Annotated in this window: 82 protein-coding genes, 1 rRNA gene and 2 pseudogenes; 39 read left to right on the top strand and 46 right to left on the bottom strand. The window is 65.8% G+C overall.

Annotated features, from left to right (window positions below; all coding sequences use genetic code 11):
* The 5 genes and pseudogenes from BLR03_RS14990 to BLR03_RS14970 all read right to left on the bottom strand — a co-directional run.
* Positions 1-1,567, bottom strand: a 1,567-nt coding sequence (locus tag BLR03_RS14990; protein ID WP_139184570.1) for a DUF222 domain-containing protein, incomplete at its 3' end; no start/stop codon positions are given.
* A 120-nt stretch (positions 1,568-1,687) separates the two neighbouring features.
* Positions 1,688-2,454, bottom strand: a pseudogene (locus tag BLR03_RS14985) (YqjF family protein).
* Between the two features lie 95 nt (positions 2,455-2,549).
* Positions 2,550-2,939 (bottom strand): DUF1622 domain-containing protein, encoded by a 390-nt coding sequence (locus BLR03_RS14980; protein ID WP_091254015.1) that lies wholly within the window; start codon positions 2,937-2,939, stop codon positions 2,550-2,552.
* A gap of 51 nt (positions 2,940-2,990) precedes the next feature.
* On the bottom strand, positions 2,991-3,905 hold the full coding sequence (locus BLR03_RS14975) for an SDR family oxidoreductase (RefSeq protein WP_091254012.1): 915 nt from the start codon (positions 3,903-3,905) through the stop codon (positions 2,991-2,993).
* Between the two features lie 158 nt (positions 3,906-4,063).
* Positions 4,064-4,957: an MSMEG_6728 family protein gene (locus tag BLR03_RS14970; RefSeq protein WP_091254010.1), complete on the bottom strand. Its 894-nt coding sequence runs from the start codon at positions 4,955-4,957 to the stop codon at positions 4,064-4,066.
* Positions 4,958-5,102: 145 nt separating this feature from the next.
* On the opposite strand from BLR03_RS14970, the gene BLR03_RS14965 reads away from it, so the two are divergent.
* A complete protein-coding gene (locus BLR03_RS14965; RefSeq protein ID WP_091254051.1) occupies positions 5,103-5,675 on the top strand; it encodes a hypothetical protein in 573 nt (190 codons plus the stop codon).
* Positions 5,676-5,789: 114 nt separating this feature from the next.
* On the opposite strand, the gene BLR03_RS14960 is transcribed toward BLR03_RS14965, so the two are convergent.
* Complete coding sequence (locus tag BLR03_RS14960) at positions 5,790-6,443, bottom strand: LysM peptidoglycan-binding domain-containing protein (protein WP_091254007.1); 654 nt, start codon at positions 6,441-6,443, stop codon at positions 5,790-5,792.
* Between the two features lie 256 nt (positions 6,444-6,699).
* Positions 6,700-9,381 carry an excinuclease ABC subunit UvrA gene (locus tag BLR03_RS14955; protein WP_091254048.1) on the bottom strand — a complete coding sequence of 894 codons (2,682 nt, stop codon included), beginning with the start codon at positions 9,379-9,381 and terminating at the stop codon, positions 6,700-6,702.
* Between the two features lie 77 nt (positions 9,382-9,458).
* Between BLR03_RS14955 and BLR03_RS14950 the strand changes: the two genes are divergently transcribed.
* The gene (locus BLR03_RS14950) at positions 9,459-10,580 is read left to right on the top strand and encodes an adenosine deaminase (RefSeq protein WP_254788519.1); all 1,122 of its coding nucleotides are present in this window, start codon (positions 9,459-9,461) and stop codon (positions 10,578-10,580) included.
* 91 nt (positions 10,581-10,671) lie between these two features.
* On the opposite strand, the gene BLR03_RS14945 is transcribed toward BLR03_RS14950, so the two are convergent.
* Positions 10,672-11,646 (bottom strand): aldo/keto reductase, encoded by a 975-nt coding sequence (locus tag BLR03_RS14945; RefSeq protein ID WP_091254005.1) that lies wholly within the window; start codon positions 11,644-11,646, stop codon positions 10,672-10,674.
* A gap of 205 nt (positions 11,647-11,851) precedes the next feature.
* Between BLR03_RS14945 and BLR03_RS14940 the strand changes: the two genes are divergently transcribed.
* From BLR03_RS14940 to BLR03_RS14930, 3 genes are all read left to right on the top strand, one after another.
* Positions 11,852-13,585 carry a SulP family inorganic anion transporter gene (locus tag BLR03_RS14940; RefSeq protein WP_091254002.1) on the top strand — a complete coding sequence of 578 codons (1,734 nt, stop codon included), beginning with the start codon at positions 11,852-11,854 and terminating at the stop codon, positions 13,583-13,585.
* A 178-nt stretch (positions 13,586-13,763) separates the two neighbouring features.
* The gene (locus BLR03_RS14935; protein WP_091253997.1) at positions 13,764-14,693 is read left to right on the top strand and encodes a pullulanase X25 domain-containing protein; all 930 of its coding nucleotides are present in this window, start codon (positions 13,764-13,766) and stop codon (positions 14,691-14,693) included.
* A 143-nt stretch (positions 14,694-14,836) separates the two neighbouring features.
* Positions 14,837-15,631: an alpha/beta fold hydrolase gene (locus BLR03_RS14930; protein ID WP_091253995.1), complete on the top strand. Its 795-nt coding sequence runs from the start codon at positions 14,837-14,839 to the stop codon at positions 15,629-15,631.
* Positions 15,632-15,996: 365 nt separating this feature from the next.
* On the opposite strand, the gene BLR03_RS14925 is transcribed toward BLR03_RS14930, so the two are convergent.
* Positions 15,997-17,796, bottom strand: a complete 1,800-nt coding sequence (locus BLR03_RS14925) for a glycoside hydrolase family 13 protein (protein WP_091253993.1) — start codon at positions 17,794-17,796, stop codon at positions 15,997-15,999.
* A 125-nt stretch (positions 17,797-17,921) separates the two neighbouring features.
* The gene (locus BLR03_RS14920; protein WP_175460569.1) at positions 17,922-19,190 is read right to left on the bottom strand and encodes a mechanosensitive ion channel family protein; all 1,269 of its coding nucleotides are present in this window, start codon (positions 19,188-19,190) and stop codon (positions 17,922-17,924) included.
* Between the two features lie 255 nt (positions 19,191-19,445).
* Here BLR03_RS14920 and BLR03_RS14915 point away from each other — a divergent pair, with 255 nt between their 5' ends.
* Both BLR03_RS14915 and BLR03_RS14910 read left to right on the top strand, forming a co-directional pair.
* Positions 19,446-20,201 (top strand): hypothetical protein, encoded by a 756-nt coding sequence (locus BLR03_RS14915; protein ID WP_091253991.1) that lies wholly within the window; start codon positions 19,446-19,448, stop codon positions 20,199-20,201.
* Between the two features lie 377 nt (positions 20,202-20,578).
* A complete protein-coding gene (locus BLR03_RS14910) occupies positions 20,579-21,178 on the top strand; it encodes a hypothetical protein (protein WP_254788518.1) in 600 nt (199 codons plus the stop codon).
* A 5-nt stretch (positions 21,179-21,183) separates the two neighbouring features.
* On the opposite strand, the gene BLR03_RS14905 is transcribed toward BLR03_RS14910, so the two are convergent.
* Complete coding sequence (locus BLR03_RS14905) at positions 21,184-21,447, bottom strand: YegP family protein (RefSeq protein WP_091253988.1); 264 nt, start codon at positions 21,445-21,447, stop codon at positions 21,184-21,186.
* 264 nt (positions 21,448-21,711) lie between these two features.
* Here BLR03_RS14905 and BLR03_RS14900 point away from each other — a divergent pair, with 264 nt between their 5' ends.
* Positions 21,712-22,029 carry an acylphosphatase gene (locus BLR03_RS14900; RefSeq protein ID WP_091253986.1) on the top strand — a complete coding sequence of 106 codons (318 nt, stop codon included), beginning with the start codon at positions 21,712-21,714 and terminating at the stop codon, positions 22,027-22,029.
* Here BLR03_RS14900 and BLR03_RS14895 read toward each other — a convergent pair.
* Positions 22,007-23,794: a RecQ family ATP-dependent DNA helicase gene (locus BLR03_RS14895; RefSeq protein WP_254788521.1), complete on the bottom strand. Its 1,788-nt coding sequence runs from the start codon at positions 23,792-23,794 to the stop codon at positions 22,007-22,009. The two genes, BLR03_RS14900 and BLR03_RS14895, sit on opposite strands and share 23 nt — an antisense overlap.
* Before the next feature lie 303 nt (positions 23,795-24,097).
* Here BLR03_RS14895 and BLR03_RS14890 point away from each other — a divergent pair, with 303 nt between their 5' ends.
* From BLR03_RS14890 to BLR03_RS14860, 7 genes are all read left to right on the top strand, one after another.
* The gene (locus BLR03_RS14890) at positions 24,098-24,433 is read left to right on the top strand and encodes a cupin domain-containing protein (protein WP_091253981.1); all 336 of its coding nucleotides are present in this window, start codon (positions 24,098-24,100) and stop codon (positions 24,431-24,433) included.
* 66 nt (positions 24,434-24,499) lie between these two features.
* Positions 24,500-25,867, top strand: a complete 1,368-nt coding sequence (locus BLR03_RS14885; RefSeq protein WP_091253978.1) for a diacylglycerol/lipid kinase family protein — start codon at positions 24,500-24,502, stop codon at positions 25,865-25,867.
* A 26-nt stretch (positions 25,868-25,893) separates the two neighbouring features.
* A complete protein-coding gene (locus BLR03_RS14880) occupies positions 25,894-27,165 on the top strand; it encodes an alpha-hydroxy acid oxidase (RefSeq protein ID WP_091253976.1) in 1,272 nt (423 codons plus the stop codon).
* A gap of 204 nt (positions 27,166-27,369) precedes the next feature.
* Entirely contained in the window at positions 27,370-28,149 is a 780-nt protein-coding gene (locus BLR03_RS14875; RefSeq protein ID WP_254788517.1) for an ABC transporter substrate-binding protein, read from the top strand.
* Between the two features lie 6 nt (positions 28,150-28,155).
* On the top strand, positions 28,156-29,175 hold the full coding sequence (locus BLR03_RS14870) for an amino acid ABC transporter permease (RefSeq protein ID WP_091253970.1): 1,020 nt from the start codon (positions 28,156-28,158) through the stop codon (positions 29,173-29,175).
* Positions 29,172-29,939 (top strand): amino acid ABC transporter ATP-binding protein, encoded by a 768-nt coding sequence (locus BLR03_RS14865; RefSeq protein WP_091253968.1) that lies wholly within the window; start codon positions 29,172-29,174, stop codon positions 29,937-29,939. Before BLR03_RS14870 ends, BLR03_RS14865 begins: the two co-directional genes overlap by 4 nt.
* 49 nt (positions 29,940-29,988) lie before the next feature.
* A complete protein-coding gene (locus tag BLR03_RS14860; RefSeq protein ID WP_254788516.1) occupies positions 29,989-31,353 on the top strand; it encodes an MFS transporter in 1,365 nt (454 codons plus the stop codon).
* A gap of 16 nt (positions 31,354-31,369) precedes the next feature.
* Here BLR03_RS14860 and BLR03_RS14855 read toward each other — a convergent pair whose 3' ends face one another.
* The 4 genes from BLR03_RS14855 to BLR03_RS14840 form a co-directional block, all read right to left on the bottom strand.
* Positions 31,370-32,095 (bottom strand): YoaK family protein, encoded by a 726-nt coding sequence (locus tag BLR03_RS14855; protein WP_091253962.1) that lies wholly within the window; start codon positions 32,093-32,095, stop codon positions 31,370-31,372.
* Between the two features lie 24 nt (positions 32,096-32,119).
* On the bottom strand, positions 32,120-32,704 hold the full coding sequence (locus BLR03_RS14850; RefSeq protein ID WP_091253960.1) for a histidine phosphatase family protein: 585 nt from the start codon (positions 32,702-32,704) through the stop codon (positions 32,120-32,122).
* Positions 32,705-32,851: 147 nt separating this feature from the next.
* Positions 32,852-33,709 (bottom strand): PhzF family phenazine biosynthesis protein, encoded by an 858-nt coding sequence (locus BLR03_RS14845; protein WP_091253958.1) that lies wholly within the window; start codon positions 33,707-33,709, stop codon positions 32,852-32,854.
* Between the two features lie 65 nt (positions 33,710-33,774).
* Positions 33,775-34,227 carry an SRPBCC family protein gene (locus BLR03_RS14840; protein WP_091253955.1) on the bottom strand — a complete coding sequence of 151 codons (453 nt, stop codon included), beginning with the start codon at positions 34,225-34,227 and terminating at the stop codon, positions 33,775-33,777.
* A 304-nt stretch (positions 34,228-34,531) separates the two neighbouring features.
* On the opposite strand from BLR03_RS14840, the gene BLR03_RS14835 reads away from it, so the two are divergent.
* Complete coding sequence (locus BLR03_RS14835) at positions 34,532-34,912, top strand: VOC family protein (protein WP_091254033.1); 381 nt, start codon at positions 34,532-34,534, stop codon at positions 34,910-34,912.
* A 173-nt stretch (positions 34,913-35,085) separates the two neighbouring features.
* Here BLR03_RS14835 and BLR03_RS14830 read toward each other — a convergent pair whose 3' ends face one another.
* Positions 35,086-35,979, bottom strand: a complete 894-nt coding sequence (locus tag BLR03_RS14830) for a potassium channel family protein (protein ID WP_091253953.1) — start codon at positions 35,977-35,979, stop codon at positions 35,086-35,088.
* A gap of 143 nt (positions 35,980-36,122) precedes the next feature.
* Here BLR03_RS14830 and BLR03_RS14825 point away from each other — a divergent pair, with 143 nt between their 5' ends.
* On the top strand, positions 36,123-36,812 hold the full coding sequence (locus BLR03_RS14825; RefSeq protein ID WP_139184569.1) for a hypothetical protein: 690 nt from the start codon (positions 36,123-36,125) through the stop codon (positions 36,810-36,812).
* Positions 36,813-36,989: 177 nt separating this feature from the next.
* Here BLR03_RS14825 and BLR03_RS24945 read toward each other — a convergent pair whose 3' ends face one another.
* Entirely contained in the window at positions 36,990-37,094 is a 105-nt protein-coding gene (locus BLR03_RS24945) for a hypothetical protein (protein WP_254788520.1), read from the bottom strand.
* A 75-nt stretch (positions 37,095-37,169) separates the two neighbouring features.
* Entirely contained in the window at positions 37,170-37,808 is a 639-nt protein-coding gene (locus tag BLR03_RS14815; RefSeq protein ID WP_091253949.1) for a hypothetical protein, read from the bottom strand.
* 623 nt (positions 37,809-38,431) lie between these two features.
* Here BLR03_RS14815 and BLR03_RS14810 point away from each other — a divergent pair.
* Positions 38,432-39,535 (top strand): N5-glutamine methyltransferase family protein, encoded by a 1,104-nt coding sequence (locus BLR03_RS14810; RefSeq protein ID WP_254788515.1) that lies wholly within the window; start codon positions 38,432-38,434, stop codon positions 39,533-39,535.
* Between the two features lie 42 nt (positions 39,536-39,577).
* On the opposite strand, the gene BLR03_RS14805 is transcribed toward BLR03_RS14810, so the two are convergent.
* The 4 genes from BLR03_RS14805 to BLR03_RS14790 all read right to left on the bottom strand — a co-directional run bounded on the left by BLR03_RS14805 (position 39,578) and on the right by BLR03_RS14790 (position 44,388).
* On the bottom strand, positions 39,578-41,140 hold the full coding sequence (locus tag BLR03_RS14805; RefSeq protein ID WP_254788514.1) for an HD domain-containing phosphohydrolase: 1,563 nt from the start codon (positions 41,138-41,140) through the stop codon (positions 39,578-39,580).
* Positions 41,141-41,194: 54 nt separating this feature from the next.
* Positions 41,195-41,950 (bottom strand): hypothetical protein, encoded by a 756-nt coding sequence (locus tag BLR03_RS14800; protein ID WP_091253944.1) that lies wholly within the window; start codon positions 41,948-41,950, stop codon positions 41,195-41,197.
* Positions 41,951-42,090: 140 nt separating this feature from the next.
* A complete protein-coding gene (locus BLR03_RS14795; RefSeq protein WP_091253941.1) occupies positions 42,091-43,764 on the bottom strand; it encodes a thiamine pyrophosphate-binding protein in 1,674 nt (557 codons plus the stop codon).
* Between the two features lie 120 nt (positions 43,765-43,884).
* Positions 43,885-44,388 carry an Lrp/AsnC family transcriptional regulator gene (locus BLR03_RS14790; protein WP_091253938.1) on the bottom strand — a complete coding sequence of 168 codons (504 nt, stop codon included), beginning with the start codon at positions 44,386-44,388 and terminating at the stop codon, positions 43,885-43,887.
* A gap of 93 nt (positions 44,389-44,481) precedes the next feature.
* Here BLR03_RS14790 and hisC point away from each other — a divergent pair, with 93 nt between their 5' ends.
* The 3 genes from hisC to BLR03_RS14775 all read left to right on the top strand — a co-directional run bounded on the left by hisC (position 44,482) and on the right by BLR03_RS14775 (position 48,799).
* Positions 44,482-45,579: a histidinol-phosphate transaminase gene (gene hisC / locus BLR03_RS14785; protein ID WP_091253936.1), complete on the top strand. Its 1,098-nt coding sequence runs from the start codon at positions 44,482-44,484 to the stop codon at positions 45,577-45,579.
* 52 nt (positions 45,580-45,631) lie between these two features.
* Positions 45,632-47,044, top strand: a complete 1,413-nt coding sequence (locus BLR03_RS14780; protein WP_091253933.1) for an amino acid permease — start codon at positions 45,632-45,634, stop codon at positions 47,042-47,044.
* 453 nt (positions 47,045-47,497) lie between these two features.
* A complete protein-coding gene (locus BLR03_RS14775) occupies positions 47,498-48,799 on the top strand; it encodes a hypothetical protein (protein WP_091253931.1) in 1,302 nt (433 codons plus the stop codon).
* A gap of 570 nt (positions 48,800-49,369) precedes the next feature.
* On the opposite strand, the gene BLR03_RS24060 is transcribed toward BLR03_RS14775, so the two are convergent.
* The 3 genes from BLR03_RS24060 to BLR03_RS14765 form a co-directional block, all read right to left on the bottom strand.
* Complete coding sequence (locus BLR03_RS24060; protein WP_139184568.1) at positions 49,370-49,783, bottom strand: hypothetical protein; 414 nt, start codon at positions 49,781-49,783, stop codon at positions 49,370-49,372.
* Positions 49,784-50,012: 229 nt separating this feature from the next.
* Positions 50,013-50,909: an Ltp family lipoprotein gene (locus BLR03_RS14770; protein WP_091253928.1), complete on the bottom strand. Its 897-nt coding sequence runs from the start codon at positions 50,907-50,909 to the stop codon at positions 50,013-50,015.
* Between the two features lie 356 nt (positions 50,910-51,265).
* The gene (locus BLR03_RS14765) at positions 51,266-51,844 is read right to left on the bottom strand and encodes a DUF7255 family protein (protein ID WP_175460568.1); all 579 of its coding nucleotides are present in this window, start codon (positions 51,842-51,844) and stop codon (positions 51,266-51,268) included.
* A 307-nt stretch (positions 51,845-52,151) separates the two neighbouring features.
* Between BLR03_RS14765 and BLR03_RS14760 the strand changes: the two genes are divergently transcribed.
* A complete protein-coding gene (locus BLR03_RS14760; RefSeq protein ID WP_139184567.1) occupies positions 52,152-52,619 on the top strand; it encodes a hypothetical protein in 468 nt (155 codons plus the stop codon).
* Between the two features lie 112 nt (positions 52,620-52,731).
* Here the strand turns inward: BLR03_RS14760 and BLR03_RS14755 are convergent, their stop codons facing one another.
* From BLR03_RS14755 to BLR03_RS14730, 7 genes are all read right to left on the bottom strand, one after another.
* On the bottom strand, positions 52,732-53,220 hold the full coding sequence (locus BLR03_RS14755) for a hypothetical protein (protein ID WP_091253922.1): 489 nt from the start codon (positions 53,218-53,220) through the stop codon (positions 52,732-52,734).
* Between the two features lie 163 nt (positions 53,221-53,383).
* Positions 53,384-55,012 carry an alpha-amylase family glycosyl hydrolase gene (locus BLR03_RS14750; RefSeq protein WP_091253919.1) on the bottom strand — a complete coding sequence of 543 codons (1,629 nt, stop codon included), beginning with the start codon at positions 55,010-55,012 and terminating at the stop codon, positions 53,384-53,386.
* The gene (locus BLR03_RS14745; protein ID WP_091253915.1) at positions 55,009-55,962 is read right to left on the bottom strand and encodes a carbohydrate ABC transporter permease; all 954 of its coding nucleotides are present in this window, start codon (positions 55,960-55,962) and stop codon (positions 55,009-55,011) included. Before BLR03_RS14745 ends, BLR03_RS14750 begins: the two co-directional genes overlap by 4 nt.
* The gene (locus BLR03_RS14740; RefSeq protein ID WP_254788513.1) at positions 55,959-56,999 is read right to left on the bottom strand and encodes a carbohydrate ABC transporter permease; all 1,041 of its coding nucleotides are present in this window, start codon (positions 56,997-56,999) and stop codon (positions 55,959-55,961) included. Before BLR03_RS14740 ends, BLR03_RS14745 begins: the two co-directional genes overlap by 4 nt.
* 79 nt (positions 57,000-57,078) lie before the next feature.
* A complete protein-coding gene (locus BLR03_RS14735) occupies positions 57,079-58,098 on the bottom strand; it encodes an ABC transporter substrate-binding protein (RefSeq protein ID WP_302846592.1) in 1,020 nt (339 codons plus the stop codon).
* Positions 58,099-58,128: 30 nt separating this feature from the next.
* On the bottom strand, positions 58,129-58,401 hold the full coding sequence (locus tag BLR03_RS24940) for a hypothetical protein (protein ID WP_254788511.1): 273 nt from the start codon (positions 58,399-58,401) through the stop codon (positions 58,129-58,131).
* Between the two features lie 134 nt (positions 58,402-58,535).
* Entirely contained in the window at positions 58,536-59,555 is a 1,020-nt protein-coding gene (locus tag BLR03_RS14730; protein ID WP_175460567.1) for a substrate-binding domain-containing protein, read from the bottom strand.
* 721 nt (positions 59,556-60,276) lie between these two features.
* Between BLR03_RS14730 and BLR03_RS14725 the strand changes: the two genes are divergently transcribed.
* From BLR03_RS14725 to BLR03_RS14705, 5 genes are read left to right on the top strand one after another with little or no spacing between them, the layout of a single operon-like run.
* A complete protein-coding gene (locus BLR03_RS14725) occupies positions 60,277-62,964 on the top strand; it encodes a Z1 domain-containing protein (protein WP_091253910.1) in 2,688 nt (895 codons plus the stop codon).
* Positions 62,961-63,953: a PD-(D/E)XK motif protein gene (locus BLR03_RS14720; protein WP_091253906.1), complete on the top strand. Its 993-nt coding sequence runs from the start codon at positions 62,961-62,963 to the stop codon at positions 63,951-63,953. The genes BLR03_RS14725 and BLR03_RS14720 overlap by 4 nt, the downstream gene beginning before the upstream one ends.
* Complete coding sequence (locus tag BLR03_RS24055; RefSeq protein WP_139184566.1) at positions 63,953-65,788, top strand: hypothetical protein; 1,836 nt, start codon at positions 63,953-63,955, stop codon at positions 65,786-65,788. Before BLR03_RS14720 ends, BLR03_RS24055 begins: the two co-directional genes overlap by 1 nt.
* Positions 65,789-65,819: 31 nt before the next feature.
* Positions 65,820-66,656 (top strand): hypothetical protein, encoded by an 837-nt coding sequence (locus BLR03_RS14710; protein ID WP_175460566.1) that lies wholly within the window; start codon positions 65,820-65,822, stop codon positions 66,654-66,656.
* Between the two features lies 1 nt (position 66,657).
* Positions 66,658-67,509, top strand: a complete 852-nt coding sequence (locus BLR03_RS14705) for a DUF6339 family protein (RefSeq protein ID WP_091253897.1) — start codon at positions 66,658-66,660, stop codon at positions 67,507-67,509.
* A 138-nt stretch (positions 67,510-67,647) separates the two neighbouring features.
* Here BLR03_RS14705 and BLR03_RS14700 read toward each other — a convergent pair whose 3' ends face one another.
* The 3 genes from BLR03_RS14700 to BLR03_RS14690 form a co-directional block, all read right to left on the bottom strand.
* Entirely contained in the window at positions 67,648-69,180 is a 1,533-nt protein-coding gene (locus BLR03_RS14700; protein WP_254788510.1) for a DNA cytosine methyltransferase, read from the bottom strand.
* A 69-nt stretch (positions 69,181-69,249) separates the two neighbouring features.
* On the bottom strand, positions 69,250-69,981 hold the full coding sequence (locus tag BLR03_RS14695) for a YDG/SRA domain-containing protein (protein ID WP_175460565.1): 732 nt from the start codon (positions 69,979-69,981) through the stop codon (positions 69,250-69,252).
* An 849-nt stretch (positions 69,982-70,830) separates the two neighbouring features.
* Positions 70,831-70,950 carry an NAD(P)-binding protein gene (locus tag BLR03_RS14690; RefSeq protein ID WP_091253890.1) on the bottom strand — a complete coding sequence of 40 codons (120 nt, stop codon included), beginning with the start codon at positions 70,948-70,950 and terminating at the stop codon, positions 70,831-70,833.
* Between the two features lie 116 nt (positions 70,951-71,066).
* Between BLR03_RS14690 and BLR03_RS14685 the strand changes: the two genes are divergently transcribed.
* Positions 71,067-71,864, top strand: a complete 798-nt coding sequence (locus BLR03_RS14685; protein WP_139184564.1) for a hypothetical protein — start codon at positions 71,067-71,069, stop codon at positions 71,862-71,864.
* A gap of 28 nt (positions 71,865-71,892) precedes the next feature.
* Here the strand turns inward: BLR03_RS14685 and BLR03_RS14680 are convergent, their stop codons facing one another.
* Both BLR03_RS14680 and BLR03_RS14675 read right to left on the bottom strand, forming a co-directional pair.
* Positions 71,893-73,182 carry a flavin-containing monooxygenase gene (locus BLR03_RS14680; protein ID WP_091253885.1) on the bottom strand — a complete coding sequence of 430 codons (1,290 nt, stop codon included), beginning with the start codon at positions 73,180-73,182 and terminating at the stop codon, positions 71,893-71,895.
* A 2-nt stretch (positions 73,183-73,184) separates the two neighbouring features.
* Positions 73,185-73,580: a TfoX/Sxy family protein gene (locus tag BLR03_RS14675; protein WP_091253877.1), complete on the bottom strand. Its 396-nt coding sequence runs from the start codon at positions 73,578-73,580 to the stop codon at positions 73,185-73,187.
* Between the two features lie 326 nt (positions 73,581-73,906).
* Between BLR03_RS14675 and BLR03_RS14670 the strand changes: the two genes are divergently transcribed.
* Positions 73,907-74,110, top strand: a complete 204-nt coding sequence (locus tag BLR03_RS14670; protein ID WP_011690916.1) for a cold-shock protein — start codon at positions 73,907-73,909, stop codon at positions 74,108-74,110.
* 98 nt (positions 74,111-74,208) lie between these two features.
* On the opposite strand, the gene BLR03_RS14665 is transcribed toward BLR03_RS14670, so the two are convergent.
* Together BLR03_RS14665 and BLR03_RS14660 are read right to left on the bottom strand one after the other, a co-directional pair.
* The gene (locus tag BLR03_RS14665; protein ID WP_091253874.1) at positions 74,209-74,514 is read right to left on the bottom strand and encodes a DUF1905 domain-containing protein; all 306 of its coding nucleotides are present in this window, start codon (positions 74,512-74,514) and stop codon (positions 74,209-74,211) included.
* A gap of 16 nt (positions 74,515-74,530) precedes the next feature.
* A complete protein-coding gene (locus BLR03_RS14660) occupies positions 74,531-76,348 on the bottom strand; it encodes an AfsR/SARP family transcriptional regulator (RefSeq protein ID WP_091253872.1) in 1,818 nt (605 codons plus the stop codon).
* Positions 76,349-76,718: 370 nt separating this feature from the next.
* Between BLR03_RS14660 and BLR03_RS14655 the strand changes: the two genes are divergently transcribed.
* Entirely contained in the window at positions 76,719-77,552 is an 834-nt protein-coding gene (locus BLR03_RS14655; protein ID WP_091253865.1) for a sulfurtransferase, read from the top strand.
* A gap of 30 nt (positions 77,553-77,582) precedes the next feature.
* Positions 77,583-77,723: pseudogene (locus BLR03_RS24935) on the top strand (recombinase family protein); the annotation flags it as partial.
* A gap of 97 nt (positions 77,724-77,820) precedes the next feature.
* Here BLR03_RS24935 and BLR03_RS14645 read toward each other — a convergent pair.
* Positions 77,821-78,003, bottom strand: coding sequence for a PspC domain-containing protein (locus BLR03_RS14645; protein WP_091253864.1), 183 nt, complete (start codon positions 78,001-78,003; stop codon positions 77,821-77,823).
* Between the two features lie 453 nt (positions 78,004-78,456).
* Here BLR03_RS14645 and BLR03_RS24460 point away from each other — a divergent pair, with 453 nt between their 5' ends.
* Together BLR03_RS24460 and BLR03_RS14640 are read left to right on the top strand one after the other, a co-directional pair.
* Positions 78,457-78,630 (top strand): hypothetical protein, encoded by a 174-nt coding sequence (locus tag BLR03_RS24460; protein WP_175460564.1) that lies wholly within the window; start codon positions 78,457-78,459, stop codon positions 78,628-78,630.
* Between the two features lie 421 nt (positions 78,631-79,051).
* Entirely contained in the window at positions 79,052-79,519 is a 468-nt protein-coding gene (locus BLR03_RS14640; RefSeq protein WP_091253861.1) for a hypothetical protein, read from the top strand.
* A 6-nt stretch (positions 79,520-79,525) separates the two neighbouring features.
* Here the strand turns inward: BLR03_RS14640 and BLR03_RS14635 are convergent, their stop codons facing one another.
* From BLR03_RS14635 to BLR03_RS14615, 5 genes are all read right to left on the bottom strand, one after another.
* Positions 79,526-79,924 (bottom strand): type II toxin-antitoxin system VapC family toxin, encoded by a 399-nt coding sequence (locus BLR03_RS14635; RefSeq protein WP_091253858.1) that lies wholly within the window; start codon positions 79,922-79,924, stop codon positions 79,526-79,528.
* Complete coding sequence (locus BLR03_RS14630; RefSeq protein ID WP_091253857.1) at positions 79,921-80,187, bottom strand: type II toxin-antitoxin system Phd/YefM family antitoxin; 267 nt, start codon at positions 80,185-80,187, stop codon at positions 79,921-79,923. Before BLR03_RS14630 ends, BLR03_RS14635 begins: the two co-directional genes overlap by 4 nt.
* Positions 80,188-80,323: 136 nt before the next feature.
* Positions 80,324-80,671 (bottom strand): DUF6176 family protein, encoded by a 348-nt coding sequence (locus tag BLR03_RS14625; protein WP_091253854.1) that lies wholly within the window; start codon positions 80,669-80,671, stop codon positions 80,324-80,326.
* Positions 80,672-80,832: 161 nt separating this feature from the next.
* The gene (locus BLR03_RS14620; RefSeq protein ID WP_091253852.1) at positions 80,833-82,071 is read right to left on the bottom strand and encodes a glycosyltransferase; all 1,239 of its coding nucleotides are present in this window, start codon (positions 82,069-82,071) and stop codon (positions 80,833-80,835) included.
* Positions 82,072-82,295: 224 nt separating this feature from the next.
* Positions 82,296-82,970 (bottom strand): TetR/AcrR family transcriptional regulator, encoded by a 675-nt coding sequence (locus tag BLR03_RS14615; RefSeq protein WP_091253849.1) that lies wholly within the window; start codon positions 82,968-82,970, stop codon positions 82,296-82,298.
* Positions 82,971-83,221: 251 nt separating this feature from the next.
* On the opposite strand from BLR03_RS14615, the gene BLR03_RS14610 reads away from it, so the two are divergent.
* The 6 genes from BLR03_RS14610 to BLR03_RS14585 form a co-directional block, all read left to right on the top strand.
* Positions 83,222-84,739, top strand: coding sequence for an amino acid permease (locus tag BLR03_RS14610; protein WP_091254018.1), 1,518 nt, complete (start codon positions 83,222-83,224; stop codon positions 84,737-84,739).
* An 84-nt stretch (positions 84,740-84,823) separates the two neighbouring features.
* Positions 84,824-85,705, top strand: coding sequence for an urea amidolyase associated protein UAAP1 (locus BLR03_RS14605; protein WP_091253846.1), 882 nt, complete (start codon positions 84,824-84,826; stop codon positions 85,703-85,705).
* Positions 85,702-86,385 carry an urea amidolyase associated protein UAAP2 gene (locus BLR03_RS14600; protein WP_091253843.1) on the top strand — a complete coding sequence of 228 codons (684 nt, stop codon included), beginning with the start codon at positions 85,702-85,704 and terminating at the stop codon, positions 86,383-86,385. The genes BLR03_RS14605 and BLR03_RS14600 overlap by 4 nt, the downstream gene beginning before the upstream one ends.
* On the top strand, positions 86,382-90,233 hold the full coding sequence (gene uca, locus BLR03_RS14595) for an urea carboxylase (protein ID WP_091253840.1): 3,852 nt from the start codon (positions 86,382-86,384) through the stop codon (positions 90,231-90,233). Before BLR03_RS14600 ends, uca begins: the two co-directional genes overlap by 4 nt.
* Complete coding sequence (gene atzF / locus BLR03_RS14590) at positions 90,230-92,155, top strand: allophanate hydrolase (RefSeq protein ID WP_091253837.1); 1,926 nt, start codon at positions 90,230-90,232, stop codon at positions 92,153-92,155. The genes uca and atzF overlap by 4 nt, the downstream gene beginning before the upstream one ends.
* Before the next feature lie 956 nt (positions 92,156-93,111).
* Positions 93,112-93,210 (top strand): 16S ribosomal RNA (locus BLR03_RS14585); the annotation flags it as partial.

The raw sequence follows: 93,210 nt of genomic DNA, 5'->3' as shown, positions 1-93,210 counted from the left end.
TCCCGCCGGCCGCGCCTGCCCCACCGGCGGCAGTGCCATCGGTGGTGGTGCCGAGCCGGGCCAGCAGGTCCCGGTAATCGATGGTGACCATGACCTGGGGGCGGAGCCCGCCCGCGGCGGGCAAACCCCCGGTGGCGAGGGCGACTTCGCAGGCACCGACCAGGCCGTCCAGTAGCCGCTGGGCCCGGGACCGTTGATCCAGCCCCGCCGTCCCGGGATCCTCCGCGAACACCGGCTGGCCTGCTGCTGCGGGGGCGTCGTCCGGAACGGCATGATTCCCCGGGGCCTGTGCATCACAAGCCAACACGCCGGCGCCGGCATTCGTGACCGGCCACTCACCGTCGGTCGCACTGGGAGCCCACCCCACGGCGAAAGCCGTGCCGGCGGGCTCAGCGGCCCAGCCAGCAGAAACGGGCGTGGCCTCAGCGTCGGTGGCATCAACCGCCCAGCCGCGACCGGCGGCAGTTTCTGCACCCGCGGCCCAGCCATCAGAGGCCGCGCCGGCCGCGGGGCCCTCAGAAGAGGCGCCAGCGGCCGATCCCTCAACGGCGGTCCCGGCGGCGGGTGTGCCCGTGGTGCCGGTGCGGGGATTGGTGCCGGTGTTCATGACGGTGAGGAGGTACTCGAACTGTTCGGTGGTCGCGAAAATCTCAAGATGGTGCAGGCCGTGGCGCCGGCGCCGGATGAACGCGCCCTGAAGCTGGCGCAGCAGCTCCTCGGACGGCTCGGCACCGTCCTGATCCAGCGCATCCGCCCAGCCCCGGGCCACCCGGACCAGGAAGTCCGCATCATGTTCCGCGGCCGTGCGCGTCAGGGCGTGCTCCATCCGCGCCAGCGCCCCGGCGTCACAGACGTGCCGGACCTTCTCCAGCGCCGCCGCGATGATCGTCGCGGCCCGCGACGCGACCTCCCCGGCCGCGACCGCCGCACCCAGCTCCCCATGCGCGGCCGGGACGGGCTGGCCGGTGAGTCCCCGCCGGGGCAACAGACCCCCGGCCAGCGACAACCGACGCTTAGCCTCCGTCGCACCGATCCGCAACCGCGCCCGCAGGAACTCCGCCGTGTTCCGATACCCGTCATCCACCACCGCCGCGTCACCGGCCACATCCAACGGCACACCCTCCCCGGACAGCGCGTCGGGCGAAGCCGCGGACCCGGGCACACCGTCGATCCCGCCGTCAGTCCCGTCGCTCACCGCGCCGAACGATGCGCCACTGGCCGCCGCGGTCCTAGGGGCTTCGTCCCGCCAGCCCGTCGTCCACGACGTGCCGGCCCCCGCCGCCGCCGTCCTCGCCGCCGCCGCGGCGGACTGCTTTCTGGTCCGGTCCACCGCTCCGGCCGCCACCAACTGCAAAAACTCCACCCGGCGCGAGAGCTCCTCCACACCCCCGGCGAAATCCGACGCGGCCCGGAAATCCCACAACGCCGCATCCTGAACCGCCGTCGACCCCACAGCCTCCAGCGCCGCCAGCGCAACATCCACACCCGACCACCGGCCCCGGTCCGTGTTGCGGTCCGTGCCCTGCCCGTCGTCCCCGAACGGAATGAAATCCCTGGCGGCTTCCATGACACCAGTCTCCTCCGGGGGTCCGACACTTTAAGCGGGAACCGTGCGCGAAGCCATTGGCGCCGCGGAGCGGTTGCCCGGCCGCCAGGATTTCAGGGCGATCGGGTCAAAGCGCACGGGTCAACGCGCGCGGTTCAGGACCCGTGGCCGGCCGAACTGTGTGCGGACACCGGGGGAGAACAGGACAGATTCGGGCGGCCCGCCGACCTCAATGCCCGCAGCGCGCACCAATTGATCCTCCAGCTGGGTCACTCGCGCCCGGTACAGCGGCCATGCGCTGTGCGTGTTGGGAACATAGAGGGTCTGCCGCTGAACCGGGAATGCAGGCCGAACCGGGCCGTCAGGTGTACTGATAGCGGGTCTGTCGCCTCGACGTCGAACTCCGGGACGACGGCGAAATCGCTCCGAGCGCCTCCCCGGAAACGCCGCACCAGGTAACCGCTCTGGGACCCCGCCATGCCGGCGGCTCCCAGCTCCCCGGGTGGCACGGCATCCCCACCGACGAAGCTGGCGCGTGACCAAACATAGGGAATCCCGGCGGCCCGCGCAGCGAGCACCACCGCCAACCGCGACGCATCCAGACTGAGGAAGACTACTCCCCGGGTGCCGTCCGGTTCCCGGGAGTAGAGGCGCACGTTAATCTCGGTGAAGCTCCCGAAGTACGGGATACCGGGTCCGCGGCCCAGACCGGCGCCTTGCATTCGAAAACCGATGAGCCCCACCCAAGCGGATCCGTCAAAGCTGTCCGGGACAACTCCCGGAGGCATGAACGACGCCGCCACCGTCTCAGGGATGCGCCAGTGCAGGAACACAGCATCGGTCCAGCGTTGATCCATAATGATCGGGCGCGGAAGCTCGGGTGCCGCCGGCCAAGGATCTAAGTTCATGCGAATTGTCCTTCCTGCAAGCTCCGTAGTTCAGCCCCACCAACTCGAACGTCGACTCAGTTCAGATGTCGCCTCAGTTCGGCGGCGACGTGGCTTCAGCCAGTCGCGGAGGAAGCCGATGGACCTCCGCGCTGGCTCTGCCAGGGCCAGCGTCCGGTGATCTCAAGCTCGAGCGAGAAGCTCAGGAAGGTCCGAATGAGCACAATAATGCCCAGCACGCCGACACCCTCGAAGGTCGGTGTGACGGCGACCGACCGGATGATGTCGGCCGCGACCAGCAGCTCCAGACCCAACAGGATGGACCGGCCCAGCAATTGCCGGTAGGAGCGGTAGACGGTCAGCGGCGCGGAGTCCGCCGGCAGCCGTTCCGGCTGATATCCCCGCAGCGCCAAGGGGATGGATATGACCGCGCCGATCACCATGACGGCCACTCCCGCGAAGTCCATGAAGCTGCCGACCGTCTCAATGGTGTGCTGAAGATCCATGGTTCCCCTCATTGAAGGTGATAGTGAAGTGTGCGGTGATCAAAGCAGGCCCTAAGGGTGCCGGACGCCGACTCCGGCAAGAATGGCCCGGTAGCCTTCGCGGAAACTCGGGTACTGAAACTCGAAGCCGGTGCTGCGGAGCAGGGCGTTGCTCGCCCGCTTGTTGCCACCCCGTGACGGTTCCCCGCCCGACGGCGAAGTCCCGCCCGACGGCGAAGCCGCGCCGCCCGATGCGTCCGCCGACTCCGACGCCGGCTGGGGGAGCCCCAGCTCGGCCGCCAGGAAGCTCAGCACGTCACCGAGCTCGGCCGGTTCATTGTCGACGCCTATATACACGGGCCCGGGAACCGCATCTATGGTGCACAAGTGGACGGTTGCGGCGGCGGCGTCGTCCCGGTGGATACGGTTGGTAAAGCGCGAAGCCGCCGGAATGACGGCCGTTCCGCCGCGCACCTGGTCGATCAGCCGGGTCCGGCCGGGACCGTAGATGCCGCCCAGCCGCAGCACAATGGGGGTGATGCCGGTGCCGGTCAAGCGGCTGTAGAGGAGTTCCTCTGCCTCGCGGATGATGCGGCCCGAGTACCCGCCGGGTTTCGGCGTCGTGCGTTCATCGATCCAGCCGCCGTCGGCGTCACCGTAGACTGCGGTCGAGGACACAAACAGGACCCGGCGGACGCTGGCGCCGGACGCCAGAACGGCGTCCAGCACGTGCGCGAGACCGTCCACATAAGCGGTCCGGTAGGCGGTCTCCGTGGGGGAATCCGCTGCAATCGCGACGACGACGGCGGTAGTGTCCGCCGGGACGGCCGGCAGGTCGCTCGAACTCAGGTCCGCCGCGACCCCCTCAATGGCAGCTGGAAGCTTGCTCGGCGAGCGACGCCAGCCCACCACACGGTGTCCGGCGGCCGCGAAACGCAGTCCGGCCTCAGTGCCCAGATCGCCGCAACCGGCCAAAAGTACAGTCATAGGGCCAGTCTGCCAGCCTTCACGAGGAGCTACGCACAGGCTTGGGCAAAACTTGAACTGAACTTGTGGCCCACTGAACTAGCGGACCCGACGCCAGACCCCGAGGTCGGACCCCGACGTCGGACCCCGTCCGGCGTCATTCGGCTGTAGCCGTTCGGCTACCTCGCCGGGATCGGGAAGAAAGCCCGCGGGTCCTGCAGCAGGGCTGGGTAATCGAAGGCCGAGCGGTCCACGATCTCGTCGACCTGGAAGTTACGCGCGAACTGGCCGTCCACGGTGATCGGACGGCCCAGGACCTTGCCGATGGCGAAGGAGGTGCCCCCATTGACCGGGATGGCGACCACGGAGTTGCCCGGAAGGGTGGTGAACGCATCTTCTTGCTGCTGGCGCTTGCGGGTGGGCTTCTTGACGAGCTGCTTCGGCGGCAGCTTGCGTACCTTGGGGCGGCGGGAGCCCGAATCGGCGTAGACGAACTGGTAGTCGTCATCGGCCGCGGGCTTGGCGCGTCCCACGGGCGGCAGACTGACGGTCTTCAGCTGCTCCGGTTCGGTGTCGCCGAGCGGCAGGCGCAGGACCCACATCCGCTCCCCGGCAGGATCCTCCGGCACGAGCTCGAGCCTGGGCTCCGGCCAGACATACTCCAGGTCCGGGTCCGTGCCCGGGAAGACCTTGGCGTAAAACCGCGGATCCTTGGCGATCAGCCGGGACCGGTGGCTGAGGTGGAAATCCGGCTCGCCCAGCCACGGCGGCATCGGAATCTTGGCGGCGTAGTCGGGGTGGGCCGCCTGCGGCGCAAACTCCATGATCTTCTCGCGGGTGGTGTCCTCGCCGCCGCGGGCCGTCCATTCATCCACCACGGCCAGGCCGTACATCGTCAGCGCGGGGACGTACCCCATCCACATCCGGATCGCCGGGTGCGACTGCCAGCCATACTCCGGGATCACCAGCGCACGCAGGATCTGCAGCGCTTCAACACGCTGCTTGCCGAGCCGCTCGCGGTCCAAAACCGCGGCGCTCTGCTGGAAATCGGGGAAGGGGAGGAAAGTCTGCATCTCTCCAGTTTGAGGCCACGCGACGAATCCACCAATTGCACAGGACCGCGCGTGCGCATGTTCACATTTTGGAATGAAGGAGACAGGTCATTACGAAGGGGCGTAATATAGCAGGACCCCATCAATGCCGCCCGGAGGACACGCCATGAATCCAGCCCCTGTTATGCCGTTTGTGCCGAAATACGGCCAACTGCTCGGTCCGGAAGCGAACGGCATTCTCGTGCTGGAGGAAGTCATTCTTGACCCGGTGGCGGCCCGCAACGAACTGCACGGCTTCCGCGCCGCAATGGCATCGGTCGCGCTGACCATGCGGCGGATTCTGGCGTTGCGCCTCTTCATCGCCGTCGTGGCGATCGCCAACCTGCCCCTCTTTTTGCTCAATACGGGCTGGTGGATTTACGTCGTCTCACTCACCCTGGTGGTCGCCGTCCACGCCGCAGTGTCCTGGTTGAACCGGAACGAGCCGCGGATCAAGCAGCGCCGCATGCTGGAACTGCACCTGCACCGGGAGCGGAGCGACAACTACCGCAAGGTCCGCGACGCCGTGAAGTACGTCATCGACGCCCCTGCGCGCGTGAACGAAAACCTCTACCTTGAACTGCTCGCCGCGAAGCGGGTGGCCCTGCACCTGGCTATGGGCACCGTGGCCCTGCTGGACACGAGCGACGACGCCGCGTGGAAACTTCAGATTGTCCGCGAAATCCCGCAGGCCGCCTAACCAGCACCGCTCACCCGAGAAGCACGGGTCACTCACGCACCACGACGCCGGAGCGTCCCCTCGCGGGATTGCTCCGGCGTCGTGCGTTAACGGCGTCGTGCTTTAGCGCGTGACCTATCCGGGAAGCTGCAGGACCTGGCTCGGGAACACCACATGGGGGTTGCTGATGGTCGCCGCGTTCGCGTCGGCCAGCAAGCGCCAGCCTCCGGCAATGTTGAGCTTCTCGGCGATCGTACTCAGGGTTTCGCCGCTCCGGATGGTGTAGGTCTGGCCACTGACTGATACCGGTGCAACGTGCCGGGGTGCCGGGACGGCTGCCTTGAGCGCTACACTCCGCGCAGGCACCCTGGCTGGGGCTGCAACCGCGGCGGGCTGTCGTGATGTTGTGGCGCTCTGCGGAGCCCCGGCGCCTCCGCGCAGGCCCAGCTTCGCGGCGCAGGCGGGCCATGCGCTCCAACCCTGCGTGGCCCGCACTTTTTCGGCGACGGCGATCTGTTGCTCACGGCTGGCATTGGCCGCAGAGCCTGTTCCGCCGTAAGCGGCCCAGGTGCCGGGGCTGAACTGCAGCCCGCCCCCGTAACCGTTTCCGGTGTTGGTGCCCCAGTTGCCGCCACTTTCGCATTGGGCCAGGGAGTCCCACGTGGAGGCGGGGGCTGTGGCCGGGGCGGCCGCATTAGCTGCCGAGGCCGACAACGCGACGCCTGCAATTGAGACAGCCGCCAGAGTCATGCCGCGGCGCGCGGCAGTGCCATAGGTGGATTTCTTCATGGTTCAGATGCTCCTGAGGGCCACCGGCGCTCGGTCCGTCCCCGGACGTTGTCGCGCCACTGCCCGCCCCTGACATTAGAGGTCATTACGGTGTCTACCGGTCGGGCAGTATCTGGTGGTGGCAGCACCGGGCATTCAATACCCGGTTGCCGGGCATGCAAACCAGATTAAGGCAGGCCCCGCCCGTTATCAAGACGTTATTTTTCCCGTTTCTGCCGTTATCATCCCACCGCTGACTCACGCGAACATGTTCGCGTCAGCCCCCAAGCATGGTGGCCAGGTACGGCGCCGTCCGGCTCGTCCCGGAACGCGCGACGGCGGCGGGCGTCCCGGTTGCCACGATCTGACCGCCGGCGTCGCCGCCAGCCGGGCCCAGATCAATCACCCAGTCCGCGGCGGCCACCACATCCATGTCGTGCTCGACCACGATGACGGTGTTGCCGGCGTCCACGAGCCGGTGAAGCTGGGCCATGAGGAGTTGGACATCGGCCGGGTGCAGGCCGGTGGTGGGCTCGTCCAGCAGGTAAAGGGAGTGGCCGCGCTGGGCCCGCTGCAGTTCGGTGGCGAGCTTGATGCGCTGGGCCTCACCGCCGGAGAGCTCGGTGGCCGGCTGGCCGAGGCGTAGATAGCCCAGGCCCACCTCGCGCAGCGTCTGCAGGCTGCGTGCCGCCACCGGTACCCTGGCGAGGAACTCCGCGGCGGCGTTGACGGTCATGCCCAGGACCTCGGCGACGTTCTTGCCGCGGTAGGTGACCTCGAGGGTCTCCGGGTTGTAGCGCGAGCCGTGGCATTCGGGGCACGGGCCGTAACTGCCGGGCAGGAACAAGAGTTCCACGGCCACAAAGCCTTCACCCTGGCAGGTCTCGCAACGGCCGCCGGCAACGTTGAAGGAGAAGCGTCCGGCGCCGAAGCCCCGGGCCCTGGCCTGGTCTGTGGCCGCGAATTCCTTGCGGACCGCGTCGAAGAGTCCGGTGTAGGTGGCGAGGTTCGAGCGCGGGGTACGGCCGATCGGCTTCTGGTCCACCTTGACCAGCCGGTCCAGCCGGTCCAGCCCGCTGACCGGGCCAACACTGAGCGGCTCGGTGGACTCGCCGGCCTCGGACTCCAGGTCTTCAGGGGCTTTCGCCGCTGCGTCGGCCTCCGGATGGAGCCGGGCGCCTACGACGTCGGCGAGGACCTGGCTGACCAGCGTGGACTTGCCGGACCCGGAAACACCGGTGACCGCGGTTAGCACGCCCAGCGGGAAGTTGGCGTCGAGGTCGCGCAGGTTGTGCCTGCTGATCTCCCGCAGTTCCAGCCAGCCCGCTGCTTCCCGGCGGGCGCCGCCGGCGGCCGCACCGCCGTCAGCCGAGCCGCCGGCCGAGCCGTCTGGCGAGCCGCCGGCCGAGCTAGCGTCAGCCGAGCCGCCGCCGTCGTCCCTTGTGCTAGCGCCGCCAGCGGAACCTGCCGAACCATCCGGGAACAGGAACGGCCGGGTGACCGACGCGTCCACCTCGGCGAGACCGGCCACGGGGCCGCTGTAGAGCACTTCGCCGCCGCCCTCACCGGCGCGCGGACCCACATCCACCAGCCAGTCGGCTCGGCGGACAATGTCCATGTTGTGCTCCACCACGAACACCGAGTTGCCGGAGGACTTGAGCTGGTCCAGGACCGCGAGCAGGGGCTCGGCGTCGGCGGGGTGCAGCCCGGCGGAGGGCTCGTCCAGCACGTAAATCACGCCGAACAGGCCGGAGCGGAGCTGGGTGGCGATCCGCAGCCGCTGCATTTCGCCGGGGGAGAGGGTGGGGGTGGAGCGGCCCAGGGCGAGGTAGCCGAGGCCGAGGTCCAGCAACACCGTGACGCGCTGCAGGAGGTCCCGGGTGATCGCGACGGCCACCTCGTTGCCCTCGGCGGAGGACTGTTTCCGGGGGGACTGTTTGCGTGAGGCGGTTCCGACCTGTGTGAGCTCGGTGGTGGGCCGGATGATGTCCGCCAGCTCCGTCATCGGGACCGCGTTGAGCTCGGCAATCGTGCGGCCCGCGAAGGTCACAGCCAGGGCGGCGGGCGTCAGGCCGCTGCCGCCGCAACGCGGGCACGGGCCGGTTTCCATGAAGCGCAGCACCCGGTCACGCATTGTGGTGCTCTTGGAATCGGCCAGGGTGTGCAGCACGTAGCTCTTGGCGCTCCAGAACCGGCCCTTGTAGGGCTTGGCGACGCGGTCGCGCTGCGGCGTCACCTCCACCACGGGCTGTTCCTCGGTGAACAGGATCCAGTCGCGGTCTTGTCTGGACAGCTTCCGCCAAGGCGTGTCGACGTCGTAGCCCAGGTGGGTGAGGATGTCGCGCAGATTCTTGCCCTGCCAAGCGCCGGGCCAGGCGGCGATGGCGCCGTCGCGGATGGTGAGCGAGGTGTCCGAGACCAGGGAGGATTCGGTCACGGTGTGCGCGATCCCCAGGCCGTGGCACTCCGGGCAGGCGCCGGCGGCGGTGTTCGGCGAGAACGCGTCCGAGTCCAGCGGTGCGGCGCCGTCCGGGTAGCTGCCGGCGCGGGAGAAGAGCATGCGCAGCGAGTTGGACAGCGTGGTGAGCGTGCCCACGGTGGAGCGCGAACTCGGAGTGCCGCGGCGTTGTTGAAGCGCGACGGCGGGAGGCAGCCCGGTGATCATCTCCACCTTGGGGTTGTGCCCCTGCTGGATGAGCCGGCGGGCGTAAGGGGCCACGGATTCGAAGTAGCGGCGCTGGGCCTCGGCGTAGATGGTGCCGAAGGCGAGAGACGACTTGCCGGAACCGGAGACGCCGGTGAAGGCGACGATCGCGTCGCGGGGCACATCCACATCCACGTTGCGCAGGTTGTTCTCCCGTGCGCCGCGCACCCGCACGAAACCGTCCGTGGGGCTCCCTGGAGCCAGATCCGGAACGGTGGGGCCAGGCAGATCGGAAGCATGCTGTTTACTTTGCATTGGTTCGACTCTATCGGTGTCGGAGGGGGTGGGCATATCGGTGCGGGCATATAGGGGTGCGGGCATATCCTTACCGAATGGAAACAAACGACGCCGCCACGGGCACCGGCACCCAAACCGCCGCCGGCACAGATGCGGCCGCGACCGGTCCTGACAGCGACGAAGCCCCGGAACTCACCGAGGCGCCAGAACTTGCCGAGATCCCCGAGGAAGCCCACATACTGCCGGTCGCTGAACTGCACTTGCACATTGAAGGAACGCTCGAGCCCGAGCTGATCTTCGCGCTCGCCGAGCGCAACGGGATCCAGCTGCCGTACGCGGACCTGGACGAGTTGCGTTCCCGGTATGAGTTCACCGACCTGCAGTCCTTCCTGGACCTGTACTACGCCAACATGGCGGTGCTGCAGACCGAACAGGACTTCGCGGACATGACCCGGGCCTACTTGAACCGGGCGGCGCTCGCCGGGGTACGGCATGCCGAGATCATGTTGGACCCGCAGGCGCACCTGTCGCGCGGGGTATCGCTGGAGACGTGTGTCAACGGCGTCGCCTCGGTGCTGGCGGGATCCCAGGAGGAGTTCGGTATTTCCACCCTGCTGATCGCGGCTTTCCTGCGCGACCTCTCCGAGGACTCTGCCCTCGAAGTGCTGGAGCAGCTGCTCGCCTTGGACGCCCCGATTGCCGGCATCGGCCTGGATTCCGCCGAGGTGGGCAACCCGCCGGCGAAGTTCCAGCGGCTCTTCGCCCGGGCCAAGGACGCCGGCCTGCACCGGATCGCGCACGCCGGCGAGGAGGGGCCGCCGTCGTACATCATCGATGCGCTGGACCTGCTGGACGTGGAGCGAATCGATCACGGCATCCGGTGCATGGAAGATCCCGAACTCGTGGAACGGCTGGTTGACGAGCTCATGCCGCTGACCGTGTGCCCGCTGTCCAACGTCCGGCTCCGCGCGGTGGACACCCTGGCCGAGCACCCGCTGCCGGCGATGCTCGCTGCGGGCCTGAACGTCAGCGTGAACTCGGATGATCCCGCGTATTTCGGTGGCTACGTGGATGACAACTTCGCCCAGCTGAAGTCGGTGATCGGCCTGTCCGAGTTCGACTGCGTCAGGATGGCCGCGAACTCAATCCGCTCCTCCTTCGCCAGCGACGAGCGCAAAACCGAGCTGCTGGCCGAACTGGCGGCGTCCGGCGTCTAACACCACGGTTGCCCTATCACTTATGGTCGCTAAAACAGTCGCTAAAACGGCCGGATAGTAGCCATAAGTGATAGGGCAACGGCGGTGGCGCTTAGACGTCGATCGTGCCCATGTTCGGGTAGCGTGCGCCGGCGGCGACGCCGGCCGGAGCGAGCTCATCCAGGCGGTTGAGATCCTCGGCGGAGAGCTCGACGTCGACCGCGCCAAGGTTCTCCCGCAGGCGTTCGCGCTTCTTGGTGCCCGGGATCGGAACGATGTGCGCGCCCTGGGCCAGCAGCCAGGCCAGCGCCAGCTGCGCCGGGGTGCAGCCCTTCGCGTCGGCCAGTTCCTTGACCCGGTCAACGAGCTGCAGGTTCCGGTCAAAGTTCTCGCCCTGGAAACGCGGGGAGTGCCGGCGGAAATCGTCCGCAGCAAAGTCATCGGGGCTGCGGAATTGTCCGCTCAGGAAGCCTCGGCCCAGAGGGCTGTACGGAACGAAGCCGATGCCCAGCTCGGCGAGCACCGGGAAGACCTTCGTCTCCGGCTCGCGTTCCCAGAGCGAGTATTCGGTCTGCAAAGCGGTGATCGGGTGAACCGCATGGGCCCGGCGGACGGTGTCGGCGCTGGCCTCGGACAGGCCAAGGTGCCGGACCTTGCCGGCCTGTACCAGCTCGGCCATGGCTCCGACGGTGTCCTCGATGGGGACGGTCTTGTCCACCCGGTGCTGGTAATACAGATCGATGTGGTCTACGCCCAAGCGCTGGAGGCTTGCGTCGCAGGCGGCGCGCACGTAATCGGGGGAGCCGTTGATGCCGACCCAGGATCCGTCGGCCCGGCGTTCGTTGCCGAACTTGGTGGCCAGGACGACGTCGTCCCGCCGGCCGGCGATGGCCCGGCCGACGAGCGTTTCGTTCGTGAAGGGGCCGTACATGTCCGCGGTGTCCAGGAGGCTTCCGCCGGCGTCGAGGAAGGCCTGGATGGTGGCGATGGACTCGTTGTCGTCGCCGTGGCCGTAGAACTCGCTCATGCCCATGCAGCCCAAACCCAGGGCTGAGACGGTGAGCGAACCGAGTGTGCGGGTTTCCATGGAAATCTCCTCAAAATAACGGCGGGGGCGGCCTCCGGCACCTGATCCGGCACCGATCGGGCATCTGACAGGGCGGCCGGACGGCGCGCAGTGGGCAGACCGCCACTCTAGGCCCATCGGGCGAGCGGCACAACGGAACAGTGGCCGGCCCGGTTCACCCTCGCCGGAGGATGTGCCGGGCGACGCCGAACGGCAGAGTGCACGTATGACGAAGACTGGACAGCGGCGCGTCGGATGGCTGCGCGGGGTGATGCCTGGACTGGACGTCCCCGCCACGTACCAGAGAGAGTGGTTCGGCAAGGACATCATTGCCGGCGTCGTCCTGGCGACGTTGCTCGTTCCCCAGGGCATGGCCTATGCGGAGCTGGCGGGACTGCCGACGATCACCGGGCTGTACACCACCATCCTCTGCCTGCTCGCCTATGCGGTCTTCGGCCCGTCCCGCATCCTGGTGCTGGGACCGGACTCTGCGCTCGGTCCAATGATTGCCGCGACGGTCCTGCCGCTCATCGCCTCCGACGGCGACCCGCAGAAGGCGGTGGCACTCGCGTCGATGCTCGCGCTCATGGTCGGCCTCATCATGGTCCTGGCGTCCGTGGCCAAGTTCGGCTTCATCGCCGACCTCATCTCCAAACCCACCATGATCGGCTACATGAACGGCCTCGCAATCACCATCCTGGTGGGCCAGCTTCCGAAGCTCTTCGGTTTCAAAGTGGACAGCGATACCTTCGTCGGTGACTTCGTCGGCTTTGTTCAGGGCGTGGCCAACGGCGAGACAGTGGTCGCGGCCGCAGCAGTCGGCATCGCCGGGATCGTGCTGATACTTGCCCTGCAGCAGTGGCTGCCCAAGGTCCCTGCCGTGCTCGTCATGGTGGTCCTCGCCATTGTGGCGACGACGATCTTCGATCTGGCGAGCCGGGGCGTTTCCCTTGTCGGGGAACTCCCGCGGGGCTTCCCGCCGTTCACCATTCCCCGCGTGGAGCTCTCGGACATCGGACTGATGTTCGCCGGGGCCCTGGGCATTGCGCTGGTGTCCCTGACGGACACGATCTCGAATTCGTCGGCGTTCGCGGCACGCTCAGGCCAAGAGGTTCATGGCAACCAGGAGATGATCGGTATCGGTGCCGCGAACCTGGCCGCGGGCTTCTTCCAGGGCTTCCCGGTGAGCACGAGCGGCTCCCGGACAGCGGTCGCGGAACGTTCCGGGGCTAAGACCCAGCTCACGGGTGTGACGGGCGCCGTGCTGGTGCTTCTCATGCTGGTGCTGCTTCCCGGGCTGTTCCGGAACCTGCCACAGCCGGCGCTGGCGGCCGTGGTGATCACGGCGTCCGTGTCCCTGGCCGACGTCCCCGGCACCGTGCGTCTGTGGCGCCAGAGCAAGGCCGAATTCAGCTTGTCGCTTGCTGCCTTCCTCGGGGTTGCGTTCCTGGGGGTACTCCCCGGCATCGGCATCGCCGTCGGGCTGTCCATTCTCAACATCTTCCGCCGGGCATGGTGGCCCTACGAGACGGTGATCGGGCGGGTGCCGGGATACGAGGGATTTCACGATGTGAACTTCCACCCCGACGCGAAGCACTTGCCCGGACTGGTGATCTACCGCTGGGACGCACCGGTGTTCTTCGCCAACGTCAAACCATTCCGCGACAACATCCGCCAGTTGGCCCGGACCGAACCCAAGCCGCGGTGGATCCTGCTCGCGGCCGAACCGATCACGGACGTGGACACCACCGCCGCGGACGTGCTGATCGAGCTGGACCGCGAACTGGACGCGCAGGGCACGTCACTGGTCTTTGCCGAGCTCAAGCACCGGGTCAAGGAGAAGATCGAACTCTACGGGCTCAAACAGGAGATCGATCCACACCACTTCTACCCCACCCTCGACGCTGCGGTAACGGCCTACATGGCTCTCACCGGGGCTACGTGGAGCACCGAGGACTGAGCGGGGACTGACCCCGCATTGCTTTCCTACTCACGGGTACTGGTGAGTTGATCCCCCGTGCGCCCCCGTCGGCGCTGTCATAGTGGGTCACGACACATAGAGTTAACAGATCCAGCTCGCAAAAACCAACGTTTCCTTGGCAAAATGCAGGTGGATCAATTGCTTCTAAAGGAGACCCATGGGCGCGAACACCGCGGAAAACACCAACCTTCGGCTTAAGGCCGTGCTGGATGTCCTGGCAGAGGAGGTATGGACCGGCGAAAAGCTGAACGCCGGAGCCGTCCTGAGCGAGGCCATCGTGCGGGTGCCCCTCAATGACCACGAACGTGAACTGCTGAGCGGCGGCATTCCCCGCGGCCACAAGACGCTGACCTCTGCCACGGCCAAACTGGTCAAGGCCGGCTGGCTGGTCAAGGGCCGCTCCGGCTGGTCCATCACCGACGACGGCCAGCGCGCCACGGTTGCTTTCGCCGAGCCTGGCGCCTTCGCCGAAGCGCTCGACGCCGGTACTCCGGTGCCAGCCGGGACCCCGCTGCCGTCTGCGCCGGCAGAAAAGCCCGCTGCGAAGACTCCGGCCAAGACTGCTGCGAAGGCCACAGCAAAGACCGCAGCGAAGGCCGAGAAGGCGCCGTCGACAGCGGGCAAGGTCGCTGACAAGGCTGCCAAGCTCGTCGAGGAGGCCGTTGCCCCGGTCGCCAAGGTGGTGCGGAAGCGCAAGCCCGCGGCCAAGGCCCCTGCGGCAGAAGCCCCGTCGGCTGTTTCGGCAGCTCCGGCAGCAGAAGCGCCAGCCGTCAGCACCGAAACCATCGAACAGCCGGAAGCCGTCGCGGTTGTCGGCGACTTCAACATCCTGCTGGGCGCGCCGGCCAACTGGGCGCCGCAGTATGACGAAGTCCAGATGGAACTGGACCTGGTAGACCAGCTGTGGAAGATCGCCGCGGACCTTCCCGCCGGCTTCTACACCTTCAAGATCGCCCTGAACCGCTCGTGGGACGAAAACTACGGCGCGTTCGGCACCTTCGACGGCCCCAACCACGAGGTCCACCACGGCGGCGGCGTCCTGGTCATTCAGTACGACCACCGCACCCGGGACATCGTTATGCCGTAGGCTCCGACACCCAATCATCCTGCCGACGCGCAAATGACCCTTCGATACCCGAATTCCGGTATCGAAGGGTCATTTGCGCGTCGCGGGAGGAATTGCGCATCCTGAGCCTGCGTTGGGACCCCGGGGCGGCCTAGCATTACCTCGTGGACACGGTTGAGATTGCGGGTCTGAGGATCCGGTACCAGCGTGCGGGCCAGGGGCCGCCGCTGGTCCTGTTGCACGGTGCTTATGAAGACAGCCGGATCTGGCGGCGGCAGCTCGACGCGCTGTCGGATGAATTCACGGTTTTCGCTTGGGACGCCCCCGGGTGCGGAGGCTCCGACGATCCGCCCCCGGACTTTACCGGCAAGGACTTGGGCGACGCCCTGGCCGGATTTCTGCGCGAAGCAGTGCCGGGCAGGCCTCACGTCCTCGGACTGTCGATGGGCTCCGGCGTTGCCCTGGAGCTGTACCGGACTTACCCGTCAGTCCCTGCGTCGCTGCTGCTGGTCTCGGCGTACGCCGGCTGGGCAGGATCCCTGCCGCCCGAGGAAGTGGAGCGCCGCTACGCGCAGGTGCTGGCCGAACTTGAGCAGCCGCCAGAACAATTCATCCCCGTGTGGCTGCCCACGTTATTCACCGACCGTGCCGATCCGGCGGTTGTGCAAGAAGTCAGCGCCATCATGGCCGACTTCCATCCCAGCGGCATGCGGGCACTCCTAAACGCGAACGCACACGCCGACTATCGCGATGTCCTGCCGACCATCGCGGTACCCACGCTGCTGCTGTACGGCACGGAGGACGTCCGCTCGCCGGTCAGCGTGGCCCGCGAAATGAACCAGCGGATCCCGGGCTCGACTCTCGTGACGATTCCCGACGTCGGGCACATGGCGGCCGTCGAGGCGCCGGACGCCTTCAATAGGGAAGTGCGAAACTTCCTGCACGGGATTGCCGGTTGAGCCGGCCCGAGGATTGACGCTAGAGCCGGGTGATGCCCGTCAGAACCGGGTTGGGTCCGGCCGCGGCGGCATCGGGCCTGGATCCGGAATCGGGAGGGGATTGGGCGTCGGGAACGGACCCGGTGCCGGTGACGGCGTGGGCGCCGGTCCTGGCAACGGCTCGGGCCCCGGCTCCGGCCCAGGAACCGGCGGCGGCGTGATCGGACCGGGTTCGGGCGGGAACGGATCCCCGGGCTCCGGCGGCGGCGTCGTGGGTCCCGGTTCCGGCGGAAACGGATCGGGTTCTGGTGTCGGAGGAATTGTCATGTCGGGCTCCCTCAGTCTTTGCGGATGGTGTGTGTTGCGCCGGACTTCCGGTCCGGGGTCTATCGAGCCGGCCGTGCTGCTCCGGCGCGCAGGACCTTCAGCTCCCAGGGCCGGAGATGCAGTCGGGGCACCGCGGCATCGGCAGGGTAGTTTCCCAGGACCAGTTCCGCGCTGTCCCAAACAGCTGGAACATCAACAATCGCAACGTCGGCGTCGTCGAGCGTCACCTTCTGGTCCTGACCGGAAAAGTTGCCGAGCACCAGGAAGGTGGTGTCCGGCAGCGACCGGGCAAAGGCGTAGACGTGAGGGTCATCCGGCAGGAGCATCGTGAAGGTCCCGTGCGACACCACCGGCTCCGCATGGCGCAGCGCAATCACCTTGCGGTAGAAGCTGAAGACCGAGTCCGGGTCATCCACCTGGGCGGCGGCGTTGATGTGGTTGGCGTTCGGGTTCACCGCGATCCAGGGCGCGCCGGTGGTGAAGCCCGCGTGCCGGGAGGCGTCCCACTGGACCGGAGTCCGCGCGTTGTCCCGGTTGAGGGGCGCGAGGGCGGCGAGGACCTCGGCGTCGGTATGGCCGAGGTGCGTGGTGGCCTCACGGTGGTGATTGAGGACCTCGATGTCGCGGTAGTCGCTAATCGCACCGAAGGTCATGTTGGTCATGCCGAGTTCCTCGCCCTGGTAGACGTAGGGCGTGCCGCGGTGCAGGTGCAGGATGCCCGCCAGCATCTTCGCGGACAGCTCACGGTACGTGCCGTCGTCGCCAAAGCGGGACACGGCCCGGGCCTGGTCGTGGTTGCCCCAGTACAGGCTGTTCCAGCCGCGCTCGGCCAAGCCGTCCTGCCAGCGTCCCAGAGTCTGCTTCAGCTCGGTGAGCAGGAGTTTCTTGGGCCGCCACTTGTCGCCCTCTTCCTGATCCAGCGCCACGTGCTCGAACTGGAACACCATGTCCACCTCGGCCCGGGCCGGGTCGGTGTACAGGACGGCGTCCTCCACCGTCACACCGGGCATTTCGCCGACGGTGAGGAGGTCTCCGGTGCGGCCGGCGAAGACTTCCCGGTGCATCTCCTGCAGAAACTCGTGCATGCGGGGGCCGTCGATGTAGAACGGGGTGCCGTCGCCGTAGAGCTTGCCGTCACCGCGGGGGCCGTCCGGGAGGGAGGTGTCCTTGGAGATGAAGTTGATGACGTCCATCCGGAAGCCGTCCACGCTCCGGTCTAGCCACCAGTTCATCATCTCGTAGACCGCCGCACGGACCTCGGGGTTCTCCCAGTTCAGGTCCGGCTGCTTCTTCGAAAAGATGTGGAGGTAGTACTCCCCGGTGGCCTGATCGAACTCCCACGCGGGCCCGGAGAACGCCGAGCCCCAGTTGTTCGGCTCCGAGCCCGTGCCCGGTGTGGGGCCGGTCCCGGCAGCAGCCTGCTCGCGTGGCGGCCGCCACCAGTACCAGTCCCGTTTCGGGTTGTCCTTCGACGAGCGGGATTCCACAAACCAGGGGTGCTCGTCCGAGGTGTGGTTGACCACGAGGTCCATCACCAGCTTCATGCCCCGCGCGTGGAGCCCGTCGGTCAGTTCCCGGAGCTCCTCCAGCGTGCCGAAAAGCGGATCGACATTGCGGTAGTCGCTGATGTCGTAGCCGTTGTCGTCCTGCGGGGAGGTATAGATCGGGGACAGCCAGACGACGTCGACCCCCAGGCGCTTTAGGTAGTCCAGTTTGCTGATGATGCCGCGGAGGTCGCCGATGCCATCGCCGTTGGAGTCAGCGAAGCTGCGCGGATAGATCTGATAGACGACGGCGCGTTGGAACCAGTCGCTTGAAGTCGCCTTAGGTGTTTCCGCGGGGGCTTGTTCAACCGTCATGGGACTCCTCAGCTGGTCCGGCAGGCGATGCGGGAGAGCGCTGTTGCTGCCCCCGCCAACGTCTGATTATTGACCAGTTGGCGGGGGCTGGGAAGACCTTGCCAGGATTGCGGCCGGGGCCGGGGCTAGTTCTGCGAGGCGATGGCGTTGTCGCGGTCCTCGAAGACATCCTCGCCGGGACCGGAGAAGGCCTTGGAGCGCTGGATCGCCTCGATGGACCCGGTGAACAGCTGGGAGTCGTGGGGGTCCGCGTGCCGGTGGTGCTCGTCCGCGGCGGAGACAGTGCCCGGGCGCTGGGACCCTGGGCGCTGGGGACCTGTCCCGGCGTCGGAGGCGCTGGAAGCGGCGGAAGCAGTGGCGGCCGAAGGCAGCCGTTCGAGGCGCACATGGGGGAGCGCCGTCGGGTGGTCTTCCTGCAGGAACAGCACCAGTTCCTCACGGATCAGGCAGCGGAGGTCGAAGAGGGAAGCGCTGTCCGCGGCGCTGACCAGGATGCGCACCCGGACGAAGCCGGCGGTGGCGTCGGTGATCTGCAGGATGCCCACGCGCTTGTCCCACAGCGGGGTATCGGCCAGGACTTTCTTGAGTTCGGCGCGCATCGCTTCGACCGGTGCGCGCCAGTCGAGGTCGAACTCCACGGTGCCCATGACTTCGGACTGCCGGCGGGTCCAGTTCTCGAACGGGGTGGTGGTGAAGTAGGTCGAGGGCAGGATCAGGCGGCGGTCGTCCCAGATGTGGACCACCACGTAGGTCAGGGTGATTTCCTCGATCCGGCCCCATTCCTTCTGGACCACCACAACGTCGTCCACCCGGATTGCGTCCGTGAAGGCCAGCTGGATGCCGGCGAAGACGTTGACCAGCGAGGTCTGCGCGGCGAGACCGGCGACGATCGAGATCACGCCCGCGGAGGCCAACAGCCCGGCGCCGAGGGCTTGGATCGCGGGGAACGTCAGCATCATGCTGCCCAGGGCCACCACCACGATCAGGGCGACGCCGATCCGCCGGGCCAGGATCACCTGGGTACGCAGCCTGCGGGCGCGGCGGTTGTCCGCGACATCCACCCGGTACCGGGTCAGGACCATCGCCTCGACGATGAGCAGCATGGCGATGGCCAGCCATGCCAGGGAGGCGATGAGCGCAATGAGCAGTAGATGGTCCAGGGCGTGGCGCCATTCGAGGTCCCCGGTGGAAATGGCCAGCGCGATCCGCACGGCGATGAGGCACAGGGAAAAGCGCAGCGGCAGCCGGGCCACGCGGGAGGTCTCGCGCAGTTCGGGCTTGCTGCGGTTGAGCCGGAGCACAATCTTGCGCACCAGCCAGGACAGGACGAGTCCGGCGACCACGGCGAGGGCCATGGCCAGGAACGGCATTGCTTGTGTCAGGAACTCTTGCATTACTTAAGCTCTAGCAAGCTTCCGTGGCCAACTGAAATCGGCGGAATGTCAACGTGCGTCCCGTCACGCCGCTGCGGGTGGTTGCGCCACGTCGCGTCACTCGGTTGCATTCGGCGGCGCCACGGCCGCACCGGACACGGTTCTGTGGCCGCCGCGGCGTGGAACGGCGTGGCCGCCGCGGGACTTTCGGCTCTGGTTTCTGCGGCCCGGCGATCGAGAATGGTCGAACCACTTGAATCCCAGGGGGAGGGTGACATGCGTCGACTTTCGGCACTCGGCACGGCGGCAGCGGCCGGCGTCTTGGTGGCGGCGCTGCTCGGCGCCTGCAGTTCGCCCTCCGGTTCTGGTTCGCCGTCGCCAACCATGCCGACCGTGCCGCCTTTGACCTCCGCGCCCGCCAGCAGCGGCGCCGCCGATACCGCGCCGACTGAGCCGTCGTCGGCACCGGACACCCCCGCGCCGACGGCGGCGAACTGGCAGACCCTCAAGACGCCGGACGGGAAGTTGCAGTTTGACCACCCGGCCGAATGGACCATCAAGGACCGTGGCGCCGAGGCCACTCCCGGCGGGGTATTCCTCGAGGTCCTCAACCCGGGCGGCAAGTCGCTGGCCACGCTGCGGACCAATGTGGCCACCAGCGCCGAGTGCACACCAAGGATCCCGTACTCGGTGCTCGACCTCGTTCCCGTGCCCGCTTTGGCCCAGCAGGGGGTTACCCCGCACTTCATCTTTGAGCTGCGGCTCTATCCGGCCGAGAAGGACCCCACGAAGGCCAACGTCATGGCGTACGGCCTCAGCTCGGCACCCAAACCGGCCGGCCCCGATGCCTGCCCGATCTACCACTACTTCACCTGGCCTCCCGGCGGAGCATCGTTCGGCGGCGTCTACAACCCCTTCGACACCACCCCCGGCAACGAGCCCAATGTGGACACTCCGGAGGCGTACATGAACACCGCCGAATACCAGAACGTCAAGAGAATGATCACCTCGCTGCGGCCGGCGGGGCAGTAGAGGCGGCCGGGCTCGTGCACAGGCGCATGAAGGGACGGGCGGCGGCGTCTTCCGCGAGTGCGGTAGCGGCTCCGGCAGCGTTTCCCGCTCCTGTACTGTCCGCGCTGACGGTCGCGGCCCTGCTGCTGGTCGGCTGCGGTTCGCCCGCTGGACCACCGGCGCCCTCCGGTGCTGCGACGACGGCAGGCCCGACGTCGGACACCGCGACGCCCGGAAACTCCCCTGGAAATTCACAGGGAACTGAACAGGGAACAGAGCCGGGGACAGCGTCCGGGACCGCGCCGCCGGGCGCTTCATCGGCAACGCCGGGAAGCTCTCCGGGAACAGAGCCGGGAACCTCGCCGGGAACCGCGCCGCCGGACGGCTCAGCGACGGCGGTGGGGCCGCCGTCGTCGGACTGGAAGACATTCACGACGTCGGACGGGACGCTGAGGTTCGACTATCCGGCCGCCTGGTCCGTCAAGGATCCCGCCGGGCAGGCGCCGCTGGGCGGCGAGTTCGTGGACGTGCTGAACGCTACGGGGAAGCAGATGGCCGCGTTGCGCACCAACGTCGTCACGGGCGCCGAATGTGGCGATCAGCAGCCCTACCTGCTGATCGATTCGGAGCCGATGCAGGCACTCACCGAACCCGGCTCGGACGACCAGAACGGGCCACGCTACGTCTTCGAAGCCCGCGGTGACTTCCGTGCGGCCGAAAGTTCTGCGTCCACCCTCGCCGCCTACGGAATCACCATGATGCCGCCGGAGACGGGGCCCACGGCGTGCCCGATGTTCCAGCTTTTCCTCTGGCCGCCCAGCGGCGCGCTCTTCGGCCAGGCCTACAACCCGGCGAACAACACGACGCCGGGAGACCCCGGCCTGCCGTATCTGGAGAAGGCGAAACTGTACGCCACCACGGCGGAGTACCAGGACGTCCGGAAGATGATCACGTCGCTTCGTCCTGCAAAAACTGCGGTGAGCGAGCCGGCGAAGTAGCCCGGCTACACAGCGGGCAGATGCCGCCGTCGACGGCTTGCCGGTGCCTGCGCGGAGTTCTTGCTGGTGCGTTGCCCGCCCCACGGGGTGCTTCGGATCTCGCTGATCAGCCCGGTACCTGCGCACTCGCGCACGGCCATGATGCCGTTCGCCGCCTGGCGTTTGTCGTCGAATGCCCGGGAAATGGCCAACACGGTCCCGTCGCCGGCGAGAAGCCGGAACCGGACGTTGGATTCCGCGTCAGTGAAGATTTCGAATAGTCCAGCCATCGCCTTGTCCTTTCGGGCAGTTGTTGCTGCCGGGAGGGTAAGAGCACTTCGTTGTGCCGTTGCCGGGTCTTCGACAATCTGCTCCAGTGCCGGGAACCAGCCTGTCGCGGACTGTATCCGCGGGAAAAGAGGCTAAGGTCCCTTAGTGTCTGGCGGGTGAGACCGGACCGGTGAGACTCAACCCCTGGAACTGAATCCGTACGACAAAAACGGCCGCACCAAACCCGCACGACCCCCGTCCGTGCCGGGCGCTACATTGGGAGCATGACTGACAAGCACCCTGCGCAGTTTCCACCGGATGCCGGCGAGCCCGTGCGGCTGAATGCGCGGGTGTCCGGTGTGGTCCAGGCGGTCGGCTTCCGGTACTGGACGGTGCGGAAGGCCGAGGACCTCGGGCTGACCGGCACTGTCAGGAACAACGATGACGGCTCCGTGGGCATTGTGGCGGAGGGGCCGCAGCCTGTGGTGCTGGAGTTGCGGCGCTGGCTGCGCTCGTCGGAGGCGCCGGGCCGGGTGGAGGACGTCCAGGAGTCCGTCTCGGCGGCGACGGGGGCGTTTACTAGTTTCCGGGTGGTGTACTGAGCGTCAGCAACCCGTGGCCCAGGACGGCTTTGCGGGATAGCGTCCGGTAGCCCTCGCGGTCGAACAACACGGTGAGGAGGTCGCCGTCGTGCCCCATCACCAGGCCCGGACCCCAGAGGGCATGCTCCACGCGGGAGTTCAGCGGGAACGCCTCAACGCCGGTGGCGGAAATGCCGGCGGAAACACCGGCGGCAGAAACACAGTCGGTGGCGGCCCCGCCGTTGTGCTGGTTCGGTACCGCGGTGCCTTCCGTGCAGGTGTCGCAGTTCCCGCAAGGCTCGGGCAGGTCCTCGCCGAAGTAGCCGAGCAGGAACTGGCGGCGGCAGCGGCGCGTTTCGGCATAGCTGCGGATCATCGCGATGCGGGACTTATCCACGCGCTCGCGGGCTGCGGCGAGCTCGACGGCGCGCTCCACCACGCAGGCGGGCTCCGGCGCCGGGTCTAGCGCCACCTCGAGCCGGACACCGTCGTGGTGTGCCCTGACCGCACCGGTGTCCTGCAACTGGTTCAGCAGGCCGGTGATCCGCCGGGCGGGGAAGCCTGTCCACTCGGCCAGCGTCTGTGGCGGGAGCGGCCGGCCGGCCTCGCGCAGCACCGTGAGGACTGCCAGCAGCGAGGCCTCGTCCGGAGTGTGGGTGGCGAAGTAGCGCCGCAGGCCGAGGTCCTCGGAACGGTAGTGCAGCACTGCGACGGCGGGCTGCCCGTCCCGTCCGGCGCGGCCGATCTGCTGGTAGTAGCTGTCCAGCGATTCGGGGATGTCGGCGTGGATGACGAAACGGACGTCGGGCTTGTCGATCCCCATGCCGAAGGCGGTGGTGGCCACCACGACGTCCAGGCGGCCGTCAAGGAACTGCTCGTGGACCAGCTCCCGCTCGGACGGCGTGCGGCCTGCGTGATACGCCGCCGCGCGGAGGCCGTTCCGGGCCAGTCTCACGGCGTACTTCTCGGTGTCCTTCCGCTTGGCGGCGTACACCAGCCCGGGCCCGCGCCCGGGCTTCGCGGGGACCGGACCGGGGACTCCTTCTAGAAGGACTTCGGCGGCGTGCCCGGTGACGAGTTCGGTGACCTGGCTGACGACGGCGAGGCGCTTCTCCTTGTCCTCATGGTGGCGGTGCACTTCGAGGCGGATGTTGGGCCGGTCGAAGCCGTGGACCAGGACGAGGGGGGCGGTCATGCCGAGGCGGGCCAGGATCTCCTCGCGCACGGGGGGAGAGGCAGTGGCCGTCAGGGCCGCGGTGGTCGGGTTGCCGAGGCGCTCGCGGACCTCGCCGAGCCGGAGGTAATCCGGCCGGAAATCGTGGCCCCAGGAGGAGACGCAGTGGGCCTCGTCCACCACGAACAGGGCGATGTTGAGCGCAGCGATCCGCTCCACTGTGCTGGTCTTGGCGAGCTGTTCCGGGGCGAGAAAGAGGAACGCCGCCTCGCCGGTTTCCACCGCCCGCCAGGCGTGCTCCTGCTCCGCGGCGCTGTGTGAGGAGTTGACCGCGACGGCGGCGCCCGGCCCCGCTGCGTCCCGCAAGCCGTCCAGCTGGTCCTCCTGCAGGGAAATCAGCGGGGACACGACGACGGTGGGCCGCTGCTGGCGGCGGTGCAGCAGGAGGGCGGGGACCTGGTAGATGGCCGACTTCCCGTAGCCGGTGGGCATGACGGCGAGGACGTCCCGGCCGGCGGCGAGGGCGCGCATCCCGGTGAGCTGGCCCTCGCGGAGGTGCGCCAGACCAAAGGCCACGTCCGCGAGGTGGCGGAGGTCGGCGTCGTCGTTCACTGGAAGCTGGGGCGGCGGGAGCTGGAGCGCTGGGGGCGCTGGAACCGGGGGCGCCGGAACCGGGGGCGCCGGGGCGTCCGGTACCGGCGGATCCGCGCTGGAAGCGACGGCCTCGGTCATGATTGCAGCTCCGTTGCGACAGTTTGCGGTGAGGCGGGGCGGCCATGGTGCGGGCCGTTGATTTCAGGGTAGGACGTGCCGCGAGAGTTACGAAACGTGCGAGGCGCTGATGGCAGGGCGGGTGCGGGCTGTACGGGGCAAAGGGCCCTCGGCAGGGAACGTGTTTCTGAGTAGGGTGGCCCCATGCAGAAGATATCGCTTGATGCCCTTGCCCGGCAGCAGATTGCAGCTGCGGTGGCGGCCCCCAGCGGACGTGCGGCAGATACTGCGTTTGGCGGGCATGAGAAAGTCCTGCGCCAGACCGTCATGGCATTCAGGGCGGGGACGCAGTTGAGCGAGCATCAGAACCCCGGCGAAGCGACCGTGTTTGTGCTCCGCGGCTGTGTCCGGCTTCGGGCCGGCAACGAATCCTGGCAGGGCAAGTCCGGCGATCTGCTGATCGTGCCCGACGGGCTGCACAGCCTGGAAGCGGAAGAGGACTCGGCGATCCTGATGACCGTGGCCAAAATCAATACCTGACGGCACAGCCGCAGGCGGGGAGACCGGTCGATCGACCAGGGGCCGGATTACCGCAAGGAGCAGGATATGACTGTCATTCCTTTCGAAGATGTCCCACAGACCCGGCGGTGGTGGGCGAGGGGCGCTTACCTCGCGGTCGTCTGCGCGGCGCTCGTCCCGTTGGCGGCTGCGGGTTTGGCTGGCACTATTGCCCTGCTCCTGACGGGCGCCGGCGCCCTCGTGGTGACCGTGGCGGGGATTTACTGGTTCCTCATCAGCCGCGGTGTGTTGCGCTGGTGCGCGTTGGGGCTGGCGGTGCTCGCCCCGCTGGTGGTGTTGTTCCTGTTCGTTCAGGCCGGCCTCCTGTGGGAGGTCATGGTCACCGTGGGTCTGGTGTTTGTTGCGTTGGTGTGTGCCCGCGCGGCCCTCCGGGAGAGCAGGGAAGGCTCAAAGATGCCCGAGTACCCCGCTCCCACCTGGCGGCATGCCTTCCTGGTGATGAATCCGCGTTCCGGCGGGGGCAAGGTGGTGAAGTTCGACCTCCAACGGAAGGCGGAGGAACTCGGCGCCGAGGTGGCGCTGCTCGAGGGCCCGGGCCCGGTGGATGTCGATGCGCTGGCCCGGCAGGCGGTGGAGCGCGGGGCTGATCTGCTCGGCGTCGCCGGCGGTGACGGAACCCAGGCGCTCGTGGCCGGCATCGCGGCCGAGCACAACCTTCCATTCCTGGTGATCAGCGCCGGTACCCGCAACCACTTCGCCCTCGATCTCGGGCTGGACCGGGAGGATCCGACCGGCTGCCTGGATGCCCTCCGCGACGGGGTGGAGCTAAACGTGGACCTCGGCAAGATCAATGGCCGCACCTTCGTCAACAACGCCTCCTTCGGCGTGTACGCGGAGGTGGTGCAGAGCCCGGAGTACCGCGACGACAAGACCGGCACCGTCCTGCAGATGCTTCCGGACCTGATCAAGGGGGACAAAGGCACGCGGCTGCGAGCCCAGCTGGACGGCGTGACGGTGGACGGGCCGCAGGCGGTGCTGGTGAGTAACGGCCCCTACGGCAGCAACGACCTCGCGGGCCTGGGCCGCCGGACCCGGCTGGACCGCGGCGTGCTCGGCGCGGTGACGATTTCCGCCGCGACCACCCGTGAAGCCGTGGGTCTCTTGCGCCGCGCGACCAAGCACGGGCTGATCCAACGCGCCGCGGCGGAGGTGGTGGTTGACGCAGACGTGCCCGCAATTCCCGTGGGCGTGGACGGCGAGGCCCTGCAGATGAGCACGCCTGTGCGGTGCACCATCGAACCCGGTGCCCTGCGGGTCCTGGTTCCGCGGAAACGTCCCGGCGTCCCGCCTGCCCAGCCGGCGCTGGACCTGGTCCGGCTCCGTGAGCTGGCGTGGGGGCACCGAGACGCAGGGTCCACGGCGTCCGCGTCTTCGGCCCCGCAGGCCGAACGATAACGCAAGCACGCAACGGGAGGCCCTCATTGAAATTCAGCGACGCCAGGCAGCTTATCCAGGTCAAGGCTCCCGTATTGTCCCGCCAACGGCGTGTTCTGGCTGGCGCCTACAACGTCGAGGAATACCGGAAATCGGCAAAGAAGGTCTTGCCGGCAGGGATCTTCGACTACCTCGACGGTGGATCTGAAGACGAAGTGACGCTCCGCCGCAACCGCGCCGTCTTCGACTCCTGGGCACTGATGCCCAGTTGGGGCCCGGTGTCCGGACCCGACACGACGACGACCCTCCTCGGAAAGGGCAGTGCCCTGCCGCTTACCTTGACCCCCACCGGTGCCACCAGGCTGTTCCATCCCGAGGGAGAGCTGGCCGTCGCGGCGGCCGCGGACCGGGCCCGCATCCCCTACGGACTGGCCGGGTTGAGCACTGTGGCCATGGAAACGATCGCAGAGCGCCACCCGTCCCTTGACCGCTGGTTCAACTTTGGGCTCACCTCCGATCCCCAGGCGATGAAGGACAAACTGGCGCGCTGTGACGCCGCGGGGTTCACCACCCTGATTGTCGGCGTCGATACGCGGGCGCTGGGTTCCAGGGAGCGGGACCTGCACAACGGTTTCACCGCACCTCCCGCGCTGACGCTGTCAACCATTGCGGACATCGCCCGACGTCCGTCCTGGTGGATCAACTTCCTGAAGTCGGATGGAATCAGTTTTCCCAATCTGGATCCGCGCAGTGCCGCGGCCACCTCTGTGGTTACCCCGTCCATGTGGCAGGACATCCTTGGCCACTCGGATGCGACCAGCGGATGGACGGAACTGGAAGCCTTGCGGCAGGCGTGGCACGGCAAGATCGTGCTCAAAGGCTGCGTCAACCCGGCCGACGTGGCGAAGGCCTCCCGTATTGGTCTGGACGCCGTCCAGCTGAGCAATCATGGCGGACGCCAGCTCGACCACATGCTGAGCCCCATGGATGTCCTTCAGGAATCGCGGCAGCGCGTGGGCGATTCGATCGAGATCTATGTGGACTCCGGCATCCGCCGGGGGAACGACATCCTCAAGGCGTTGGCACTCGGAGCGGATGCCTGTGCGATCGGCAGGGCCTACCTTTACGGATTGGTGGCGGCCGGCTCACCGGGTGTCGGGCGCATCATTGAGATCCTCGCAGATGAACTCCGGCGTACGATGACGTTAGTGGGCGTTTCCAGCATTTCCGAGTTGAAAGCTCGAGGCGGGGAAATTCTTCGGGACATTCGTCATTCCGGAGAAATCCTTGAAACAAGAGCGTCAGGTGACACGAATTGATCAGTTCTGAACTAGCAGTTACGTAGTGCCCTTCCGCAGCGTTGCGGGAGCCTAGAGGATCTTTGAACAGCTAAGGAAACCATGCGCATCCGATACCTTCTTCCCGTTCTCACCATAGCTACGGCGATGTCCCTCTCCGGCTGTGTCAACAACAGTGAACCAACCCCCTCTGGCGGCGCATCCGGATCTACAGACGCCATCGATGTGAAAAAGAATGATTCCATTGCCGCGTCGCTTCCGGAGAAAATGAAGAGTTCCGGTGTGCTCAATGTCGGCATGGCCAACAACTACCCGCCCAACGAGTTCAAGGACGATAACGGTGCGCCGGCTGGCTGGTCTGTGGACCTCACCAATGCCCTGGGCAAGGTTATGGGCTTGAAGGTCAATTTCGACATCGGCACCTTCGACAACATTCTTCCTGCCGTCAAAGCGGGGAAGGATGACATGGGAATGTCCTCGTTCTCGGACACGCTGGAACGCGAAAAGCAGGTGGATTTTGTGAACTACTACTCTGCCGGCATCCAATGGGCCGCCCCCAAGGGCAAGACCGTGGACCCGACCAACGCCTGCGGGCTCAAAGTCGCTGTCCAGGCAACCACCTATGAGGACACGCATGAGGTGCCGGCCAAGTCGAAGGCCTGCACAGACGCAGGGAAGCCGGCGATCACCATCTTCAAGTACGACGCGCAGGACCAGGCGACCAACGCCCTTGTGGTGGGACAGGTCGACGCGATGAGTGCCGATTCGCCAGTGACCCTTTATGCGATCTCCAAGACCAAGGACAAGCTGCAGACCGCCGGCGATGCCTTTGAGGTGGCGCCGTACGGCATCCCTGTGGCCAAGGGCAGTGAATTCACGCCGGTCCTCCAGAAGGCGTTGCAGGCGCTGATCGACGACGGCACGTACAACAAGATCCTGACCAAGTGGGGAGTGGAAGCCGGCGGCATCAAGACGGCGGCACTCAACGTGGCAGCCAAAGGATGATAGTAAATGAGCGAGCCGGAATCCGGCAGGATGATTGAGTCGGAACCTGACGGGAAGCCGCGAGCCCGCGCAGGACAGGACACGGACGACGCGCCGGCGGAGGCGATCGTTGCGATCCCGCTGCGTCATCCGTGGCGGATCTTCATTGCCGTGGTCCTGGTGCTCGGGTTGGCGGTCTTTGTGCTCGACGCCGCCCAGCGCTCCGACTATGGCTGGCCGGACGTGGGAAAGTACATTTTCGACCGCCGGATCAGCCAGGCCGCGTGGGTGACGTTGTGGCTGACCGTCTACGCGATGATCGGCGCGATCGTCATCGGGCTGCTGCTGGCCATCATGCGGCTCTCACCGAACCCGGTGCTGAAGAGCATTGCCTGGCTGTATATCTGGATCTTCCGTGGCACCCCCGTCTACGTGCAGCTCGTGTTCTGGGGCATCGTGTCCCTGATCTATCCGCGGTTCACGCTGGGGATTCCGTTCATGACACCCTGGGTCACCCTCCCGAACGATATTTTCACGAACTTGTTCATCACCGCCGTGATCGGGCTGGCCCTGAACGAGGCCGCCTACATGTCTGAAATCGTGCGTGCCGGCCTGCTGTCAGTGGACGAGGGCCAGGCAGAGGCCTCGACGGCCCTGGCGATGTCCTGGGGGCAGACGATGCGGTACGTCGTGGTTCCGCAGGCCATGAAGATCATCATTCCGCCGACCGGCAACGAAGTGATTTCGATGCTCAAAACCACGTCCCTGGTGGCCGCGATTCCCTTGAGCATTGACCTTTACGGGGTTTCCCGTGGCATTTCGGCGGTGACGTTCACCCCCGTGCCGCTGCTGATTGTGGCTTCCCTCTGGTACCTGCTCTTCACCTCCATCCTGATGGTCGGCCAGCACTTCATTGAAAAGCGGTTCTCCCGGGGAACAGGGCGGCTCAAGGAAGGCAAGGAACCCGCGGGACCCGAGCCGGGACCGCCGACCGGGCCTGCCGGCCCGGGGGCACCGCTCAGTACTGATGCTGGAGGTAAGGGATGACGGGCGTGCCAATGGTCCTTGCCGAGAAGGTTTCCAAGAATTTCGGCTCCAACAAGGTCTTGCGCGGAATCAGCCTGAAGGTCGACCCGGGGGAGGTCCTCTGCATGGTGGGGCCCAGCGGTTCGGGCAAGTCGACGTTCCTGCGGTGCATCAACCACCTGGAAGTGGTTGATGGCGGTCGTCTTTCGGTCGACGGACAGCTGGTCGGCTATCGGCAAAAAGGAGACAAGCTCTACGAGCTCAAGCTCAAGGAAGCGGCTTTCCAACGCCAGGAAATCGGGATGGTCTTCCAAAGATTCAACCTGTTTCCGCACCTGACTGCGTTGGAGAACATCACCCTGGCCCCTATGCGGGTGAAGAAGATTTCCAAGGCCGCGGCCACTGCCCGGGCCGTGGAACTTCTGGAGCGCGTGGGGCTGGCGGACAAGGGCGATGCCTATCCGGCGCACCTTTCGGGCGGGCAACAGCAGCGGGTGGCCATTGCCCGCGCCTTGGCCATGGATCCGAAGCTGATGCTCTTCGACGAGCCGACAAGCGCCTTGGACCCGGAGCTGGTGGGCGAGGTCCTGGACGTCATGAAGGGACTGGCCAAGAGCGGCATGACCATGATTGTGGTGACCCACGAGATGGGGTTCGCCCGCGAGGTGGCGGACACGCTGGTATTCATGGATGAAGGTGTGGTGGTGGAAGCCGGGCCTCCCCGCCAGATCCTGAGCGACCCGCAGCATGACCGGACCAAGGCCTTCCTTTCCAAAGTCCTGTAACGCGTCACAGGGTTTCCGGGCACCGGCGGGTATGGGACAGACTGTTGCCGTGAGCAACTCTCCCCGGACGGGCATCGCCGTCGCCGGACTTAGCCTCGGCACGGCACTGAACCCGCTGAACTCCTCGATGATCGCCGTCGCCCTTGTGGTGCTGCGCGCGGACTTCGGGCTCGACGTCGCCACCGTCACCTGGGTGATTACGGCGTTCTACCTCACTTCCGCTGCGGGCCAGCCGCTCATGGGGCGGCTGGCGGATCGCTTTGGCCCGCGCCGGCTGTTCATGCTCGGCATGGCCCTGGTGGCAGTGACGTGCGCGCTGGCTCCCTTCGCGCCGAACTTTGCCCTGCTTTGCGTGGCCCGTGCCTTCATGGCGCTGGGTACCGCGACCGCCTTTCCGAGCGCCGTCGTCATGGTCGCGGCGCTGGCACGGCAAGCGAACGTGAAGTCCACGCGGCCGCTGGGCCGGATCCAGATGGCCAACACCTCCGCTGCCGCCGTCGGGCCGGTGGTGGGTGGGCTGCTGGTGAGCCTGGTCGGGTGGCAGGCGCTGTTCCTGATCAACGTCCCCCTCTCGCTCGCGGCCATCCTGCTGGTCCGGCGGTTTGCGCCCGCCGACGAAGGACGGGAACGCGGCAGGGCCTCCGAGCTGCTGCGGGACTCGGACATCCCGGGCGTTCTGGCCTTCCTGGGCACCATGGTGCTGGTGATGATGGCGCTCCTGAACGTGCTGCCTGCCTACCGCTGGTGGCTGCTCGGTGGCGGGATGCTGCTCGCCATGCTGTTTGTCTGGCGCGAGCTGCGGTTCAAGCCGCCGTTCCTGGACCTGCGGCTGCTGGGCCGCAACCGGCCGCTGCTTCTGGTCTATCTGGGCTTCGCGGTGTTCAGCGGCGTGTACTACTTCGCGTTCTTCGGTCTCCCGCAGCTGCTGCAGGAAGCCGGCGGTTACGATCCCGGCATCGTGGGGCTGCTGATGTTGCCGCTGGCTGCGATGTCGGTGGTGGTGACGCCGTTCGCGGTCCGTGCGATTGACCGTTTCGGCGTGAAGCGGGTGCTGATCGCCGGCGTCGTGCTGCTGATTGTGGCGTCGGGGGCGATGTGGCTGCTGACGGCGTCGTTCGCCATTCCGCTGGTGTTTGGGCTGACCGCCCTGCTGGGCGTGCCCTACGGCGTGGTCGGCATAGCCTCCAGCCAGGGCATGTACCTCTCCACCCGGATGGAGGAGCGCGGCGTGGCCGCCGGGATCTACCAGACTTGCCGGTACCTTGGGGCGATCACGGCCACTGTGCTGATCGGCATCTTCTACGGCACCGGCGTCAACCAGGAGAACTGGGGGCTGATGGTGTTCGTCATGCTGGGGCTGGGTGCTGTGGTGCTTGTGGTGTCCCTGCTGTGGCGGGAGCGGGAGAAAGCCTAGGGTTGCTGTTCCTCCGTCAACGCGCCTCGGCCGGTACGGCTGAGTCCGCGGCGGGCTCCTGCGTCTGCTTCCGGGCGACGCCGCCGGCGACGGCCACGCCCGTGGTGAGCAGTGCGGTGAGCAGCACGCCGTAGCCCGGATGGACGTGGAGCAGGGCCGCACCGGCGGCGGCACCGGCCAGGATGAGCACGACGGCGCCAAAGCGGCGGCCTGCCTGGGCGCCCTTGCCTCCGCCGAGGCGGGAATCGGCGGCCAGCCCGGTCAGCGTCGAGGTCACCACCACGGTGGTGACGTCCTTGACGCTCAGGTGCCGGGCCGTGGCCGCCTGGATCCCCATCGCGACCGCCAGCGCGCCCGTGATCGCCAGGGTGACGGGGTCGCCGGCATGCGGGGCGTGGAAGAACAGCACGACGGCGACCGCCGCCATCGTGACGCCGACGGCGGTCAGCAGGGCCGTGGTCCGCCGGCTCCAGCCTGCCGCTTCGGGCCGAAGGGCACGGCCGGCGATCACAGCGCCGAGCATAAAGCAGGCCAAAGCAATCGAGGGCCCTACGACGGGCAGGTGGTCGGCGCCGATCAGGGCCATGCCCAGGATGACGACGTTGCCGGTCATGTTGCCGGTGAAGACCCGGTCCAGGCCCAGATAGCCGACGGCGTCGATGACCCCGGTGGAGAACGTCAGCACGAGCATGAGGAACAGGTGCAGCCGGGCCTGATCGGCGGACTTCAGTCGTCTAAGCATGGGTCATCCTTTCTCGAGCCGCAGTCAGCTGATGGCGGCTGCGGTCAGCTGCTCGCCGTTGAGGTATTCGAGTTCCCAGCCGTCGACGGCGTGGTGGTGGACCAGGTTCAGCGCGGCGTTGTCGATGCTCTGCAGCGTGCGGCCCACCGCCCGGCCGAGGCTCAAGCGGATAAGCGTGCCGTGGGCGACCACGAGGACGCGGCGGCCGGGGAACTCCTCGGCCAGGGCCTCCAGGGCTGCCAACCCGCGGTTGGCTGCGTCGTCGTCGCTTTCGGCGCCGAGGAAACCCTCGGGGGTGCGCAGGGCCTCCAGTTCGGGGCCGGCCTGCAGGCCTTCGGCGGGTCCGAAGTGGCGCTCGGTGAGCTTCGGGACGCGGCGTGTCACGCTGAGTCCGAGCCCTGCGGCGATCAGGTCGGCCGTTTCCGCGGCGCGGCTCAGCGGCGAGGATACGACTGCGTCCCATTCGTAACCGGACAGCGTGGCGACGGCATCCCGTGCCTGGCCGCGGCCGACGTCGTTCAGCGGAATGTCGGTGGATCCCTGCAGCCGGCGCTGCGCATTCCAGTCGGTCTGGCCATGACGGATGAGCGCAAATGTCGTAAGGGTCATGCGTCCATTCTGCCCTGAGCGGGGATTGGCCCGGGAAATCGATGTAACACGACGATGGCGGGGGGCCTGCACCGGGGGAACGTTCACAAGTTGCACAGTCACGCCGGTCTGCCTGAAGAGGTCAACCCCACGACCGGCTCGTACTATTCAACTGATCTCTACGGCTTCACCGCTCACGATAATCCCGCCGGTTGGGGGAATGTCGACGGTGAGCATGCTCGGGCGGCCGACATGGCTGCCTTGGTGCACAACGACGCGGGTGGGCGGCTCCACAAGTGAAAGCAAGCGGAGGTATCCGCCGAAAGCAGCTGCAGCCGAACCGGTCGCCGGATCTTCGGTGATGGTGCCCACCGGAAAGAGGTTGCGCGAGTCGAACTCACCCGGCCCCATCTCGTAGAGCGTCGTGACGGTGCCGGCCCAGTTCTGGGCGTCCATCAGGGTGCGCATGGGACGCGGATCGAAAACGAACGAGTCAAAGGCCTTGCGTTCCGCGAAGACGAGAATAGGGTGCCAGTTTCCGGCAAAGGCGATCATCGGAGGGTACGCCGGGTGCAGCTCGCCCCGGCCCACTCCGAGCAACCCGAGGAGGGTGCTCAGAACATCGTCGGTGAACTCGGACACTCGCGGCTCCACGCTCGTGAAGCTTGCCGTCACCGCTGAGCCTTGGCCTGCAGTCTCGATCGCGACAGGCCCCACCGGGGTGTCGAAAACAAAGGTCCCCGTACCGTCACGTCGTGACAGTGCCACGGCCAAAGCAATCGTGGCATGGCCGCAAAACGGCACCTCGGCAATCGGGGAGAAGTACCGCACACGGTTTCGGCGGGAGTCCGCGTCAACCGATACCTCCGTTACAAAGACCGTCTCGGCATACCCGACGTCGGCCGCGATGGCCTGCATCCGGGCGTCATCGAGTCGGGTTGCGTCCAGGACGACTCCCGCCGGATTTCCGCCGTCGGGGGTGGTGGTGAAGGCGGCATAGCGCAGGACTTCCGTGGTCTGTTCCATTCGGACATCGTCGCACAGCGGTCCAGATGGCGGAGACCGCCATGAGCCCTGCTGGCCGTACTTTTCTAGGCGTGGGCGTCCGTGACAACGCGAAGTTTCTCAAATGAGTCAGCCCAGCCGCCGCGGTGCAGTTCAAGGCGTTCGTCCGTCAGGAACGGTCCCTGCGAGAGCGCCAAGCGCGTGGCATCGCCTTCCGTCCCGAGCGAGAGATCGACGACGGTTTCACGGTCATCGGGAGTGGGTTCCTCCCACTCGAAGGTGTAGACAAGGCGCCACGGCGGGTCGATTTCCAGGAACTTGCCGGAGAGGTGGAAGGTCTCGCCGTCGGGCGGCGTCATGGTGAGGCGGTAGCGGCCGCCCACCGCAAGGTTGAGTTCCGCCTCGGGGATGGCGAAGCCGTGCGGGCCCCACCACTTCACCAATTCGGCTGGCTCGGTCAACATTCTGAAAATGCGTTCACGGGGCGCGTTGAGCGTGCATTCCAGGTTCAGGACCAGCCCGCGAGGTTGCTCGTTCATTCTTCAACTCTGGCACCGGGCGGGCGCTGACGGGAGCGGTGTTGCCGACACGGCGGCGCTGCGCGCAAGACGTCAGCCGGATACCAAGGGGCCCTATTTCCGCAGACCCACATCGGTCCATAATGGCCACATAACTTCGGGGATCCCTCACGCTGACGATAGGTGGCGCGGCGTTGAAGAGTCCCAGGTGGCTGCCCCGGCTTTGCGCAAGGGACGGTCACGGGCTCCGGACAAGGATTCCGGGGACCGAAACCGGGGGAGCAACGCCGTCGCTGCGAACATCAACGCACTGAAGGGAATCATCATGCTCAAGGATTCAAACATCATGGCTGTCCTCCCCGCGAAGGACATCAACAGGGCGAAGGAGTTTTACCGGGACAAGCTGGGCATAGAACCCTCCGAATCCATGGAGGAGGGCAGCGTGATGTACAGCTGCGGCCAAGGAACCCGCTTCCTTGTTTACCAGACAGAGAATGCAGGGACAGCCAAGAACACCCAGTTGGGCTGGGAAACGGACAATCTCGAACGCGAGATGGAGGAACTGCGAGGTCGCGGCGTCGTCTTTGAAGATTACAATTTTCCCGGCCTGAAGACGGAGAACGGCATTGCCACCGCTAGCTGGGGGAAGGCAGCCTGGTTCCTGGACAGCGAGGACAACATCATCAGCATCTCCCAGCGCTCGTAGGCCGCGTCTGACACCGATCAACGACTCATAACATCGCTACCGCCGGCAACGGAGCCGGAGGGAACCGGACCGCGCCTTCAAGGCGGGAGCCGGTTTCGAGCCTGACGTCGCCGCTGGACAGGGCAACGAGCGCGTTCAGAACAGCAGGGTTCGCAGCGGCGGCTACCCGCACCCTAGTTCGTGTCGGGTTTCCCACCCCGGAGGTGCCGGTGGTGCAGCTCGTAGCTGTCGAACACATCGGAAGATGTGGCTCCTGAATGGCCGAATTTGCCGCGAAGGACCTCCGCGAGTCCGTCCAGCGCCGCGTGGAGCATCCGTCCAGCGAACTGCAGTTCACCGCTCTCGCTGCGCTGGGCCTGGGATGCCAGCTCCTGGGCGTAGGCCACCGTGGCGGGCAAGGAACCGCGCTGCTCGATTTCACGGAAGTAGTAGGTTTCATGGAACGCAAGCAGGTCTATGGTCACCGTAGCCACGTTTCCGGCAATTGCCTCCAGCAATCCGGTAGCGTGACTGGGCTCCATGTCCAATACACCGGCCGGACCGGCAGCCTCCCTGAACAGAGTCAGCTGGTGGGCAAGGGCCCGGCGGCGGTTCAGGGCCGGGAACGTCTGCAGGATCCAGGTGACCGTTGCTGTCAGCAAGCCGAAACCGGTGACGGCCTGGAGGGCGACAACCAGCCTGAGCACCGGATCCGTTGCCACGATATCGCCAAACCCCACGGTGGAGAGAGTGACCATGGAGATGTAGAGGGCTTCGGCAAAGTCGGCCCGCAGTGGAACTCCGGCTCCGTATACAAAGCCGTCCGTCAGATGGGGCAGGTATAGCAGAGCCCAGCCGATGGCCGCCAAGCCTGCCCAGGCACCAATGACGGCGGCCATCGCCAAGGGGGCCGCGATGAAGGAGCCCCGGCCCCGCAGTCTTCTCGATACAAGCCAGAATCCGCGCATGATCGCCCGGCCCAGAGGACCGGAACCGTGCGGATAAAGGAGCGTACGAAAGACGTCAACGAGCATCAGCAGAATCAGCCCGGCCCCCAGAACCGTCCAGAGCGTGTCCTCGAAGTCCATGCCTCATCTTAGAGGCGGCACTTCCTGAGGAGCAGCCGGCGTGCGACCATCAAAGTGCCGGGAGCCCGTGGGCGCGTCGGCAGTATCGGTTTCCTCGCGCAGAGTGAACCGGAATGACGTCAAGGGGGAGCGTCGTGGGTGGAGTGTCTGGGCCTAATGGAAGGGCCCTGGCGCGCTGGGCCAGAACCGCCGTCGTCGTTTATCTGTCGGCGACGGTTGCCGTTGTGGTAGCGGCGCTGCTTAGCAGAGGCTTCGCGCTGGACCTGGATGCCGGGTTCAAGGAGGGACTGCTGCTCGCCCTGGTGGTTCTGACACTGCCCGTTTCGTTCGCGTATTTCGTCATCGGCACTCTTGGCTCAGGCACCGTATTGAGCCTGACTACGGTCCTCTATTATCTCGGATACTTACTCCTTGCGGTGGTCAACGCGGGTGTCTTCCGGTGGCTTGTCCTGAGCGCCCGGAGGCGAACACTGGTTTCGGCCGCCGGCACGCCCGGCGCCTCGGCTCAGTATCCGCGGGTGACGCTGCGCGGGGTCACTCCGGACGTCAGGAAGCTCTGGTGGGCGGTGCCGCTGGCAGTTCTGCTGAGTCTTCCGCAGTGGATGGTGGCGAGTTTTGCCTGGTGCGGGATCAGCGGTTGCAGCGGCGGAGGCTTCGGGGTGGCCACCGGGTCCGAGTGGATCGCGGTCATCCTGAGCGTCGTCAACGGCGTCATCCTGGCAGTGACCGTGTTCGCAGTGCGCTGGCTGTATCCCACCCGGAAGCGTGCCCTCATTGCCTTGGCGGCCGGGACGTTGTTCGGCTTGGTGGGTGCTGCTGTCACCCACGGGTAGCAGCCTGGTTTTGCGCCACGAACTCCAGCCCATCCCCTGGCTGCGAACACCGGCCCATCCCCGTGAAGAGTGCCGGATGACCCCACGCCGGGTTAGGGGCTGACCACCCGCCCGTTCTGGATCAGCACGTCCAGGTGGTCGCCGATATCGGCCAGCACTGCGATATCGGCAAGCGGGTCAGCGGACAGCGGACAGCATGTCGGCGTCCGCGCCCGGGGCGACGACGCCGATCTGGCCTTCGCGCCCCAGCAGCTGGGCCGCTGTCGTGGTTGCCGACCGGATGGCATCAATGGCCGACGGCCGCGGAAATGGCTGTCGTTGGCCAAGGCGTCGACTAAGGTGCGAGTTCTGAACTCCTTAGTCGGATGCTGCTGAGGTGCTCTCAATACCGAAGTGCCATAGTGCAGCGTCCAGGTCTTCAGCGCGCCACGCACGTGAGTCTGCAGCAGCGCGGATCACGGCCGACATGTTGGTGTAAGAGGTGTCCTCGATGCCTGCGGCCTCGGCCACTCTCCGAATCCGCACGTCAGTAGTCCCCTGGGTTGAGAGTCCACTGAGAACGTCGATGTAGTCCAGCGTCTTGGGGCTTACATGACGTACACCTGCGAGGGCATCACGAAATGCCGGCCGTTCTGCTGCGTCAGCGAGTCTGGCCCGGAGTTCCTCTACAGTTTCGACGCCCTGATCCTCAAAAACCCGCGTTAGGTCGTCTATCTGGGCAAGGCGCCCCGGCGACGGCCAATCGATGACTTCCGAGAGGCTTCCCGTCGCAAGACGTTTCCGGAACCCACTCGTGGTTTGTGCATCTGGCCAGGCGGCAACCAGAGCGTCAACGCGCGGCTTTACGGTTGTCTCGTAATTCTGCCGTCGCTGCAAGGAGGCATCGACAATAATCGCTCCGATGGAAGCCCAACCACGGCTGACCTCAGCAGAGGCGTCGATGCCGTGGGAGTCAATGAAGGCTAGGAGTTTGGCGGTGTCGCCGTCGGAAGTCATAGGTGAATACTTCCACGGAAACAGGGCAGCCTCGGAGCGCCCCCACCATCCAGTACGGCGGCGCACCCGGTTTGGGCGGCGAGTTCACGTCGACCGCCCGGTCATCTTGCGAGGATCGGATGCTGCCTTGTAGGGCTGCCCTCAAGAGGAGTGCGGTCGCTGAGCCTTGTTGGTCCGCCCACGCTAAGTTTGGCGGGCGGCCAGGTCTTCCTTAATCCGGGTCAGGTAGGGCCTCATGAGGGTTGCCCACCATTGGTCGGGGTCCTCTGCAAGCTTGGGGTGCGGGTGGATATGGGCGGGTGAGTAAAGCCAGCCTTCAAAGCCACGCACGAGCCGAGCGGCAGGCGGGTCGGGCGGCGGCCGCGGCACCCCTGTATCCTGAGAATGTAGTTCAAGGGCCCCGGCGGCCATCGACCAAGCCCGGTGTGCAGCCGGATGAGGGGTCTGGAAGCTGGGCCGCAGCCTTGGACGTCGTCGAATCGCCACCGCAATGGTCAGTCTGCGATCGGCTCCCGAATGCTCGGAATGGATCCTCTATCAGCATTGACACACCAGCCCCCGTAGGAATCCCGACGCCGGTCCCCAATCCCGTGCGCGCAGCTGCGGGGGATGAGCCGGCCGTTGTGACTTGGGCCGAGGCCGGGATCAGCATGACCGCGCGATGGCGGTCGGCGAACGGCAGACCGGCGCCGACGCGCGTCGAAGTGGTCTCCGACTCCCTCACGGCCGATGAGGCGAACCGGATGGCGTCACAGGGGATCGCGATGCTCTGGCACGGTGACTTCCACAACGCACGGCAGATCCTCAACGCCCTGGACCGGCGGATAGGCGCCGGAAAGAAAGAGATCGCAGCAACTCCGGCCGATAAGTTCTATCGGCACCGCCAGTCCCGCTCGCACCGTGCACGCGTTCTCGGCCTGCTGCTGATTCCTCTTGATCCGGGCCCGGTGGTGCCGCTGCGCCGCGCACCGGACATCCGGCAGGCCGCCGCTGAAGCGTACGGTGAGATCGGCGAATCTTCCATCGTGTCCCTGCACGAGCTTGTCGGGGCCATTGGCGCCCACGAGTGGCGACGTAATGGCGTCTACGTCGATGCCCTGCAGGGCCGTATCCACCCGCACTATGGCACGTTCTTCCCCACCCGCAGTGAGTATGTGGATCTCGTCGCCGCCGCTACGCTGCCCTCTGACACGCTGGCGTTCGACGTCGGAACCGGCACCGGGGTGCTCGCTGCCGTCCTCGCGCGCCGTGGCGTCCACCGCGTGGTGGCGACGGACAATGAACCGCGTGCAATCGCCTGCGCAGCTGAGAATTTCCGGAACCTCGGCGTCCAGGACCGTGCCGAGGCCGTCCTGACCGACATGTTCCCGCCCGGGCGGGCACCGCTTGTCGTGTGCAACCCTCCATGGATTCCGGCCACGCCGCATTCCACCCTGGACAACGCCGTCTACGACCCCGGGAGCAGGATGCTGTTCCGCTTCCTGAACGGACTCTCCGACCATCTGGAACCGGGCGGTGAGGGCTGGCTTGTCCTCTCCGACCTGGCCGAACACCTTGGCCTGCGGACGCGTGACGATCTGCTGGCCGCCATCACGGCGGCAGGGCTGAAGGTGGTGGAACGGTTGGACACCAAGCCAACGCATCCGAAGGCATCGGACCGCGACGATCCCCTGTTCGAGGCGCGCACGGCCGAGGTCACGTCGCTGTGGCGGCTCGTTCCCCGATAGTCGTTCCTGACCCATGCGGCTGCGCGGTCAGGGACGGGACCGCTACCTGGCCGCGCTCCCGTACTCGGTCAGGCCGTTCCTGATCGCGAACAAGGTGGCACCCACCCGGTTGGTTGCACCGATCTTGGTGTAGATGTGCTCCACATGGTTGCGGACGGTCTTCCGGGCGAGAAACAGAGCGCCGGCGATTTCGGCCGGTGTCATTCCGCGGCACAGCATGCTGAGGATCTCCACTTCCCGCGGTGTGAGTCCACCCGCTGGGGCATGCGGACGGCGGGGCTGCTGGCCGGCCGCCACGAGCACTGCCTCCACAGCTTCCGCGGCGAGCCTGCCGGCTGAAACCTCCTGCCGGAGCCTGGCAGCCGCATCACCCGGCGCGAGCACGGGCCGGTGCGGGCGTGGCTCCAGGGAGGCTTGGTAGGAGTCCGCAGCCGCCAAGATCCGCTGCTTTATCCCCAGCTCCGTTCCGCCAATCCCTCGCGGATAGCCGGACCCGTCGAGCCGCTCGTGGTGTGAGCCGGTGAGGGCCGCCTCGCCCTTCAGTCCGGGAACCCGGCTGAGGATCCGCTCTCCCAGATACGGATGCATTCGGATACGTTCCAGGTCCAGCCCGGAGAGGGGCTCCTTCTTATCCCACACCTGGTTGGACACCCCCAGCCGGCCCAGGTCGTGTACCCATCCTGCACGGCGGAGCTCCGTGACGTCGTCGGCCGGTAGCCCATGCTCCTCGCCCGCGGCGGCGGCGAGGGCCGCTACTGCACGGGAGTGACCTGCCGTGTAGGGAGACTTGAGGTCCGCGAAGTCGCCGATCGCTCGCAGCACCGCATCCAGCTCGTGGTCGGACAGGGGAGCGTCATTGGGAGCCAAGTCCAAGGCGGCCTGCCAGCAGTCGACGTCGAGGAGCCCTTCGGTGAGTGCCTCGGCCTGATCGATGAACAGCCTGGCCAATGCTGGATCGAACTGGCTGCCGCGGCGCGCCCGCACCATGGCCACCGCACCGGCTACGCCCTCCCTCCGCAGGAAGACCTCGGCCGTATCCGCGAGATGCATGATCCGCATCTCCAGCGGAATTTCCGGCCCCGCCACACCCTCCGGCAGGCCCTTGCCGTCCCACCGCTCGAAGGTGTGGGTGAGCAGTCCTGCCACGCCGTCGTCGAGCCCTACACTGCTGGCCAACACCCCGGCGGAGATGCAGTGCGAGGCAATCATGGTCCGCACCGCCCCGCTGCCCGTCGCCGCGAAACGCGTCCAGTAGGCAACGCGGGCGAGCGGCGGGAGGCCGGCGCCGGCGTGGCTGAACATGCCGACATACATGGGCAGGCCATGCTGGTCGCGGTTGTAGTAGTCGGCGCGGAAGGCGATATCGTCCGTGAACAGCGCGGCGAGTTCAAAGGAATCCGCGTGGCAGCCGATCCAGGCCAGCTGGTTGGCGTAGTAGATCCTGCCCTGGCCGGCGGCGTCAACCCCGGCCGCCCCCGCGATCCGTAACGCCAGCAGGGACGCCCGCAGCATGTGCTCCATCGGTTGCCCCAGCCCCAGGTCAATGGCGAGCGACAGTGCGGCCAGGACTTCGCTGCGGCGGGGGTCAGCCGATGACTGCTTCACACCTGCCATTCTAGGAAGCCGTCAGCCAAGGCAGTAAGGATAACGCGGCGGCCGTTATGCCGCCTGGTTCTTCCCGGTCCGTGCCGGGGCAAGACCTGGTCCGGCGCGATGGCCCGTGGACGGGAACCTAACGCCCACCTGGGCTCCGAACAGTCCACGTTGCGGAAGCCAGAAGTCCGCCAGGTGGTCCTGTACAGGCAGTAGGCCCGGGACTCCAGCGTCCTCACCCCGGACGGTGGCCTGGGAATCCGTCACAAGCCACAACTGCCGCGGCTGGGCCTGGAACGTCTGGCCGTTGGGCACCACACCCGAGACTTTCATCCTGCCCGCGCCGAGCAGCGGACCGGCGAATGCTCCCATGGCCCGGAGCACCAGCTCGTTTCGCCACAGGCTTTCCGGCATGCGTACGGCCATGGCGGTCAGCATCGTGGTGGGCGCGGACGTGCCCAGCTGCAGGCGCCAGTCAACAACGCCTGGAATCGTGATCACGGCGGTGAACGGCCCGCTCCACTGGATGTCGACGTCGGTCTCCACCGTATGGTGGACGGCCGTCCCGAAGTACCGGGCGCAGCTGAGCTCGGGCGCGGCGCTGGCGTAAATGGTCCACTCCCCGCCGGGCGTGCGGTGCCAGACGGAGCGGTAGCCGGGGCCAACGGAGCTCACGGGAAAATCCCGGAAGGCCAGGTAGTGGCCGCTGGTAAAAGGTAACCCCAGGACGGCGTAGCCGGCGAAATGCTCGGCAGCGTCTTCGGGAAGTTCTGCAAGTTTCGGCGTTGCCTCTGCTGATGACTGCGGCTGGTAGATGGTCATTGCCGCCTCCTTTTCTCTATGACCCGAGCCTATGGCCGGGCCGCAGCAAGGGCATGGGGCAACTGCCCCATTTTGTCTCGCACGCCCGGAACAATGAACCAACGGCGCAGTCTGCGAGGTCCCGCCGCCGCCAGGGTTATCTACCCCGCCACCGCCGCCTTTACCTCCTGCTTGGCCGCCATCCACTCGCTCAGCCACGGGGCCCGGACGCTCGACGTGATCCGGCAGTCGGCCACGAAGGTTCCCCTGGCGCCGGCGTCGATCCAGTCTTTGAGCGCCTCAAGGTCTGCGAGTGAGCGGATGATCGCCGACTCGGCACCGAGCGCGCGGGCGACGCCGCTGAAGTCTACTTCAGGGATCAGCATGGGCTTTTCAGTCAGGCCTTGGGAACCGTACTGGTGGATTTCGGCTCCGTAGGCGGCATCGTTGTAGATCACGACGACAGCGCTGTCCGCCGCCCCGATCAGCGATTCGAGGTCGGACAGGCCCATCAGGAAACCGCCGTCGCCGGAGGCCAGTACCAGTGTGCGGCCGTCCTCCACTGCGCGGGCTGCCCCGACGGCGCTGGCGAGGCCGAGCCCGATGGTCTGGTAGGCGGTCCCCACCATGACCAGGTCCTGGGGCCTGGGGATGTGCCAGTACATGGGTGCCCAGCCGAGGAAGTGCCCGCCGTCCTGGACCACCGTGCGTCGCTCCGGCAGCACGGAGTCCAAAGCGGTTGCGAGGGAACGCGGGTCCAGCCGGCCATCCGCGGTCTCGTCGGAGCCTGGGTGGTGGGCCGGTCCCTCGGCGAGGCGTTTGCGGGCTTCCGTGCGCCAGGCTTCTGCGGGGCTGGCGTCCGGCGAGGCCGGGCCATCCAGCATCTTCAGGATGCGTTCCGCGGCGGACTTCACGTCCGCACTGACGAACAGGTCCACCCGGGGGTGCGTCGGCTGCAGGGCGGTGTCGATCTGGATGACGGTGCTGTCCGGGCCGAGCAGGTGCCCGAACCGCAGGGTGAAGGGGCTCAGGCTGGCCCCGGCCACGAGGACCACGTCGGCCTCGCCCATGAGCCCGGCGGCGGTGTCCGTGCCGAAGCCGCCGGCGACGCCGAGGTACCCATCGCCCTGGAGCAGGTTGAGCGCCAGGGCGGTTCCGGCGGTCAGCGCGCCCAGTCGGTCGGCAAGCCCCCGGAGCTCCGGGCCGGCACCGGCGAGGTGCGCACCGCGGCCGGCGAGGATCAGAGGCCGCTTTGCCCCAGCGAGCAGGCGGACCACCTGCCCAAGGCCGGCGCCGCCGTCGTCCGTCAACTGGGGTGCCAACGGCGCCGGAAGCTCTTCATCTGCCGCCTCGAGTGCCGCGAGGTCGTAGGGAATGGCAATCACGACGGCGGTGCGCTTGGTGAGTGCGTACTCCACCGCCTGCCGGGTGATGGAGCCCGCGGCGTCGCGGGTGACGGTGAAGGTGGCCGCGCCGAGGCCTGCGGCGATGGCTGCCTGGTCCACGTCCTGGGGGCGGGCGCCGGTGCTCGGAGCATCCCCGGTGACCAGCACCACCGGGACCTGCGCCTGGACCGCCTCGGCCAGGGCGGTGAGCGCGTTGGTGTAGCCGGGGCCGTAGGTGGTGGTGCCCGCTGCGAGGCGTCCGGACGCACGGTAGTAGGCGTCGGCCGCGGCGATGGCGGCGCCCTCGTGCCGGACGGGGGAGAAGCGGAGGCCCAGCTTCTCCGCTGCGTCCAGGAAGTAGACGTTTCCGTTGCCCATGACACCGAAGAGATCGGTGAGGTAGCTGCTGAGAACCTGCGCCACGCGGCCTGAGACGGTAAGAGTAGTCATGCAGGAATCATGTGGGCTAAGTCACGGATCGACAAGAGAGTGTGTTTTGGTTGGGATATTTGGCAGCCGAAGGTGGCTTAGAGTGAAAATCTGCACACTTGTGGTGCGCGTCACCTCAACTCACGAGGAAGGGTGGGATTCCTGCCCTGAGAGCCGGGCCAGGAGGCCGTCGTACCGTGGCGGCATGAGTTCCAGCACGGAGATGGCGGTGCTGGTCCGCTGTATCCCCTCGATTTCCAGGATCTCGTTGGTGATGCGGTAGAGATCGGCCGTACTGCGGGCCACTACCTTCGCCATGAGGTCCGCGTCTCCGGTGGTGGCGTGCACCTCGATGACTTCCGGGATCGCGGCGAGGCCGTCTTCAACTGCGCCTGTCCGGGTCTGGCTGATGGACAGCGAGAGGAAAGCCATTAGGTCATAGCCAAGCGCGGCGGGATCCAGCCTCCGGCTGAAGGAACGGAGGGCGCCGCTGCGCTCGAGCCGTGCCAGCCGGGCGTGGACTGTGTTCCGTGCGACGCCGAGCGTGCGGGAGAGTGCCAGGGCGCTGGCTTCCGGATCCTTGTCGAGGGCCAGGATGATCCTGCCGTCGAGGGAATCCAGGGTGCGAGGGGTCGGGATGGTCATATTTTCACCGCAGTCACTAGAAGTTGAGCAGAAGTCCCAATTGCCTGAGGGTATCTTGCATTGTGGGGCGGATCACAATCATGATCGGTCCTCATGACCCGTGATCAACTCCTGACCGCACCGGACACCGCGCTCCCCACCCTTCGTGGTGCAGTAGCCGGACTTCCGTCCTACGTCCCGGGCCGGCGTGGCGCCGGCGCGGACATCGCAGCCCTCGCCAGCAACGAAAGCCACTACAGTCCACTGCCCGCTGCCGCCGCTGCGGTGGCCGAAGCGGCTGGCACCATGAACCGCTACCCGGACAGTGCCGCCGTCGAACTCCGCGAACGGCTCGCCGGGCACCTGGGCGTCACTGCCGGGGAGGTCGCGGTGGGGCCCGGCAGTGTGGGCGTCCTCCAGCAGATCATCACCGGACTGTGCGACGCCGGGGATGAGGTGATTTTCGCCTGGCGCTCCTTCGAGGCGTACCCCATCCTGGTTGAGCTGGCAGGCGCCCGGCCGGTCCGCATCCCGCTGGACGACGCGGAGGGCCACGACCTCGAGGCCATGGCCGCTGCCGTCACTGACAGCACCAAAGTGATCCTGCTCTGCACCCCCAACAATCCCACCGGCGTGCCCATCAGCCATGAACGCATCGAGGCCTTCCTGCAATCCGTCCGCTCCGACATCCTCGTGGTGATCGACGAGGCCTACGTGGAGTACGCCGAAGCGGGCAGCGGCCCCGATTCCCTGGCGCTCTACCGCCGCTACCCGAACGTCTGCATCCTGCGCACCTTCTCGAAGGCGTATGGGCTCGCCGGCCTGCGTGTGGGATACGCCGTGGGGGCGCCGGCCATCGCCGAGGGACTGCGCCGGACCGCCCTTCCCTTCTCGGTGAGCGCGCTGGCACAGAAGGCGGCCATCGCTTCGCTGGACGCGGGGGAGGAGATGGAACTGCGGGTGGCCGCGGTCAGGCAGGAACGCGTCCGGATGGCAGCGCAGCTGGAAGCCCAGGGCTGGAAGCTCCAGGCGAGCCAGGGCAATTTCCTGTGGATCCGGGCCGATGACCACCTCCGGGCGAGGCTGGTGGACGCGTTCGACGCCGCCGGCATCCTGGTCCGGGCGTACCAGGGCGACGGCGTACGGATCACCGTTGCCGATCCCGCCTCCAACGACCGCGTGCTCGGGCTCCTCGAAGCCCACGCAGCCTGACAACTCCTTTATCCCTTACTACTCCGTTCCACCTACAACCAGAGGAATCCCCATGGAACAACAGACAAAGACGTCTGTCCGCGCCCTCGGCGCGGCCCTTAAACCCCGCCAGCTCACCATGATGGGCCTGGGAAGCGCCATCGGCGCCGGCCTGTTCATCGGCTCGGGCGCGGGCATCCAGGCTGCCGGCCCGGCGGTGCTGATCTCCTACCTCGTGGCCGGCACGCTCATCATCCTAGTGATGTGGGCCCTCGGCGAGATGGCGGCCGCCAACCCGGACAGCGGCGCGTTCTCCGTCTACACCGCAAAGGCTTACGGGCCGGTGGCCGGTGCCACGGTGGGCTGGCTCTGGTGGCTGCAGCTGGTGGTGGTCATTGCGGCTGAAGCGCTCGGTGCGGCAGGCCTGCTGGCCACCATCTTCCCCGCGTTGCCGGTGTGGCTGATGGCCTTCGTGTTCATCGTGGTGCTCACCGCCGTGAACCTCACCAGTGTGAAGAACTTCGGCGAATTCGAGTTCTGGTTCGCCCTGCTCAAAGTGGTTGCAATCGTCGGGTTCCTCCTGGTGGGCGCTGCCCTGCTCTTCGGCTGGCTGCCGGGCGTCCAGTCGCCGGGCCTGTCCCACTTCACCGGGGCCGGATTCGCGCCCAGCGGGTTCGCCGGTATTGCCACGGCACTCTTCGTGGTGGCCTTCGCATTCGGCGGCACCGAGATTGTGTCCGTGGCGGCAGCTGAGACCGCCGAGCCTGCCCGCAGCGTGAAGAAAGCGGTCCGCACGGTGCTGTGGCGCATCCTGGTCTTCTACATCGGTGCCATCTTCGTCATCGCAGCCGTGGTTCCCGTCGGTTCGGCAGGGCTGAAGAGCCCGTTCGCCGCTGTGCTGGACGCCGCCGGCATGCCCGGCGCGGCCACCGCCATTACCCTGGTAGCCGTGGCAGCACTGCTCTCCGCCCTCAACGCCAACCTCTACGGTGCATCGCGGATGGCGTACTCCCTCGCGGAGCGGGGTGAGGCGCCACGCCTGCTTGCCTCGGTGTCCAAGGCGCGTGTCCCGGTTGTCGCAGTCCTGGCCAGCGTCGCTTTCGGTGTTGTCACGGTGGTGCTGGAGTTGGCTTTCCCCGAGAAGGTCCTTCCCGTCCTGCTCAACATCGTGGGTTCGACGTGCTTGCTGGTGTGGACGTCCGCGCTCCTGGCCCAGCTCGCGCTGCGGCTACGCGCCGACCGGGAGGGGACGGAGCTTCCCCTGCGGATGCCCGGCTTCCCGTGGCTCACGTGCTTTGGCTTGGTCATCCTCGCAGCGATCTTTACCGTGGGCTTCATCGGCGAGGATTCCCGTCCCCAGCTCCTGAGCACGTTCGGACTCGTGGCGCTTCTGGTGGTGGCGAACTGGCTGCGCCACCGGAAGGGCAAGGTTTCGCCGGTTGTCGAAGCTTCGGTTGGTGCCAAGCAGCCGGTGCTTATCGACTGAATCAGGTGCCCTGAACGAATTCGTTCAGGGCACCTTAAGGGCGCGTCCGGCTTTGGCCGGGCGCGTCCTTCGCGCTACTGCTGCGCAGAGTGGGCTGTAATGGGGCCCCTATCCCACCCCTCCGGCACACCAGAGGGCTCGGAAGTGAGGCAGAGATTTCCCGAGCACTGGCCCAAATGAGGATGGGACCCCGTCTAACGTAAAACTCGTCGGCCACCGAATGGTGAGGTGATCCAATCGCAACATGACCGGCTCCGCTTACTTCGGTAGGTGCAGGGCCGGTCTTCGTTTTAGCAGGTGGGCGCCACTTGGTCGAGGAGTTTGAACGCGCCGCGACCTGCCAAGCCAGGATCCACGAATACAATCACCAGAGATCCAGGCGGCACCGGCGGGTTCTCATCTATTAGCCGCGTCCCCACCTTCCGCAGAGGTGCAACCACAGAGGAGTAAGCGATGACGAATATCGAGAGCATCACGCTGGAGGCGGAGCTCGTCGGCGAGGACGCCACGCGTGACATTGCAAAGGCAGTCAGCGCCCGTCACTCGATCGCTCGCAAGTACGTTATGAGGCTCCGCCGGCGGCATCCGGACGCAACGCCCGCTGAGGTGATCCAGATGTTGGAGCGTCACTACGGAACCTCGATCACCACTGCTGGTGCCCTCATCAGCGCCGGCGCGATCGCGGCTGACATTGGTATCGCGATGATTCCCGGAGTCGGGGCGGCAGCGGCCGGCATGAAGAGTGCAGGACAACGGGCTGCCAAGAAGACTGGCAAGGAAGCCGTCAAACTTGCCGCAAAGAGCGCTGCGAAACAGGCCGCAAAGAACATGGCGCTGGGCACTGCGAAGAACGGTGCACAACGAGCCGCTGCTCTCCTTCCCGCAGGAGATGAGCAGTTGCAATTCGAGATCACCGCGGTATTCGCGCTCGCGATTGCCGACATTCACGGAATGGACCTCGACAAGGACCAGGCCCTCGCCCTTGTCTACGGACTCTCGAACGAACGCGTGAGCCAGAAGCAAATCGCCACGATGGCGACAGACCTATCGAGCGCGTCGCCTGAAGGCGTCGTCGGCCTCGGCAACAGGATCTCTGCTGACCGCACGGACTGGTCGCACTGGGCGAACACGCTCGCAGACACCCTCCCTGGAGGCGCCGCACAGAGCTTGGTTCGGACAATGGAAACGGGTCAGTTGGACGCAGTGCGCGAAAATTTGAGCGGAAAGCAGCAGGCAACGATTGAATACGGAGTTGGAGCCTTGGCAGGAGGAGTCACGCGCTTCGTGTTCGGTCGCGACGTCATCGTCGCCGCCCGAGCAGCATTCGCCGATGCCCCAGATATGTTCCCCGAACATCTGGCCGTTCCTATAGAGACTGGCGCCGAAGACCGCGACGTCGACCAGAACCGAGCTCTCGCAGCAATGGAAGACGCCGCAAAGGTGACGGGAAACTGGATTGCTGGCACTGCCGGCACAGTCGGAGGCGGCGTTGCCACCGGCGCTGTGGCAGTCGGCGCAGGGGTGGCAACCGCAGCCGATACGGTAACGCGCGCGTTCCGGAGCGTGGACATCGACGGTGACGGGATCCCAGATGAGCCCCAGGCCCTCACCGCGGTAAAGGGTGTTGGTGGCGCCATCGCCGGTACAGCAGGCAGCGTCGGCGGGAGTGTTGCAGGCTTGTTCAAGCGGAAGAAGCGCAGCGAACAGGCGACGGACGGGTCTGAGACCGGGAGTGAGGAAGCGGTCGAGCAATAACCCCGGAAATTAGTAGGCCGCGCAGCGTGGTCCCGTTGCGTGTGGTCGTTCTGAGCTGCTGTTAGCAGCCGCCGCCGCGGGCCCCGATCGGATCACCTAGGCCTCCACCGGGAGGTTGACCTCGGGCAGCCCGAGTTGCTGGCCCTGGTAGGTACGCGTTGACGGGCAGTCCCAGCAGCGCCATGAGGATAGCCGGGCCGGGATGCTGCCGAGCTCGCCGTCGCCTAAGCGGGTGACAGAACGGACGATGTCATGGTTTTCCGGTGCGCACTTGGCAGCAGCGCCGTGGAACTGCCAGGCGGCCTTGAGCTCGTCCCCTACGGCGGCCCACGCTTGGCGTCATAACCGAGCTTTACGACCGCTAAGGCATGGCGCATCTCGTCCGCGCGGGCCGCGCGGGTCGGCCCCGGTTAACCTGGCTCACCAGCAGCCGGTGTGCCTGGTACTTCTCCGTGATCGTGTGCCCCGGCTGTAGGAATGCTCGTTGCAGCAGAGGTTAATCATCAGGACTTGGAGCACTGAACGGCGGGTGCGGACGGCTGAGTGTGGCCATCAGCACCCGCCGCACGACTACTTGGTTACGTGGACGACAACGGCTTTGCTAAGGGGTTGCTTAGCGCCCGGGTTATCGATTCCGGTCACTGTCCAGTTGCTCAGCAAGAGGACTGTCTTGCCTGAATCGGCGTTGTAGATGACGTTCTCGAATCCCAAAGCAGCCAGGTCCTCGTCGAGCGCCTGAGCGTTCATGCCTTGAACTGCAGCCGGAATTACGCCCCTCTTCGGCGGAGCGGGAACGGCAGGTGCGGCCGCTGCCGCAACTGGTGCTGCGGGCTCGGCTGTCACCATAGCCGTTACAGTCGCGGTGGCGGTTTCCGTCACAGTCATGGTTTCGGTGACAGTCGGAGCAGTTTGGGGCGTATTCCCTCCCGCGCATCCTGATAAGGCAAGACACAGCAGGCCCGTCAGGGCCAGTTCTTTCTTCATTACTCCCATTTTCATTTCTTCTAGAGTTTCCAGCCCACTCGCGGGGCTTGATCGATTCATTCGTTCCGCGAGACTTGTAGGCCATTCCGGCGGGGATGTGTGCCCGGCTGAACCTCTGCCAAGAATCTGCAAATTTTGGCGCCATCGGCTTGAGGTCTAGGCGACCGCATAGTTCCATCTGCATTGGCTGCGGCCTCGAAGCCAACACAGATGGAACTAGGGCGGGAACTTAGAGACCCGTCTTGCTCACTCCGTACTCGGCCTGCGCCGGGCTGAAGCCCTCGAAGATCAGTTGGTCTTTCAGTCCGGCACGGGAGAAGGACTGGTATTCGAGGTAACTCTTGGCGGACTTGGCTGCCTGCTCGTTCCAGTCGACTGTCACGCGGTCCACGGCCCACTTCGCATCCGGTGCCGAATACTTCTCGAACTCCAGTTGCTTGATCAGGCCTGTGCGCGAGAAGGCTTGGTAATCGAGGTAGTCGCCAGCGGTCCGCAGTGCGTTTTGCTGACTGGTCGTCCCAGCTTCAGCGGCAGCCTTAGCAGCAGTGTCAGCGTCGGCTTTGGCTTTGGCAGCAGCGTCAGCATCAGCCTTGGCTTTAGCGTCAGCCTCGACCTTCGCCGCCTTAGCAGCAGCGTCAGCGTCAGCCTTGGCCTTAGCGTCAGCCTCAGCCTTGGCGACGGCGGGATCCACGGTTGCCGTCTCGGACGGGGCCGCAGCAGCGGTCGCACGGGCGGAGCCGCTCACGGCGGAGGCAGGGGAGGCGGACGTGGTGGCAGCGCCGGCGCGGCTGGCATTGATGATGATGCTCAGAAGGAGGAAGGCGGCGGTGACGATCAGGGCAATTTTCTTGTGCTTGCTGTAGCCCTCCAGCGGTAGACCTTGCTTATCGCGGGTCTTGTTTGCTAGTAGGAGGATGAGGTCGATCAGGGCCCATATTCCCAGACCCCCCAGAGTGACCAGCTTGAGGATGCCCGTTCCGATCTTGCCCAGGTAGAACCGGTCTACGCCGAGAAAGCCGAGGAGGAGGGACAACAACCATGTCACGAGGAACGACTTGTTGCTCTGTTGCGCCTGTCCGTAGCCCGGAACCGGCGGATAGGGGGCAAGATTCGGGGATTGGCTCATGAGAGTCCTTTCATAGGACACCTGACCGACGTGCGATGCGTAGCGTGCGGAGTGGGTGCGGTGATGGACGCGCAGAGAGGGAACCCGGTGCGGAGCGCGGGCAGCAGAGGAGATACATCGCCCCAGCCAACAGTTACAAGCATGTTCGCTTCCCCCAATAGCGTCACGGGCGTATACCCGCATAACGGATGTTACATTGCATCCCCGCGATCGAATGCAAACGCATCGGAAAGTGTCATCTCGCTTTTTTCGGAAAGTGCCGGCGTTCAATATGGGTAAGCAAGTCGGCGTGCCGAGGCGGAGACCCCTCGGGAATGATAAGTCTCAGCCGTTCTGGATCAGGTAGACACTTTAAGTCATGAAAGTGCACTCAGAATTCGGACGAGGTTCCGCTCAAACGCGGCAGCACCATTGCCATCGGGCGCTGGGACCCGAACCAAGGGCGGCATTCCCATGGAAGGAATCACTAGATCACGCAAAGCGTCGTTGTATGCTCTCTGGCGCTGGCGGCCGCCGGGAACGAATGCGGACGCTGCCTTGTTGAGGCGGTACGTGTCCGCTTTTCGGCGGAACATTGTGCACAGCTCCAAGTACTCTTCGGAGTCGAAACCTAGGCTGGTGTCTTGGGGATAGTGGGCAAAGGTCTGCATGCGGAAGGTAGTGAAATGCTGAATCTCATCGACCTCGATCATCGTCCCAGTGGGTGGATGGATGAAGTCACCCGGCAGAGCAGTTGCCCGCTTAGCTGATTGGGCTTCACTGTCGCCGCCAAGGTCGTGGAAGATCTTATCCAATGGGATGATGGCGGCCGCCGCAATATCGGGCACGCCAAAGTGCCCGCGCTGATTCAGCCAGGGTTGTTTGTATCGGACCAGCTCTATACCTTCGTGGGCAGCTGCATCCAAGAACGCTTTTTCACAATCTCCGACAGGCATTTCCACATCCTAGAGCCGCTTACCGATGGCAGGAACGATGCCCTCGATGCTGACGTCACTGGGCGGGAAGCAATAGTTCAGGCAGATGCAGCTGTGTCGGCATCCGATGCCCTTCGGTTGCCTTCGCTGCCGGTCAGAACCTTGATCCCAGTGGTCATAGAATCATCGGCGCCTATTGCGGCGGAGACTTGCGGCGCCTGGACAACCGATGGACGGGTCTCCCATGGGTGTGCGGACGGCCCCGGATCGCCGCGCAGCACGGCCTGTCGTGTGAGGACCGTGCCCGTTGGGAAGTAAAGTCCGGTTCATGGAAACGAATGTGGAGACTCACGTAGACGGTAGGTTGCAGTCGTTGATTGAGGCAGCTGAGCGGGGAGAGCGTTGCCCCGATATTTATGTTCTCGTCGGCAGTTGGGTCATTCAGGGCCTCCCGGTCAGCACGGCTGAGTTCATGAACATCACCTACGGCGACTACTACCGGCAAGTGGCAGACACGCGGGATGCGCGCAAACTGAGCAGGAACCCGGATGAACGGGACCGTCTGATAAGTCAGCATCTAGCCCCGTACATGGCAACCTTCGGCAATGGCGGCCCCCAGGACGGCCTGGCGTTAAGCGTCGCGCACGCATCCGTCTCGGGCTCGACCGGCCCAATCCTCCACGTGCCGGCCCTGCGAGTACCGATCGGAGCCGTTCAGTCGTGGTGGTCGGCAGGATTCACCGTAGACCAGAATCGCGGTTACAACGGCGGCGTCGCGGTCGGCTTCGCTTTCTAGTCGCGGGCCGACTTGATTCGGCCGACTCGAGGCGCCTTCGTGGCGTGGCCCTTTCCTGTATCGCCACCGGGTGGCGCGCAGAAGAGCTAAAGGGGCAGGCCCCGTCTGTGCCCTAGTCCATGGCGCTGAGGTAAGCGCTCTTTCCGGGACTACGGTATGTGACGCGTTTTGATGTGGCGAGACTTCGTGCCTCGTCATCGAGTTGGGACTGTAAAACCGCCAGATAGAACTGGTATTTTTCCGGTTTGATGCCGGATTTGTGCAGAAAGAGATTGCATGCACCAGCCATACGGGCCAAGTGATCGAAGGCGCCGGAATTTGGTGTGAGCTGAATACGAGCCTCCCTAATGAGCCCGCGGGTGTCGAGTACGGACTCCTTGCATCGGCCGAAGTCTGCGGCAGTTGCTCGGAGATCCGCGATAAGCGGAGTGCCGACATTGAGAGCACGCTTCAAACTCAAATCGAGGAGGAGGCCGTTTAAGGCTGCGGCCTCTTTAAAGTGTGCCTGGCTCCGGCTCGCCAACCAGTTGCTTAGCAGGGCAATCGTGGCCCCCGCCACAGTGCCGATAAAACCTATTGCGATTTGCTCCCAGAAGTCCATGTGATGACAGTAGTGTGACCAGGCGAGCCACAGAAATTAAACGACATTGCGGCTGTCAGAAGACCCGCGTCCGTTGCCAATTGGACTTGTGACGCTTGCGAGGAACATCAAGAGTTGTCGATGTTTCCCAAGAAACGCGGACAGCCCTTGTCGACTTAGCGGGTCAGTCTCGTAGCACCCACGCGGCGTTGTTGGGCTGCAGCCAGCCTTCCTGATCCAGCGGGGTGGCGCTGAGCAGCACTGTCCCGGCGGGGAGTTTGACCGGCTCGGTGCCCATGGCGACGGCGACAAGGAAGTTTGCGTTGCGTTCGCAGATCAGCAGGTTCCCGACCTCGACTCGCCAGGTGCCGCCGTCGTCCGCGGTGAAGACCGCGCTCTTCCAAAGCTGCTGGCGCAGCTCGAGGGCGGACTTGGTGAGGTCTAGAGCGGACCCTAGGTTCTTCCGCTGTCGCTCAACGGCGTAGTTCCCCCAACCTTCCGGGATGGGCAGCCACGGCTCAGCGGCTTGCCCGGATGCCGGATCACCGAGCGAGAAGCCGTGGTTCAGCGCCGCGTCTTCGGTCCACGGCAGCGGGACGCGGGCGCCGTCGCGGCAGACACCGCCGCGGGCCCACATCGGATCCACCCGGGCCTCCACCGGGACATCGACCTCGGGCAGCCCGAGTTCCTGGCCCTGGTAGAGGTAGGCGGCGCCGGGCAGTCCGAGCAATGCCACGAGGGCCGCCCGGGCCCGGGCACTGCCGATCTCACCGCCTCCGAAGCGGGTGACGGAGCGGACGATGTCGTGGTTTTCCAGCGCCCACGTGGGCGCGGCGCCGTGCAGATGCCGGGCGGCTTCGAGTTCGTTGCCGACGGCGGCCCACGCCTCCGGTTCCCAGCCGAGTTTCACGAACGCGAAGGCGAAGGCCTGGTGCATCTCGTCCGCGCGGGTGTAGCGGGCGGCGCGGGCAGGCTCAAGGTTGACCTCGCCGACCAGCAGCCGGTGCGGCTCACACTTCTCGGCCAGGGTGCGCCAGCGGCGGTAAACCTTGTGGACGTCCTCCTGGTCCGAGACCTGCGGATTGGACCGCAGCCCGTCCACCACGCCGCCGGTAGAGGGCGAGTCCGGCAGCCCCTCGGCCTTGAACAGCGCATGCGCGACGTCGATCCGCAGCCCGTCCACGCCCTTGTCGAACCAGAAGCGCAGCACGCCGTCGAAGTAGTCGCCGACGGCGGGATTGCGCCAGTTCCAGTCCGGCTGCCCGGCCGAGAACAAGTGCAAGTACCACTCCCGGTCCGTCGCGGAGTCCGGGTTGGCGCGGCTCCAGGCCTGGCCGCCGAAGACGCTCTGCCAGTTATTCGGCGGGACATCGGCATCGGGACCCGGAACAAAGTGGAACATGTCCCGCTCCGGTGAGCCCGGCCCGGCCGCGAGGGCCGCCTGGAACAGCGGGTGCTCCGAGGAGCAGTGGTTCGGGACGACGTCGAGCAGAATCCGCAGGCCTAGCGCGTGGGCCTGCTTCAGGAGCGAGTCGAACTGTTCCATGGTGCCGAACAGCGGGTCCACGCCGCAGTAATCGCTGACGTCGTAGCCCTGGTCCACCTGCGGGGAGGGCTGGAACGGGGTCATCCAGATGCCGTCGACGCCGAGGGCGGCGATGTACGGCAGCCGGGCGATCAGGCCGGCGAGGTCGCCTACGCCGTCACCGTCGCCGTCGGCGAAGGAGCGCGGGTAGACCTCGTAGATCACGGCGGACTGCCACCATTCGGGGGCCGGCGTAAGTGTGGTTTCCTCCACAGGATTCACACTCATTTGCTCGCGCCCGCCGTCAGGCCTTCGACGATCCGCCGCTGGAAGATCAGCACCATAATGACCAACGGTACGGTGACGATCACGCCGGCGGCCATCTGCTCTCCGAAGGGTGCCTGGAATTCGGTGGCGCCGGTGAACTTGGAAATCGCGACCGTGGCGGTCTGGATCTTGGGGTCGTTGATCATGGACAGCGCGATGATGAATTCGTTCCAGCTGTGGATGAAGGTCAGGATCGCGGTGGTGAAGACGCCCGGCGCGGCGAGCGGGAGCAGGACCCGGCGGAACGCCTGCCACTTGGTGCAGCCGTCGATCATGGCGGCTTCCTCAAGGTCGAACGGCAGGGCCTTCATGAACGTGGTGAGGTTCCAGACCGCCAGCGGGATCGCGAAGGACAGGCTGGGCACGATCATGGCCTGGTAGGTGTTGATCCAGCCGAGGTCCGTGAAGAGGCGCAGCAGCGGCACCACCACGGAGATGCCGGGGAACATCGACGTCGCGATGATCACGCCCAGGATCATCGACTTGAAGCGGAAGTTCAGCCGGGAGATCGCGTAGGCGGCGAACACGCCGAGCAGCAAGGCGAACACCGTGGTGGTGCCGGCCACGATCAGGGAGTTCAGCAACGCCTGGCCGAACATGGTGGAGCCGTCGAACACCTTGGTGTAGTTCTCCAGCGAGAACGGCGCCGGGAGAAGGGTGTTGTCGAAAATGTCCGCGGTGCGGCGGAGGCTGGAGACCAGCATCCAGTAGAACGGGGCCAGGCAGTAGGCGAAGATCAGCGCCAGGCCCAGGTACACCGAGTAGGAGCGCCACGTGCGCTGCGTTTTCGGCTTGCCTGTGTTCGATTTGCCAGAGCGGCCGACGGCGGCGGCTGCGTCGGGCGCGGCGGTGCCGGAGGCGCTCGGTGCACCGGAGGCAGTGGCGGCGTTGCGGAGGTCGGAGATGGTCATCGGGTGGCCTCGGCCTTCTCGGTGCGGGTTGCCTTGGAGCGGGACTTCTTCGAGATCAGCTTCAGTTCTTTGGCGCCGGTGACGTCGGCGCCGAGCACCTTGACGAAGACGATCGCGACGACGGCGACGTACAGGAAGAGCATGATCGCGAACGCGGAGGCGGAGCCGTAGCGGAGCTGGTTGGACTCGTCCCAGGCGAGCATGGAGAGGGTTTCCACGGATTCCTTGCCGGGGCCGATCAGCACGAAGGGCAGGTCGAACATGCGCAGCGCGTCGAGCATGCGGAACAGCACGGCGACCAGCAGGGTGGGCTTGACCAGCGGCAGGGTGATGGAGCCGAGCTGGCGCCACCAGCCGGCGCCGTCGATCTTGGCGGCTTCGTAGACCTCGCCGGGGATGACCTGCATGCCGGCGAGGACCAAGAGGCCGATGAACGGGGCGGTCTTCCAGACTTCGGCGATGATGATGGCTGCGCGGGAGGCGTTGCCCTCGGCGGTCCAGAGGATTTCGCTGCCGAGGAGGGTGTTGGCGATGCCGTCGGACTGGAAGATCCAGCGCCACAGCAGGCCGGAGACGGCGGTGGGCACGGCCCAGGGGACCAGGATGCTGGCGCGGAGGAAGGACCGGCCGCGGAAGGCGCGGTTCATGGCAAGGGCCAGGCAGAGGCCCAGAACGGTCTCGAGGAACACCGTGGTGACGGTGAAGAACGTGGTGTTGCCGAGGGCGTTGAGGAAGCGCCGGCCGGTTTCGCCGACAAATAAGTCGGCGTAGTTGGCCAGGCCCACGAAGGATTCGACGTCGGCGACGAAGCCGTCCGCGTCCAGTCCGGATTCGGCGCGGTAGAGGGACTGGTGCACCGCGGCGAGCAGCGGGTACACGATCACCAGGGCCAGCACCAGGAGGGTGGGGGAGAGCAGCAGCGCGGCCATGCGGCCTTCGCCGGGAGTGCGGGTGCCGCGGTTGCCGCGTTTGCGCGGGCTGGCGGGTTGGGGCGTGCCGGTCTGCGCGCCGGCGGGCGGGGCGGTCGTCGTCGTCATTCTGGGAACCTCACTGGAGTTGCTGCTGCCGGGCTGGCCGGAGTGAACCGGCCGGCCCGGCAGCAGCTACGGGGCGGAATTACTTGGCGGAGAGCTCGGTGAGCTTGGCCTGCATGTCGTTCAGAGCCGTGTCCGTGTCCTTCTTGCCGGTGATGGCCGCGTAGGCCTCTTCCTGGATCGCCTTCGTGGTGGCGCCGTACTGGACCACCTTGGGGCGGGGCTGGGCGTTGTTCAGCGAGGTCAGCAGGGTGGGGAAGAACGGGCGCTTGGCGACGACGGCGGGGTCCGCGTAGAGCGACGCGTACGCCGGGGCGCGGGAGGACAGGGCCAGGCGCTTCTTGGCCTGCTCCTCGCTGGTGAAGAATTTGATGAACTCCAGCGCCGTGGCCTTGTTGGCGGTGAACGGCGAGATGGCCAGGTTGCGGCCGCCGAGGGTGGAGACGCCGGGGCCGTCGGTGCCCGGGATGGAGGTGATGCCGAACTTGCCGGCCACCTTGCTGGAGCCGTCCGTGGCGCTGAGGGAGGCGTGCAGGAAGGGCCAGTTGCGCAGGAAGACGAGCTTGCCGTCCTGGAACGCGCGTCGGCCCTGCTCTTCGAGGTAGGTGATGGCGTCGGAGGGGAAGAAGCCTTGCTTGAAGCCGTCGACCAGCAGGTTCAGGCCCTTCTTGGCCTCGGGCGTGTTGACGGTGGGCTTGCCTTCGGCGTCCACCACGGTGCCGCCGGCGGAGGCTACGGCCTCGGAGAAGTTGACTGTAAGGGCCTCGTTCTTGTCGAACTGGCCGGCGTAGCAGGACATGCCGGCGGCTGCCGGGAGGGCCAGGATGGCCTTGCAGGCGGTCTTCATTTCGTCCCAGGTCTTGGGCCGGGCGGCGATGCCGGCGGCCTTGAGCAGGTCCGAGCGGAAGTAGAACAGCGCGCCGTCGGTGTAGTACGGGGCGCCGACCAGGGTGTCCCGGTACGTTGCGGCGTTGACGGTGGCGGGGATCATCTTGTCCGTGGGGATCGCGTCCGCGGGCAGCGGCATGATCCACTTGTTGGCGGCGAACTCGGAGGTCCAGACGACGTCCAGGTTCAGCACGCTGAAGGTATCCGACTTGATCTGGGCGTTCTGGATGAGCTGCTGGCGCTCCTAGTCCGCGGAGTCCGGCAGTTCGATGAACGTGACCTTCTCCTCCGGGTGGGCGGCGTTCCATTCCTCGATGCTCTTGTTCGCGGCACCGGAGGCGTCGCGGTTGGAGACGTAGTTGATGGGGCCCTTGCCCTCGAAGGACGCGGCGGCAGCCTTCGGGGCGCTCTTCGCGTCCGTGGCGGTCCCGCCGCAACCCGTGAGGGCGATAGTGGCGACGGTCAGGGTGGCGGTGGTGGCTAGAAGAGTCTGCCAGGTGCGGCGGCGCTGCCTCATGTGTTGCTCCTTGTTGTGGGGTTGGTGCGAGGTCGGTGGTGCGGGTGGTTTGGTGCATGCGGAATCGCGGCGGGTCGCTTGGTGGCGCGGGGGAGCGCCGGCGGTCGCCGTGGGTGGTGGTATTTGGGTCTTGGCTAGCTGCTTGGTCGGGTGCCGGGCGGGGCCGGCGTTGCCCGAGCCGGGTTGGGCGGCGCGGTGGAGCCGCGCTCGATCAACCGGTGCGGCATGATCTTCGGCCCCAGGTCGCGGGAGCGGAGCAGCTTCTTCACGGCCATCCGTCCCATTTCCTCGAGGGGCTGGGCCATAGTGCTCAGCGGCGGGTTCACGTGCAGGGCGGTGGAGGTGTTGTCGAAGCCGAGGACGGAGACGTCTTCCGGCACCCGGAGTCCGCGCCGCTGCAGTTCATTGACGACGGCGGCGCCCATCTCATCGCTCATCGCGAAGATGGCGGTGAGGCCGGGATCCTGCTGCAGCAGTTCGCCGACGCCGGCGGTGCCGCTTTCGTAGAAGAAGCTGCCCGTGGCGGTGACCGGGGTGCAGCCGGCTTCCGTCATGGCGCGCAGGTACCCGCGCTTCCGGGGCTGGGCGACATAGATCGATACCGGATCCCCGGTCAGGAGGCCGATGCGCCGGTGGCCGAGCCGCAGCAGGTGACGGGTCGCGTCGTAGGCTGCCTGCTCGTCGTCGATGGCCACGCTGGGGGAGCCCGACTTGTCGCTGATGGCGACGGAGATGATGGGGACGTTGGGCCCCAACAGCTGCCTCGTCTCCGGCGTGATCACGGCGGAGATGAGGATGACTCCGGCGGCCCGGTAGGTGCGCAGGGTCCGCAGGTAGCCGGCGATGTAGGCGGATGTGGCGCCGGTACGGCCGAGCATCACGGCGTAGCCGCGTTCCTGGGCCTCTTCCTCGACGCCCTGCATGACCTGGGAGGCCAGGGCGTCGGAGACCATCGGGGCGAGGAGCCCGATCACGGACGTCTGCCGGGTCTTGAGGCCTCGGGCGAGGTAGTCCGTTTCGTAGCTGAGGCTCTTGACCGCGGTCTCGACACGTTCCCGGGTCTCGTCGGAGTAGCCGACAAGCCCGTTGACAACCCGGGAGACGGTGGCAGGGGAGACGCCGGCGTGCTTGGCGACATCGCGGATGGTGACCACTATTCCTCCTCCCTGAGGGTGCCTACTGGGCCGCATGGCCCGTTTGCGTAACGGGTTACGCAAACGGTTTACGTAAACGGTTTCGTTGCGTGCAGGATCAACAGTAAGGGGTGGGTGGGGGATCGCGTTGCGTTTCGTAAACGGCGAGACAACAGACGGGCGGCCTCCAGTTTCCGGCCGTCGTGGGTGATGCCCAGCGACAGGGACCGCTTGGCAACTTCGTTCCGCTCGAGCCAAGGGCCGCCCATGGACGGCAAAGACAACCCGACCCAGACATTGAACCGGTCCCGTCAGGACCATCTGATGGCTATGCACCAGAGCCCTCGCGCCTCCTGAGCGTCGGACGACGGGGGCAACACACTGACGACTTCTGCTTGCGCCCTGAGCTTCGCCGGGGCCCGGTGTAGCTGCGCAGGTGCAATGGCGCTGTGCGGATCAGCGAGCCTTCGCCGGTTCGCCGGCCGGCGCGGACATGGAAGTTCGGCGCCGCGGAAGCCAGGCGTCGTGCGGCGGCCATGACGGAGCTCGTCGGGCGCCGCTTCGGCGGTCGGCTGCATGAAACTGGGAGACTAGATAGCAACATTCTTCTCGGGACGCGCAATGAAACCTCGCAGTTGCGTTGGAGCCGCGAAGGGACCCCCTCGCGGTATTGTGATTCCGCCGACTACTGCCGCTAACATCTGACAAGAGTTTGATAAATCACATACGAAATGGGAGATTCATGGGGGCACCGGAGTACTCCGACAGCGATGTCGAAGCAATGGCTGACACGCTTGCAACCTTGGTGGCCGGCGGCAAGACACTGCAGGGGGCTGAGGCAGCCTTGACGTATGTGCCGGACGGACTTGTCCATGCAGCGCGAGTTTTCTATGAGAAGCGGCTCAATCTCATAAAGGAGATCCCGGATCCGGGTTTCCTGGCGGACAAGCACCGGAAAGTTGGCTTCTGGTACTCCGGTCCTCGCAACGACGATGTTGTGTGGCCCACGCTCAAATCCAGGTTGCTACAGGAACTTCCAGCGGCGGCCGTTGAAGGTGTGGACGCAGCGTCCTCCAAAGTGATCTGTTTGGGGAGTCCTCCGGGCAAAGAGACCATTGACACCAGGGGTCTAGTACTTGGATACGTTCAGAGCGGCAAGACGACGAACTTCATGTCCGTTGTTGCGAAGGCGGCCGACGTCGGGTACCGGCTCATCATTGTTCTGACCGGGACGACCGAAAACCTGCGCACGCAGACGCAGGACAGGATCAACGAGTATTTGATCGAACCCTGCAGTTCTATCTGGCACCCGTTGACTTCCGTCGATCTGGACTTCAGCGTGACCACTCCGGCGGATGCGATACTGAGCAATCCGTCCATGCGTTCAATAGCCGTCGTGAAGAAGAATCCCTCCAGGCTACGGCGCCTCCACATGTGGATCAAAACAGCGTCTGCGACTACGCGTCAAAATTGTCCTATTCTAATCATTGACGATGAGGCTGACCAAGCGTCCATTGATGTAGGAACCAAGCGCCAATCGACCATTAATGGTCTAATCCGCGATCTTTTGGCCAACCCAAAAGCCGCATACATCGCATACACGGCTACGCCTTTCGCCAACTTGCTTATCGATCCGAGTGTCGAGCATGACCTGTACCCACGAGATTTCATCGTGGACCTGCCTCGCCCCGATAACTATTTTGGTGCGGAACGGATATTTGGTCAGCTGGAAGCCGAGAGCCTCGAGGATTCCGTGGACGATGGCTTGGACGTTGTCCGCTTGATTTCCGATTTGGAGGTTGAGTCCGTTCGTCCGCCACGGAACAAGACACTTCTCGAACAGTGGTCTCCCGAGGTGCCCGATGCAATGGACGCTGCAATTCGGTGGTTCCTCCTGGCTACGGCGGCCCGGCGCCTCCGCGCCCGCAAAGTTGCCCATTCTTCGATGCTTATCCACACCTCCATGCTGGCTGGCGCACATGAGAAGACTGCGGAAGCGGTCGTCGATCATTTGGACGGGCTTAGGGCGGCGCTGGTCAATGAGGCCACTACGACTTTGGACCTATTCCGCGATCTCTGGGACTCCGAATCGGTTCGCGTAAAGGCCGACTCATTTGGAAATCAGCCGATTGCATTCGACGACCTGATGCCCCACCTAATTGAGACAGCCCGTGCCACAAAAGTCATCGTGGATAACTACCAATCAAACGACCGATTGGAGTACGACAAAGAGCATCCGCAGACGGCGATCGTCATCGGTGGCAACACGCTGTCCCGTGGGTTGACGCTCGAAGGTCTCACGTCGAGCTACTTCGTCCGTGCCTCATCGGCGTACGACACTTTGCTTCAAATGGGGCGCTGGTTTGGATACCGAATGGGCTACGAAGATCTGATCCGCATCTGGATGAGTTCTGAGCTGAAGAGCTGGTTCCTCATGCTGTCCATCGTTGAAGCCGAGATTCGCGAGGAGATCCAGGTCTACGAAGCGGAGGGTAAGACGCCTGCCGAACTTCCCGTCAAGATCCGGACCCATCCCCAAATGTCAGTGACGTCGGCTGCGAAAATGCGTTCCGCAGTCAAAGCCCAAGTCAGTTATTCGGGGCGTCGCGTACAGACAATCATGTTCAACGAAGACGACGGCGACTGGCTGGAAGGCAACATCAAGGCAACCAAGGACTTGTTTGAGCGTCTGATCGGCGAAGGCCATGACGAAAACGAACTTGAAACGTCTCGACGCGGCTTCCGTAACGTTTCGGTTGACGAGATTTTGGGTTTCCTGGATACGTATAAGGTTCATGACGCGGCGAAATCCATCGACAAGGACGCGATCCGCCGTTATATCGAAAAGGAACGTGCCGAAGGTGATTTGAAACGCTGGGACGTTGTACTCATGGAGCCTCTCAACGGTGATGAGGAACTTGATCTTGGGCTCGTCGGAAAAGTCCGACTCCTGCGCCGTAAGAAGATGTATATCCCCAGCGACGACGGGACGGCCAATCTAAAGGCAGTTGCGTCGACGTCCGACCGCATTGCAGATCTCGATGTCGGTTTGGACCTCATCCGGAAATCGCTGAACCTAAAGTCCACAGACAAAATTACGGACCGACAGTTGCTGCAGTTCCGCCAACTGCGGCAGACGACGGATCGAACTGGTCTATTGTGCATCTACCCCATCGCCAAGGAATCTGATCCCGACCTGAACAAGTCCGCACTGGAGCCCGCCGAGAACCGCCGGGTTCCGCTGTTCGCAGCGGCCGACCTGGTTGGGCTTTGCTTCATGTTCCCCGATTCACGCAATCCTCGATCGGTGGTCGATTACGTCGCCGCCAAGGTAGACGCCGAATATCTTGAGGCCCTTGAAGAGGAATTGGAGGCAGCCGATAAGTTGGACGAAGCGAAGGCCGTCGAAGACGAGCTGGTGAAAGCATGAGAGAGTCGTCGGCTTCGGTCTTTGATTTCCTGGCCAAGGATGTCTCTGCTGGTGGAAGTTTCCATTCCCGGAAATCCGGCATATCTGCGTCGGACGGCGAGGTGCTTTGTGCCGTGGATGCCGGCGGTCGGCCCACAGTGCTCGTCCCTGTGGGAACAGCAAAGGGCGGTCCGCTCGACTGGGCTACTAGGTCGTTGTCTCTCCAGACACTTGAGCTCGCCGTTGATGGCGTGCAACGCCCCTATGTGATTCTCCGCTGCATCGACCCCAAGCTGCACCACCAGTTCGGACTATTGGCGGACGACGTTCTGGATGCCATAGAAATTGACCCTGAAAGGGCATCAAATGCAGTGTCGGCGACTTTAGACCGCTGGAGAAATCTCTTTGAGGCCGAACGGGGAAGCCTCTTGGGGACCGCGCAGCTGGCAGGCATCATGGCCGAGCTCACAGTTCTTCACGAGCTGGTGGGATCTCACGGACCGCGAGCTTTGTCGGCGTGGCAAGGGCCGAAAGGCAACCGTCACGACTTCGTGTTCGCGGACTGTTCTATTGAGGTCAAGGCAACGACCAATCACAACAACATGGTGGTCACTATCCATGGTGGTCGTCAGCTGGCTGCACCAGATCAGGGGGACCTCTACCTTCGAGCCCTCCAACTGGAGCGCTCGCCAAACGGCACATCCGTCCCCGGCAAGATCAGGGAGCTGATCGAGCTCGGTGTTTCTAGGCTTGAGCTTCTGGGGGTGCTAAGCGGTGCAAGTTATTCGTATGCAGACTCGTCTGCATACGAAGGATTGAAATTTACAACGCTATCCGAAAAATCGTATTTGGTTGATGCCAACTTCCCTCGGATTACCGCGGAGACTCTGTTTCCGTCCGGCACAATTGAGCGGCTTGGCAACATTTCTTACTCCATAGACTTGGGCCATATGGGAGAGATTAACCTCGATCTTTCAACGGTCTCGGTGGCGAACGGCGGGCCAGACTGATGTTGTCGCTATACAGGCAGCAATACGGTGCTGATGGCGGCTTGGATGCGCGTTCTGCAGACAACGCCATTGGGCGTACTTCACTTGGGCTTTGGGATCTTGTGCTCCGCGAGTCTCTCCAGAACAGCTGGGATGCACGAACCGCAAAAAATGGACGCATCTCATTCTCTGTGGACGAGTATGAAATGTCGTTGGAACAAACTCGCATTTTGACCCAAGAAGTTTTCGGCGAACTGCCACCGCACTGCAAATCTACCGATCTGCACAAGCACATTTTCGATCATCGAATACGAGTTCTAGTGATTTCCGACACGGGAACACGCGGCTTGGGCGGTCCTATTCGGGCGGATGTATCCGGGACTTCGGGCGAGCGGCGGGACTTCGTCGATTTCGTCCGGAACCTTGGTCGTTCGACCACCAAGGGCCTGGAAGGCGGAACCTATGGACTAGGCAAAGGGGTCCTGTACAGAGCCAGCCAATTGGGTCTTTGCCTTATCTACTCCCAGGCGTATCACAACGGGTCGATTGAGCCTCGCTTGATTGCGGTGTCAGGAGGTGATGGCGACTACGACGATGACGACAGTCGGTACACGGGGCGGAACTGGTGGGGTGTACCCGGAGCAGACGGAATTGTAGATCCGCTTACCGGCTCTGGCGCTCGGGAGCTAGCTGAGAGTCTGGGCATGCGGATTCCGATGGGGGACGATACGGGCACGAGCATCATGGTTGTTGCGCCGGACTTCGCTGGGGTCACGAACGGCCGTGATCGAGTGGCAGCAATCGCTGATGCTGCAATGAAATGGGCGTGGCCCCACGCCTTAGATACCGGAAGTGGACCAAACGTCAGGTTTCAGTTCACTGCCGACAACGGCTCAGTCCCTGGCCCGGAGCCGTTGAATCATCCGGTCTATCGTGAGTTTGCTTCGGCCTACATTGAGGGCCGTAAGCGGATCATGGATCCCACCTATGAAAGTAATTGGCAGACCACTTACACCCCGATTCGGAGCAAACGGCCAAATCAAGGTCTGGGACTTCTGACGTATCGGATTAGCCACACTCCGGTGGCAACTGGATCCGAACTTGAGAACTCCGTGGCCCTTCTGCGGGATCCAAGGATGGTAGTTAAGTACCTGCCCGTTTCGGCTCAGCCCAACGGCGTGCCAGTCTTTGGAGTGTTCATTTCGACGCCTGAAATGAACGAAAAGTTCGCTAAATCGGAACCGGTGACGCATGACGATTGGGTATACCAGCAAGCCGCAGCGGCAAGGAATTTTCCGAATCCCGTCAGGATTGCCTTGGACAAAATCCGGGAAACTTTCCGCGTGCTGTCGGTCCAGGGTGCCAAAGCCGGTAGCGGTGTCGCCTCCAAGGGCGCCTCTCGGGTGTCAGCTGCCTTAGGCAGCCTGCTGTCTGGATTCTCGGGCAATGGAGCCGAACAGCAAGCGGTGGGCTCGTCCGAAGGCCTGAGTACAAAGCGCCCAAGAAAGGCATCAATCCGTCAACTCGCTGAATCGTCCTTGGACCTGCTGGACGGCGAGATGGTAGCAAAGTACGGATTTGCTGTGACTGGAGGGCGCCCAGGAAACGCGGTGGCAGTCCGTGTTGCGGCCCGCGTTGTGACGGAGTCTGGAGGAAATGAGGCGGCGAGCCCCGCCGAGGCTGAAATGCCTCGTTTCATCGGGTGGATGTCGTCAAATGGGCTGCTCTCCTCCGAGGAAGTGTTGACGGTGCCTGTGCCGAGCGAAGATGAGATCACAGCCGTCTTCACTCAGCCGGCCGATGCGGCAATCCGCGTCACGGCCACTGTAGAGGAGCTTGAAATTGCGAGGAGTTAGCTTCGGGCACCTCACGCTGCCATTTGAGGAAGTGTCAACTCTCTCATGGGAAGTTTCTGTCGGTGAAACACCCCTGACCGATGGCGAGACTTTGGCTGAGGATTGGACTTACTACGATGACATATACATTGAGTGTTCCTATCAGCTGGATCTCCAAGATGCCTTGCTGCGACTGCAACTTCCGCCAAGTGCACGCCTAGGAGCTGTCATCATCGCCCGCTCCTCGGGCACGCCCCTCATCACAACCTCTGAAGTCCGCGACGTTCGCGGTGGGCGTCAGCAGGTCCACCTAACAGTCCCGGCAGATCAAATTTCAGGTACGTTGTCCCTTGAATTCCAGATATCGGTCCTCCACATCGGTCATGTCGTGGAGAGTCCCTTTGCGCCCAAAAGGCTCGGTAACACCGTCTTCCGAGTTGACCGAAAGATTGTCCTAGAGGGCACTGCTCCTCGCCTGCCCATGCTTCCGGTGAGTTTTGCGGAGCACGGCATAGCCGGTTCGAGCAACGCATTGTGGTGGCTCCGGCTGACATCGCGTGATTTGGCAGTAAGCGCTTCGGCCGCCATATGGTTATGGCTCAATGCAGACAACCCATTCATTTCCCGGATGCTCGAAGATTCCGACTCTTCGGAGTCCGACGCGTGGCTTCGGTTTCTTGAACTGGACTTCATGCGCCAACTGCTTCGCGAGGCGCTCAGCAGCGACGAGCTGAGCCTTCAAACCGACTATCCGGAGGAATCCCTCGGATACGTACTAAGCGGTGTGGTCCGGCTTTTGGGCGAATCTTTGGACCAAGTCCAGCAGCGGTACCGCGAGGATCCCGGCCGCGTTGAGGCGGAGCTCCAATCGAAAGTCGGTGCAAAGTAAAATGGCCGAAATTCATACGTTGCTGTGCTATCCCCGCATGCCGCTCTACGAAGCAGCTCAATCCTGGGAGGTGCTTCGTCGGCAGAGTCTGGCCGAGATCGGTGCTTCCCTTGATCTCACGACGGTTCAAGCACAGTACTACCCTCTCGCCCGGCAGCGTGCAGGTTCCGATGAACTACTTGGCCTCCGGGGGAAAATCTTGGGCATCGCTGAGGAATTCGGGTTCCCTTCAGTAGTGAGCAGCAAATTTCTCGTTGAGTTCGATCGAACCGTTGGGCCAGAGATTCATGCTCAGATGACCATCATGCCTGCCGACGCGTCATCGATAGATGTTTGGAATTTCATCAACACGGTGGTTGTGCCCGACGTCGTTCTCTGGCGATACGGACGATTCCACACTCAAAGTAAGAACTGGATCATCTCTGAGGATCGGCTGTTCGACATGACCAGAACGACAATCGGCCGGCTATGGTGGCGGGTGCATCTTCTTGGACCCGAACTTGCGGGCAAGCTGGGCGAAGACGAGGTAGTCAACCTGCTGGAAAGGCCGCGCATCGGCGGCTACCCACTTCTTTCCCGCGCGATGGGTGCGCGCTTGTTAGCGTTTGCCTCGGAATCAAACACGGGTCGGCGCATGGAACTCTTCCGAGATGCCACTAAACGGCTCCTCCGCAAGATGACGGTCCAATCCGTGTTCGTTATGACGCCCGTGCAGATTGAAGAATTCGTCACATCGTTGTTCCTAGAGTCGGCGACGGCCTTGGGTATCTCTTTGCCGGAGGCCCCCGCGAAGACGCAAAGTGAGGTCGATTCTGCGGTAAGTAGATTTGCAGCCAGTTGGCCGATGTTCTGAGCAGGCGACCGGACGGCATCTCATCTTGGCGTAATTGTGTTGCGCGGGGCACTAGCGCCAAAACCAAGAGTTCCGCTGGGTAACGGTGTCGGTATCCCCATCTCTATGAGTATTCTCGACCTGGGCAGGCGCCGGAAGTCATGACTCCGACCGAGCGCCGACTCGCTCGACTGCTGAGTCTTTCACCAGCAGCCGATTTGAAGGGCTTTCAGACTCTGACTCCCTAAGGAACCCAAACATGTCGGCGACGACGTCACCTATTTGTTTGGACAGCAGAGGGGGGACAGCGTTCCCTACTTGGTGGAATTGCTGGGTTCTAGGCCCTTCAAAGAAGTAGTTGTCGGGAAAGGACTGGAGACGCGCGGCTTCGCGTACGGTGAAGCTACGCGTCTGAGCCGGGTCGGGGTGGATGTAGTAGTGCCCGTCTTTGGAAATGTGTGAAACCACGGTTGTGGCTGGAGCGTCCCAAATCTGTACTCTGAAGCGGTCTGTAAAGGGAGTGCCCACCTTGCCGACATTGCTGTGCTCGGGATGGAGGGACGTCGGCAGATCGGTGTACTTCGGACTCTTGCCCAGGCGCTCTGCTAGTTCTGCCATCACGCGGTATCGTGCGAGGTCCGAAACCATGTGAGCGCGGGGAACGTGCTGGATTGGTACGCTGAGCCTTTTCTCATGGATCCAAGCTTCATATGCATCTACCGCGAGCGCCCCGGATTTAATGGGGTCGGGCTTGGAGCCCACCTCAGTCATTTGCACTTGGTCTAAGGCCTCCGCCTGTACAGCCTGCCAGTCCAGATCGATCTTTGGCCTCCTCTTAGAAGTCTCCGCATGCACACTAGGCATGGTCTGGACTGCGGCCCGAACTGTGACTGCCCCATCAGCTTTGTTGAGAACTCGTCGAGGAACGCTGGCTGCGACGTCAGTCCGAACGCCAAGCAGGATCACGCGGTGCCGCTTCTGCGGCACGCCGTATTCTTCGGAGCGAATAATAAAGTCCGACGGGTCCAAGTCCTGCGCTTCAGCATCCACGACCAGAGAACGGATTTCGTAGCTCGTGCCACCAGGGAGACGCTTGAGGTCACCCAAGATCGTTTGGAACATGCTGCTGTCGCCATTTTTGGACGAAAGAAGCCCCTTTACGTTCTCCATGACAAAAATCGTGGGCTTGAACTTGCCGAGGATGTGGAGATACTCGCGGTAGAGGAAATGCTTGTGGTCTGATGCGAAGGATTCATCTCCAGTCCTGCGGGACCGCCCAGCAAGGGAATACGCTTGGCACGGCGGCCCGCCGATGAGCGCCCAATGTCCTCGCTCCTCCTCCGGTCCGAGCTGCCGTTCGATGAAGTTATCCACCGTGGGACGGTTGTCCTCGCCGAGCTCGACTTGGTAGACGTGGGCTTTCGCCGCCAGATAGGCCTCTTTGAAGTCGCCGGTGAGAACGGATTGCCACGTCTTCTTGCCCTGGATGTAGTCGAAGTAGGGCTGCAGATCGCCCCCGGACCGTACGAGCTCTCGGTACGTTGCTCGCAACCGGAGCGTCTGGCAGGCGAGGCTGTCCATCTCGAACGACGCCAAGGTCTTGAAAACGAAGTCGCCCCGTTCGTCCCTGACACTGGAGAATCCTTCGTTCAAGCCTCCGGGCCCGGCGAAGAGATCAATAATTGGAAACACATGCACCCCTTGATATCCGACACTCCAGGATACCAGGCCCGGCAGACAATCAGGCTACGGCGTCCGCGGCTAAAGCAGCCTACTCCTCAGACGATCGTTGTAGCAGGTTGTACACAGCACGCTCGGGGCTCCTCCCGTCCCAAGCATCACGGCTCGCAGAAGCTTTCCTGCGGAGATGTTCTGCAGGGCCGAGCACGCCTCGCATCGCCAAGCGGCCTTTTCGAGCACAGCGAACCGCTGGCGCGTGGTTTGGCTGGCATGTGAATAGGTCAGCCTGGTTAATTCGTTCAACTTTTCCGGATTAGCCGGAGAAGGGTGTCCATCCTCATCCAGATCCGGTTCGAAGGCATAGCCGACGTCGGATTCTACTGCTTCCAACTGGTACATACAGACGTCGTAATGGCCTGTTTGATCCAGCCAGTACCTGCTGACTCGGTAGAGTCCGTCATACCGATAGACCTTGGCCCCTTTCTTGGGTCCCCAGCCCCGGATGAGCCGAATTACCATCCCGCTGGCTGACGAAGCGGCGAGTCCCGCGTTTGGTCCTTCAAAACGCTGGTGTTCAATTTGCCGTCCTGTGTCCCGGTCTAGTCCGCCTTGTCCGGCGTACCAGAGGGTGACTCCGTGGTCTTTGTCGCCGCTATAGACCCCAGCGGCGACGAGCGAGCGTGTGACGCGTTCATCCCCGTCAATGCCGTTGACAAGGTGTCGATGCAGTCCGGCTGCCTTAACGTCCGTCCTGTTGTGGAAGAGGCTACCCACGGGGACGCTCTCGACATGGCCCAGCTCATGTTCGGTCATACGTGCATAGTGCCACATCAACCTGCGGCCCCTTCGTGACGCTTAGAGAGGACCAAACGTGTCGATGCTCGTCCTGCCTTGTGGACAAGAAGGTGTCGAAACGGTGCCCTAAGAACGGTGCCCTAAGTGGAAGTGGTAGCGCTGATCTTGGATGGACATGGCGCCACCTACCGCCGGCCGCTGACAACCTGCAGGCGCAGCAGCTCCTCGGATTGACGGAGACGCCGGAACGCGGCGAAGGCGTCGACGTCGCCTTGCAGTTTTTCGAAGTGCTGAGAATTTGGTCTAACCGAAGGTCATCTCGTGTATGCCAAGGGCGAAGGAGACGTGAAGACATGCGTCGTTGACCCGCCGTGCTTGGCGATTCACTGCCACGCCCTGAACTTGGAGCAACCCCCAAACCAGCTGCTGGCTGACGGGGACTTGCTCGCCGCCCGGATCGCTGGACCCCTCATTGCGAAACGCGCAGGGACTTACGGTGTGACTAGGTAGGGACAGCCCTTATTTGAGACCGGCGGTGCCGTCATGTGGCGGCATGACACTAATCCGGAACCCAGTTCCCACGAACCCGAACCGCGAAGAGCAGGTCAACCCCGCGGGTTCCTTCCGGCGATGTGCGTTGGCACGTACCGGGCGTCCTCGCCCACCAGCGCCAGCGTGGCCGAGGCGTGTCGGGTCAGCCACGGCAGCCCCACCGAACAGTCCGGCAACTCCGCGACGCCGCGGGAGTGCCGGAGTAATGCCAATCGTCCATCACCGAGATGTCGAAGAAGCTGAAGTCCAGGCCGTAGCAGGTAGCCCAGATGAAGGAGGCGAGGGGCGCTGCTCCACCTGGAGTCCGCTGATGCCTTACGCGGGGCCGTGCAGGTTGACCTGCAGGATCCTGTCTCGCCGCTCCAGCACGTGGTGTTCCACGCCGTGCTGGGCGAGCCAGTAGCTGGTGGCCAGCCCCGCCTGCCCAGCGCCCACTTGCGGTAAGGCCTCGCACTGAAGCGGCGGGGGCTGGCCGGCTCCTCAAACGCCGAAGGTCCATTCCCCCAAAAGTGCGGGACACTGGAAGTCCCAAACCACGAAAGCGGCCCACGTTGATTAATCCAGCAGGACGGCTTCACCCGGCTGACTCCGTGGGACTGAGCCGGGCTGGCGGCGTAGGCCATCTCGATCCGCTGCTGTATCCGTGGGACCCGCCCGTGGCCTCGGGTGTCATGGACGGCAATGAATTCCGGCCCCTTGAGCTTTCAGCCGGACTGGATGACGCCCTCGCGCAGGCCGGCGCGGCACCGCTGGAAGCCCGTTCCCTGGTGGTCGCCATCGGCTCGAATTCAAGCGCCGACGTGATGCGGCGGAAATTCGCCACCTACCACCAGCCTGTCAGCGCGGTCCTGCCGCTGGTCCGGGGGCAGCTCCGCAACATCGCCGTTGGCCACTCCGCCCACGTGAGCAAGGCCGGCTACATCGCCGCCGCCCCGTATCCGCTGATGGGAGAGTGCACAGCGGTCTGGCTTTCGTGGCTGGACGATGTCCAACTGATGGCCCTCGACGAAACGGAGCCCAACTACCGTCGGATCCAGCTCGACGGCGAAGCCTGCCCGCTCGTGGCGGACCGCGGGGAACGTCCGGAAGAGTTCTCGCTGTTCACCTCGCGCTGGGGCGTGCTGACCGACGGCGACGGCGGGAAGCTTCCCTTCCTCGACCAGCCTGCCCTCTTCGGGCTCCTCGCCGGCAGCGGCACCGGGGACCTCCTGGAGGAGGGGAAGTCCGTATTCGGCGGACCGCCGGAGCTAGTTGCCGAGCAACTCGCGATCCCCTCGGTCCAGGCCTGGGCCAGGGAATGGTTCAGCTCGGCCGGCCTCGCCGCGGCCGCGGACTTCGAAGGTCCTTGACCGGGTAGCCCCCTCTGGAACGTCGCCTTCACCGGGCGGCGATGTTCTGTGCATTGTTCGCTGCGATGTGCTGCGCGATGTATTCGGCGTCGCGGCCCACGCCCGCCACGATGGACGAGCCGTGCCCGGTCAGCCACGGCAGCCCGACGGCGTACAAGCCCGGGTGCTCGGTGACGCCGCGGTGGTGCCGGGGGTAGTTCCATTCGTCCAGCACCGGGATGTCCAGGATGCTGAAGTCCAGCCGGTAGCCCGTGGCCCAGAGGACCAAGGTGATGTTGGCGGCTTCGAGGTTCAGCCGTGCCGGCTCCGAAGGAAGCCAGTCGTCCTTGCGCGGCGGCTCCGGCTCCGGTGCCGACATGCCGGTGGCGGCAATATAGCTGTCGAACATCGGCTTCATCCGCTGGTAGAACGCCGCCTCCACCAGACCCAGGCGTTCCGGAAGGTCATCACTGAAGACGAGGTCGCCGTCGTCGGCTGCCTCCAAATGGCCGTGCAGCCGGACGCCGCGGCGGCCGAGGTCCCGCAGGTGGATGTCGTGGCCGCCGTCGGCGCCGGAGACCAGCGGGTTGCAGGCGAACCTCGCCGCGGGGGAGGGCAGCTGCCCCACGGTGAGGCCGTTCAGTCCGGAGTCGGGGCCGAATTGGGCAAGCTGCATCATCCAATAGAGGAGGTCCTGGCCGCGGTACCGGCGCGGTGCTTCCGGGCACGTGGACACCGCCAGGTGGATTTCGCAGCCGACGGCGAGCAGTTCCTCGGCGATCTGGCCGCCGGACTGGCCGGTGCCAACGATGAGCACGGCACCCTCGGGCAGCTGGCCCGGGTTGCGGTAGCCGTCGGTGTGAAGTTGCAGGATGCGGCTGGGCAGTTGCGCCGACAGCGCGGGGATTTTCGGCTCCTGGTAACCGCCGGTAGCGAGCACCACGTTCCGGGCCCGCCAACTGCCCAGGGTTGTGGCCACGTTGAAGCCGCCGCCATAAGCGGGCGCGATACGCGTGACATCCGCACCCGTTCGGACAGGAGCGCCGATGCTCTCCGCATAGTGCCGGAAATAGCCGATGAGGTCATCTCGCAGCATGAATGCCTCCGGGGTGGGACCCTCATACGGCATGCCCGGCAGCGCGAGCGAGAAGTTCGGCGTGTTCAGGCAAAACCCGTCCCACCGGTCCTGCCACGCCCCGCCAAGCGTTTCGCGCCGTTCCAGCAACTGATGTTCGACGCCGGCCCGGCTGAGCCAGTAGCTCGTAGCCAGGCCAGCCTGCCCGGCCCCAACCACCAGGGTGTCGATAACGTTGTCCGGTCCTGCAGCGGCGGAGGGCATGGTTACTTCCTTGCGGCGGTCGCCTTCGGAGCCTTGGGGGATTTCGGAGCCTTCGGCGGCAGTCCGGCCACATGCTCGAATGCTTTCTCCACCCAGGCCCTGGCCCGCGCCTCATCGCCGTCGCCCTCGGCATTCCAGATCTCCGGCAGCCCGGTGTAGCCGCCCATGGGGCGCTCCGGTGGCCCGAATGGAACGGTCCGCTCGGTACTTTCGAGCATTTCCTTGTCTTCCTCGGCCAGCTTCACGCCGATGGTGGGGCCGAACAGGCCGGCGAACATGTTGCCGTGCACGAACGCTCCCAGGTTCCCGAACATCGGCTTGATGACCACCTCGGGATGGTCCGGCAGCACCGAGCGGAAGTGCTCCTTGTCGGCGTCGGACGCTTTCGGCATTTCCATGGGTCTTCCTCCGGTAACTGACGGTCGCGGACTGGTCTTCCTGCAGGATATGCCCGCGGCTGGGCACGGTACAGGCTGTCTGCCCGCAGGCGGTCGGGGCCGGCGCTGCCCGGGGCTGCCGCGGACGGTGGCTCGATGGGGCTGTGGTAAATGGTGTCCGGAATCTCCTGTACAGTTGATCTTGTTGTTGTGTTTATGCAGTTCGTAGTTCAGGCAGTACGCATGGTCGAAAGTCCATGTTCTTCTGAAGCAGCGGTTTTGAGCACCCCAAACAGGAGGACCCGAAAGTCGGGACAGTTCCTCCACCTTCACGAAGGACAAAAATAATGGCTACTGGTACCGTCAAATGGTTTAACGCTGAAAAGGGCTTCGGCTTCATTTCCCCCGATGACTCCTCACAGGACGTTTTCGCACACTACTCTGCGATCAACTCCTCCGGCTTCCGCTCCCTCGAAGAGAACCAGAAGGTCTCCTTCGAAACCGAGCAGGGTCCCAAGGGTCCCCAGGCCACCAACATCCAGGCTATCTAATTTCCTTTTAGATACCCGGGACCGTTAGGTTTCGAGCAGGGCCCGTCTTCGGACGGGCCTTGTTTTTGTTTAACCCATCCGCGCCACGTCAGTCCTGCTCAAATGCCAGGCTCCAGTTGAAGTTCGACGTCGACCTCGTCTCCGGCGCGGATGCCCGCCGCCGTCCTGATGCCCTTCTTGACCGGCAGCAGGTACGAGCCGCTCTTGCTGTCCGGGAAAAGCGAGGTGGACCACCGCTGCCCGGCGATATAAGCGGTCACCTTCACCGAACCGAAGGCCTTGCGGAACGGGGCGGCGTCGTCCCGGAGCTCCTCCGCCAGGTCCCAGGGCAGCGTGATGAAATGCCACCCCGATTCCTCGGGATAGTGCCACAGCTCGCCACGGAACGAGTACGACGCCGTCACGCGTCGACCAACCCCATCACAGCGAGACGCCGTGGCGCCGGTCCAGAAACGCGGTCAGCGCGGGGTTGTCGATCTCCCTGGCCAGCCAGGGCACGGTCTGGGCCGCGGCCTCGTCACCGAGGACCGCACGATGGGACAGCGCCCGGACCACGAACTCCCGCATCCCGCTCCGGCTGGCCAGCGCGGCCAGACGCTCCACGAACTCGGACGCACGCGGCGACCCGGTGGCGATGGCGACTTCCGCCGCAACATCGAGCAACCGGGCCGAATACCAGAGATACCACGGCGTGGGTTCCAAACCCCGGTTAATCCAGTGTTCGGCGGCAGCGAGGTCACCGTGCGCCAGGAACAGCCGGGCTTCGGCGCCCGCCGCCAGGGCCATGTAGCAGTGGTCGCCGGCGAGCTCGGCCATGACCCAGGACCGGTCAATCAGGTCCGCCGCCGCGTCCAGCCGGCCCGCGGCAAGGTAGGTTTCGCCCCGGACTCCGGCGACAAACGGCTCGAACGCCGTCCAGTGTTCCCCCGCCACCCAGTCCCGCGCCCGGTCCAGGCAGGCGGCCGCCAGTTCCAGGTCGCCCCGGAGCAGATGCACGCGACCCAGCAGGGCCTCGCTGAACGCCTGCTGCCGCCGGGTCCCGACTTCCCGGGCCAGCCTCCCGGATTCAGTGAAAGCGGTCACGGCATCCCCATAGTGCGCGGTGTCCGAGGCCAGCATGCCCTGGATCGCCAGAATCCTGGCCTGCTCGTCCGGGATTCCCTCGGCCGCGCGCATCGCCCGGTCCAGCCAGCCGGCTGCGCGGTCCGGAACGCCGCGCTGCACGGACAAGTAGCCGAGCTCGCGGAAGGCGGTGGCGGCAGTCCGGGAGACGCCGTCGGGCCCTTCGGCGGACAGCGCGCGGTGCAGGAGATCCGCCACTTCGGCGCCGCGGCCGCCGGCCTGATGGATCATGGCCCCGGACAGCGTGACCAGGGATTCCGCGAGCAGATGATGATCATCGGTCCGTTGGGCGAGCCCGACGGCGAGCCGCAACTGCTCCAGCCCCCGGTCCACCGAGCCCGCCGAGAGCGACGCCCCGGCGGCGTCGAGGTAGGACCGCACTGTGGCCGCACCGGCCGGCAGCCCGGGCCCGGCTCCGGGGTCCGCGTCCACCAGCGCCGGATCCGTCAGCGCCCGCCGCACCTCCGCGGGCAGGCCGAGCCCGAGCTCCCGGCGGTAGAGGTCCCGGCACTTGTCGGCCTGCTCCCGCGCCCGCCGGTATTCGCCCAGGGAGAGCAGGGCCTTGATCAGTGCGGCGTGGCAGTCGGCGTTAAAGGGGTCCAGGCGCAGCGCGCGGGTGGCGAGGTCGACGGCGTCGTCCGCCCTTCCCGCCGACAGCGCGCCGAGGGACGCCTCGTAGAGCAGTGCCAGCACGCAGTTCTCGAGCCGGTGCCGCTGGTCCTCCAGCCACGACTCGAACACGGGGCAGTCCGCGAAGGACAGGCCCTCCAGGAGCTGGCCGTCGAAGGCGCGGGGGTCGGCGTCGCCGACGGGGTGCAGGGCCGCCAGCACATCGCAGTGCCACCCGGCCGGCAGCACGAGCCGTAGCGGGTCACCGCCCACCGATTCCGCGCCGAGGGTCCGCCGCAGCTCGGAGAGGTTCCAGCGCAGGGCGCCGAGGGGGTCCTCGGCGTCGGGAAACAGGAGGGCCGCCGTCCGGGCCCGGCCGGTGCCGTCCGGTTGCAGCGCGAGGTAGGCCAGCACAGCCCAGGCCTTGCGGCCCCGGGGCTGCCGGAGTGGGGTGCCAGCGGACTCGATCCTGGGCGGACCGAGGAGCCGAATCCATGTGTCGGCCATATGAGTCATGCTACGCCGGGGGAGTGGCCGCGGCCCGGGGGAATCACGCGCTTGCTCACGGCCGCTGCAGAAAGCCGCCGCGGAAACCGGAGGCATCCACTCCGCACTCCACCCGAGATGTGGAGTTGGGTCCTTCGTGGCGGTGCTCTGCGATCGCCCGGCGTCGCACGCCCAGGCTTTGCGTGGTCCTGCATCACATGCGTTTCGAGACACCAAGTCGGATTAGGAGAAGGAGCGGCCCGCCCGCAAGCAGATCCTTTAGCGGACCTCTGGGGCGGACTACATGTCCTGAGACGAGAGCGCGCGTCGCAGGTGTTCGAAATATGAGACGTAGTGTCTTGAATCGTGGACGTCATGATTACCATGGGCCATGGAATCGACTCAGGCAACCCGTGGCTTCCCTCCCGTTTTCGTTGACGCGGTGTGGCTTCGGGCGAACCTCGACAGCGTAGTCGCGGTCGACGTGCGCTGGTACCTCGACGGTTCGTCCGGGCGGACGGAGTACGACGGCGGGCATATCCCGGGCGCGGTGTTCGTCGACCTCGACGCTTGGCTGTCCGGCGACACCGGGCCGCGCGGACTCAATCCGCTGCCGGATCCCGCAGTGTTCGCGCAAGGAATGTCCGCGCTCGGCATCGGCGACGACTCGACGGTCGTCGCCTACGACGATGCCGGCGGAGTGATCGCAGCACGGCTCGTGTGGATGCTGCGAGCCCTCGGAAAGCGCGCGGCCCTGCTCGACGGCGGAATCGCCGCATGGCCGGGTCCGCTCGAGAAGAATCCAGCGCGTACTTTCCCGGCGACATTCACCGCTGCCGACTGGCCCGAGGAACGCCTGGTGCAGGCCGAGGACCTCGACAGGTGGCACGGGGCGATCGTCGACGCGCGCAACACGGATCGCTTCGACGGCAGCCTTCAGCTACCCACCGATCCTCAGGCAGGGCACATCCCCGGGGCCGTGAATGTGCCCTGCCGGGAGAACCTCGACCAGCACGGGCGCCTGCGCCCCATCCCGGAAGTGCGCGAGGCGTTCGCCCGCGCCGGGATCCGAGACGGTTCCACCGTCGTCTCCTACTGCGGATCAGGCATCACGGCATGCCACAACCTGCTGACCCTTGAACACGCAGGCCTCGGCCGAGGCCGCCTCTACGCCGGCGGCTGGTCCGAATACGCCGCAGACCCGCAACGCACCGCAGAGCGATGAAGCATCCTTTTCGTATGAAGTAGCCGGCGTTCGGCGGCCCCCATGGGGTCGATGGTCTTCACGATCACGGCTGCGTTGGCGCAGAGGGAACACGAAATCAAACGCGAACGCATCACCGACTCCGTCCGCAAGCGCCGTGAGGCCGGCAAAGACCTGGGCGGCCGCCAGAAACTGCTCGTAGTTCTGCACGACGGCGGGAGGCCGGCAACGCTGCCGGACGCCCGCCGTCGTGCTGGTGCCTGCGGCCGACTGTCCGGACAAGTGGCCGTTATTTTGCCTTGGGGATGAGGACCCACAACGCGATATAGACCAGCTCGCCGACGCCGAAGAAGCCGAAGAATACGAAGCCGAGGCGGACCAGTGTCACGGAGATGCCGAAGCGCTGAGCAATAGCTGCGCAGACTCCCGCGAGGATCTTGCGGTTCCTTGGCCTCATCAGAGATCGTTCCATCCAGCCAAGGTAGCAGTGCGGCCACGCCGGCGGAACAGCCTAGTCCGAAGCGCCGCACAAGGCCGTACAAGGAAGGGCCCTTCACCAGCGGCACAACGCCGTACAGGGAAGGGCCCGCGCGGGGCCGAACGGCGCCGGCGCGGGACTGCGGAGCCGAGCTACGGCGTCGGCATGCCGGATGTCCTTGGAGGCGAGCTGCTGGGCCACGTTCGACGTCGGCGATGAACGGACCCATCTCAGAGCAGAAACGGGCGCGAAACCGCTCACACGCCGGCTCACACGGTGACCTCGGAAACTGGACATGTCCCCCAAAGGGACCGGAAATATGGGGTCCGCAAACCCGACAACAACCGCAGCCCTCACCGCACCGATTACCCCGGAATCCGGCCCCGACCAGCATCTTCATCACTCGCCCCAACAACCGGATTCATCAATCACCCGAGGTGTTCTTCCATGGAATTTGCCGCCATTCTGCTCGTCGCACTCATGGTCTACGCAGCCGTCGCCACCGTCGTCGCGGTCGTCCGCGACGGCCGGGGCCACACTCCGCTCGAGCGGTCCACCCGCCCCTGGACGGCGGGTAGCCTCCCCAGCGAACCGTACGCGTCGCTGCGGTCCCTGCGCTGACTGAATTCCAGCAGTCGGCCGCCGCTAACCACGCGGGCACGACCCCCATCTCCGGCGCTGGAGACGGGGGTCGTGCCCGTCATCGCAATCCGCGGCCCCTTCTGCATTCCGCTGCACTTTTGGACAGCCGCGGCGTGGATCCACGCCGCGGCAATCCGTTATCGCCGCGGTATTCCGGGCGCGATGCGGAAACCCGGGTGCAGGGCCGAACTTCCCGCGGTACAGCCGGATGATGCGTATAGACACCCGCAGCGGCGCGGGAGCATCCTAAACGTGTGCGCGTTTCGGGAGGAGAGCGGCAACGGGGCGGGGAGCTTCCGCCCTGGCTGGGGGATTCCGGGGAAGCAGGCGGGCCGCCGGCAGGCGGGTCTCACTTTCCGGGCGTGCGGACACGATCGGCGAGGGAAGCTGGTACCAGATCATGGACGAAACATCCGATACGCGGCAAAGGCTGTCCTCCCGCATCGACGAGAAGCAGCAGGCCCTCCGTTCCTATCTCAGCAAGGAAAGACCCCGGCGCACCCGGCTGGCCAATATCAGCATCGTGGGCAGCGCACTGGCCGCGGCGCTCACGGCCGGCCCCGCCTTCGGAGGCACGGGGTTCACCGAATCGGTAGCGGCAATCTTCAACCTGAGCGACGACTCGCTGGTGTGGCGCGTGCTGTGTTTGTTTGCAGTGATCTTCTCCATTGCCGCGGCGCTGGCCACGAATTTTGCCACGTCCCGTTCGCTGGCCGACCGTGTGAGCGCGGCCGAGACCTGCAGCGCCCAGTTGGAGGGGCTGCAGGTCGCGTTGAACTTCGGCCACATTGAGATCGACGAAGCCGTCAAGCTCTATCAGCAATATTCGACGCAGGTGGCCTTCGTGGAGGGACTGCCGGCGGGGTGAGTGCAATCAGTCCGGGACGCCGGGGGAGAGGACGTTGAGGCCGGCGTCCACGGCGGCGGCCAGCAGTTCGGCGTCGTAGGCAATGATGACATCGGCCCGGAGCCGGATCGCCGCCGCCAAGTGAATGGCATCGGCGCTGCACAGCCGGCCGGGCAAGGCGGCCGCGTACATCAAGTCCGAGCGCGCCACGTCCGCCAGATTGATTCCACTCAGCACGGAATTAACCAGCCCGCCGGGAAGTCCCCGCCGGTTGGCGGCGCAGTGAAGCTCCGTGTACAGGAGCATGGAAGCCGCCAGCTTGTCGCCGCGGTACACGGCGGCCTCGAGGTACATTGCCAGGGCCGCCGATTCCGGTTCCTCCACCACGAGTTTGAGGGCCGCCGCCGTGTCCACGTAGAGGATCAACGGTCCCCGCGAAGGTCGTCCAGGATTTCCGTGGTGATGGTCGCTGAACTGACCCTCGGCAGCGACTGAAAATCAACTGCACCCGGGGAGGCCGGCCGCATCTGCCCTGCCAAAAGCAGCCGCTCGAACGGGGAGGAGGACGGTGGGATGAGAACGGCGGCGACTTCCCCATTGTTTGTCACCTCAATGGTTTCGCCGTTCTTCACACGCTCAAGAATCTTGCTGCTCTGGTTGCGAAGTTCGCGGTGCGGAATTGTTGTCATGCCAGCCTCCGTAGCAATCGTAGCAACGCACCGGTCGGCAGGAAAGGAGCTGGACGTTGCTGGGACGGCTGGCGTTGGGGCAGCCGGCCCGGGACCCCAGCGCGGGGACCCGGGCCCGGAGGCAGCCAGCCGCCGCTCAGCCTGCCTTGTAGTTAAATGTCAGCTGGGCCGGGGGAGGGCCCTGCAGCATCTCCGGCGTCAGGCCGTGAAGTTCGACGAGTTGCTCGCGGAACCACACGTCGTAGGGATCGTCCGACGTCGAGAGGGCCTGGAACGCCTTGCCCAGATCCTCGGCCTCGTGGAACAGGCAGACGAAGTCCCCTTGTGGGGTCTGCATGAGGCTGGCGACTTCCCGGGTCATGCCCATGCGCTCGCGTGAGCGTTTGTGTTCTTCGGCCCGGGCCCCGCTCATCTCTGCGTCGAGTGCTTTCCAAGCCTCCAGTTTCCCGGGCAGGATCGGTGCGAACCACGTTATGCATTCCATGACAGATGTCCTTCCACGCAACGGTTTCAGCACGGTGGCAATCCCATCGGTGCAGCTGGAATCTTAGTCCTGCGGACGACGGCGGGACAGAGGCCGCGGGAAGCTCCACCGCTTGTGCCGGCAGGCTCAGCCGCTTGGAGCGGCAGGCTCACGCCCCGCGCTCAGCCGGCGAGGTCGGCGAGGATCCGCGCACCCGCCCTGGCTCCGGCGCCCCTGCGGAGGCGGTTGCCGATGTACACCGCCGCCTTCAGGTGGCTCTCGGACGCCAGAAGGGCCGCGAGGGCGGCGCCGATCTGATCCGGCGACGACGTGCGTTTCAGCAGTACGCCGGCCCCCGCGTTGCTGATGGCCTTGCCCACCATGTGCTGGTCCATCAGGGGGTGCATCGGCAGGACCATCACCGGCAGCCCGTGGGCCAGCGCGCGCATGGAAGTGGCATGGCCGCCGTGGCAAATGACCGCGCGGCAGTCAGGCATGATCCGGTTGTGGTCGACGTAGCGGTGCACCGAGGCGTTCCCCGGCACGGACAGGCTAGCCGGATCCACCGCGGGACCGGTGGTCACGATCAGTTCCACCGGCAGCCCGGACGCCGCGTCCAGGATCTTTTGCAGCACCTCCTGCTGCCCGGGAAACGCCGTGCTGCTCAGGCTCACCAGAACCCGCGGCGGTCCAGCGGCCGAAGGTCCGGGCGACAGGGTCCCGGCAGCCGAGACCCCTGACGACGGCGCCGCGGACGGGGGCGGTACGCCGACCAGCTGCTCGGCAGACGGGGTCCCGGCACCGGCCGCGACGACGTCGTCCACCACGGCCCCGGACCACACCACCTTGTCCGGGGCGCTCTCCCAGGACACCCTGTCCCAGGAGCCTGCCGGATCCAGGACCGGGTCCGCGCAGACCAGCACCCGTTCCGCCTGCTGCATCACGCGCCGCGGCGGCAGCCCCTTCAGCGAGAGCGCGGCGCCCATGGGGCCATGCCGGAACGGGCCGTCGAAGAACGCGAAGAAGCTGTGGACCAACACCACGTGCCGCAGGCCGGCCGTCGCGGCGGCCTCGATCGCGCCCAGAAGCAGGCAATCGATGACGACGACGTCGGGCGGTTCCCGCCGCGCCTCCGCCACGAGGTCCCGGCCGATGCCCGCGTCGCTGAACGCGGACAGCATGGCCGCGAACTGCCGGTGCGCCGCGGCCGGCACGGCCAGATCCAGCGGGGCCGCGTGCCGGTACGGGATGAACTCCGCGCCGGTGGCCTCCACCGCCGTCGCCTGCCGCGCGTGCCCGAGGAAGCGGACCCGGTGTCCTTGCCGCAGCAGTTCGCGGCCGATCCCCAGTGCCGGCGGGAGGTTGCCGCCGGCGTCGAGCGTGGCGAAGAGGAAGTCCGACATCTCTTCCTCCTCAAGCATCAACCCGCGGGGGCTCCTTTAGGGTCCTGCGGCCCTGATCCCAGACAGCTCTGTTGCCCGGGTTCCTGCAGCGCTCCGCCATGTCCTGCGGGAACACAGCAGTACCGGTACTCAGAGCATCGGTACTGCTGAATGCTAGTCGTTCGGGCGCGGCCGGAACAGGTGATGTGCCGGGAACCGGTCCTGCGTCGCCTTCAGCTGAGGGACGTGGGGACCGCCGACCATCAACCAATACTCGCCACGAGCTCCGCACTCCGGTCCCGGATCGCAACAAGGCTGTCCGCCAGTCCGCAAAGGACAATGCCGGCATCGGCCGCCTGCAGCGGGGACTCCGGCGTGTTCAGCCCGTCGGCGCGGAGGTTCACCAGCGACTCCACGAGACGGAACGCCAAATCCCCGTTCTGGCTGGTGCCCGCCCACCCGTTCGCGGGCAGTTCCGCCCCCAGCCGCTGGTACAGGCCCCGGAGTTCCTTCCGGTCAGCCATGAAGCTGTGAAACCTGGCGCTGCGCGCCTCCGGCAGGTTGTAGAGCACCCCGAGGTTCCAGCGGGCGGTGCACAACTGGGTTCCGTCAAAGAGTGCGACGGCGTGGAGCCGCGCCGCCGCCGCCACGGGGCCGCGGTCGCCGTCGTCCCCGGCGCAGACTGTGCGGGCAAAGGCGAGACCGCCGGCCACCGTGCCCGCCAGGAGAACCTCGAGGATGTCGTCCTTGTGGCTGAAGTGGTGGTAGAGCGACGACTGGCGTATCCCCACGGCCTCCGCGATGGAGCGCGTTGAGGTGTTGGCGTACCCCTGCGTGGTGAAGAGTTCAGCGGCGGCATCGAGGATCTCGTCACGGGCCGTGGCCCCCGGACGGGAGGGCTGCTGCTTGCGGGGGCGCCCCGGGCCGGTTGTTGTCACGGCATCATTCTTGCACCCCGGCGCGACCCTGCCCTTGCATCCCGGCGGGGCCCGCGGTGCGGCCCAAAACCCGGTGAGATTCGGGAAACACCACGGAAATATTCCGTCAATCCACCTTTTACACGGGTGAAACGAGTTCGGGATGTCCGGCTGGAAAACTATCAAGTGACCGGTATTCCGCAGCGTTGGGCCCAGTGCTGCATTTGCCGGAACGCATCAACCCCAACGCCGTTCCAGCCCCGGAGATTCCGATGACATCCACAGTTCTTCCCTCATCCGCGCAGACGGATGACGCAGACCTCACGTCGCTTGGCTACGAGCCCTCCCTGCACCGCAAGCTGGGCCGATATGCCTCCTTCGCGGCAGGCTTCTCCTTCGTGTCCATCCTGACCACCATCTTCCAGCTCTTCGCGTTCGGCTACTCCTTTGCCGGGCCGGCCTTCTTCTGGACCTGGCCTGTTGTGCTGATCGGCCAGCTGCTGGTGGCCCTGAATTTCGCGGAGCTCGCAGCCCGCTACCCGATCTCCGGGGCGGTCTACCAGTGGGCCCGACGCGTCGGCGGTGAAACGGTGGGCTGGTTCGCCGGCTGGTTCATGGCCCTGGCACAGGTGGTCACCGCCGCCGCAGCGGCCATCGCCATGCAGGTGGTGCTGCCCCAGCTCTGGGACGGATTCCAGCTGGTGGGAGGCGACCCCGCCCTGAACACCACCACCGGCGCCGCGAACGCCGTCGTCCTCGGGGCCATCCTGCTGGTGGTCACCACGGTGATCAACTCCCTGGGCGTCAAACTGATGTCCCACGTGAACTCGGTGGGCGTGACCTGTGAAATCGTCGGCGTCGCCGCCGTGATCCTGGCGCTCCTCACCGCCGCCCAGCGCGGACCCGACGTCGTGATGGACACCACCGTCCTGGCCGGATCCGACCTCGGCGCGGTCGGCGCGTTCATGGTCTCGGGCCTGATGGCCGCCTACGTCATGGTGGGCTTCAACTCGGCCGGAGAACTCTCCGAGGAGACCAAGTCCCCGCGGCAGACGGCACCCCGGACCATCCTTTCCGCCCTGCTCATCTCCGGCATCGGCGGGGCGCTCATGATCATCACGGCGCTGATGGCCGCCCCCAGCCTCTACGACGGCCGGCTCGCCACCGAGGGCCTGCCCTACGTGCTGACCGCCGTCCTGGGCACCTTCTGGGGCAAAGTGCTCCTGGTGGACGTGGCCGTGGCCATCTTCGTCTGCACCCTCGCCATCCAGACCGCCGGATCACGCCTGGTGTTCTCCATGGCCCGCGACGGGAAACTCCCCGCCTCCGCCCTCCTCTCCTCGGTCCACCCCACCCGCGGCACCCCGATGTGGCCCTCGATCGCCATCGGCGCCCTGGCCGTCGGTGTGCTGGCCATCAACGTCGGCAACGCCGCCCTCTTCACCACGCTCTGCAGCGTCTGCATCGTCATGGTCTACGTGGCCTACCTCCTGGTCACCGTGCCGCAGCTCCTCAACCGCCTCCGCGGCGACTGGGACCGGGTGGGCCAGACCATGCCCGCCGGGCTGTTCTCCCTGGGACGCTGGGGCCTGCCCGTCAACATCCTCGCGGTGCTCTACGGCGCCGTCATGGTGGTCAACCTCGCCTGGCCGCGGCCCGAGGTCTACGACCCCTCCGGCGAAAACGGCATCCTGCTCTACTCCGCCCCGCTCATGGTGGGCATCGTGCTCCTGCTCGGCCTCTGGATCCGGCGCACCAGCGCCCGGTCCGCGAGCCGCAGCGAAGCCTGACGCCACTGCCTGACCGCGCATCTTCTGACCGCGTAGCGCCTGACTATCTGCCCGCGCCACTCCACGCCCCACTCCAGGATTGACATGACACAGACCACCGAAACACCAGCCACCGCCACATCCACAACTTCAGGCGCCCGCGCGCACGCCCGGGAACAGCACGGCCACACTGCGGACACCATGCGGCACGTCCCGGCCGCCTCCGCCCCGGCGCGGTACACCGCAGGCCTGCCCGAGGCCGCCAGGGAACGCCTGAGCTGGGCCGAATCCGTGGCCTTCGGCCGCTACACCGCCCTCCCGCTGGCCCGCGGAACCCGGATCCGGCTCACGGACACCGACGGCGACGCCTGCGTCCACGTCCTGCTCTACCGCAGCGGGGCACTGCACGAACGGCTCAACGTGGCGGACACCGTCAAGGTCCCGTGGCAGGCGTACCCCACGGCCGGCCACCCGCTGCTCTCCGACGCCGGCCGGCTGATGGCCACGATCGTGGCCGACACCTCAGCCCGCCACGACGCCCTGACCGGCACCACCACCCTGGCCGGGAACACTGCCCGCTACGGCGCCGGGACGGCCCACAGCAGCTCGCCCGCCGGGCGCGAATTGCTGACCGTGGCCGCGCTGAAGCAGGGGCTGGGCGCACGGGACGTGGCGCCGTCGCTCTCCCTCTTCAAGGGCATCCGGGTGGACCCGGACGGCAGCATCCGGTTCACCGGTGCCGCCGGCGCCGGTGCCGCCGTCGACATCCTCCTGCACATGGACGCCGTGGTGCTCCTGGCGAATACCGCCCACCCCCTGGACCCCCGGCCGGACTTCACCGGAACCGCCGTCGACGTCGTCGCCTGGCACGCCCCGGACGACCTCGGCCTGCTCGAGGAGGGGCTCCTGACCGGGCCGCTGACCCCCGAACACCGGCAGGCCCTGAACAACACTGACCACGACCTCATGGCAAGGAACGAACGATGAACACCGCGACTGAAACCCTGACACCCCCGGCCGCTACTGCCAGGGAAACCGCGCTCGCGGACGGCGCCGTCGTCCTGGACGAATACGTGGAAGCCCGCGGTCCCTGGTCCGCCGTCGTGGCCGGCGGGGACGTCCTGACCATCGTGGACCTGGAAGGCAACCAGGCGGTGGACTGCCTGCTCTACGCGGCAGACGACACGGCAGTGCGCTACTCCGCCGCCGTCACCCTCGCCGCGCAGCGCTCCATCGTGCTGACCACCGGCTCCGTGCTCCGCTCCGACACCGGCCTGCCGCTCATGACCGTGGTGGCGGACGAGGTCGGCGTGCACGACACCATCGGCGGGGCCTGCTCGCAGGAATCCAACACGCTGCGATACGGGCAGCACACCCGCGAACAGCACGCCTGCGTGGAGAACTTCCTGATCGAGGGGTCCCGCTGGGGGCTGGGGAAGCGTGACCTGGTCTCCAACATCAACTGGTTCATGAATGTTCCGGTGGACGCCGACGGAGCCCTCGGGATCGTGGACGGCCTCTCCGCCCCGGGCAAGCGGGTGGCCCTCCGGGCCGAGGTGGACACCCTGGTGCTGGTCTCCAACTGCCCGCAGATCAACAATCCGTGCAACGGCTTCAACCCCACGCCCGTCCGCATGATCGTCACCCGCCCGGAGGCTGCCCTGTGAACCGCTTCGACACCCTGCTGATCGCCAACCGCGGCGAAATCGCCTGCCGCATCATCGAATCCGCCCGGAAAATCGGGTTGCGCACCGTGGCCGTGTACTCCGAGGCGGACCGGGGCGCCCGCCACGTCAGGCTGGCGGATGAGGCCGTGCTCCTGGGCCCGGCCCCCGCCAAGGAGTCCTACCTCAAGGTCGAGGCCCTGCTGACGGCGGCCGCGGCCACGGGTGCCGGCGCCATCCACCCCGGCTACGGATTCCTCTCGGAAGACGCCGGCTTCGCGGAGGCCGTGGAAGCCGCCGGGCTGGTCTTCGTCGGACCCACCCCGGACCAACTCCGGATCTTCGGCACCAAGCACACTGCACGGGATGCCGCACGGGCGGCCGGCGTGCCCATGATCGCCGGATCGGGCCTGCTTCCGGACATCGACGCGGCCGTGCTCGCCGCCCGCGACATCGGCTTCCCGCTCATGCTCAAGGCCACGGGCGGTGGCGGCGGCATCGGAATGACCGTGTGCCGCACCGAGGACGAGCTCACCGAGAGCTACCCCCGGGTAGCGCGCCTCGCCGGTGCAAGCTTCAGCACCGCCGGTGTGTTCGCCGAGCGCTACGTCGAGCACGCCCGGCACGTGGAAGTACAGATCTTCGGCGACGGCGACGGCCGGGTCGTCAGCCTGGGGGACCGGGACTGCTCGCTGCAGCGCCGGCACCAGAAAGTGCTGGAGGAGGCGCCCGCACCGGATCTGCCCGACGCGCTCCGGGAGGAACTGCACCGCAGCTCGCGGGCTCTCTGCGGATCGCTGGACTACCGCTCGGCCGGGACTGTCGAGTTCGTCTACGACCCGGTCCGCCAGGAAGCGTCCTTCCTTGAGGTCAACGCCCGCCTCCAGGTCGAACACCCCGTCACGGAGGCCGTCACAGGCGTCGACCTCGTGGAATGGATGCTCCGGCTGGCCCAGGGCGGAACTGAGGCAGCCGGCGTGCTGGCCGGGCGCCCGGACAGCATCCCCGTCTCCGGCTACGCCGTCGAAGCCCGCCTCTATGCCGAGGACCCGGCCCGCAACTTCCAGCCGAGTTCCGGAACCGTCACCAACGCCGCCTACCCCGCAACCGACGGCGTGCGCGTGGACGCCTGGGTGGAAACCGGCAGCGAGGTCTCCACCAACTACGATCCCCTCCTGGCCAAAATCATCACCACCGGCACGGACCGGAACCAGGCCTTCGACCGGCTCGGCGCCGCGCTGAAGGCCACCCGGATCGACGGCATCGAGACCAACCTCGGGATGCTCCGGGCCGTGACGGCCCTGGACGTGGTCCGCGACGCCGCCCACTCGACCGGCACGCTGAACGACCTCGGCGACCCGGAACCCCGGATCACCGTAGAACGGCCCGGGCTGCAGACCTCCGTGCAGGACTGGCCCGGCCGGGCCGGTCTGTGGCAGGTAGGCGTTCCGCCCAGCGGCCCGATGGATGACCTGTCCTTCCGGCTCGGCAACCAGGCCCTCGGCAACCCCGAGGGCGCACCCGGGCTCGAGTTCACCATGACCGGCCCCAGCCTGCACTTCACGCACGCGACGACGGTGTGCGTCGCCGGGGCCCCCACCACGCTCACCGTCGACGGCACGGACGTGCCCGCCTGGGAACCGGTGACGGTGCCCGCGGGAGGCACGCTCGACGTCGGCACCGCCGAAGGCTCCGGCCTCCGCGGCTACATCCTGTTCCAGGGCGGGCTCGACGTGCCGCAATACCTGGGCAGCGCGTCCACCTTCACCCTGGGCCAGTTCGGCGGCCACGGCGGCCGCGTCCTCCGGTCCGGGGATGTGCTCCGGGCCGTGGCCCCGGCTCCTGCCCCGGAGGCTACCGCGGAGGATCCGGCGCCGGCAGCCCGGCCGGCAGCGCCAGGTCAGGCGGGTCCCGTTCCGCTGGACAGCAGGCCCGTGCTGACGTCCGCGTGGGAGCTGACGGTCGTGGAGGGCCCGCATGGCGCCCCCGAGTTCTTCCAGCGCGAGGACATCGAGGACCTCTACGCCGCCAGCTACGAAGTGCACTTCAACTCCGCCCGCACCGGCGTCCGCCTCATCGGCCCCAAACCGCGGTGGGCGCGCAGCGACGGCGGCGAGGCGGGACTGCACCCGTCGAACATCCACGACACCGCCTATTCGGTCGGCGCCCTGGACTTCACCGGCGACACGCCCATCCTGCTCGGCCCGGACGGCCCCAGCCTGGGCGGCTTCGTCTGCCCCGTGACCGTGGTGACTGCCGACCGCTGGAAGCTGGGCCAGCTCCGTCCCGGCGACACCGTCCGGTTCGTGCCGGTGGAAGCCCGCCAGGCGCCGTCGGCCAAGGACCTGGGACCCGGCCGGCAGCTGGTGCTGCCGGGCGACGCCGGCTGGTCCCGCCCCGCCGGCGGTGCCGCCGCCAGCTTGAAGTCCGGTGCGGCCCTGCCGTCCGCCGGGCTGAATTCCGGCAGGGCCCTGCAGCCCGCCGGTATCCGCCGGGGAGACGGCGACGACGGCGTGCTGGGCCGGGTGCCGGAAGGACCCGGACGGCCCGCGGTCACCTACCGCCGCTCCGGCGATGACAACCTGCTGGTGGAATACGGCGACATGGTGCTGGACCTCAGCCTGCGGGCCCGCGTGCACGCCCTTCACCAGCACCTCGAGGAGCTCCGCATGCCGGGGATCGTGGACCTCACGCCCGGGATCCGGTCCCTGCAGATCAAGATCGACCCCACGGTGCTCCCCGCCCCGCGGCTCCTGGGCCTGGTGCAGGACATCGAAGCCGCCCTGCCGGCCAGTTCGGAGCTGGTGGTGCCCAGCCGCACCGTCCGCCTGCCCTTGTCCTGGGACGATCCGGCCACCCGCGAAGCGATCCAGCGCTACATGGCCGGCGTCCGGGACGACGCCCCCTGGTGCCCGTGGAACATCGAATTCATACGGCGCATCAACGGCCTGGAGTCCGTGAACGATGTCTTCGACACCGTCTTCAACGCCGAATACCTGGTCCTGGGCCTGGGCGATGTGTACCTGGGCGCCCCGGTGGCCACACCCCTGGATCCCCGCCACCGCCTGGTCACCACCAAGTACAACCCGGCCCGGACCTGGACGCCGGAAAACGCCGTGGGAATCGGCGGGGCCTACATGTGCATCTACGGCATGGAAGGACCCGGCGGTTACCAGTTCGTGGGCCGGACCACCCAGGTGTGGTCCCGCTACGCCGATTCCGCGCCTTTCGAACCGGGCTCTCCCTGGCTCCTGCGGTTCTTCGACCGCATCTCCTGGTACCCGGTCAGCCCGGAAGAGCTGCTGGACCTGCGGGCGGACATGGCCGCGGGCCGCGGGCGCGGCGTCGACATCGAAGACGGCACCTTCTCCCTTGCCGACCATGAGGACTTCCTGGCCCGGAACAGCGAGTCCATCGCGGTGTTCCGCGAGCAGCAGGCGGCGGCCTTCGCCGTCGAACGTCAGGCCTGGGCCGACGCCGGCGAGTTCGACCGCGCGGACGCGGCAGCCGCCGTCGTCCCCGAGCCCGGGGAGCTGGTGGTCCCCGACGGCGGCACCCTGGTGTCCGCGCCGTTCGCCGCCAGCGTGTGGAAGGTGGACGTCACCGCGGGGGAGCACGTGGTGAAGGGCCAGCCGCTGGTGTCGCTGGAGGCGATGAAGATGGAAACCGTGCTGACCGCCCCGTGCGACGGCGTAGTGCAGCAGGTGCTGCCAGTGGCCGGATCCCAAGTGGTGGGCGGCGAAGCCCTGGTGGTCCTCGGGCTGCCTGTGGAGACCTCCGCGGAGGAACTCAGCAAGGAAATGGACACCAAGGAACTGGACACCAAGGAACTGGAAGAGGCCACACTATGAGGGCGACGTTTGAAGGACCGAGTGCGACCGCCCGGGTGCGGGCGGCGCTGGCCGCCATCGAAGCCTCCGGCCGGCCGGAAATCTGGATCACTGTGCGGGGCGCGGACGAACTGCTGGCCGAGGCGGCGGCCGTTGACGACGCCGTGGCCGCCGGCGCGGACCTGCCCCTGGCCGGGCTGCTCCTCGCCGTGAAGAACAACGTCGACGTGGCAGGAATTGACACCACCGCGGCGTGCCCCGGCTTCGCCTACACCCCCGAGAACGACGCCGAGGCCGTGGCCCGGCTGCGCGCAGCGGGCGCGGTAGTTGTAGGGGCCACAAACCTGGACCAGTTTGCCACCGGGCTGGTGGGGACCCGCAGCCCGCACGGGGCGGTCCGCGATGCGCGCCGCCCGGACCGTATCTCCGGCGGCTCCAGCTCCGGCTCCGCCGTGGCCGTCGCCCTGGGGCTGGCGGACATCGCCATCGGCACGGACACTGCGGGATCGGGTCGCGTCCCCGCCGGACTCCAGGGAATCGTGGGCATCAAAGCCACCCTGAACGTGGTGTCCACTGCCGGAGTAGTGCCGGCGTGCCGCTCCTGGGACGCCGTGACCATATTCGCGAGGGACCTGGGCACGGCTGAGTTGGCCATGGGGATCATGGCTGGCGGGGCGCGCCCGTGGCCCGCCGATGTACGGCTCGCGGCGCCCGAGCGGCCGCGCGTCGCCTATCCGTCCAGCCTTCCGGAACTCCCGCAGGCGTGGGCGGCCGAATTCGGCCGCCAGATCGCCAGGCTTCAGGCTGCGGGCGTGGACGCCGAGCCGATCGAGTTCGAGGTTTTCCTGCAGGCCGCGCGTCTGCTGTACGATGGCGGGCTCGTCGCAGAACGCTACGCGGCCGTCGGGGCCTTCGTCGACGCCGCCGGCGACACTGCAGAAAATCCTGCCGGGCTGGATCCGACGGTCGCCGGAATCGTCCGCCGTGCCGGCCAGGTACCGGCACACAGCTATGTTACGGACACCGCCCGGCTGGACGGACTGAAGCGGCAGGCGATGGCGCTCCTGGAGGGATTCGACGCCTTGGTGGTCCCCACCGCGCCGTTCCACCCGAGCCTGGCGGACGTCGCGGCCAACCCCGTGGGCGTGAACTCGCGCATGGGCACCTACACGAATTTCTGCAACCTCTTCGATCTGTGTGCCGTCGCCGTACCCGCCGGAGAGGTGGAGGGGGCTCAGTTCGGGCTCACCGTTGTGGGCCGCACATTCGACGACGCCGTGGTGGCCGACATCGCCCGCAGGATTGAAACCCCACCGCCGCCCCCGGCGCAGTTCGCGGCCGGAGCCGCTCCATCCCGGCAATTGCCCGAGGGAGAGCCGTGGCCCGTCCGTGCCGGCGTCTCCTCGGTACCCCTGGTTGTGGTGGGGGCGCACCGCAAGGGCCAGCCGCTGGCGCACCAACTCGAAACCCTGGGAGCCTCCTGGGCCGGGCACGTGCGCACGGCGGCACGCTACCGCATGGTCTCGCTGGACACCCAGCCGCCGAAACCCGGCGTGTACCGCTCGGAGGACGGGGCGGAACTGGTGGCCGAGCGCTGGCTTCTCTCCGAGGCGGCACTGGGGCAATTCCTGTCGGCGTTGCCCGAGCCGATGCTTCTTGGCTCTGTACGCCTGAGCGACGGGTCCAGCGCCGTCGGCTTTGCCTGCGACGCTGTGGCCGCCACGAACGGCACGGACATCACCAGGTACGGCGACTGGCTGGCTGCGATGGCCGCCTCTCCGGCCGGGCAGGCGGCCCCGGGCTTGGAAATGCTTGGTGAGGGACCGCGCGGTGAGGCATCCCTGGTGGACGGATCGCGAAGTCAGGGATCGCACGGCACCGTCGCTGACGTGCTGCTGACCGGGTTCACACGAGGGATGCAGCCGGGTACCAAGCGGAGGTAGCCGTGAGCCGGCACTTGGCCAGATTCACGGGGCCGGCTTCATGGCGCCGCCCGGCGGAGGCCTGCCGGGGGAGTGCCTTCAGGGGCCCGCCCGAGGGGACCGCCGGGGGAGGCCTGTACGGCCGGCTGGTCCGGGTCTTCCAGCCCATCGCAATATCGGTCGAAAGGAACGGCAATGCTGAACGTTAAGACATGGTGGGCCGCGATGCGCGCTACGGCAGCCCCGCGTCGCGCAGGGGAGGTGACGGGTGCCACCCGTGACGCGGAACTGCAATATTCCTGGCTGCTGCCGGGTGACGTCGCATATTCCGCAGTTCCGCCAACACCCGAGACTTAAGCAGCCGTGGAGTGACGCGTCGGGCAGCCGCTGCCCGACGCTATCGTGGCGCCGGGTACGGCGTAGGTGACGCAGCCCACAGGGGCAAGGCTTGGCCTCTGGGGTTTTGGAAGGGCCGGTGATGCGGCCGGATTCCGCGTGGATCCGGGGAATATGACGCCGGGGGACGCCTTTGCGGGCCGATTTGTGCAGGGTCCTCGCGGCGTGTAAAGTAATTCGAGTCGCCGCCGCTGATGCGGAAAGAAAGCGACCGACCCCCTTCTAAACAGCCTGAAAATGGTTCGCAAATTAGCGTGCCGAATAAGGGTGGGGACCTTTTCGAGAGAATGTAGATCGCAGAAATGCGAATTTGCAAACGCTCCCGAGATCGGGTAAGTTTGAAAAGTTGCTCCGGAGCGATCCGCGACTGTTTGTTGGTTGTGGTGGTGCCGGGTGTGTCTGTTGTTTGAGAACTCAATAGTGTGCCAAGTTTGTTGATACCAATTTATTATGGATTGGTTGTTTTGCCAGGTTGCGCCACCCCGTGGTGTGGTCTGGTTTTTACAGCTGGTTTCAAATTTTGTGCAGCCGGTTTCTCCCGTTTTCCCGGGGGTGCCGGGTGTGTTCGTTTTTGTTTTACTTCAACGGAGAGTTTGATCCTGGCTCAGGATGAACGCTGGCGGCGTGCTTAACACATGCAAGTCGAACGATGATCCGGTGCTTGCACCGGGGATTAGTGG

Origin of the sequence: Arthrobacter sp. ok909 (genome assembly GCF_900104405.1) — a bacterium.
Classification (GTDB): domain Bacteria; phylum Actinomycetota; class Actinomycetes; order Actinomycetales; family Micrococcaceae; genus Arthrobacter; species Arthrobacter humicola.
This window is presented reverse-complemented; position numbering and strand designations above follow the sequence as displayed.

Bases quoted from the DNA above. Each gene is read 5' to 3' on its own strand.
- BLR03_RS14980 (WP_091254015.1), bottom strand. From the start codon at position 2,939: ATGGATCTTCAGCACACCATTGAGACGGTCGGCAGCTTCATGGACTTC.
- BLR03_RS14975 (WP_091254012.1), bottom strand. From the start codon at position 3,905: ATGACTGTACTTTTGGCCGGTTGCGGCGATCTGGGCACTGAGGCCGGA.
- BLR03_RS14970 (WP_091254010.1), bottom strand. From the start codon at position 4,957: ATGCAGACTTTCCTCCCCTTCCCCGATTTCCAGCAGAGCGCCGCGGTT.
- BLR03_RS14965 (WP_091254051.1), top strand. From the start codon at position 5,103: ATGAATCCAGCCCCTGTTATGCCGTTTGTGCCGAAATACGGCCAACTG.
- BLR03_RS14960 (WP_091254007.1), bottom strand. From the start codon at position 6,443: ATGAAGAAATCCACCTATGGCACTGCCGCGCGCCGCGGCATGACTCTG.
- BLR03_RS14955 (WP_091254048.1), bottom strand. From the start codon at position 9,381: ATGCAAAGTAAACAGCATGCTTCCGATCTGCCTGGCCCCACCGTTCCG.
- BLR03_RS14950 (WP_254788519.1), top strand. From the start codon at position 9,459: ATGGAAACAAACGACGCCGCCACGGGCACCGGCACCCAAACCGCCGCC.
- BLR03_RS14945 (WP_091254005.1), bottom strand. From the start codon at position 11,646: ATGGAAACCCGCACACTCGGTTCGCTCACCGTCTCAGCCCTGGGTTTG.
- BLR03_RS14940 (WP_091254002.1), top strand. From the start codon at position 11,852: ATGACGAAGACTGGACAGCGGCGCGTCGGATGGCTGCGCGGGGTGATG.
- BLR03_RS14935 (WP_091253997.1), top strand. From the start codon at position 13,764: ATGGGCGCGAACACCGCGGAAAACACCAACCTTCGGCTTAAGGCCGTG.
- BLR03_RS14925 (WP_091253993.1), bottom strand. From the start codon at position 17,796: ATGACGGTTGAACAAGCCCCCGCGGAAACACCTAAGGCGACTTCAAGC.
- BLR03_RS14920 (WP_175460569.1), bottom strand. From the start codon at position 19,190: ATGCAAGAGTTCCTGACACAAGCAATGCCGTTCCTGGCCATGGCCCTC.
- BLR03_RS14915 (WP_091253991.1), top strand. From the start codon at position 19,446: ATGCGTCGACTTTCGGCACTCGGCACGGCGGCAGCGGCCGGCGTCTTG.
- BLR03_RS14905 (WP_091253988.1), bottom strand. From the start codon at position 21,447: ATGGCTGGACTATTCGAAATCTTCACTGACGCGGAATCCAACGTCCGG.
- BLR03_RS14900 (WP_091253986.1), top strand. From the start codon at position 21,712: ATGACTGACAAGCACCCTGCGCAGTTTCCACCGGATGCCGGCGAGCCC.
- BLR03_RS14890 (WP_091253981.1), top strand. From the start codon at position 24,098: ATGCAGAAGATATCGCTTGATGCCCTTGCCCGGCAGCAGATTGCAGCT.
- BLR03_RS14885 (WP_091253978.1), top strand. From the start codon at position 24,500: ATGACTGTCATTCCTTTCGAAGATGTCCCACAGACCCGGCGGTGGTGG.
- BLR03_RS14870 (WP_091253970.1), top strand. From the start codon at position 28,156: ATGAGCGAGCCGGAATCCGGCAGGATGATTGAGTCGGAACCTGACGGG.
- BLR03_RS14865 (WP_091253968.1), top strand. From the start codon at position 29,172: ATGACGGGCGTGCCAATGGTCCTTGCCGAGAAGGTTTCCAAGAATTTC.
- BLR03_RS14855 (WP_091253962.1), bottom strand. From the start codon at position 32,095: ATGCTTAGACGACTGAAGTCCGCCGATCAGGCCCGGCTGCACCTGTTC.
- BLR03_RS14850 (WP_091253960.1), bottom strand. From the start codon at position 32,704: ATGACCCTTACGACATTTGCGCTCATCCGTCATGGCCAGACCGACTGG.
- BLR03_RS14845 (WP_091253958.1), bottom strand. From the start codon at position 33,709: ATGGAACAGACCACGGAAGTCCTGCGCTATGCCGCCTTCACCACCACC.
- BLR03_RS14840 (WP_091253955.1), bottom strand. From the start codon at position 34,227: ATGAACGAGCAACCTCGCGGGCTGGTCCTGAACCTGGAATGCACGCTC.
- BLR03_RS14835 (WP_091254033.1), top strand. From the start codon at position 34,532: ATGCTCAAGGATTCAAACATCATGGCTGTCCTCCCCGCGAAGGACATC.
- BLR03_RS14830 (WP_091253953.1), bottom strand. From the start codon at position 35,979: ATGGACTTCGAGGACACGCTCTGGACGGTTCTGGGGGCCGGGCTGATT.
- BLR03_RS14815 (WP_091253949.1), bottom strand. From the start codon at position 37,808: ATGACTTCCGACGGCGACACCGCCAAACTCCTAGCCTTCATTGACTCC.
- BLR03_RS14800 (WP_091253944.1), bottom strand. From the start codon at position 41,950: ATGACCATCTACCAGCCGCAGTCATCAGCAGAGGCAACGCCGAAACTT.
- BLR03_RS14795 (WP_091253941.1), bottom strand. From the start codon at position 43,764: ATGACTACTCTTACCGTCTCAGGCCGCGTGGCGCAGGTTCTCAGCAGC.
- BLR03_RS14790 (WP_091253938.1), bottom strand. From the start codon at position 44,388: ATGACCATCCCGACCCCTCGCACCCTGGATTCCCTCGACGGCAGGATC.
- hisC (WP_091253936.1), top strand. From the start codon at position 44,482: ATGACCCGTGATCAACTCCTGACCGCACCGGACACCGCGCTCCCCACC.
- BLR03_RS14780 (WP_091253933.1), top strand. From the start codon at position 45,632: ATGGAACAACAGACAAAGACGTCTGTCCGCGCCCTCGGCGCGGCCCTT.
- BLR03_RS14775 (WP_091253931.1), top strand. From the start codon at position 47,498: ATGACGAATATCGAGAGCATCACGCTGGAGGCGGAGCTCGTCGGCGAG.
- BLR03_RS24060 (WP_139184568.1), bottom strand. From the start codon at position 49,783: ATGAAGAAAGAACTGGCCCTGACGGGCCTGCTGTGTCTTGCCTTATCA.
- BLR03_RS14770 (WP_091253928.1), bottom strand. From the start codon at position 50,909: ATGAGCCAATCCCCGAATCTTGCCCCCTATCCGCCGGTTCCGGGCTAC.
- BLR03_RS14765 (WP_175460568.1), bottom strand. From the start codon at position 51,844: ATGCCTGTCGGAGATTGTGAAAAAGCGTTCTTGGATGCAGCTGCCCAC.
- BLR03_RS14760 (WP_139184567.1), top strand. From the start codon at position 52,152: ATGGAAACGAATGTGGAGACTCACGTAGACGGTAGGTTGCAGTCGTTG.
- BLR03_RS14755 (WP_091253922.1), bottom strand. From the start codon at position 53,220: ATGGACTTCTGGGAGCAAATCGCAATAGGTTTTATCGGCACTGTGGCG.
- BLR03_RS14750 (WP_091253919.1), bottom strand. From the start codon at position 55,012: ATGAGTGTGAATCCTGTGGAGGAAACCACACTTACGCCGGCCCCCGAA.
- BLR03_RS14745 (WP_091253915.1), bottom strand. From the start codon at position 55,962: ATGACCATCTCCGACCTCCGCAACGCCGCCACTGCCTCCGGTGCACCG.
- BLR03_RS14740 (WP_254788513.1), bottom strand. From the start codon at position 56,999: ATGACGACGACGACCGCCCCGCCCGCCGGCGCGCAGACCGGCACGCCC.
- BLR03_RS24940 (WP_254788511.1), bottom strand. From the start codon at position 58,401: ATGAGGCAGCGCCGCCGCACCTGGCAGACTCTTCTAGCCACCACCGCC.
- BLR03_RS14725 (WP_091253910.1), top strand. From the start codon at position 60,277: ATGGGGGCACCGGAGTACTCCGACAGCGATGTCGAAGCAATGGCTGAC.
- BLR03_RS14720 (WP_091253906.1), top strand. From the start codon at position 62,961: ATGAGAGAGTCGTCGGCTTCGGTCTTTGATTTCCTGGCCAAGGATGTC.
- BLR03_RS24055 (WP_139184566.1), top strand. From the start codon at position 63,953: ATGTTGTCGCTATACAGGCAGCAATACGGTGCTGATGGCGGCTTGGAT.
- BLR03_RS14705 (WP_091253897.1), top strand. From the start codon at position 66,658: ATGGCCGAAATTCATACGTTGCTGTGCTATCCCCGCATGCCGCTCTAC.
- BLR03_RS14695 (WP_175460565.1), bottom strand. From the start codon at position 69,981: ATGACCGAACATGAGCTGGGCCATGTCGAGAGCGTCCCCGTGGGTAGC.
- BLR03_RS14680 (WP_091253885.1), bottom strand. From the start codon at position 73,182: ATGCCCTCCGCCGCTGCAGGACCGGACAACGTTATCGACACCCTGGTG.
- BLR03_RS14675 (WP_091253877.1), bottom strand. From the start codon at position 73,580: ATGGAAATGCCGAAAGCGTCCGACGCCGACAAGGAGCACTTCCGCTCG.
- BLR03_RS14670 (WP_011690916.1), top strand. From the start codon at position 73,907: ATGGCTACTGGTACCGTCAAATGGTTTAACGCTGAAAAGGGCTTCGGC.
- BLR03_RS14660 (WP_091253872.1), bottom strand. From the start codon at position 76,348: ATGGCCGACACATGGATTCGGCTCCTCGGTCCGCCCAGGATCGAGTCC.
- BLR03_RS14655 (WP_091253865.1), top strand. From the start codon at position 76,719: ATGGAATCGACTCAGGCAACCCGTGGCTTCCCTCCCGTTTTCGTTGAC.
- BLR03_RS14645 (WP_091253864.1), bottom strand. From the start codon at position 78,003: ATGGAACGATCTCTGATGAGGCCAAGGAACCGCAAGATCCTCGCGGGA.
- BLR03_RS24460 (WP_175460564.1), top strand. From the start codon at position 78,457: ATGGAATTTGCCGCCATTCTGCTCGTCGCACTCATGGTCTACGCAGCC.
- BLR03_RS14640 (WP_091253861.1), top strand. From the start codon at position 79,052: ATGGACGAAACATCCGATACGCGGCAAAGGCTGTCCTCCCGCATCGAC.
- BLR03_RS14630 (WP_091253857.1), bottom strand. From the start codon at position 80,187: ATGACAACAATTCCGCACCGCGAACTTCGCAACCAGAGCAGCAAGATT.
- BLR03_RS14625 (WP_091253854.1), bottom strand. From the start codon at position 80,671: ATGGAATGCATAACGTGGTTCGCACCGATCCTGCCCGGGAAACTGGAG.
- BLR03_RS14620 (WP_091253852.1), bottom strand. From the start codon at position 82,071: ATGCTTGAGGAGGAAGAGATGTCGGACTTCCTCTTCGCCACGCTCGAC.
- BLR03_RS14610 (WP_091254018.1), top strand. From the start codon at position 83,222: ATGACATCCACAGTTCTTCCCTCATCCGCGCAGACGGATGACGCAGAC.
- BLR03_RS14605 (WP_091253846.1), top strand. From the start codon at position 84,824: ATGACACAGACCACCGAAACACCAGCCACCGCCACATCCACAACTTCA.
- BLR03_RS14600 (WP_091253843.1), top strand. From the start codon at position 85,702: ATGAACACCGCGACTGAAACCCTGACACCCCCGGCCGCTACTGCCAGG.
- atzF (WP_091253837.1), top strand. From the start codon at position 90,230: ATGAGGGCGACGTTTGAAGGACCGAGTGCGACCGCCCGGGTGCGGGCG.